Raw genomic sequence first — 111,155 nt, 5'->3', positions numbered from 1 at the left:
TCATGCGCGCGGCCCGGGATGCAGCAGCGCCGCCGCGGCCGCCTGCCCTGACTGCACCGCCGCATCGATGGTCGCGGGCAGACCCGGGAAGGTCCAGTCGCCGGCGAGGGCGAGGTTCGCCAGCGGCCGGCGCGGCGGCGCGGGGCGCGGGCCGACGGCGTGGCGGGGCGTCGCGCGGCGTTCGCGGACAGCCCGGGCGGCGGGGGCACGGATCGGCCATTCGCCCGGCAGGCGGAAGGCCATGGCGGCGGCCAGCACTTCCGGCCAGATGCGCTCCGCCGCCTCGGCGTCGGAGAGCCCGACCCCATCATCGGCCGCGCTGACCGTCACGGAGACGCCGGAAGGCCGCACCAGCACCCATTGGCCGAGCCCGCCGAGCAGCCCGATGAAGCGAAGCGGCCCCTGCCCTTCCCGCGCGAAATGGACATTGAGGATGGGGGCATGGGTGGTGGGCGCGGGCAGCTCCGGCAGCAGGCGCAGCGCCTCCCACGGCGGCAGGGCCAGCACCACCTGGTCCTCCGCCGCCAGGCGCTGCGCCGTCTCCCCGAAATCCAGCGCCGCGGCCCGGCCTTCCGCGCGCACCAGGCCGCGCAGGCGGGACCCGAAGCGCACCGCGCCGCCATGCGCGCCGATCGTCGCCAGCGCCGGTGCCACCAGATCCGGCCCCAACCCGCGTTCCGCCACCAGCAGCCGCGCCGCCCCCGGCGCGCCGAGCCTGCGCAGCACGGTGCCGAGCAGGCTGGCGGAGGCCTCCGCCACCGGGGTGTTCAGCGCCGCCACGGTCAGCGGCTCCACCAGCGCGCGCAGCAGCACGGGATGGCGGGCGAAGGCGGCTTCCACGCTGCGGTCCCGCCCCGGCAGGGCCAGGCGCAGCAGGGCGAGGAAGCCGCCCGCATCCATCCCGGCCGGGCGCATCGCGGGGCGCAGCCAGCCGACCGGGGCCAGCGCCACGCGGCGCGCGGCGTGGTCCGCCAGGTCCAGCACCGGCAGCCCCCCGGGCTCCGGCTCCACCCAGCCCTCCAGCGCCCCCACCTCCCGCAGGAAGCCGAGCGCCGCCTGGTTCGCGCCGAGCAGCGCATGGGTGCCGTTATCCGTGCCATCCGGCAGCGCCCGCGCGCGGCCGCCCGCGCCGGGCGATGCCTCATGCACCACCACGCGCCGCCCGGCCTTGGCGAGCGCCAGCGCCGCGGCCAGCCCCGCCACCCCCGCGCCGATGACGTGGACGGTCATCCCGGCTTCATCGCCAGCAGCGCCATGCGCAGCTTCTCCTCCCGCGTCAGGCGCGGCCGGAGGCGCGGGGCGGCGAAGCCCTGCGCCTGCATGCGCTCGAACAGGCGGCGATAGCCCCACATCATCACGACGGCGGGCTTCAGCGCGGCCGGGTCATGTTCCCGCAGCTCCGCCTCCGCCCGGGCGAAGCCGGCGGCGGCGCGATGGGCCAGCTCCTCGCAGCAGCGGGCGAAGCCGGGATCAGCGACGATCTCGGCCGCCGCCGTCGCCGTCACGCCATGGCGCGCCAGCAGGTCCGCCGGCACATAGACGCGGTCGATCGCCGCATCCTCATCCACGTCGCGCAGGATGTTCACCAGCTGGAAGGTCCGGCCGAGCGCGAGGCCGAAGCCCTGCGCGCCCGGCGCGCCGAAGATGCGCACCGCCATGGCGCCGACGCTGCCGGCGACGCGGCGGCAATATTCGTCGAGCGCCGTCTCCGTCCGCAGCCGCAGCGCGGGCGTCGCATCCGTCTCCATCCCCGCGATCATCGCCTCGCATTCCGACAGCGGCAGCGCGAAGTCCCGCCGCGCCCAGGCGAGTTCGGCGGAAAGCGCGCAATCCGGCGCCTCCAGCTTGCTGCGCCACTGCGCGAGGAAGCGGCGCTTCTCGGCTTCCGGCATGGCGCCATCGGCGATGTCGTCCACCGCGCGGCAGAAGCCATAGACGGCGAAAAGGGCGCGGCGCCGCTGCCCCTTCAGCACCGCCATGCCCCGCGCGAAGGATGACTTTGCCCGGGTTACCCGCGCCCTGACCACCGCGGCATCGGAGGGTGGCGGCAGGGCGAGGCGGGCGAAGGCCTTGGCGAAGTCCGCCTTGCCCAGCGCAACGCGCCCCTGCACGGGGTCATCGGCGCGCAGCTTCGCCAGCAGCCGCCAGCCCAGATCCAGCGTCACCGCCGCCTGGAAGCGCAGGCGGGACCGCAGCAGGCGGGGCAGCGGCGCCGCCTGTTCCATCAGCGCCTCCACCCGGTCCAGCGCCGCATCCAGCACGGCGCGGCGCGCGGGGTTCGCCTTGGCGAAGAACGCGGCCTCCCCTCCCGCCAGCGCCATCCAGGGCACGGGCAGGTAGATGCGGTCCATCGCATCCCGGTCCGGCACCAGATCCTGCAAATGGTTCAGGATCTGCAGCGCGGTGCAGAGGCCGTCGGAGGCATGGCGCGCTTGCGCGTCATCCTCCCCATGCAGGCGCAGCAGCATGCGCCCGACCGGTTCGGCGGAGCGCGCGCAGTAATCCTCCAGCGCCGCCCAGTCGGGGTAGCGGCTGCGGATGGCGTCCTGGCGGAAGGCGGAGAGCAGCAGGCGCGCCTCCTCCGTGCCGACCTCGGCCAGGGGGCCCGCGGGATCGTCCAGCAGCACCTCCATCGCCTCCAGCCGCGCCAGCTTCTCATGGCTGTTCAGCGTGGGGTGGTCGGCGATGTCGTCGGCGGTGCGGACGAAGCGGTAGAAGGCCAGTACCTTCGGGCGCAGCGCGGCCGGGATCAGCCGCGAGGCGACGGGGAAATTCTCCGAATGCTCGTCCCGTGTCGGCGGTCCGGCGGCAACCGCGGTCCCGTCCACGATCAGCCCGTGCCCTGGTAGGCGCGGCCCTTCCAGCCCGCCGGCTTGCCCATCAGCCCGCGCACCAGCGCCGTCCACTGGATGGCCAGCGCCACCGCCACCGTCAGCGGATGCAGCGGGATGGTCCACCAGGGCTCCCGCACCCGCAGCGTGACGGCGGCGCGCAGCGCGAAGCCCAGCGCCAGGGCGATGATCGCCGCCGTGTTCGGCAGGAAGACGAAGGGCCAGAGATGCGCGCCCGCCAGCATGGCGGTCCAGACCGGCAGGCCGACCGGCGTCGCCATCCCCTCCCGCGCATTCTTGCTGAAGCCGGCCCAGCAATCCGCGAAGTTCGTGTACATGCGGCAGGTCGCGAGGCCCGCGCCCTCCACGATCTCCGTCGCATGGCCGGCATCGCGCATCAGCCGCGCCAGGGCGAGGCCGTCATGCAGCACGCCCTTCACCGCCGCATGGCCGCCGGTGTGGTCATAGGCGCCGCGCTCCACCAGCAGCAGCTGCCCGCAGGCCGCCGCCATGCCGGACCGCTTCGTGAAGGCCCGCCCGCCGCCCGGCAGGTAGCAGAACAGGAGGAAATTGATCATCGGCACGGTCGCGGCCTCGCCCAGCGAGGCGATGACCTGGCGCGGCACGCCCGTGACCATCCCGGCGCCGGTGCGCGCGGCATGGCCAGCCATGCGGGCGGCGGCATCGGGGGCCAGGCGCACATCGGCATCGATGAACAGCAGATGCGTGCCCCGCGCGGCATCCGCCAGGCGCTGGCAGGCATGCACCTTGCCCGTCCAGCCCGCCGGCAAGGGCGGCGCCTGTTCCAGCCGCACCCGCGAATCCCGCGCCGCATAGCCCTGCACGATCGCCGCCGTGCGGTCGGTCGATCCGTCATCCATCACGACGACCTCGATCGCCGCCCCCCGGGAGGCCAGCACCGCATCGAGGCAGGCGGCGATGTTCGCTTCCTCGTTCCGCGCCGGGATCAGCACGGAAACCAGCGCGCCATCGCCCGGCCGCCCTTCCGGCGGGCGGACGAGGAACAGGTTCACCACCCCCATCGTCGCCGGGAAGGTCGCGAGCGCCAACGCGATCCAGGCCCAGGTGAAATCCGCAACCATGGTCTAGCCGGCCTCCTGACGGGGGTCGTGGCGGGGGTCGAAGCGTTCGCCGCGCAGCGTGCTGCGCAGGCGGCGCCACAGCTGCCACACGCCTCCCATGCCTTCCGGCCCGCGCAGCAGCGTCTCGAACCTTGCCGGATCGCGGGCGATGGCGTCCAGCGCAAGCCGATCCATCGTCTCCGCCAGAGCGGCGGAGAGCGCCGGCGCGCGGTCATCCCGCGGCAGGGCCAGCAGCGCGGAAGCCTCGATCGGCTCCCCGAAGGCGCAGAGCATCTCCGCCTTGCGCTCCGTCCAGAAGGGGTAGTCGAGCGCGAGCGGGATGAAGAGCGCATCCGGCGCCATCTCCGGCAGCCGGGTCATGCCGGGTGCGATCGGCACGGGGCGTTCGCGCACATCGCTGAAGCGGCCGGGCGCATTCATCCAGAGCATGCGGTCCGGCGCCGCCAGCACGGTCTTCGCCGTGCGCAGGAAGGCGACGGCGCCGCGCGCCGTCCCCGTCTCGATCCCGAAGACGCCGAGGCGCTTCATGAAGGCGTAGCGGCTGAGCGCCTGCGCATCCATCGGGATGAACATGGTCCGCCCGCGGAACAGCCGCTGCGACAGCAGCATGAAGGCGACACCGTCCCACCAACCCGGATGGTTGGCGAAGACCACCAGCGGGCGGCTGCCATAGTCCCGCGGCATCCCCCAGCGCGCCACCCGCGCCGCGCGCATGTGCTTGGCGAAGAAGCGGCGGAACATGAAATGGAAGAAGGCCATGCGCCGCGGATCGAAGAGGGGGACGGGGTTGTCCCCTTCCGGCTTCGGCGCGGCAGGCATGGCCGTGGTTATTCCGCGGCCGCGGCGATTTCGGAATCGCGCCGCCCGGCTTCCCGCGCCGCCTCGCTCATGCCCCGGCCGCCGCGGTCGCGGTCCAGCGCATCGGCGGCGATCCAGCCGGACATCATCACCATCGGCATGCCGGGGCCCGGATGCGCGGCACCGCCGCAGAGATACAGCCCCTTCACCGCCTTGCTGCGGTTGCCCGGCTTGAAGGCGCCGGTGAAGCTGCCATGGCTCGCCAGCCCGTAGATCGCGCCATCCAGCACCTTGTAGCGGTTGTGGATATCGACCGGCGTCAGCTGGCTCTCCACCACGATCCGCTCCTCGATATCCTCCAGCCCCGCGGTGCGCTTCAGCTTGTCGAGGATGGTCTGCCGGTACTTCGGCAGCATCTTGGACCAGTCATGGTGCGGGCGGAGATGCGGCGTGTGGACCAGCACATAGAGCGCCTCACCCCCCGCCGGCGCGGTGGTGTCGTCGCTGCACGACGTCGCGGCGAGATAGGCCGTCGGATCCGGCGCGGGCTCGCCCTTCTTGTAGATCGCGTCGAACTCCTCCTCCGCATCGCGGGAGAAGACGAAGCAGTGATGCGCCAGGTGGTCGTAGCGCTTCTTCAGGCCGAGATAGAGCACGACGCCGCTGCAGGCGGGCTCGAACCCCTTCTTCTCGTACTTCCGGCCGACATCGCCGCCGACCAGCTCCTTGTAGGTGCGGATGGCGTCCATGTTGGAGATGACGGCATCGCAGGCGATCCGCTCCGACCCCACGCGCACGCCCTTGATGGCGCCATTCTCGATGTCGAAACCCGTCACCTCGGAATTCGGGCGGAGATCGGCGCCGAGGCTGGCGGCCAGCTTGGCCAGGCCCTCCGCCACCGCCCGCGTGCCGCCGACGGGGTACCAGACGCCCTCGCTCGCCTGCATGTCACCGATCGAGCAGACCACCGCCGGCGCCAGGTAGGGGGAGGAGCCGATATACTGGCAGTAATGGTCCAGCATCTGGGCCAGGCGCTCATCCGGCACATGGCCGCGGATCACCTTGGCCGCGGTCTGGCCCATGCGCAGGCTCAACACATCCCGGATCGTCGCGGGATTGAGGTTGGCCTTCATGTCGATGGTGTCGGTCACACCCTCCACCGGCCGCCAGAAGAAGAACTTCTCCGAGACACCATGCAGGTGGCGGCTCTCCTCCTGGAACTTGCGATAGCCCTCCGCCAGGCCACGGCCCGGCGCGAAGGACTCGATCCGCTGCATCATGGTCGGCACATCGGCCATCAGGTCGATCTGCGTCCCATCCTCGAAGAAACACCGCCACTGCGGATCCAGCCGGATCAGCGGCAACTCCTTCGCCTGGTCGAGCCCCGCCTCCGCATAGATCCGGCGCAACACGCGCGGCACCGTCAGGATGGTCGGCCCCATGTCGAAGCGGAAATCGCCACTGCCATCCGGCGCCGACAGGCTCAACACCGCGGCCTTGCCACCCAGCCACGGGTTCTTGTCGAGCAGCGTGACCTTGTGCCCGCGCGCCGCCGCCACCGCCGCCGCCGCGAGCCCCCCCAGGCCACCGCCCACCACCACCACCCGATCAGCCATGCGAACGCACCTCCGTGCCTGAATCAGTAGCATGTTTCCGGGGCATTGCAGGGGGACGCTGTCCCCCTGCACCCCCTGCCAGGAGGCAGCGGCCTCCTGGACCTCAGGTATTGAACGCTGGTCAGGGAGGGGGCTTCAGGCCCCCTCCCTGACCAGCGTTGAAATCTGGCGGGGCCCGGGGGGCGCCACGCCCCCCGGCGGGGGTGCGGGGGCAGCGCCCCCGCGAATCACCCGCGAAACCCGCCTACCGATCCGGCCCGAAGGCCGCGGCCGGCGTGGCCGCCGCGAAGTCGCCGCCGGCCGTGGGGCGGCTGGGCGCGCTGGCCAGGCCGAGGTCCTGCGCCATCAGCCCGGTCGTGATCCGCGCGCCTTCGTAGATGACGGGCAGGCCGCTGCCCGGGTGGGTGCCGCCGCCGACGAGGTACACGCCTTCCACGTCCCGGAACCGGTTGCCCGGGCGGAAGAGCAGCATCTGCGGCAGTTCGTGGGAGAGGTTGAAGGTCGCCCCGAAGCCGACCGCGAAGTCGCTTTCCCAGTCCTGTGGCGCCACGACGCGTTCGTAGCGGATATGGGGCCGCAGGTCCGGCAGGCCCAGCGCCTTCAGGCGGTCGAGGGCGATGTCGCGGTATCGTGCCGCCTGGGCGGGCCAGTCCGGCTGCTTGATGAGGTTCGGCACGGGGACGAGGACGTAGAGTGCCGAGTGGCCCTTGGGGGCCATGGTCGGGTCCGTGGCGCCAGCGTGCTGGACGTAGAGGCTCGGCACTTCCGGGATTTCGCCCCGTTCGATCTGGGCGATGTTCTCCTGGTAGCCTTCGGAGAGCAGGACGTTGTGGTGGGCGAGTTCCGGCAGTTCCCGGTCGAGGCCCAGGTAGAGCATGAAGGTGGAGCAGGAATACTTGGCCTGCCCGATCTTCCGGTCCTTCCAGCCGCGCCGGAGGTGATCCGGGATCAGCTTCGGGATGGCGTGCGCGAAGTCGGCGTTGACGACGACGGCATCGGCCTCATGCCGCACGCCGCCGATCTCCACCCCCTTGGCGCGGCGGCCTTCGAAGCCGATGCGGTCCACGGGGGAGTTCAGCCGGATCTCCGCGCCCAGGCGTTCCGCCACCTTCGCCATGGCGACGGAGACCGCGCCGCAGCCGCCGATGGGGTGGAAGATGCCGTGCTCGTATTCCAGGAAGGACAGGATGGTGAACAGGGACGGGCACTTGAACGGGCTCATCCCCAGGTATTTGGTCTGGAAGGAGAAGGCGAGGCGCACGCGCGGGTCGCTGAAGTGCCGCGCCAGGTCGCGGTCCACCGTGGACCAGGGCTTCATCAGCGGCAGCGCCTTGATCATGTCCGGGCGGATCATGTCGGCGGCGGTGGAGAAGGCGCGTTCCAGCACGGGGCGGAAGGCCGCGAGCTTGGCGCGGTTCTCCTCCATGAAGGGCCGCAGCCCCTTGGCATCCTTGGGCGAGAGCAGCGCGATCGCGGCTTCCATCCGCGCCATGTCGGCGCTGGCCTCGATATGGGTGGCGCTGCCGTCCTTCTCGAAGGTCAGGCGGTATTGCGGCTCCAGCCGCCGCATGTCGATCTCCTGCTCGAGATCGGCGCCGCAGCGCGCGAAGATCTCCTTCAGGATGCGGGGGTAGAGGAAGAAGGTCGGGCCGAGGTCGAACTTGTACCCCTGCTCGGTGGTGAGGGTGCGGGTGCGCCCGCCCACCACCCCGTCCTTCTCGAAGACGGTGACGCGGGCGCCCGAGGCGGCGAGCATCATCGCGGCAGCGAGGCCGCCGGGCCCTGCGCCGATGATGGCCACCTTGGGCCGGGGACGGTGGAGGGCGGGGGAGGAGAGGGGAGCGGTCATGGCGGTGGGCAGCAGATGCGTGCGGCGCCTGGGGCTGCAAGGGGCATGGATGAGCGGTTACAGCACCGCAGGGATGGGCACCAGCGCCCCCTGCTCTATTTCCAGGCAACGGGCTTCGGCGCGGGGCAGCAGCCGGGCCAGGTAGAAGCTGGCCAGCGCCGCCCGGTCCGGCGCCACGGCGGCGGCGCGGGCCAGCATCCAGCCGCCCAGCACCCAGCCGCAGGCATCCAGATAGGCCGTGGCCAGGCCCTGGGCGGCGTCGGCGTCCCGCGCCTGCAGGTCCAGCATCAGGCCCGTGGCCGCATCCAGCCGCCGCGCCGTGGCGGCCAGGCGCGGATCGGCGGCCGAGACCTCCGCCAGCAGGGCGCGCATCGCGGCGCCGCCATCCTTGGCCACCTTGCGCACCAGCAGGTCGATCGCCTGGATGCCGTTCGTACCCTCATAGATCGGGGTGATGCGCACGTCGCGCAGCACCTGCGCGGCGCCGGTATCCTCCACGAAGCCCATGCCGCCATGCACCTGGATGCCGAGGCTGGCATTCTCCACGCCGCGGTCGGTGCTCCAGGCCTTCACGATGGGGGTCAGCAGCGCCAGGCGCACCTGCCCGGCCTCATCCCCCAGCAGGTGGTGCCGGTCGAGCGAGGCGGCGGCTTCCAGCGCCAGCAGGCGGGCGGCGAGCGTGGTGGCGCGCATCTCCGCCAGCATGCGGGCGACATCCGCATGGCGCGCGATGGGGCGGCCGGACTGGGTGCGGTCCGCGGCGTATTTCTCCGCCAGCTCCAGCGCCCGAGCGCCGGCCGCCACGCCCTGCACGCCGACGGCCAGCCGTGCCGCGTTCATCATGGCGAACATGGCGTTGAGGCCCCGCCCCGGCTCGCCGACCAGCTCCGCTTCCGCGCCCTCGAACAGCATGATGCAGGTGGGGGAGGCGTGGATGCCCATCTTGCGCTCGATGCCGCCGCAGCGCAGGGCGTTGCGCGTGCCGTCGGGCAGCACCTTGGGCGCGGCGAACAGGCTGATGCCCCGGCTGCCTTCCGCCGCGCCGGGCAGGCGGGCCAGCACCAGGTGCAGGATGTTCTCCGTCGTGTCGTGCTCGCCCCAGGTGATGTAGATCTTCTGGCCGTGCAGGGCGTAGCGGCCATCGCCCAGCGGCTCCGCCCGGGTGCGCAGCGCGGCCAGGTCGCTGCCGGCCTGCGGCTCCGTCAGGCACATGGTGCCGTTCCACTCGCCGGTGACGAGCTTCGGCAGGAAACGTTCCTGCTGGTCCGGCGTGCCATGGCCGATCAGCAGGTCGATGGCGCCGGTGGTCAGCACGGGGCCGAGGAAGAAGGCCATGTCGGCGGCGGAGGCCAGTTCCGTCACCGCCACCCAGACCGCATGCGGCAGCCCCTGCCCACCATGCGCCTCCGGCGCCGCGACACCCTGCCACCCGCTCTCGATCCAGGCCTTCATGAGGGCCTTGTAGTGGGGCGGCGTGGTGACGGTGCCGTTGGCGTAGTGGGCGCCGTGGCGGTCGGCCTCCTGCCAGCCCGGGGCCATCTGCTCCCGCGTGAAGCGCGCCGCTTCCTCGATCAGCGCGGCGATGTCCTCCGCCGCCAGGGGCGCGCCGGCGGCGGCGGTCAGGCCGGGCAGGTCCACCACGCGCGTCAGGCCGAGGATGAGGTCGTCCGCAGCGGAATGGGGGGCGGCGGAAGGCAGCGTCATGCGGTCGTTTCCTGCTGAAGATCCGCGAACAACCCGGGCGGCGGCGGCGCTTCCCCGGCCGCCCAGGCGGATATGGCGGCGCCGAGGTGTTCGTCACCCGCCGCGCGCGCCAGGGCGAGGCCCAGCAGCGCGCCGAACTTGAAGCCGTGGCCCGAAAAGCCCGACATCACGAAGCCGCGATCGCCGAGGCGCTCCACCACGAAGCGCTCCTGCGGCTCCACGTCGTAGTAGCAGGCGCTAGCGGACAGCACGCGGTAATCCGCCAGGCCGCGGATGCGGTGGCGGGCATAGGCCAGGATCTCCTCGGCCTCCGCCGCGGTCGCCTCGCGCGCCTCCTCCGGGTCGCCATGGGGGGCGAAGCGGTGGTCGCCGATCTTCAGCGGCGTGCCGGCCACCGGCGGCACGGCGTAGAAGCCCCCATCCTCCGCCAGGTCCAGCAGCATGGGGGCGCGGGCCCAGGCCTCGGCATGGGCGGGCGGGGGGGCCAGGCGGACGATGATCTGCCGCGTCGGGCGCACGCGGGCGGCGAGCGCGGGCAGCAGGCGCGGCCCCCAGGGGCCGGCGGCCACCACCAGCAGGTCGGCTTCCAGCCGCGTGCCATCCGCCAGCCTCAGCGCGCCGCGCGCCGGGTCCACCGCCACGGCCTGGCCGCGCCGGATGGGCACGCCGCGCGCCGCGAGCCGTGCGGCGAGCAGCTGCACGATGCGCCGCGCCAGCAGCACGCCGCCGGAGGGCAGGTGGAAGGCATCCGCGATGCCATCGCCGGAGAGGAAGGGGTAGCGGGCGGGAATGTCCGCCGCCGCCAGATCCGTGACCGCATGGCCATCCCCGCGCAGCGCGGCGCGGCTTTCGGCCAGCCAGCCGCCCGGCGCATGCGCCAGCGCCAGCACGCCGGTCTGGACGTAGGGGCGCTCGCCCCCTTCCGCGAACAGCAGGTCCCAGGCCGCATAGGCGGGATCGATCATCCGCATGTAGCCGGCGGCGGCGCCATAGGCGTGGCGGATCAGCCGGTGGTCATCCACCGAGGAGCCGCGCGGATTCGGCACGGCATCCTGCTCCACCACCGCCACGGACCACCCGGCCCGGGCGAGCGCCCAGGCGGTGGACAGGCCCATGATTCCGGCCCCGAGGATGATGGCGCTTCCCATGGGCCGCAGTCTTGCCCGGCCCGCGCCGCTTGGGGAGGGGGGGACCCATTGGGTGAGGCTTCAGGGGGCCGGGGCCCGGCATGCGGCGGGGACCGGAGCCCCCGCCGCAGCCCGTCAGGCGCGGCTGGCGCGGCTGCTGCCGCCGCTGCTGCGGCCACCCTTCGCGGCCGCCGCCGTGCGCCCGGCGGCGCCACGGCTGGAGGCCGCCTTGGCGGCACGCGCCGGGGCCGCCTTCGTGGCACGCTTCGGCGCGGCCTTGGGCGGGCCGGACTTCGCCGCCGTTGCCTTGGCGCGCGCCGGCTTGGCGGCGGCCTTCGGCGCGGCCTTGGCCGTGCTGGCGCGGCGCGTCGTCGCCGCCTTGGCGCGGGCGGCGCCGCCCTTGGCGCCATTCGCCCGTGCCGCCGCGGCCTTCTTCGGCGTGCGCGCGCTGCCGGCCTTGGACGCGGCCTCCGACCGGCTCATCGTCGCCTTCCGCGCCGTGCCGCCGGCCTTGCGGGTGGCGGTGGACGCCGCCTTGCGGGGGCTGGCCGCGCTGGCGCGCTTGGCGGGCGCCTTCGTCGCCGCCTTGCGGGTCGTGCCCGCGCTGTTCCGCCCGCCCTTGGCCGCCGCCGCCGTGCGCCCGGCCGCGCTGCGGCTGGACGTGGCCTTGGTGGCGCGCTTCGGCGCCGGCTTGGCCGCGCCGTCGGCGGCGGCCTTGCGGGTGGTGCCGCCGCTGTTGCGCCCGCCCTTCGCCGCCGCCGCGGTGCGGCCCGCCGCGCCGCGCTTCGCGGGCGCCTTGGCGGTGCTGCCGGAAGCGGCCTTGCGCGGCGTCGCCGCACGCCGGCGCTTCGGCTTCTCCTCGGCGGGCGGCGCCATCGGCTCCGCCGGCATCTCCTCGGCCTCGTTCGCCTGGTTCATCTCGTCGCTCATGCGTCGATCCTCCTTGAGGGGGTCGTGCCCCCAGTTCATCAGGCTGTGGCGCCAGCGCGTGTCGCTGACGTCGCCCTTGGGCCGCTGCGCGAGGTGGCGATGGATGTAGCCCACCACCCGGCGCATCCGCCCCGCATCCGCCTCATCCGGTCCGGATGCGCCGCTCTCCAGGACAGACAGGATCCAGCGGCCGGATTGGTGGCCGATGGATTCCCGCTCTCCCTCCTGCGTCCAGCCCGCCGCCTCGCTCTCCGCCGTGCCGAGCCAGTCGCGCAGCTCATCGGCGGAGAGGTTCACCAGGCGGCGGAATTCCCGCGCGGCATCGTCATCGCTCATGACGACGCGCCCTTCCGCGCGGCGGATGCCTTGCGCGCAACATCCTTGGGCTGGGCGGAGAATTGCCGCCCCGCCTTGGTGTCCGCGCGCTTCTTCGCCGTGCTGCGCGCGACCTCGTCCTTCGTCAGGCGCTGCCGCGCGGCCTTGGGGAGGTAGCGTTCACCGGTCTCGCCCGAGGGCTTGCCGGACGCCGTTCCCCACTCCTCCTTCGTCCAGCGCGCCAGGCTGTTGTCGGCCTTCCTGCCGCCGACATAGCCGCCGCCTTCCTTCTTGTATTCGGCGACGGCCAGTTGCGCCTTGCGCGCCGACCATTCGCCGGGATCGCCGCCCTTGTCGCCGCGCATGACGCGGCGCTTCACCTTCTCCCAGAGTGCGGGGTCCGTCCTTTGCGCGGTGCTCGCCATGAAGTCCGCTCCCTCCGCGATGCTCGCCATGCTGCGCGCCACAAGGCGCGACGCATCGGGTTGCGAAGGCGAACGTCACGACGCGGCGATTGTTCCCGCGTGTTGGAACGCGGATGCACGAAAACCGCGCATCGCGCCCTCAGGCGCGATGAATCATCAGTGAGGCGTCGAGCGATCCGCCCGGCGGCAGCAGGTGCATCGCGCCATGCGCGGCATTGGCGGGGCGGTTCACCGCATCGGGCACATGGCTGACAGGCTCCACGCAGAGCACGTCGCCGCCGCGCGGCGCGAAGACCTGCAGGTTGCGCGCCCAGTCGCCGGCGGCGCGCAGCGTGATGCCGGTGCCGTCCGGCCAGGTGATCTCGGCCACGCCATCCCAGCCCGCGAAATGCGTGTCGAGCCCGAGCAGCACGGCGTCGTCGCCGTTCAGCCCGGCACTCGGCCTCGCGCCCTGCGCGATGCTGCGGTGGTCGCGGCCGAAGATGGTGGTGGCGGCGAAGCGCAGCCGCGTGCCGGCGGGGCGCGCGAACCAGGGATGCCAGCCGAAGCCCATCGGAGTCGGCACCGCGCCCGTGTTGGCCAGCCGCAGCGACAGCGCCAGCCCGTCGCCGGACAGCGCCACCGACAGGCGCGCGGAAGCGCGGAAGGGCGCGTGGTTCAGCGCGCAGGCGAAGCTGGCGCGCGATCCGTCCTGCTCCTCCACCGTCCAGGCCAGGTCGCGGATGAAGCCGTGCAGCGCGTTGTTCTCGGCCGGGCGGTTGATCGGCATGCGGTGCTCCACGCCGCCGACCACGATGCGCCCATCCTCCAGCCGGTTGGTCCAGGGCGCCATGATGAAGGCGCCGTGGAAGCCGTTGTTCGGATCGGCGCCCTCCGGGATGCGCCGCAGCACATCCCGCCCCGCCAGCGTCAGCGACCGGAAGGCGACCCCCGCCTCCGGCAGCAGCGCCGCCCGCCAGTCACCGGCCTGCAGGATCATCAGTCGAGGTCGAACTGGTCGCGGGGGGAGAAGCCACCGCGCCGGGTATAGCCGTCGGAGGTATAGCTGCCGCCCTGGTAGCGTTCCTCCACCGGGTCGTCGGAGACGATGTGCCCGACCTCCGCCCGGTAATCCTCCGCGCTGTCCTCCGGCTTCCAGCCGATGCGGTCGCGGTGGTCCTTGCCCCAGAAGGTCTCGGGGTTGTTGGAGGCGCCCCAGATCACGGCATGGCCCACCTTCTCCGCCCCGATGATGGCCTTCATCATCCGCGCCAGGTCGGCATAGCTCAGCCAAGTGGAGAGCATCCGCTTGTTGGTGGGCTTGGGGAAGCAGGAGCCGATGCGGACATTGACGTTCTCCACGCCGTGCTTGTCCCAGTACATCCGGCCCATCAGCTCCCCATAGGCCTTGGAGAGGCCGTAGAAGCCATCCGGCCGGAAGGCGCAGTCGAGGTCGAGGCGCTCCGCATTCCCGCTCGGGCGGGTGTGGAAGCCGATGGAGTGGTTGGAGGAGGCGAAGACCACGCGCGCCCCTTCCCGCCGCGCGGCCTCATAGATGTGGTAGAGGCCGCGCAGGTTCGGGCCCAGCACCACCTCGAAGGGATGCTCCGTCGCGATGCCGCCGAAGTGGAGGATGGTGCCGCAGCCCTCGGCCAGGCGCAGGATGCCCAGCCCCTCATTCAGGTCGATGCGGGTGAAGGTGCAGTTGGCGGGCAGCGGGTCCGGGAAGGGGGCGATGTCGGTCAGGCGCAGCGTGTGGCCGGCGGCGGACAGCTCCTTCGCCAGCATGCGGCCGAGGTTGCCGGAAGCGCCGGTCAGCAGGATGGGCTTGGTCATGCGTGGGTTTCCTCAGTCCGCGAAGTCGGTCACGGGCGCACCTTGTCCCAAGGCGTCGCCCCGGAACAGCCCACCGAGCGCGGGATGGGCGGCGAGCGTCGCCTCGTCCTTGCCGGCGCGGAGGCTGGTGACGAAGAGGGTGCGGCGATCCGGCCCCGCGAAGCAGGGCATGGTCGGCGCCGGCACCGGGAAGGGCAGGTGGCGGAGGATGCGGCCTGCCGCATCGATGACGTTGATCCGCCCGGCGGAGACGCCGGCCGACCAGTAGTTCCCCTCGGCATCCATCGCCGCGCCATCGGGGCGGCCCGTCGCCTCGTCCAGCTGGATCACCCGCCGCCATTCGCCGGTGTCGCCCGTGGCGGGGTCGAAATCCGCGATGTCCAGCACCGCGCGGCGGCTGTCGGAATGCCAGATGCGGCGCCCATCCGGGCTCCAGGCCAGGCCGTTGGAGACGACGAGGCCGTCCCGCCGCCGCTCCGCCACCCCATCGGGCCGCACGCGCCAGAGGATGCCGGTCGGCCCCTTCTCCGGCCGGTCGTCCATGCTGCCGACCCAGTAGCAGCCATCCGGCCCCACCTTGCCGTCATTCAGCCGGTTATGCGCGGGCTCCCCCGGCATGGCCGCGAAGGGGGCGATGGCGCCGCTCTCGGGGTCGAGGCGGATGACGCTGGCGCGCTGCGCCACCAGCAGGGCGCCCGACCGGCAGAGCGCCAGGCTGCCGCAGACCTCCGGCACCGGGATGCGGCGCGTCGCGCCATCGGCGGGGTCGAAGCGGATGACGGCGCGCGACAGGATATCGACCATCCAGAGCACGCCGCGGCGCGCATCCCAGACCGGGCTCTCGCCGACCTGCGCCCGCAGGTCGGCGGCAAGCTGGAAGGCCATGGCCTAGCCCTCGTAGCCCAGGAACAGGCGCGGCAGGGTCAGCGACACGGCGGGCCAGTAGGTGGTCAGCATCAGCGCGGCCAGGATGGCGCCATAGAAGGGCCAGATCGTCCGCATCACCTGCTCGATCGGAATCTTCCCGATGGCGCAGCCCACGAAGAGCACGGCGCCGACCGGCGGCGTGGTGAGCCCGAGGCCCAGGTTCATCATCATGATCATGCCGAACTGGACCGGATCCACCCCGATCGCCACCACCACCGGCAGGAAGATCGGCGTCGTGATCAGGATCAGCGCCGCCATGTCCATCACGCAGCCCAGCAGCAGCAGGCAGAGGTTGATCATCAGCATGATGACGATCGGGTTGCTGCTGATGGCCAGCATACCCTCCGTCAGCAGATCCGGCAGGCGGTAGAGCGCCAGGAGATAGGCGAAGGCCGTCGCCGTGCCGACCAGCAGGAAGACGACGGCGGAGGTGCGGACGGCGGCCGCGACCGCGACCTTGAAGTTCTCCCAGGTCAGGTTGCGATAGACGACGATGGTGACCAGCAGCGCCCAGATGGTGCCGAAGGCGGCGCTTTCCGTCACCGTGAAGATGCCGGACAGCACGCCGCCCAGGATGATGAAGGCGGTGAAGAGGCCGGGCAGCGCATCGATGAACTTCAGCGCCAGGTGCCTGAAGCCGCCCCAGGGCTCCGCCGGATAGCCGCGCCGCACCGCCATCACATAGGCGGCGATGGCGAGGAAGCCGCACATGATCAGCCCCGGCACGATGCCCGCGATGAACAGCGCGGTGACGGAGATGCCGCCCCCCGCCGCCAGGCTGTAGAGGATCATGTTGTGGCTGGGCGGGATCAGGATGCCGGCGATGGAGGAGGTGACGGTCAGCGAGACCGCGTAATCCACCCCGTATCCCTTGGCCTTCATGGCCGGGATCAGGATGACGCCGGTGGCCGAGGTATCCGCCACCGCGGAGCCGGAGATGCCGCCGAAGAGCATGGAGGTGGAGACATCGACCATGCCGAGCCCGCCCCGCATCCACCCCACCGCGGCGGAGGCCAGCGCCACCAGCCGCCGCGCGATGCCGCCATGCAGCATCAACTCACCCGCGAAGACGAAGAAGGGAATGGCGAGCAGGGCGAAGATGCTCATGCCGCTCGCCATCTGCTGGAAGGCGACGGCGGGGTTGATGCCCTCGTAGATGAAGCCGACCAGGGCCGCGATGCCGAGCACGAAGGCCACCGGCACGCCGGCGATGACGCCGAGGATGAAGACCGCGAAGATCAGGAAGAGGCCGAATTCCACGCGGGGCTACTCCAGGAAGGCCGCGGCCACGCCGCGCTGTTCGGGACCATCCTTGCTCAGGATGTCGAGCAGCACCTGCTCGATGGCGAAAAGGGTGATGAGGGCGCCGCAGACCTGCAGCGGCACATAGGTCCAGCCCTGGCTGATGCCGAGCAGCGGAATCTTGAAGTTCCAGACCATGTCCACGAGTTCCTGGGAGTACCAGGCCATGGCGAAGCCGAAGGCGCCCACCAGCGCGTCGCAGCCGATCGCGATCACGCGCTGCGCCCCCATGGGCAGCGATTCCCGGAAGCCGAGCACGGACAGATGGAAGCGTTCCCGCACCCCCACCGCCGCCACCGGCAGCGCGATGCAGAGGATGGAGAGCGTGGCCGCGCGCTCGATCCAGGTCGGCGTGTCATTCAGCACATAGCGGCCGAAGACCAGCCACCCCATCATCACCACCAGCCCGACCAGCGCGATGCCGGCCACCACCAGGACGATGCGGGAGAACAGGTCGAGGGCACGGGTGAACATCGCCATGGGCGCGTTTCCTGGGCTTGGTGTCGGCGCTGGAAAAAGGGGGCGCCCGCAGGCGCCCCCGGGCGATCAGCGCAGGTCGCGGATCTGCTGCACCATGGTGGACAGGCGCGCATTGCCGCCGGTGTACTTCTCATAGACCGGGGCCATCAGGGCGGACCAGGGCGAGCGGTCCGTGATCTCGATCACCGTGGCGCCGGCGGCCACCACGCGCTGGCGGGACGTCACTTCCCGCTCCGCCCAGAGCTGGCGCTGCAGGGTCGCCGCTTCCCGCGCCGCGTCGCGCAGGATGTTGCGCTCCGCCTCGTTCAGCCGCTGCCAGCGCTGGCGGGACACGGCCAGCACCTCCGGCACGTTGCTGTGCTCGGTGGTGGTGAAGAAGCGCGCGACCTCGAAGTGGCGCGTGCTCTCATAGGACGGCCAGTTGTTCTCCGCCCCGTCGATCACGCCGGACTGCAGGCTGGTGAAGACCTCGCCGAAGGGCAGCGGCGTCGGGTTCGCGCCCAGCGCGCGCATCAGGTCGATCCAGAGGTCGGAGGTCTGCACCCGGATCTTCATGCCGCGCAGATCGGCCGGCGTGCGGACGGGCCGCGTGGTGTAGAGGCTGCGCGCCCCCGCATCGAACCAGGACAGGGCGATGATGCCGATCTGCTCCAGGTCGCGCGCGATCTCCTGCCCCGCCACGCCGTCGATCGCGGCATGGCTGTGCGCCACGTCCCGGAACAGGAAGGGCAGCGTCACCACGTTGGTGGAGGGGGCCAGGTTGTTGAAGGGGCTCAGGTTGAAATTGGCGAAGTCGATGGAGCCCAGCCGCATCTGCTGGATCGCCTCATCCTGCTGGCCGAGCTGCGCGCTGTGGTAGGTGCGCATGCGGATGCGGTTGTTGGTCCGCTGGCCGACCAGCTCCGCGAAGCGGTCCAGGCCGCGGCCATTCGGATAATCCGCCGCATGGATGTTCCAGCCGCGCCATTCCTGGGCGCTGCCCGTGGCCGGCGCGAAGGGCAGGAGCACGGCCGCCGTGATGGCGACGGCGCGAATGGCGCGAAGCGCTGTCTTCCGGATCATTGTTCCCTCGTTGTCTTCCAGCCCCGAGGGTCAGGCGCCCCGGGTTGTCGGTCATCCTACAACTGAAGGGGCTCATCCTGTCAAATCCGTGCTGCGCGTCGCGGCGGCGGGAACGGGACGGGCCCTCGCGCGCTGCCCTCCCGTGGGTGGAGGGCATGGACATGGACCGCGAGGACGAGGTCGAGGAGGCGGAGGAGAACGAGGTGCCGCTGGTGCCGGCGGCCGCCGTGGGTTTTCTCCTCTATCCCTGGGCCGTCCAGCTGATCCTGGCGGTTCCGCCGGCGAATGACCAGGGCGAGGCGACGCCGCGCCCCTGACGGCCGGCGCCGAGGGTTGCACAAGCCCCCCGTCCTGCGCAGCATCCCGCCACACCGCAGCGGGATTTCGCCAGCATGTCCTTCCCCACCATCGCCGAGGCCGCGCAATCCCTGGCCAGCGGGCAGACCACGGCGCGGGCCCTGGTGGAGGAGGCGCTGTCCCGCATCGCCGACCCGGCCGGCGAAGGGTCCCGCGCCTTCATGGTGGTCCAGGCCAGCCAGGCCCGCGCCCAGGCCGATGCCATGGACGCGCTGCGCAAGGCGGGCCGCGCCCCCTCCCCCTTCGCGGGCATCCCGATCAGCATCAAGGACCTGTATGACGAGGCCGGGCAGGTCACGCGCGGGGGCTCCGTGGCGCTGGACGGTGCCGCGCCGGCCACCGCGACCGCGCCTTCCGTCGCCCGGCTGCAGCGCGCGGGCTTCGTGGTGCTGGGGCGCACCACCATGGTGGAATTCGCCTTCTCCGGCCTTGGCGTGAACCCCCATTACGGCACGCCCCGCAGCCCCTGGGACCGGGCGACGGGAAGGCTGCCCGGCGGATCCTCCTCCGGCGCCGCGGTGGCGACGGCGGATGGGATGGGCTTCGCGGGGCTGGGGTCGGACACCGGGGGGTCCTGCCGCATCCCGGCGGCGCTCTGCGGCATCGTCGGCTGGAAGCCCACTGCGAAGCGCGTGACGCTGGAGGGAACGCTGCCCCTCTCCTTCTCCCTCGACAGCCTCGGCCCCCTGGCCCGCAGCGTGCAGTGCTGCGCCACGGTCGATGCCTTCATGGCGGGGGCGGAGGAAGCCGCCCCGGTCGCCCCCCTGCCCGTGGCGGGGCTGCGACTCGGCGTGCTGCAGGGCTACGTCACCGGGGATTGGGATGGCGCCGTGACCGCGGCCTTCGAACGCGCGCTCTCCACCCTTTCCGCCGCCGGCGCCCATGTCACGCCGCTGACGGTGCCGGAACTGGCCGATATCCCGAAGGCCAATGCCCGCGGCACCTTCGCGGCCAGCGAGGCCTTCGCCTGGCATGAGGGGCTGATCGAGCGAGAGGGCCATCGCTACGACCCGCGCATCCTCGGGCGCATCAAGGGCGGCGCGAGGATGACCGCGGCCGACTACATCCGGCTGATGCAGGAACGCGCCCGCATCATCGCCGCCTTCGCGCGGGCGACCGCCGGCTTCGATGCCGTGGTGATGCCGACCTGCCCGCTGGTCCCGCCGCCGATCGCGGCGGTGGAGGAGGAGGCCGAGTATGGCCGCATCAACCTGCTGCTGCTGCGCAACACCACGGTCGGCAACTTCCTCGACCGCTGCGGCATTTCCATCCCCTGCCACCGGCCGGGCGAGGCGCCGGTGGGCTTCATGCTGATGGGGGAACACATGGGGGATGCAAAGCTGTTCAGCGTGGCGCAGGCGGTGGAAGCGGCGCTGGCCGCGTGAACCCGAACCCCCGCTTCGGCGCGCTCGGCGCCGGCGCCGCGGCGCGGGAGGGTGGCGAGGCCGTCGCCACCCTGCTGGCGGAGAAGGGTGTGACGGTGGAGCGCATCGCGAGCCGCCGCGCCGCCAGCCCCGCCGGCTTCTGGTACGACCAGCCCAGCACCGAATTCGTGCTGCTGGTCTCGGGCGAGGCCGGGCTCGCCTTCGACGATGGCAGCGAAAGGCGGATGGTGGCCGGCGACTGGGCCGTGCTGCCGGCCCATTGCCGCCACCGCGTGGCCTGGACCAGCGAGGCCGCGCTGTGGCTGGCGGTGCATCTGCCGGGCTGACTACCCGCCGATCACCGGCCTTGCCTCACCCTCCAGCGCCGCCGGCTGTTCGTCCTTCAAGCCGACGCCCGTCAGGCCCAGCCGCCGGGCCGCCGCCACCAGCCAGAGCAGCTTCGCCGCCGCATCCGCCGGGGAAATCCCGCCCGGACGGATGTTGCTGATGCAGTTGCGCTCCGCGTCGTTGCGGCCGGTGCGGGGCGCGTGGGTCAGGTAGATGCCCATGCTGTCCAGCGAGGAGAGGCCCGGCCTCTCCCCGATCAGCACCGCCACCATCGCCGCGCCCAGCGCCTGGCCGATATCGTCCCCGATCGCGACGCGCGCCTGGGTCGCGATGACGGGAGGCGCGACCGCCCAACCCGCCCGTTCCAGCCCGGGCGCCAGCGCGGCCAGCAGCGGCGCCGCCTGCGCCTGCACCCCGCTGGCGCAGAGCCCGTCCGCCACCACGATGGCGAAGCAGCCGGGCCGCGCTTCCAGCACCGTGCCCTCCGCCAGGCGCCGCCCTAGGTCGGGCCTCAGCAGGTAGGATCGACGATCGGGTGCCGCGGAGGCCACCACCCGCGCGCCGGGCAGCACCGCCTGCAAGGCCGGCACGTCGAGCGCCGACCACACCGCATCCCGCGCCTGCGCATGCGCTTCCTGGAAATCGAGATGCGCCGCCGTCGGCAGCGCATGGCCCACACGCCCGAGCCCGACCCGCGCGCTGGTGAAGCGGCGCAGGTCGCGCCAGAGCACCGGCGCGCTCACAGCAGCCCCGCCACGGTCATCGGCGCGGGCAGCGCTTCCGGCGTGCGTTCCGCCAGGCCCATCCGTTCCAGCCAGGCCGCGAATTCGGGCGCGGGCTTCTTGCCCAGCGCGGCGCGGGCATAGAGCCCGTCATGGAAGGAGGTGGACTGGTAGGCCAGCATCGTGTCGTCCGCCCCCGGCACGCCCATCACATAGGTCACGCCGGCCACGCCCAGCAGCGTCAGCAGCGCATCCATGTCGTCCTGGTCGGCCTCCGCATGGTTGGTGTAGCAGACATCGACCCCCATCGGCAGGCCGAGCAGTTTTCCGGCGCAGTGATCCTCGAGCCCCGCGCGGATGATCTGCTTGCCGTCATAGAGGTATTCGGGGCCGATGAAGCCGACGACGGAGTTCACCAGCAGCGGCCGGAACTCCCGCGCCACCGCATAGGCGCGCACCTCCAGCGTCTGCTGGTCCACGCCGTGATGGGCGTTGGCCGACAGCGCGCTGCCCTGCCCGGTCTCGAAATACATGACGTTGTCGCCGACGGTGCCCCGCTTCAGCGCCAGCGCCGCCTCATGCGCCTCCCGCAGCACGGACAGCGAGACGCCGAAGGAGGTGTTGACCCCCTGCGTGCCGCCGATGGACTGGAACACGAGATCGACCGGCGCGCCCCGCTCCATCGCCAGCATCGTCGTCGTCACATGCGCCAGCACGCAGGATTGCGTCGGGATGGCGTAGCGGTCCCGCACCGCATCCAGCAGGCCCAGCACGCGGCAGAGATTGTCCACATTGTCGGTGGCGGGGTTCACGCCGATCACGGCATCGCCGGCGCCGAGCAGCAGCCCGTCCAGCACCTGCGCGGCGATGCCCTTGGGGTCATCCACCGGGTCGTTCGGCTGCAGCCGGATCGACAGCGTCCCCGGCAGGCCGAGCGTGTTGCGGAAGCGCGTCGTCACCCGGCACTTGGCTGCGATGGCCACCAGGTCCTGCAGCCGGCAGATCTTCGTCAGTCCCGCCACCATCTCCGGCGTCAGCCCCGGGGCGAGCGCGGTGATGGCGGCCGGATCGGCCTCGGCCAGCAGCCAGTCCCGGAAGCCACCGACGGTCAGGTGCGCCACCGGTGCGAAGGCGGCCGCATCATGCCCATCGAGGATCAGCCGCGTGACCTCGTCATCCTCGTAAGGCACGACGGCTTCATCGAGGAAATGGCGCAGCGGCAGGTCGGCCAGCGCCCGCTGCGCCGCCACCCGCTGCGCCGCCGACTCCGCCGCGACGCCGGCCAGCGCATCGCCAGACCGGAAAGGGGTGGCGCAGGCCAGCAGCCGGCGAAGATCGGGGAAGACGTGGCGCGTGCCGCCGACGATCTGGGCGAAGGGCATGGCCCTTCCTATCGCAGGTCGATGCGGCGAGGCGAGAGAGCAAATCGCGCGCCTCGTTGAGGAATCGCACCGACTCCGCATACTGCGCGGGACGACGCGGGACGCCTCGGCCGATGACGGAACTGCCCCTGCTGGGCGCCACCCCCGTGGCAGCCCTGGACGACGCACCCGCCATGGCGCTGGCCGCCCTGCTGCTCGCCCTGCTCGGCGCCGGAATCGCCGCCTGGTGCGCGGGCCGGGCGATAAGCGGGCCGGGGCGAGACGGGTTGCTGCGATGGCTTGCGCCCCTGCCGGCGCGTGAGCGGGCGACCTGGCTGCTCGATGAAGCCCAGGGCGTGCTGGGCCGGTGGCTGGACGGCCCGGGGGGAAGCCCGGCCGGCTCCGCCTTTGACCGCTGCGCCGTGCTGGCCCTGCCGCTGCCCTTCCTCTGCCTCCTGCTGCCCTGGATCGCCTTCGGCTGGGCCGAACCGCTGGGCAACCAGTTGGGCCTGGCTTCCGCGGCCGCGCCATGGCGGCGCATCCTCGCGGCGGTAGGCCTGGTGGCGGTTCTCATCGCCTATGCCTGCATGCGGGGCGGCGGCCTGCTGCGCCAACTGGGCTGGGGCATCGGCGCCTTCGTCGTCGCGGCGGAGGTCGCCCGCCTGGTCGCCGGCCATGACGCCGCGGATGCCGCCACTTTCGTCGTGGCCTTCGGCGCCATCGCGATCGGAACCCAGGACCGCAACCCGGGCGGCCTTGCCAGCCCGGGGCTCGGGCTGGTCGCGGCCTCCATCGGCGCCGCGGCCACTGTTGTTGGCCTGGAGGCCGCCGCCGGCCTCCGGCCCGGCGAAGCCGTGACGCCGGCCCTGGCCGGCGGGTTTCTGGCCGGGTTCGCCGCCTTGCTGCTCGGCCACCTTGCCCTTCGGCAGGGCCGGCTGGGCCTGCTCTGGTGCATCGCCTGGCCGGCGGCGATCCTGGCCAGCCTCGGCATCCTTCACCTCGGCCTGCAGGCGGAGACGGTCTATCCGACCCTGCGGCTGATCGCTCTCTTCACGCTGCTGCCACTGGTGATGCAGCCCTGCCTCGCGGTCACGCTAGGGATCGGGCGCGCCCTGCACCGGCGCGGCTTCTGCGCCCGCCCGGCGATCATGGGATCGCTGCACGTCCTTCTTTCCCTGCCCGTGGTGCCGCTGCTGGCGGCCGCGCTGTACCTGGCGATGCTCGGCACCGACATCCTCGCCGTATCGGTCGGCAACCATGCATTCTTCGGTGCGCCGGATATCCCCGACAATCTGCGGCTGCTGGCGCATCTCGTCATCTTCGCCTCGCTCTACGCGATCGTCCTGGTGCCGATGCTGCCCAGCCTCGGCACCATCGCCCTCGTACTGTGCGGCCTGATCGGCGCGGCGCTGCGCGTCCCGCATGCCGCGCTTCGCACCAGGCTGCGGACGGCGGCCGAAGGTGCCCCTCCCGCCGGCCAGCCCGTGGCCCATGCGCTGCTGGTCGCCTTGGTGGCGGTGGAGGTCTTCCTGGCCATCCTGCTGGTCCTGCTGCTGGCCGGCGGCGCGCTCTCCCTCGCCGTCGCCGCCCTGCCATCGGCCCTGCCCGGCTTCATCGATGGGCTGGAGGGGCTGGGCGGTATCCTCGCCGCCTGGCTGCTGCGCGGCGCGTGAGGCTGCCCGGCCCGGCTTGCCAACACCATTTCCACCCCCGATCCTGCCCGCCTTGCGGAGGAACGAGATGGATCGCGACGCGCTGGAAATGCGCCCCGATGCGGCGGCCGAGTGGCCCGACCGCATCTACGCCGTGCTCAAGGCCCAGAACATCACCCAGGTGGCATTGGTGCCGGATGCCGGGCATTCCCGCCTCATCAAGCGCTGCATCGCGGACAACGAGATCACGGTCGTCACCCTGACGACGGAGGAGGAAGGCATCGCGCTCCTCTCCGGCGCCTGGATGGGCGGCGTGAAGGGCGTGCTGCTGATGCAATCCTCGGGCGTGGGCAACTGCATCAACATGCTGTCCCTGCCCATCCTGCACCGCACGCCGATGCCGATGATCGTGACCATGCGCGGCGACTATGGGGAGTTCAACCCGGCCCAGGTGCCCATGGGCAACGCCACCCAGACGGTGCTGGAAGCCATGGGCACGCTGGTCCGCCGAGCCGACGTGCCGGGCGACGTGGAAGCCTGCGTGGACGCCACCATCCGCATGGCCTTCAACACCTACCGGCCCACGGCGACGCTGCTCGGCCAGCGCCTGATCGGCGCCAAGACCTTCGGGAAGGATTGAGGGCCATGCTCGCACCCTCCGGCAAGCTCGACCGCCGCGCCGTCGTCAACGCCCTGCTGGCGGATCGCGGCGACCTCCTCGTCATCGCCGGCCTCGGCGCCCCCGCCTGGGACATCACCGCGGCCGGCGACTGCCCCAACAACCTGCCCCTCTGGGGCGGGATGGGCGGCGCGGCCGTGATGGGGCTCGGCCTGGCCCTCGCCCAGCCCAGCCGCCGCGTGCTGGTCATCACCGGCGATGGGGAGGCGCTGATGGGCCTCGGCGCACTCGCCACCATCGCCACCAAGCAGCCGCCCAACCTCGCCATCGTCGTGCTGGACAACGAACACTACGGCGAGACCGGCGGGCAGGAGACGGCGACGAAACACGGCGTGGACCTGGCCGCCATCGCCCGCGGCGCCGGCATCGCCGATGCCCGCACCATCACGACGCCGGACGGCATCGCGCCGCTGCGGGACGCCATCCACAGCGCGACAGCGCCCCTTGTCGCCGTCATCAAGATCGACGCGGCCAACCTGCCGCTGAAACTGCCGCCGCGGGAAGGCGCCTACCTCGCGGCCAGGTTCCGGGAAGCGATCCTGGGGCCGCAGGCCCACCATCAACTCTAAGCGTCACCCCCTCACCCACCGTTGGGCGCAGTGCGCCCAACCCCCCTTCCAGCGGAGGGGGCTTTTCAAATGAGACCCGTCAATGCCGCACGTCATCTGCGTAAGACCGATCCATGAAGCGGCCATCGAGAAGATGCGCGCGACCGAAGGCGTGACCGTCGAGGTGCTGATGGACATCTCGCCGGAAAGCCTGGCGCGGAACCTGCCGAAGGCCGACGCGCTGATCGTGCGCACCATCCGCATCGACCGGCCCTTCCTCAGCCACTGCACCAATCTGCGCATCCTCGCCCGCCACGGCGTGGGCTACGATGCGGTGGACGTGCCCGCGCTGACGGAACGCAACATCCCGCTCACCATCACGCCCGAAGCCAACGCGGTCTCGGTGGCCGAACACGCGCTGATGCTGATGCTCGCCTGCGCCCGCCAGCTTTCCGGCTACGACGCCAACCTCCGCCAGGCGAAGCCCGTCTGGGGCGGGCAGCCGAACCTCCCCACCTTCGACCTGGCCGGCAAGACCGTGCTGGTGGTAGGCTTCGGGCGCATCGGCACGCGGGTCGCGAAGCTCTGCGCCGCCTTCGGCATGAAGGTCCTGGTGCGGGACCCCAACATCGGCAAGGGAGCCATCCGCGGCCTCGGCTTCATCCCGGTGGACGATGCGGCCGAAGCGGCGGCGGTAGCCGATATCGTCACCATCCACTGCCCCTCCGACGCCTCCACCCGCCACATGGTGAACGGCGCCTTCCTGGCCCGCATGAAGAAGGGCGCGCTCTTCATCAACACCGCCCGCGGCACGCTGGTGGATGAAGCGGCGCTCGACGCCGCGCTGCGTTCCGGCCATCTCGGCGCCGCGGGGATCGACGTCTTCCACGACGAGCCCGTGGAGACCGCGATCCCCCTGCTGACCGCACCCAACCTGATCTTCACCCCCCACGTCGCCGCCAGCACGGCGGAAGGCCTGGCGCGCATGGCGATGGATGCGGCCGAGGCCTGCCTCGCCTGCTTCGCCGGCACGCTCGACCCCGATATCGTCGTCAACAAGGAAGTCCTCGCGCGGAGAAACTGAACCCATGCGCCGCCTTCTCGCCGCCCTGCTGCTGGCAACAACGCCCGCCTTCGCGGAGCCCGCGAGGGCCCCGCGCCAGATGGTCGCCACCGCCAGCCCGCATGCGACGCAAGCGGCGCTCGCGATACTGCGCGCCGGCGGCACCGCCATCGATGCCGCCGTCACGGCGCAGGCCGTGCTCTCTGTCGCCGAGCCCCACGCCAGCGGGCTGCTGGGCGGCGCCTTCGTCCTGGTCTGGGACGAGGGCCAGCGGCGGCTCCGCTTCTTCGAGGGCATCGCCAGCGCCCCCGCCGCCAGCGCTGACCGCCTGACCGCGGGCGGTGTCGGCCCCGCCACCGTCGCGCGCTCCGGCCGCTCGGTCGCGGTGCCCGGCGCCATCGCCGCCCTCGCCCTGGCGCGGGAAGCGCATGGCCGCCTGCACTGGGCGGAGCTCATCGCCCCCGCCATCGCGCTGGCCGAGCAGGGCTTTCCCCTGCCGCCCTACCTGGCGCAGGTCATCCGCGCCCGCGCCGCCGAACTCCGCCGCGTGCCCGCGCTGCGCGCCCTCTATTTCGACGCCGCCGGCGAGCCGCTTGCCCCCGGCGCGCCCTTCCGCAACCCGGACCAGGCGGAGGCGCTGCGCCTGCTGGCGACGCTCGGCCCCGCCGCCATCCATGGCGGACCCATCGGCCAGGCACTGGTCGAGGCGACGCAGGCCCATGCCGTCCCCGGCTGGATCACCCTCGACGACCTCCGCGCCTATCGCGCGGTGGAGCGCGAGCCGATCTGCATGACGGCCTTCGCGCATCAGGTCTGCACCGCCGCCCCGCCATCGTCGGGCGGCGTCGCCGTGCTGCAGACGCTGGGCATCGCGGAGCGCCTCGGCATCGCGCGCCAGGCGCGGGACAGCGCGGAGGCCGCGCATCTGTTCCTCGAGGCGAGCCGCCTCGCCAGCGCCGACCGTCGCCGCTGGATCGGCGACCCCGATCGCGTCTCGGTGCCGCTGCGCGGGCTGGTCGATGCCCGCTACCTCGATGACCGCGCGGCCCTCGCCAGCACCGACCGCGCCATGGCGCAGGTGGCACCCGGCACGCCGCCCGACCGGCGCGGCGCCCTGCCCGCGGAGAGCGATCCCTGGGCGGAGGCCGCGACCACGCAGGTCGTCATCGTCGATGCCAGCGGCAACGCCGTCTCCCTCACCACCACCAACAACCTGAATTTCGGCGCCGAGCTGGCGGCCATGGGCGTCACGCTCAACAACGGCATGACGAATTTCGCCACCAGCCCCGGCACGGCGGAGGCACCCGCGCAGAACCGGCTGGAGCCCGGCAAGCGCCCCGTCACGACCATGGCGCCGACCATGGTGATGGGCGCAGATGGCCGGCCCGTGATCGTTCTCGGCGCCGGTGGTGGCGCGCGCATCCCGGATGCCGTGGCGGCCGCGCTGATCGACCTTCTGGCCCATGGCGCGAATGCCGAGGCCGCCACCGCCCGCCCCCGCATCGGCGCGCAGAATGGCGTGGAGGAGCTGGAGCGCGGCACGCCGCTCGAGGCCCTGGCGCCCGCACTGACCACCCTCGGCCATGCGCCCCGCGCCGTGGTGATGAACACCGGCCTGCAGATCATCCGCCGCCTGCCCGACGGCACGCTGGAGGGCGCCGCCGACCCGCGCCGCGACGGCATCGCCGCCGGCGACTGAGGACGGTCCAGGGCCGGCTCGGCCCTGGCAAAGGGGGTGCGGGGGAAACGGCGTTTCCCCCGGGCAGCCTACTCGAACCTGATATTCGCCGCCCGGATCAGCTGCGCGTACTTCGCCGCATCCCGCCGCAGCAGCGCCGCCGCATCGGCGCTGGAGCCGCCGCCCGGGATGAAGCCCGCATCCATCACCCGCTGCCGCAGCGTGGGCTCCGCCAGCGCCTTGTTCACCGCCGCCACCCAGCGCTGCGCGATCGCGTCCGGCAGGCCGGGCGGGCCCATCACCATGTACCAGACGGCGGAATCGAAGCCGGGGAAGCCGTGCTCGGCCACGGTCGGCACATCCGGCAGGGTCGGCACGCGGTCCGGCAGCGTGGTCGCCAGCGCCCGCACGCGGCCGGCGCGGATATGCGGCAGGTAGGTCGGCAGCGTGTCGATCGCGATGTCGATGCGCCCGGCCAGGATCTCGTTCACCGCCTGGCCCGTGCCGCGGAAGGGGATGTGCTGCATGGACAGCCCCGCGGCGTAGCTCAGCAATTCGCTCGCCAGGTGCTGCTGCGTGGCGATGCCGGAGGAGGCGTAGTTGAGCTTCCCCGGATTGGCCTTCGCATGGTCCAGGAACTGGCGGAAATTCTGTGCCGGCGAGGTCAGCGGCACCACCGCCACCAGCGGCACCGTGCCCGCCAGCACCACCGCCGTCTGGTCGGTGATGATGTCGAAGGGCGGCGGGTTCATGGTGGGGGGCACCACGGCGCTGGCGCTGACCGTCGTCATCAGCATCTGGTAGCCATCCGGCCGCCCGCGCGCATTCTGCGTCGCCGCGATGGTGCCCGATCCGCCGGCGCGGTTCTCGATCGCGATGGGCTGGCCGAATTCCTCGCTCAGCGCGGGTTGCAGCAGGCGCGCGATGATGTCCGTGCCGCCGCCGGGCGCGAAGCCCACCAGCATGGAGACGGGGCGCGTGGGATAGGCCGCTTGCGCGAACCCGGGCAGCGGCAGCGCGCAGGCGCCCGCCGCGCCCATCAACAGGCGTCTCGTGACCATGCGTTTCCTCCAATCGTCTTATCGATTGGAGGAAGCATGCCGCCCGCCTAGTTCCCCGTCCAGTTCGGCGCGCGCTTGTTGAGGAAGGCCTCCATCCCCTCGCGGAAATCCTGGCTGCCGAAGCAGAGCTCCACCAGGTCGTCGCCCTGGATCTGGCCAGCCGCCAGGCGCAGGCGCTTCAGCGCGAATTTCGTCGCCGTCAGCGTGCGCGGCGCCATGCCGGCCACCGTCTCCGCCAGGTCCATCGCGCGTTCCACCACGGCCTCCGGCGTCGGCAGGATCTCGCTGATCAGCCCGGCCGCGCGCGCCTCCTCGGCCTCCATCAACCGTGCCGTGAAGATCAGCTCCTTCAGCTTCGCCGGGCCGATCAGCGTCGCGAAGCGGGAGACATTGGAGGTGCTGAGGCAATTGCCCAGCGTGCGCGCCACCGGCACGCCGAACTTGGCATTGGCGGAGGCGATGCGGAGGTCACAGACCGCGGCGATGCCGAGCCCGCCGCCCGTGCAGGCGCCCGCGATGGCGGCGATGACGGGCTTCGGGCAATCCTCGACGGCGGACAGCACGCGGTCGATCCGCTTCTCGTAGTCGAGCCCGTCCTGGCCGGACTTGAATTCGCGGAACTGGCTGATGTCGGTGCCGGCCGCGAAGGCCTTGCCGCCGGCGCCGGTGATGACCCAGGCGCGGATGCCGGCGTCCTTCGTCACGCGCTCCGCCTGTTCCACCAGGCCTTCATACATCGCGAAGGTCATGGCGTTGCGGCTCTCGGGCCGGTTCAGCGTGGTCCAGGCGATGCGGCCGCGGGTCTCGTGCAGGATGTCGGGCATGCTGTTTCCTCTTCCTCCCCCTCTTGTGCCGCCAAGCGGGGCGGGGCGACAAGGTGGGGACCAGGTCACAGGAACAGCCAGCAGATGCGCATCGTCAGCGTGAAGCAGGGCACGGCGCCGATCGCGAGCGCCATCGCCAATGCCTATATCGACTTCTCGAAGATGACCGCCTCCATCGTCGCGGTCACGGTGGAGGATGCGGGCGGCAAGCGCGCCACCGGCTTCGGCTTCAACAGCAATGGCCGCTACGCCCAGCCCGGCCTGCTGGCCGAGCGCTTCATCCCCCGGCTGCTGGAGGCGACGGAAGCGCAGATCACGCGGCCCGATGGCAAGCTCTCCCCCGCCGGCGCCTGGAACGCGGTGATGAAGAACGAGAAGCCGGGCGGGCATGGGGAGCGCAGCGTGGCCGTCGGCGTGCTGGACATGGCGCTGTGGGACGCGGCGGCGAAGCTGGATGGCGTGCCGCTCTGGAAGCTGCTGGCGGACCGCTTCAACAACGGCGTCGCGGACCCGGCGGCCTGGGTCTATGCCGCGGGCGGCTACTACTACCCCGGCAAGGGCGTGGACCAGCTGGTCGAGGAGATGAAGCGCTACCTCGGCATGGGCTATTCCACCGTGAAGATGAAGATCGGCGGCGCGCCCGGCACGTCCCTGAAGGATGCGCTGGCCGAGGACATGGCCCGGATCGAGGCGGTGGTGAAGCTGCTGGGCGGCGATGGATCGAAGCTCGCGGTGGACGTGAATGGCCGCTTCGGCCTGCATGCCGCGCTGACCTATGCCGCGGCGCTCGCCCCCATGGGGCTGCGCTGGTACGAGGAGCCGCTGGACCCGCTGGACTATTCCACCCACGCCACGCTGGCCGAGCATTACGCGCCGCCGATCGCGACGGGCGAAAACCTGTTCAGCATGCAGGATGCGCGCAACCTGATCCGCCATGGCGGGTTGCGGCCGGACCGGGATATCCTGCAATTCGACCCGGCGCTGTCCTATGGCCTGGTCGAGTATCTCCGCACCCTCGACATGCTGGCCCAGCACGGCTGGTCCCGCCGCCGCTGCGTGCCCCATGGCGGGCACCAGTTCGCGCTGAACATCGCGGTGGGCTTGGGCCTCGGCGGCAATGAGAGCTACCCGGAGGTCTTCCATCCCTTCGGCGGCTTCGCGGATGACGTGCCGGTGGTGGACAGCAAGGTCGCGATGCCGACCATCCCGGGCATCGGCTTCGAGGCGAAGAACGAGCTGTTCGCGGTGTTCAAGACGCTGGGCTGAGGCTGCGCCGGTGCGGTATGATGCCTTCATACCGCATCGCCCTGGAGTTTCCGCCATGGCCACCGCTGAGAAGCGCACCATCAGCCTTCCGCCCGACCAGGCGCGCTACATGGACGAGCTGGTCGCGACCGGGGGCTATGCCTCGGCCAGCGAGGTCGTCCGCGCCGGCCTGCGCGCGCTGCGGGAGCGTGACGCAGCGGTCGAACGCTGGCTGCGCGAGGAAGTGGCCCCCGTGCAGGACGCCATGCAGGCCGACCCCGGCAGGGCGATGGGTGCCGATGCGGTTGGCGCCGCGCTCAGGGCGCATCACGCGGCAAGGCTGAAGACGCGGCGTGACGCATAGGGTCGTCTTCGCGCCGGAAGCGCTCGACGACCTCCGCGACCTCTACGACGTCATCGCCGATGCCTCCCTGCCCGAACGCGCCCTTGGCTATGTGGAGGCGCTACGGCGGCACTGCCTCGGCCTGGCCGAGTTCCCGGAGCGCGGCACGCGGCGTGATGCCATCCGGCCGGGCCTCCGCACCCTCGGCTACCGCCGGCGGGTCACGATTGCCTTCCAGGTCACGGGATCGACCGTGACCATCCTGCGGCTTCTCTATGCGGGTCGGGATCTGGAAGGTTGGGCCGGCCAGGACGAGGCCGACTGAGCGACAACCCTATCGCGCCAGCACGCTGGCAAGCCTCAGCGTGCCAGCCACCCCGGTGCCCGCTGTTCCGCATCCGATGGCAGCGGCCCCCGCGGGTCCTCGATGAAGGCCAGGATGTCGCGCACCACCTCCTCCCGGTTCCCGCCCGCCAGCAGCAGGTGGTAGCCGCCGGCATAGACGCCGATGCGCAGCCCCGTCTCGGGCGGCACGCTGGCCACCGCCGCGCGGGTCATGCGCGGCGGCACGATCATGTCCCGCTCCCCATAGAGCAGTAGCGCCGGCGCCCCCCCGCAGCAGCGCGGCAGCGCCGCCACCGCCTTGTCCATCAGATCCATCAGGCCGAGCGCCGAATCCACCCGCGTCACGCGGATCACCAGGGGGTCGCGCCCCAGCCGGCGCAGCGCGGCCTCGTTGTCGCTGGCCACCACGCCGCCGACGCCGCCCGTGACCGGCAGGGCCGGGATGGTGCGCTCCGCCAGCCAGATGCCGCCGCGCATGAGGGGATTCATGAGTTCGCGGTTCCACAGCGCCGGCGCCAGCAGGAGGTAGCCGCGCACCGGCGGCGCGGGGTCCATGCCCGCGGCCAGGATGGAGACCGCGGCCCCCATGCTCTCGCCGAGCATGAAGAGCGGCAGGCCCGGATGCCGTTCGGCCAGCAGGCGCGCGGCCGCGGCGGCATCGGCCGCCATCGTCTCCGCCCCCGCCCAGTAGCCGCGGTTGGGCGCCCGGCCGAAGCCGCGCTGGTCATAGGCATAGACCAGCATGCCCGCCTGCTTCAGGGCTTCCAGGCTGTCGGTCAGGAAGTTGCCGCTATGGTCGTTGAAGCCGTGCAGGGCCAGGATCACGGCGCGGGGCGCGCCCTCTGGCGGGAAGACCCGCATCGGCAGCCGGGCGCCATCGGCGGCGATGACGGCCGCCTCCTCTAGCCGCGGCAGGGCCACGGGCGGGCCGGCCGGCATCACCACCGGCGTGCAGGCCGCCGCCAGCAGCAGCGCGGAAGCGGCCAGCAGCGCCCGGATCAAGCCGCGACCTGTTCCCGGGTCAGCCGCAGGAAGATGGCGTTCAGGTCGGCCTCCTTGGTGGACAAGTCCTGGATGGCGAGGCCCGCGCCCCGCACCGCGTCCAGGATATCCTCGACGCGCGTCTCCCGCGCGCGATAACGGATCTCGAGCCGCCTTGGCCCATCCAGCCGCGCCTCATGCCCCGCCAGGCCGGGCGGCACGGCGCCGAGGTCCTCCGCCACCGTCACCGTGATGGTCTTGTCGTCCAGCCTGGCGATCAGGTCCCGCGTCGGCTCATTCGCGATCAGGCGGCCCTGGCCGATGATGGCGATGCGGTCGCAGAGGCTTTCCGCCTCCTCCAGGTAATGCGTGGTCAGCACGATGGTGGTGCCGGCCCGGTTCAGCCCCTGCACCATGCGCCAGAGCTGTTCGCGAAGCTCGATATCCACCCCCGCCGTCGGCTCATCCAGCACCAGCACGGGCGGCGCATGGACCATGGCCTTGGCCACCAGCAGCCGGCGGCGCATGCCGCCCGACAGGCTGCGCGCATAGGCATCCGCCTTGTCCGCCAGGCCCACGGCATCCAGGATCTCCATGGTCCGCCGGCGCGCCTTCGGCACGCCCCAGAGCCCGGCCTGCATCTCCATCGCCTCCCGCGGCGTGAAGAAGGGGTCGAGGTTGAGTTCCTGCGGCACCACGCCGATCCGCTGGCGGAGCCCGATCGGGTCCGCGTCCAGATCGACGCCCCAGACCGAGGCCTTGCCCGCGATCTTCTGCACCAGCCCGGCCAGGATGCCGATCAGGGTCGATTTCCCCGCCCCGTTCGGCCCCAGCAGGCCGAAGAAGGATCCGCGGGGCACCACCAGATCCACGCCCTTCAGCGCTTCCTTGCCCGCGGCCCCCTTGGCGCCGGGGTAGGTCTTGCGGAGGCCCGCGATCTCGATGGCGTGGGTTGGCTGCATGGCCCCACCGGTAGCGCGCGGCGCAGGGCTGGTCCATGCGCGCCGGGCTGGCCGATCCGCCCCCCAGGGCCTATCTTCCGCCCACCAGCCTAGAGGACCGCCATGCGCGACCAGCGAATGACCGGCTATGCCCCGATCGCCCTGCCGGGGGTGACGCCGGAGGACACCATCATCGTCCACAGCCGCGTCGTCGGCTGCGATGGCGGCGGCGGCAATCTCGGCCACCCGCTGGTCTATCTCCGCATCGAGGAGAAGCAGGTCACCTGCCCCTACTGCTCCCGCACCCATGTCCTGGCCGAGGGCGCCGGCGACGACCACGGGCACTGAGCCGGTCGTGGCAGGGGAGGAAACGGCGGCAAAGGCCGCGGACCCGGTCGCCCCGGTGGCGTCCGATCCCGTGGCGCCCGTGGCGCCGGGCCAGAAGCGCCTGATCCTGGTCGATGGGTCGGGCTACATCTTCCGCGCCTATCACGCCCTGCCGCCGATGACTCGGCCGGACGGCACGCATGTGAACGCCGTCTTCGGCTTCACCCAGATGCTGTCCCAGTTCCTCGCCCGCAACTCCGCGACCCACATCGCCGTCGTCTTCGACAGCAACCGCACCACCTTCCGCAACGATTTCTACCCCGACTACAAGGCCCACCGCCCCGAACCGCCCCCCGAACTGGTCCCCCAGTTCGCCCTGATCCGGGAGGCGACGGAAGCGCTCGGCGTCTGCCAGGCGGAGCTGCAGGGCTTCGAGGCCGATGACCTCATCGCCGCCTATGCCAAGGCCTTCGTGGCGGAGGGCGGCAGCGTCGCCATCGTCTCCTCCGACAAGGATTTGATGCAGCTGGTCCGGCCGGGCGTGGAGATGCTGGACCCGATCAAGCAGAAGCCGATCCGGGAGCCCGAGGTCTTCGAGAAGTTCGGCGTCACCCCCGACAAGGTGGTGGAGGTACAAGCGCTGGCCGGCGACAGCACGGACAATGTGCCCGGCGTGCCCGGCATCGGCATCAAGACCGCGGCCCAGCTCATCACCGAGTATGGCGACCTGGAGAACCTCCTCGCCAATACGGCGAAGATCAAGCAGCCGAAGCGGCGGGAAGCGCTTGAGCAGAACGCGGAGAAGGCCCGCATCAGCCGCCGCCTGGTGATGCTGGATGCGGATGCGCCCCTGCCCTGCCCCATCGAGAAGATGGAGGTCCGCCCGCCCTCCCCGGCCGTTCTCGAGAAATTCCTGCGCGACAACGGCTTCCGCAGCCTGCTGGCCCGCCTTGGCCTGGGCGAGGCCAATGCCGTCGTCCGCAGCGCCCCCCGCGCGCCGGATGCCAGCGCGCCGGAGCCGACCCCGCAGCCCGGCGCCGCGCCCTTCGGCCCCTATGAGACGGTCACCACCGTCGAGGCGCTGCGGTCCTGGATCGCGGAGGCCCGCGCCGCGGGCGTCATGGGCTTCGACACCGAAACCGACAGCCTCGATGCGCTGAAGGCGCAACTCGTGGGCCTCTCCATCGCCGTCGCCCCCGGCCGCGCCTGCTACGTGCCGCTGCGGCATGAGGGCAGCGGCGATTTGATGGGCTCCGGCACGCCCGAGCAGATCGACCACGACACGGCGATGGCGGAGCTCAAGCCGCTGCTGCAGGACCCCAGCGTGCTGAAGGTGCTGCACAACGCGAAGTACGACCTCGAAGTGCTGTGCCGCGACAGCAACGGTGCCATCGCCGTCGCGCCGATCGACGACACCATGCTGATGTCCTACGCGCTGCGCGCCGGCGCGCATGGCCATGGCATGGATGAGCTGTCCACGAAACATCTCGGCCACACGCCGATCACCTTCGACAGCGTCACCGGCACCGGCCGCAACCGCATCAGTTTTGCTCGTGTGGCGCTCGACAAGGCGACGGCCTATGCGGCGGAGGATGCGGACGTCACGCTCCGCCTCTGGCATCTCTTCAAGCCGGAACTCCGCTCCGCCCGCGCGCTGACGCTCTATGAACAGGTGGAGCGCCGCATGGTCGGCGTGCTGCGGGACATGGAGCTGGCCGGCATCCGCATCGATGCCGGCGAACTCGCCCGCATCGGGGAGGATTTCGCGGAGAAGCTGGCCCTCTACGAGAAGCAGATCCACGAACTCGCCGGCCGCCCCTTCAATGTCGGCTCGCCCAAGCAGCTCGGCGAAATCCTCTTCGACGAGATGAAGCTGCCCGGCGGCAAGCGCAGCAAGCTCACCGGCGCCTGGGGCACGGATGCGAGCGTGCTGGAGGAGTTGGCCCAGCAGCAGGTGCCCCTCGCGCGGCGCGTGCTGGACTGGCGCCAGATCCAGAAGCTGAAATCGACCTATGTGGACGCGCTGGCCCAGCGCCTCGACGGCAACAGCCGCGTCCACACCGACTTCGCGATGGCGGTCACTTCGACCGGCCGCCTCTCCTCCACCGAGCCGAACCTGCAGAACATCCCGGTCCGGACGGAGGAAGGGCAGCGCATCCGCCGCGCCTTCGTGGCCGACCCCGGCCATGTGCTGATGGCCGCCGACTACAGCCAGATCGAGCTTCGCATCCTGGCCCATGTCGCCGACGTGCCCGCGCTGAAGGAAGCCTTCGCGACGGGGCAGGACATCCATTCCCGCACAGCCTCCGACATCTTCCGCATCCCCCCCGACAAGGTGGACAAGGAAGCCCGCCGCCGCGCCAAGACCATCAATTTCGGCATCATCTACGGCATGTCCGCCTTCGGCCTGGCCGCGCGGCTCGGCATCGGCCCCGGGGAGGCCCGCGGCATCATCGATGCCTATTTCGCGCAATACCCGGGGATCCGGAACTGCATGGAAAAGCTGAAGGAGGATGCGCGCACCACCGGCTACGTGCTCACCCCCTTCGGCCGGAAGCTCTGGATCGCCGACATCGCCAGCAAGGACCCCGTCCGCCGCGGCGGCGCCGAACGCGCCGCCATCAACGCCCCCTTCCAGGGCGGTGCCGCGGAGGTCATCAAGCGCGCCATGGTCCGCCTGCCCCGCGCGCTGCGGGATGCCAACCTCTCCGCCCGCATGCTCCTCCAGGTCCACGACGAACTGGTGTTCGAGGTGCCGGAGGGCGAGATCGAGGCCACCGGCGCCCTCGTCCGCCAGATCATGGAAAGCGTCGCCGACCTGGCCGTTCCCCTCGCCGTGGAGGTCGGCCACGGCCAATCCTGGGCGGAAGCGCATTGAGCACCACCGCGGACCACATCCCCGCCACCGCCTGGACCTCCACCGAACGCCGCACGCTGACGGCCATCGGCGTCGCCCACGCCGTCAGCCATTTGCACATCATGGTCTTCCCGCCCCTCTTCCCGCTGCTGCGGGAGAGGCTCGACGTCACCTTCGTCGAACTCGGGCTCGCCATGACCATCTTCAGCCTGGTCTCCGCCTTCACCCAGGCGCCGGTCGGCTTCATGGTCGATCGCCTCGGCCCGCGCCGCGTGCTGACGGCGGGGCTGGTGCTGGGCGGCTGCGCCTTCACCCTCTTCGGCCTGACCGGCAGCTACGCCTTCCTGGTCGCGGCCGCGGCCATGGCCGGGCTCGCCAACGCCGTCTACCACCCCGCGGACTACGCCATCCTCAATGGCGGCATCGGCGGCGCGCGCATGGGCCGCGCCTTCTCGCTGCACACCTTCGCGGGCTACCTCGGCGGCGCCATCGCGCCGACCATGATGATCGGGCTCGCCGCCGCCTTCGGCGTGCAGGGCGCCGTCGCGGCCGCGGGGCTCATCGGCCTCGGCGTTGCCCTCTTCGTCTGGACGGCCTGCCCGGCGGACCAGCCCGTCCGCCGCGTGAAGCCCGAGGCCGGGCAGCCGACCCGCGTGCTCAGCCCCGCCGTCATCGGGCTGACGGGCTTCTTCATCCTCATCGCGCTGTCCATCGGCGGCGTGAACGGCTTCGTCGTCGCGGCGCTGGTCACGGGCAACGGCCTCTCCCTCACCCTCGCCTCCACCGCGCTGACCTTCTTCCTCGTGGGCTCGGCGCTCGGCGTGCTGCTCGGCGGCTGGATCGCGGACCGTTCGAAGCGCCATGGCCTGGTCGCCGCGGCGGGCTTCGGCGCCGGCGCCGTCATCACCGCGACCCTCGGCCTCGCCACCGTCCCGGCGCTGCTGATCCCGGTGATGATGGGCGCCTCCGGCATCCTGACGGGCCTCTGCATGCCGTCGCGGGACATGATGGTCCGCGCCGCCGCGCCCCCCGGCCAGGCCGGCGCCGTCTTCGGCGTCGTCTCCACCGGCTTCAACATCGGCGGCGTCGTCGCGCCCATCCTCTTCGCCTGGCTGATGGATAGCGGCCATCCGAACGCCGTCTTCCTGCTCGGCGCCGCCTTCATGGCGGCAACGGCCATCGCCGCGGCGGTGCAGGGGTTACGGGCGCGGTAGTGCCGGTGGCCCGGGGAAGAGGCTCTGCCCCTTCCCCGTACCCCTTTCCCGCAAAGGGGCAGCGGCCCCTTTGATCCCCCTTCAATCGGATGGTGAGGGGAGGGGCATGGAGGAAGCGTAGGGCAAGCGCTCGCGCCGTGCCCCTCCCCTCACCATCCGATGCAAAGCCTGGGGTCCAGGGGCCCGCTGGCCCCTGGCGGGGAGAGGTGCGGAGAGGGGCCGGCGGCCCCTCTCTGCGGCAACGAGCGCCACTGCGCCTCGCTACACCCCATGCGCCAGCAGGTCATCGCGGCGGATGACGCCGAGGGCGGCTTCATGCGTCGCTTCCAGCAGCACGGGCGGCGCCATGCCGGCCAGGCGCGCTTCCTCCCATCGCGCCGCGCAGAGGCACCAGCGATCCCCGGGCTTCAGCCCGGCGAAGCCGTATTCCGGCCGCGGCGTGGAGAGGTCGTTGCCGCGCGAGGCGCTGAACCGGAGAAAATCCTCGGTCACCTCGGCGCAGACGACGTGAAGGCCCAGATCCTGCGGCCCGGTGTTGCAGCAGCCATCGCGGAGGAAGCCCGTCAGCGGTGCGACGGAGCAGGGCAGCAGCGTGCCGCCGAGCACGTTGCGCGCGGGTTCCGGGCGCTGGGGCTGCCGGCGGGGCGTGGTCTCGTCGAGGGGCATGGCAGGGGTCCGGACATGAAAAAGGGCGCGCCCCCATGATGGGGACACGCCCTGGATGGTCCAGCCCGGAAAGGCTTACGCCGCGGCCTTGATCGCCGCCTCCTTCACGTCGTCCCCTACCGCATCGGCAAACGTCGAAAAATTCTTCTCGAACAGGGAGACGAGGTGCTTCGCCTGCTTGTCGTAGGCGGCCTTGTCGGCCCAGCTGTCGCGCGGGTTCAGCACGTTGTCGGGGATGCCCGGCACCGCCTTCGGGATCATCAGGCCGAAGAAGGGGTCACGCACGAACTCGACCTTGGCGAGCGAGCCGTCCAGCGCCGCGCGCAGCAGGGCGCGGGTGTGCTGGATGCTCATCCGCTTGCCCGTGCCATAGGCGCCGCCGGTCCAGCCGGTGTTCACCAGCCACACATCGGCGCCGTCCTTGGCGATGCGCTCCGCCAGCATGCGGCCATAGACCTCGGGGTGGCGCGGCAGGAAGGGCGCGCCGAAGCAGGTGGAGAAGGTCGCCTGCGGCTCCTTGCCCAGGCCCTTCTCGGTGCCCGCGACGCGCGCGGTGTAGCCGGACATGAAGTGGTACATGGCCTGCGCGGCGGAGAGCTTGGCGATCGGCGGCAGCACGCCGAAGGCGTCGGCCGTCAGCATCACCACGTTCTTCGGCTTGCCCGCCTGGCCGCCCGTCACGATGTTCGGGATGAACTCGATCGGGTAGCAGGACCGCGTATTCTCTGTGTAGCGGTTGTCGTCGAGGTCGAGGACGCCGTGCTCATCGCCATGGACGTTCTCCAGCACCGCGCCGAAGCGGTGGCTGGCGTCCCAGATCTGCGGCTCGGCTTCCTTCGACAGCTTGATGACCTTGGCGTAGCAGCCACCTTCGAAGTTGAAGACGCCGGTATCCGACCAGCCATGCTCGTCATCGCCGATCAGGCTGCGCTCGGGGTCGCTGCTGAGCGTCGTCTTGCCCGTGCCCGACAGGCCGAAGAACAGCGCGGTGTCGCCACCCTTGCCGAGGTTGGCGGAGCAGTGCATCGGCAGCACGCCACGCTCGGGCAGCAGCCAGTTCATGACGGTGAAGATCGACTTCTTGATCTCGCCGGCATAGCTCGTGCCCGCGATGCAGATGGTGCGCTTGGCGAAGGACAGCGCGATCAGGGTCGAGGTGCGGCAGCCATCCTCGGCCGGGTTCGCCTCGTATTCCGGGGCGTGCAGGATGAAGAAGTCGGGCTCGAAGGTCTTCAGCTCCTCCGCCGTCGGGCGGATGAACATGTTGCGGGCGAACAGGGCATGCCACGCATTCGTCGTCACCAGGCGCACCTTGATGCGGTGGCCGGTATCGGCGCCGGCGAAGAGGTCCTGGGTGAAGAGTTCCTCGCGCGCGCCGAGCCATTCGCGCACCTTGGCGCTGAAGCCGGCGAACTTCGCGGGCGGCAGGGGCTGGTTGATCTTGCCCCACCAGATCGCGTCATGCACTTCCGGGTCGTCCACGACGAACTTGTCCTGGACGGAGCGGCCGGTGTGCTGGCCGGTGATCGCCATGAAGGCGCCATCCGCCGAAAGCCGCCCCTCGCCCCGGCGCAGCGCATGGGCGTAGAGCCCCGCAGCGGTCAGGTTGGCATGGACGGCCGCCGAGCCGGCGACGCCGGTCCCGGAGAGGGCGGTTGCGGTGGACGTCATCAGGAACCTCCAGAGGGGGTGGCCGCCTGAGTGGCACGGCCATCGTCGCGGGCGTCGTTTTCGGCGCTGAGCGCGGCAAGATTAGGGCGGGTAAGCTGCCATAATCAAGATAACAGCCCGGTTACTTGTTGCACCTTCTGTTTACGGTATTCAACCTTACGAAGACAGCGCGGCCCGCCCCGCTCGCGCCGCCTTGATCAGCCCGGCCCGCACCCCCTCCGCATCCGCAACCGGCGCCGCCCAGGCATGGCGGATCACGATCTCGCCAGCCGCCAGGTCGCAGCCATCGCCGTCCACCGCACTCATCCGCCAGGCCTGGCCGGGCGCCTGGCCGTGCAGCCCCTCCGCCATCGCGGCCAGGGCATCGGCGTGGTCGGCATTCACATGGCCGATGATCTCGGCCTCCGCCGATTCCAGCGCCGCCACCGCCGCCGGGTCCGGCAGCAGGTCCGCACGCTTCAGGCGCGTGGCGCGGGCGAAGCCGCCCACCAGCAGCGCCGCCTGCGGCCGCAGGCGCCACAGGGCGAAATCGCCGAAATCGGCGTAGAGCGCGGCATAGGGGTGGCGCGCCAGCCAGCGCGCCTTCAGCGGCCCGACCTCCGCCTCCGGCACCGGCTCCGCCATCCCGGTCAGCGTCACGCGCGGCGCCGTCTGGGGGTTGGCCGATTCGGGCGTGCCCACATAGATCAGCGCGCAGCGGCCTTCCTGCCGCAGGTGCCGCGTATGCTCCGACAGCGACGACAGCAGCATCAGGATGGACAGGTCCGGCGTGGCGGCCGGCGTGGCCAGCGCCGCGAAGGGCTGGCCTTCCGTCACCGTCGCCAGGGTGGCGGAAGCCGCCGCGCGCACCAGTTTCCTGGCCTCGAAGCCGAAGTTCTCCGTCCCCATCGCAGCCTGACCCGCCTTTGCCACAATTGGCCGCCACAATCCCCCCATCGCGCAACTGCCGCGCCCGAGGAGCCTGACCCGTGCCGCACACCATCGCCCTGGTGGACGACGACCGCAACATCCTGACCAGCGTCTCCATGACGCTGGAGCAGGAGGGTTTCACCGTCCGGACCTACACGGATGGGGAAAGCGCCCTGCAGGGGCTGATGGCGCGGCCCGTCGATCTCGCCGTGCTCGACATCAAGATGCCGCGCATGGATGGGATGGAGCTGCTGCAGCGGCTGCGCCAGCGCAGCGCCATGCCGGTGATCTTCCTGACCAGCAAGGATGACGAGCTGGACGAGCTGATGGGGCTGCGCCTCGGCGCCGACGACTACATCACCAAGCCCTTCAGCCAGCGCCTGCTGCTGGAACGCATCCGCGCCCTGCTGCGCCGGAACGAGGCCGGGCGCGCGGAGGGCAGCGGCACCCCCGCCGGCGGCATCATCGCCCGCGGCGACCTGGTGCTGGACGAGACGAAGCACACCTGCCTCTGGAAGGGCGCGCAGGTGCAGCTGACCGTCACGGAATTCCTGCTGGTGAAGGCGCTGGCCGTGCGCCCCGGCATGGTGAAGAATCGCGACCAGCTGATCGACGGCGCCTATGGCGAGAACATCTATGTGGACGACCGCACCATCGACAGCCACGTCAAGCGCGTGCGCAAGAAGTTCCGCGCCGTGGACCCGGACTTCTCGATGATCGAGACCCTCTACGGCCTCGGCTACCGCTACAAGGAAGCCTGATGCCAAGGCCCTCTCCCCCATCGGGGGAGAGGGCGCACGTCTCACCGCAGCGGCAGCGCGTAAACGAGCCCGCCATTGGTCCAGAGGTTGTTCGGCCCGCGCGGCAGGTTCACCGGCGTCTGCGGCCCGAAATGCCGGTCATACAGCTCCCCGTAATTCCCGATCGCGCGCACGACATTGTAGGCCCAGGCGGGATCGATCTTGAGGGACTGGCCGAGTTCCGGCGTCACGCCCAGCAGGCGGCGCGTATTCGGGTTCGTGCTGGTCCGCCGCTGCTCCTCCGCATTCGCCCGCGTGATGCCCTGCTCCTCCGCCTCGATGATGGCGTAGGTGTACCAGCGCGCCAGGTCGAACCATTCCTCGTCGCCACGGCGCAGATAGGCGCCATAGGGCTCCTTGCTGAAGCGCTCCGGCAGGATGGTCCAATCCGCCGGCCGCGGCATGGAGGAGCGCACGCCCGCGAGCTGCGAGGCATCCGTCCCGAAGGCATCGCAGCGCCCCGCCTGCAGCGCCTCGGAAGCCTGGTCCGTGCGCTCGAACACCACCGGGCGGAAGGGCACGTTGATGCTGCGGAAGTAGTCGGCCGTCACCTGCTCGTTCGTCGTGCCCTGGATCAGGCAGATCGTCGCGCCGTTGAGGTCCGCGACCTTGGAGACGCCCAGCGTGTTGCGCACCATGAAGCCGTGCCCGTCATAGAAATAGGTGACGGCATGGCGCAGGCCGAGCGTGGTGTCGCGCAGCATGGTCTGCGTCGAGGTGCGGAACAGCACGTCGATCTCCCCCGACCCCAGCGCCGTGAAGCGGGTGGAGGAGGAGAGCGCGACGAAGCGCACCTTGCTGGCATCGTTGAAGATCGCGACCGCGAGCCCGCGGCAGAGATCCACATCCATGCCCTGCCAGGTGCCCCGGCTGTCCGGCAGCGCGAAGCCGGCGACGCCGGTATGGATGCCGCAGACCAGCTGCCCCCGCGCGCGCACGGCATCGAGGATGGGCCCCGCCTGGGCGGGCACGGCGATGGCGGCGCAAGCGGCAAGGGCCGCGGCCGCGAGGCCCCGGAACCATGACATGATTGTTCTCCCTGTTTGCAGTACAGGGATCGTCTCGCCCCCGGATACAGGCGTCAATCACCTATCGTGATGGCGGGCGCCCGGCGAAGGCATCGCCCAGCAGCGCGCGGATCGCTTCTTCCGTCAGCGGGCGCGGATTGGGATAGGGGCTCGCCACCGCGATCGCCGCCGCGCGGTCCAGGTCGGACTCGCGCAGCCCCAGCGCCGCCAGGCTCATCGGCGCGCCGATCCGCGCCGCCAGGTCCCAGAGCCCCCGCGCCGCATCCTCCGCCCCGATCGCGCGCGCCACCCGCGCCATCGCCTCCGGCGCCGCCGGCGCATTGAAGCCCGTGGCATGCGGCAGCATCACCGCATGCGTCTCCGCATGCGGCAGGCCGAAGCTGCCGCCGAGCACATGGCAGATCTTGTGGTGCAACGCGATGCTGACGGCACCCAGGCACACCCCGGCCAGGAAGGCGCCCTGCAGCGCATCGGACCTTGCCGTGGCATCCCCCGCCACGCAGCGCGGCAGCGCGCCCGCCAGCAGCCGCAGCGATTCCTCCGCCATCAGCGACGTCACGGGATTGGCGTCGGCGGCGTAGAGCGCCTCCACCGCATGCGCCATCGCGTTCAGCCCCGATGTCGCGGTCAGCGCCGGCGGCATCGACAGCGTGAGATCGACGTCATAGACCACGACTTCCGGCAGCACGGCGGCATCGCGGATGGTGCGCTTCAGCGCGCCCTCCGTCTGGCCGAGCAGCATCGTCATCTCCGACCCCGCATAGGTCGTCGGCACCGCGATCTGCGGCAGCCCCGTGCGCAGCGCCAAGGCCTTGCCGAGGCCGATGGCGGACCCGCCGCCCATCGCCACCAGGCAATCGCCCTCCATCGCGCGCAGCTCCGCCAGCGCGGCCTCCGTCACCTCCACCGGCGTGTGCATGGCCGCCCGCGCGATCACCCCCGCGCCGCGATCGCCGAGCGAGGCCAGGATCGCCGCCCCGCGCCGCGCCTGCGTCGGCGTCACCAGCACCACCGCGCGCCGGGCGCCGAGCCGCGCCACCTCCTCCGCCAGCGATCCCAGCGACCCGGCGCCGAAGACCACGCGCCCCGGCGCGGCGTTCCACACGAAATGCTGCATCTCAGCCCGCCTTTTCCTTGGCCGTATCGACGATGCGCCCATCCTCCATCGCCACGATCCGGTCGGCGATGTCGAGGATGCGCGGGTCATGCGTGACCAGCAGGATCGGCACGCCACGCGACTTGGCGAGGTTGCGCAGCAGCTTCACCACCTCCTGCCCGCTCGCCTTGTCGAGTGCGGCGGTGGGCTCGTCCGCCAGCACCAGGCCAGGGTCGGCGGCGAGCGCCCGCGCCACGGAAACGCGCTGCCGCTGCCCGCCGGAAAGCTGGGAGGGCAGCTTGTCCACATGGTCCGCCAGCCCGACGGCGCCCAGCAATTCCGCCGCCCGCTTCAGCCGCGCGGATTCGGACTGCCCGCCATCCTGTTCCAGCGCCATGGCCACGTTCTGCCGCGCCGTCAGGAAGCCCAGCAGATTGTGGTTCTGGAAGATGAAGCCGATGCGCCGGCGCAGCCGCACGCGCGCGGCCTCGTTCGCGCCGCGCAATTCCTCGCCCAGCACCTGCGCGCTGCCTTCCTGCATGGACCGCAGCGCGCCGATCAGCGTCAGCAGCGTGGTCTTGCCGCTGCCCGAAGGGCCGGTCAGCAGCACGATCTCCCCGGGCTGCACCGCCAGCGACACATCCCGCAGCACCAGGCGGCGCAACTCGCCCTCGCCATAGGCGTAGTTCAGCCCGCGCAGATCGACGGGGATGGGGGAACGCAGCGTCTCCATCAGAACATGTCCGCGGGGTTGGCATCCCGCAGCTTGCGCATCGCCAGCAGCCCGGCCACCGCGCACATGGTGAAGATCATCAGGAACACCGATGTCGCGCGGGACGCATCCATCGCCAGCGGCAGGAAGGTGCTGGCGCCGACCACGTCATAGAGGAAGGTGGAAAGGAGAAAGCCCGGGATGAAGCCTGCGACGGCCAGGATCAGCGACGCCCCCAGCACCACGCGGCCGAGATACCAGTTCGAATACCCCATCGCCTTCAGCGTCGCATATTCCTTGAGGTGGCCGGCAATGTCGCTGAACAGGATCTGGTAGACGATCACCATCCCGACCACGAGGCCCATCAGGCTGCCGAAGGCGAAGATGAAGCCGATCGGCGTCGCCTCCTCCCAGTACCGCCGCTCATGCGCGTTGAGCTCCGCCTGCGTCAGCACCATCGCATCCGCCGGCAGGATTTCCCTCAGCTGCCGCTGCACGGCCAGCACGTCGGAACCCGGGCGCAGCTTGATGGCGACCAGGTCGATGGCGGACACCAGCCTTTCCTTCACCACGCGGCGGAAATTCACGTCGGACAGCACGATGTTGCCATCCGCGCCGAAGCTCGGCCCGATCTCGATCAGGCCCACCACATCCACCTGCCGGTTGCCGACCTCGACGGGAAAGGGCCCGCGTTCCGCCAGCAGCCGCGCCACGGCACCGAATTCCGGACGCGACCGCACATCGAAGGCGACGGTGTCCGCCCGCTTCAGCTGCTCCACCAGCGGCGCCAGGCCGGGGAAATCCAGCACCCCCGCATCGGTATCGACGCCGATCAGCTGGATCGCGCGCCGCGTGCCGTTCTCCGGATTCCGCCAGGTCGCCTGCGCCAGATAGACCGGCACGGCGCGCTCCACCTCCGGCACCGCCAGCACCTGGTAGGCACGGCCGCGCGGCAGCGGCTCCGGCTTGAAGCTCGCCAGCGTCATCGGGTGCATCAGGAACAGGTCGCCCCGCATGGCGCCGATCAGCGCCGTCGCGCTGTCGAACAGCGCCGCGCGGAAGCCCAGCTGCATGAAGACCAGCACGCAGGCGAACATCACGCCCGCGATGGCGGAAGCCAGGCGCGCCTTCTCGCTGCGCAGCTGCCGCCAGGCGAGGCGCAGCGCCAGCAGCGACGCGGCCACGAAGCCGGGCGCGCGGCGCGGCGCGGCGGCGGGGCCGCCGCCCGTGGGCGTCGCGAGTTCCGGCGCCCAGGGCAGCAAGGGGGGTGGCTGGTCGTTCACGGCCTGATCGCCACCTGCACCTGCATGTTGGACCGCCGCGCCAGCGCCGCCACGCCATCGGGGCCGAGCGCGAGCCGCACCTCCACCGTCCGCGCATCCACCGCCGCCACCGGGTCCGTCCCCGCCTGCGTCGTGCGCCGCACCTGCCAGCCGATCTCGCGCACCGTGGCGGCGAAGCGCCGCGCCTCGCCGGGCACCGCGATCTCCGCCGGCGCGCCGGGGCGCAGCCGCGGCATGTCCGTCTCGAAGACATCGGCCACGACGTCGATGGCGGAGAGATCCGCCATCTCCAGCACGCCATCGGTCGGCACGCGTTCGCCCGCGCGGGCGATCACGCGCAGCACCGTGCCCGCGATGGGCGCGCGCAGCCGGGCCATGGCGGCCTCTGCCCGCGCGCGCACCACCGCCGCCTCGGCCGCGGCGTATTCCGCCTCCGCCAGCGCCAGGTCCTCCGGCCGCGGGCTCAGCAGCGTCTCCAGCGCCGCCTGCGCCTCCGCCCGTTCGGCGCGGGCGCGGTTGGCGGCGAAGCGGGCGCGTTCCGCCGTCGCCTCCGCCCCCGCGCCGGTGCGCTCCAGCCGCTCCGCCCGCTCCGCGTCCCGGCGGGCGGAGGCCTCGGCGCTGGTCAGCGCCTCGATCCGCGCGCGCTGCGCGGCGATCTCCGAAGGGCGACCGGCGGCGCGGGTGCGCTCCAGCCTGGCGCGGGACTGCGCCAGCTGCGCCTCCGCCTGCGCCAGCGCCGCATCCTTCAGCGCCGCGTCATGGAATTCCGCCACCACCTGGCCGGCGGCGACGACATCGCCCTCCGCCACCAGCAGCCGGTCGATCCGCGCCCCTTCCTGGGCATTGCCGGGGGCCAGGCGGCGGATGCGCGAGGCCGGCTCCACCCGCCCCAGCGCGCCGACGCCGACAGGGCCCGCCGCCGCGGCCGTCGCCACCACCGGCGCCGGCGCCGTGCCGGGCTGCATCGCCTGGAAGGCCCCCGCCGCCGCCGCCACCACCACAACGCCGCCCAGCAGCAGCTTCACCCGGCGCGTCATGGCGCAGTCTCCACCATCGCTTCCAGCGCCCCCCGAAGGGCGCGGAGATCCTCGGGCTCCAGGCTGTAGAGCCCGAAGACGCGGGACATGAACAACCCGTCCGTCGCCGTCATGATGGCGATGCCCACGCCCGGCGCCAGCCCATCCCCGGCCATCGCCGCGCGGATGCGTTCGAAGACGGCGCGGACGGGGTCGAGCAGCGCGCGGTCATGGTGGAAGGCCGCCAGGAAGACCGCCGCCGCGCGTTCCTGGTGCTCGCAGGCCATCTCCTCGAAGGCCCAGGCCAGCAGGGCGCGCGCGACGCGGCCGCGCACCGCCGGCTGCGCCGCCACCACCAGGTCGAAATCGCGGGAGATCGCCTCCGCCAGCCGGCCCAGCATGCCGGCCAGCAGCGCTTCCTTGGAGGCGAAGTGGTAGAGCAGCCCGCCCTTGGAGACGCCGGCATCGCGCGCCGCCGCCTCCAGCGTCAGCGCCGGCACGCCGCGGGCCTGCACGATGGCCTCCGCCGCATCGAGGATGCGCGTGCGCGCATCGGGGGCGGGCAGGGTCGTCACGGGGGGATCATCCATGCCCCCTAACTATACCGGCCGGACGGTTCGTCAAGCCCCCAACCGTCCAGCCGGTACAGCGGCCTGTCAGGCCACGGCGCGGTCCGCCCGGGCCGGCAGATAGGCGTCCGTGTAGAGTTCGGCGCCGGAGGGGCGGCGGGGGAAGCGATAGACCTTCTCCAGGATGCCGATCCCGGCCTCCAGCCGCGCCGGCACCACGGCCGACAGGCCATTGGCCTTCACATGGTCGGTCATGATCATCTCATCCACCACGATCTGCGTCCGCCGCGTCTCCAGCGGCAGGTCCACCAGCGGCTCCGCCTCCTTCACCGTGGCGGCCGCCGCGGCGGGGTCGCGCACCATCAGCTGCACGCCGCGGCTGATGCCGCGCACGATGCCGCGCACGATGTCCGGGTTGGCTTCGGCGTAGCGCCGCGTGGTGATGACGCCGTTGGAATAGAGCGGCACGCCATAGTCGCGGTAGCGCATGATGTTCTGCTGCGCGCGCGTGACGCCGAGCCCTTCCAGGCTGATGACGGCGGAGCTGACGAAGCCCGTGATGGCATCCGCCTGGCCGCGCACCAGCATCGGCTCCCGCAATTCGGGCGAGACGCTGATCCAGTTGACCTTGGCCGCGTCGAAGCCCGCCGCTTCCGCGAAGACCGGGAAGATCTGCCGCCCCGCATCGCCTTCCGGCGCCGCCAGCCGCTTGCCCTCCAGGTCCTTCGGCTCCCGGATCGGCCCGCCGGCGCGGGAGACGCAGACCAGCGGCAGCCCGTCGAAGGTCATCATCACGCAGACCAGGCCGATCGCCGGGTTCTCCGCCGCGAAGCGCGCCATGGAGGAGAAGTCGCCGAAGCCGATGTCATAGGCGCCGCCGGCGATGTCCACCGGCACGCGGCCCGAGCCGAAGCCGCGGGAGACGCGGGCATCGATCCCCTCGTCCCGGAAATAGCCCAGGCGATGCGCCGCGATGGCGAAGGCGGAGGCGCCGGAGAAGGCCCAGTCCAGCGTGAAGCGCGTGCTGCGCATCTGCGCGCGGGCGTGGAGCGCGGGCAGCGACAGGCCGGCGCCGAGGCCGGCCACCAGCGTGGAACGACGCGTGATCATGCGGGGCATCTCCTTCAGGCGGCCTTGGAGGGGACGGCAGCGGCGACGGGGTCGCTGTAGCGCTCGACGATCTCGCGCAGCTTCTTGCGCGCCATGTTGTTCGCCTTGTCGGCGGGCATGCCGGCTTCCGGCGTCTCCCACGGCATGATGGGGACGTCGGCGCGCGTGGATTCCAGGATGAACTTGTCCTCCAGCGTCACCTTGCGGTCATGCGCGATGGCGGCGGCGGCGGGGACCTGTTCCTCGGTGTCGTTCCTGATGCAGAACTGCGTGAAGATGATCTTCTTGTCGGCCAGCGGCGTGCCGGCGGTGAAGATGATGTGCTGCACCCCGTTCGGGAACTTGATGTGCAGCTTGCGCGTGCAGGGCGCCCACCAGGTGGCGGTGCGGTCGCGCACCGTCGTCGTCTCCTTGATGCCCGTGTAGTCCTGCCCGACCTGGCGGTTGGCGACCGGCACGATGGACCGGCTGATGATGCCGAACTCCGTCTCCTCCACATCCTCGGAGGGCGGCACGGGGTTCTTGATGTCGCCCTGCGTGTCGCGATGCACGAAGGCGACATGGGCGAGGTCGAAGAAATTGTCGGCGAGGCGGAACAGCGACATGTCCCATTCCTCGTGGAAGCAGTCGATGAAGCGGAACCCCGCGGCGCCGAATTCCGGCAGGTGGGGGATGTCCATCAGCGGCTCCTCCACCGCGACCCAGACATAGTCGTAGCGGATTTGCACGCGGTACTTCTTCACGAAGGCCCGCGCCGCGATCTCCGGCGTCAGGCCCGGGCGCTGCGGGATGCTGGTGCAGTGGCCATCCGCGCCGAAGGCCCAGCCGTGATAGGGGCAGCGGATCGAATCGCCGATGATCTCGCCGAGCGAGAGCTTGGCCGCGCGGTGGCAGCATTCGTCGCGCAGCGCGGAGACGGTGCCATCCGCCGCCTGCCAGATCACCATGTCCTCGCCGAACAGGCTGAAGGGCTGCGGGCCCGCCTTCAGCTTCGCGACGGGCATGGCCACGTACCAGAACTTCCGGAATACCGGCGCGTCCCCGACTTTCATCCGCTGTCTCCGTCCTTCGGTGGGACGGGTGGGATGCAAGCGGCGCGCCAGCCCGCGGGCGGCGATTCGGCGGCCCCTGCCCCGCCCGCCGCCAGGGCGGCGAGGCAGGGTGCCGCCGGATGCGGCAATCAGGCCGGAATGGGCACGCGCTGCGCCAGCGGGTCCAGCAGGCTCTCGATCTCCGCCGATTCCTCCCAGCGCAGCGTCACCGTCACCACCGTGACGCGGCTGCGGAACTGCGGCGGGATGCGCACGAAGTCCTTCTTGGTGGTCACCAGCAGGGCGCGCGCGGCCTCCGCCTGGGCCAGCAGGTCCTGGATCTCCCCGGCATCGTACTGGTAGTGGTCGCCGAAGGCCTCCCGCCCCGCCAGCACGGCGCCGGATTCCTGCAGGGTCGCGAAGAACTTGCGCGGGTTGGCGATGCCGCAGAAGGCGAAGACGGGCTGGCCGCGCAGCATCGCCGCCTCCGGCCCCGCCGCCAGCCTGGCGCGCAGCACGCGCATGCCCGGCGGCAGCTGCGCCAGCGCGCCCGTCTCATCCTCCCCGATCAGCACGGCGGCCTGGCAGCGCGCGGCGGCGGCGGCGACGGGTTCGCGCAGCGGCCCGGCCGGGATGATCTGGCCATTGCCGAAGCCGAAGCCGCCATCGATGATCAGCAGCGACAGGTCCTTGGCCAGGCCGGGGTTCTGCAGCCCGTCATCCATCACGATGGCGCGGGCATTGCCCTCGATCGCGGCCTTCGCACCGGCGGCGCGGTCGGCGGAAACCCAGGTCGGCCGCACATCGGCCAGCAGCAGCGCCTCATCCCCCACCAGCGTGCTGTCATGGGTCGCGGGGTCCACCAGCAGCGGCCCCTTGGTGGTGCCGCCATAGCCCCGCAGCAGGAAATGCGCGGCGACGCCGCGATCCGCCAGCCGCCGCCCGATATCCAGCGCCACCGTGGTCTTGCCCGCGCCGCCCGCGGTCGCATTGCCGCAGCAGATCACGGGCACCGGCGCCTGCCAGCCCGGCCGCGCCATGCGGCGCGCCGTGGCCTGCGCGTAGAGCGCGGAGAAGGGGGCGAGCAGCAGGGGCATCACGCCACCGCCGCCCGCCCAGAAGGCGGGTGCTCGCATCGTGCCGAACCGTTCCTCGAACCCTTGTTGGTGCCCTTGCGGGCGCTACGCGATGGGACCCTGGGGCGCATCCCGCCCGCCCGGGCCCGTTCCTACCAGAACGCCCGATCCGCTGCCCTGGCCAGGGGGCAGCAGATCAAGAAGCGCCTCCGCCACCCGGCCCGGCAGCCCGGCATGCGCATCGGCAATCCCGGAGGCGGCTTTCGTCAGCGCCTGCGCCCGGGCCTCATCCGATAGCACGCCCGCCACCGCATCCGCCAGCGCCCCCCCCGGGGGGGTGCCGAGCGGCACGCGCAGCGCGCCACCCGCCGCCAGCAGCCGGTCCACCGCCTCCTCGAAATTGCCGGTATGCGGCCCGAGCAGGATGGGGCAGCCGAGCCGCGCGGCCTCCAGCGGGTTCTGCCCGCCATGCGGCACCAGGCTGCCGCCGATCAGCGCCACCTGCGCCACCCGGTAGAACAGGCCGAGTTCCCCCAGCGTATCCGCCACATAGACCGAGACGCCCGGGCCGGGCGCCCCGCCCGCCGTCCGCCGCGCCACCGCGCCGGGCAGCACGGCTTCCGCCTCCGCCGCCACGCCCTCCCCCCGCTCCGGGTGCCGCGGCACCAGCACGGTCAGCAGGTCCGGGAAGCGCGGCACCAGCGCCCGGTGGGCGGCGACGGCCAGCGCCTCCTCCCCCGGATGGGTGGAGGCGGCGAGGAAGACCGGCCGCCCGCCGACCGCCGCCCGCAGCCGCGCCAGCGCCGCCGCATCCACCGGCAGCGGCGGCGCCGCCGCCTTCAAGTCCCCCCAGCACAGCGCCCCGGCCGCCCCCAGCGTCGCCAGCCGGCGGCGATCGCCCTCCGACCGCGCCAGCACCAGGCGGAAGCTGCCCAGCGCCTCCCCGGCCAAAGCGGGCGCGCGGCGCCAGCGGGCAAAGGACCGGCTGCTCATCCGCCCGTTCACCAGGGCCATGGGCAGGCCCCGCCCGCGCGCCGCCGCCAGCAGGTTGGGCCACAGCTCGCTTTCCACGAAGGCCGCCGCATCCGGCCGCCACCCCGCCAGGAACCGCGCCACCCAGCCCGGCACGTCGAGCGGCATGAACCGATGATCGACCCGCGCCGCGAGCCCCGGCGCCAGGCGGCGGCCCAGCATCTCCGCCCCCGTCACCGTCCCCGTCGTGACCAGGAAGCGCAGCCCGGCGTCGCGCGCGGCCATCGCCTCCAGCACCGGCAGGGCGGAGATGGTCTCCCCCACGCTCGCCGCATGCAGCCAGAACAGCCGCCCCGGCGGCCGCGCCGCGCCGCCGCCCTGCCTTTCGCCGATGCGCCCGGCGATCTCCTTGCCGATGCGCACCCGGCGCCGGACATGCAGCGCGAGCAGCGGCGCCACCAGCCGCGCCCCGAGCGCCCAGCCCAGCCCCGCGAGACTCATCGCCGCGCCTCCGGCACGAGACTCACCGCGGCGCCTCCGCCGGCACGCCGCAGGCCGCATCCGCCGCGGCGCAGGCGGCGTCCATCGCCGCCTCGATCATCGGCAGCGCCGCCGCGGCGCCATCCCGCGGCACGTCGATCAGCGGCCCGCAGGCCAGCACGCCGCGGCCGAAGGGCAGCGGGAACATCATCCGGTCCCAGGAGCCGAGGCGCCGATGCGCGGAGGACGCCGCCCCCAGCGGCACCACCGCGGCGCCGGACAGCGCGGCCAGTTGCGCCACCCCCGGCGCGGCGCGGCGCCGGGGCCCGCGCGGCCCGTCCGGCGTGATCAGGATGGGGTCGCCCCCCCGCAGCGCCCGCAGCAGCCCCGCCAGCGCCATGGCGCCACCGCGGCGGGAGGACCCGTAGATCATCTCCACGCCGAAGCGCCGCACGGCATCCCCGATGAAGCGGCCATCCCGGTGCTGGCTGACCAGCACGCGCGGCGTGACGCGCAGCGCCGCGGGCTCCGCCGCCCCGGCCAGCGCCCGCAGCGGCGGGATCATCGGCAGCCTTTCATGCCAGAAGGCCAGGATCAGCGGCTGCCCCGCCGCGATCCGCGCCAGCGCCGGCCCCGCGCCCACCAGTTCCCAGCGGGAGGTCCGCACCACCAGCGCCAGGTACAGCCCCACCAGCCGCGCCAGCACCGCCTGGGTGGCGGGATGCCGGATCAGCCGGCGCACAGGGGTCGGGGGCGGTGGGACGTCATCGCGGCATCGGTAGCATGCCGCCCGGCGGCGTGAAATTACCCCCCCGGACGCGCTTGTAGGTGCGACAACGGAACAATACCTGCCTGCCCGATGGCCCGCCGGGCCGCAGGAGCGCCAGCCATGCCGAACCTCATTCCGATGATCGACCTAGGCCTTTACGTGGCAGCAACGCTGGTCAACTTGGCCATAACCGTGCTCCCGATCTTCAAGGTCGGGTACCGCTTCAGCATCAGGGCGCTGACCATCGACACGGCACTGACGGAGAACCTGCTGCTCAGCCAGCCACGCTTCGGCCGGACCATCGGGTTCCTGGAGCGCCAGGTCTATCTCTACGCCCTCTTCATCAACGGGCTCGGCCTCATCACCGCCGTCGTGGTGTTCAAGGCCTTCGCCGAATGGCTCAAGCCGCCCGAGGCCGCGAAGTCCGCCGCCCCCGCGCCGCAAGCGGCCGATATTCCCGCGCCGCAAGCGGCCGATATTCCCGCGCCGCAAGCGGCGACGAAGCCCGACGGCGATGGCCAGAACGACATCCTCGCGCGCTTCTACGCCTACACGATCGGCAACCTGCTCTCGATCCTCTGGGCGATCATCATCTTCGAGGTGTGCCGCCGGGTTGCCGCATCCGGCGCGACGCTGACGATCGACTACCTGCTGGCCTTCGGGGCGATCTTCGTGATGGGAAGCACGGTCGCGACCGTTGCCGGCCGGTTGCAGCCCCCATCCACCGGGGCGGCATCGACCGCGCGCGACGGCGGCGGCGAGGGCGCGTGATGCCTGGGCGCTCCCGCCCCTGACGCCCCCCCCTCACTCCCTCGGCACCAGGCTGTCCCGGAACCGCTGCGCGCAGGCCTCCCAGCTGAACCGCGCCGCATGCGCCCGGCAGGCCGCCCGGTCCGCCCCCAGCGCGCGCAGGCAGGCGCTGCGCAGATCCTCGTCCAGCGCCCCCACCGGCGCATCCCCGATCACGTCCAGCGGCCCCGTCACCGGATAGGCCGCGACCGGCGTGCCGCTCGCCAGCGCCTCCAGCAGCACCAGGCCGAAGGTGTCGGTGCGGGAGGGGAAGACGAAGACATCCGCCGCGGCATAGGACCGCGCCAGCCGCCCATTCTCCCGCCAACCCGCGAAATGCGCATCCGGGAAGCGCCGCGCCAGCGCCGCGCGCTGCGGCCCATCCCCCACCACCACCTTGCTGCCGGGCAGGTCGAGCGAGAGGAACGCCTCCAGGTTCTTCTCCACCGCCACGCGCCCGGCGACGAGGAAGATCGGCCGTGGCAGACCCTCCCAGGCCTCGGGCTCCGCCCCCGCATCCCGATTGAACTTCCGCAGGTCCACGCCGCGCGACCACGGCACGACATGGGCAAAACCCCGCCCGCGCAGCTCCGCCGCCAGCGACGCCGTGGCGCAGAGCGTGCCGGAGGAAGGGCCATGGAAATGCCGCATCAGCGCCCAGGACCAGGCCTTCGGGATGCGCGTGCGCGCATGGACATAGTCCGGGAATTTGGTGTGGAAGGAGGAGGTGAAGCGCCAGCCGCGCTTCCGGCACAGCGCCCGCATCGCCCAGCCCAGCGGGCCCTCCGTGGCGATGTGCAGCGCCTCCGGCCCGAAGGCCTCCACCAGCCGCGCCAGCCGCCGCCGCGGCGCGACTGCGAGCCTGATCTCCGCATAGCCCGGCATCGGCACGGTGACGAAGCGGTCCGGCCCGATCACCTCCACGACATCGCCCGCCGCGCGCAGCGCCGCCACCACCGCCTGCAGCGTGCGCACCACACCATTCACCTGCGGCACCCAGGCGTCGGAGACGATGAGGATGCGGCGCGGCTCCCCCACCCCCGCTGGCGCCAGCCCCGGGCTGCCGGGCGTCACCAGCGCCCCCATGCCCCAGCCCTGATCGCTGCCCAAGGCCGTCAGGCGGCCTGGGGCACCGGCGGCGCCTCGCCCCGGAAGAAGCTCAGCCGGTTCTCCCGCGCCCAGTCCACCAGCTCGAACCGCCCATCCGCATGCTCGACCAGCGCGGTGCAGCTCTCCACCCAGTCGCCATCGTTCATGTAGAGGACGCCCTGCACCTCCCGCATCTCGGCATGGTGGATATGGCCGCAGACCACGCCATCCAGCCCGCGCCGCCGCGCTTCCTGCGCCAGCGCCACCTCGAAGCGGTCGATCGCGGCGACCGCGCCCTTCACCTGGCGCTTCAGCCATTGCGACAGCGACCAGTAGGGATAGCCGAAGCGCCGGCGCGCCGCGTTGAACCAGCGATTCGCCGCCAGCGCGGCGTCATAGGCCCAGTCGCCCAGATGCGCGATGAACTTGGCGTAGCGCACCACGCTGTCGAATTCGTCGCCATGGATCACCAGCAGCCGCCGCCCATCCGCCGTGCGGTGCACCGCTTCCTTCGCCAGCTTGATGCCCGCGAATTCCAGGCCGAGCCAGGCGCGGAACATCTCGTCATGGTTGCCGGGGATGTAGGTGACTTCCGTCCCCGCCCGCGCCATGCGCAGCACCAGGCGGATCACCTCGTCATGCTCCGCGTCCCAGTACCAGGATTTGCGCAGCCGCCAGCCATCGACGATGTCGCCGACGAGGTAGAGCCTCTCGCATTCCACGGAACGCAGGAACTGCGCCACGAAATCCGCGCGGCAGCCGCGGGTGCCGAGGTGGAGGTCCGAGAGGAACACCGTGCGGTATCGCCGTTTCGCCTCGGTTCCGTTCATGCGTCAGCGCCTCGCGATCATCATGTCGTGCCGGCGGAAGAATGCCGGCGCATCGCGCAACGCGCCGGTCGCCCCGCCGTTGCGCGACCGCGCTGTAACGCGACGGCACCGGGCGTGACGTGAATCTTGGATGAAGGCGCACGCAGGACACGCTGTGGGATGATGTGGCGCGCGCATGTCACGCGCGCGTCAACGCAGCGAAAGCGAATCGTCATCGCGCTGCGTCACAAGGCGCCATGCTCGTCATCTTCAACCCTGCCGCCGGTGCCGGCCGGCGGCGCCGCCTGGCGCGCGCCATCGACTGGCTGTGCCGCGAAGGCCTGCCGCCCGATGTCGCGGAAACCCGGGCACCCGGCGATGCGCGGCTGATGGCGGCGGAAGCGGCATGGCGCGGCGAAGCCGTGATCGTCGCCGCCGGCGGCGACGGCACCATCGCGGAAGTCGCGGCGGGGATCGCGGGCAGCGATGCCGCGCTCGGCATCCTGCCGCTCGGCACCGCCAATGTCCTGGCGCTGGAACTCGGCGTGCCGCTGGCGCCGGAAGGCGCGGCCGCCGTGCTCGCCGCCGGCACGCGCCGCCTGATCCATCCCGGCCTCATCACCGACGAAGCGGGCGGCCAGCGGCTCTTCGTGCAGATGGCCGGCGCGGGCTTCGATGCCGCGGTGGTGCAGGGGCTCGACCTCGGCCTCAAGCGCCGCCTCGGCCGCGCGGCCTATGTGGTGCAGGCGATGCGGGAAGTGGCGCGCCACCCCTTCGCGCCGATCGAGGCGGTGCTGGATGGCACGCGCCATCGCGCCGGCAGCGTGATCGTCACCAAGGGGCGGCTCTATGCCGGGCGGCACCTGCTGGCCCCCGCCGCGCGCCCGGCAGCGCCGGGCTTCCAGGTGGCGCTGCTGGCCGCCGCCGGCCCCGGCGCGGTGGTGGCGGCGGCGCTCGCGCTCCCGCTCGGCCTGCTGCCACGCCTGCCGGGGCTGCGCCTGCTGCCGGCCAGCCGCATCACCCTTTCCGGCGCCGGGGTGGCGCTGCAGGCGGATGGGGACCCCGCGGGCCGCCTGCCCGCCCGGATCGAGGATGCGCCCGCGCCCCTGGCCGTGCTGCTGCCCTGACCCGGCGCCCCGGCCCGTTCAGCCTTCCTTCAGGGGGAAGGGGCTAGGCCAGGGGCTCACCAGGCCGCCCGGGACAGACGATGCCGAAGGAGGTTCGCCACATCCTCTTCACGCCGGAGGAATTGCTGCGCGCCATCATGGAGCAGGCCATGCAGGGCCGCCCCACGCCCGCGCAGACGGCGGACAGCTTCCACCTCGAACTCGCCGCCGATCCGCGCGGCGATGTGGTGGCCCGCATCATCCGCCGCCGCGCCGCCGGCCGTTCCACCATGTCCTGGGAAGTGTCGCGGCAGGAACTGCACCAGGTGCTGCTGGTGCTCTGCCATGGGGCGCGGATCCCGCTGCCGGTGCGGGGCGACAAGCGGCTCGGCCTTTCCGGCCTCAATCTCTGCCTGACGGTGGTGACGGGCGCCGATCCCGGCCCGCCCGTGGTGGGCGCCGGCGCCGTGCGCTACGCGGATCCGGAACTCGCGCCCTTCATGCCGGTGCCGGGCTGAAGCCTCAGCCCGCCGCCGCGCGTTCCCGGGACAGCGCGATCAGCGCCGCGCCCAGCCCGGTGCCGAGCGAGACCACGCCGAAGCCGGCCGCCGTCGCGATGCCCGCCAGGCCCAGCCCCATCGCCGGCACCAGCGCCAGCGCCACCGTGGACATGCCGGCCAGGGCGGTGAAGCCGGCCACGAGGCAGAGGACGATCAGCAAGGCGGCTCCTCCCGGGATCAGACGGATCAGGGCCGATCATGGCACCCGAGTGTCGTATACGCCTTTTTTCCGCCACGATCCAACCACGAAAAAGGGAGGCCCCTCGCGGGGCCTCCCCGGTCCCGGAAGCCGTGCTCAGCCCGAAGCGGCGGGAAGGCGCAGCTGGTCCGCCGGCGGCAGGAATTGCGGCAGGTAGAAATCCTCCGCCGCCAGGGTGGCGCTGATGTTGAAGGCGCTGCGGATGGTCTCGATGGAGGCCTGGACCCGTGCCATGGGCAGGTTGCCGAAGCCGCCGGAGAGCACTTCCGGCGTGCGGATGAATTCGAAATTCGCCGCCAGGCGTTCCTTCTCCAGCGCCACCGGCGCCGTCGCGTCGCGCCGGACCAGGGCGGCGATGGCGGCATCCGGATCGCGCAGCGCGTCCAGGTGGCCGCGGATGATGGCGCGGATCATGCCGGTGACGATGCGGGGATTGGCTTCCGCGTAGCTGCGGCGCACCTGCAGCCCGGTGGAGAGCAGCGCCACGCCGAAATTCGAATAGCGCATCACCACGATATCCGCGCGCGGCACGTTCAGCGCCAGCAGGCTGAAGACGCCGGACGTCTCGAACCCTGTGATGGCGTCGGCATCGCCGCGGGCCAGCATGGGTTCGCGCAGCTGCGGCGTGACGGTGATCCAGTTGATGCGCGCGGTATCGATGCTGGTGGCGCGGGCGAAGGCGGGGAAGAACTGGCGGCCGCCATCCGTTTCCGGCGCCGCCACGCGCTTGCCTTCCAGGTCCTTCGGGTTGCGGATGCCGGTGCGCCGCAGCGTGATGGCCGAGAGCGGGCTGCCCTGTGCCAGCACGAAGGGGCAGATGACATCCGTGCCGGGCTGGGTCAGGCGCAGCCGCGCCACGGCGGAGATGTCGCCGACGCCGAATTCATAGGCGCCGGAGGCGATCTTCACCGGCACGTCGCCCGCGCCGAAGCCGCGGTCGATGGTGACGGCGAGCCCTTCGTCCCGGTAGTAGCCACGTTCCAGCGCCAGCAGGTAGGGTGCCTGCGGCCCCTGGAAGGCCCAGTCCAGCGAGAAGCGGACAGGCGTCAATGCGCCCTGCGCGTCCGCGATCCGGGGGGTTGCGAGCAGGCCGCCGGCGGCGGCCAGCAGCGTGCGTCGGGTGGTGGTCATGATCCGCCTCTCCTGCGCGGCCGTTTGCCGGCCATCGGGGCGGGTGGAAGCAACGCCTGTGCCGCCCCCCTCCGCGCCCCGCCAGGGCCCGGCACCCCCTTGGAACCCTTCGATTCGAGACGGTCCAGGGGCGGTTCGCCCCTGGCGGATGGGGTCTGGGGAAGGCAGCGCCTTCCCCAGCGCCCGCTGCATCACGCGCCACTCTGCCGCTTGCATGGGCAAGGCGTCGCACGGATACGGCCGGGTGCCTGGACCGTCGGCTGGCACGCCCATTGCGTCACGCCCCGCATGGTCCCGACCCGTCAAAAGCTGCTCCGCCGCTTCTGGTATCCCGTGATGCCCGAGGCCTCCCTCCCCGCCGGCAAGCCCGTGCCCTTCACCCTGCTGGGGCAGGAGATCGTGCTGTGGCGCGCCGCGGCGGGTGCCCCCGCCGCCATCGCCGATCGCTGCCCGCATCGCGGCGCGAAGCTCTCGCTCGGCTTCATCGATGAGGCCGCGCCGGAGGGCCCGGCCCTCGGCTGCCCCTATCACGGCTGGGCCTTCGGGGCGGATGGCCGCTGCGTGAAGGTGCCGCAGGCGCATGACCCCAACCGCGGCATGAAGTCCGGCGCCAAGGGCCACCACGCGGCCTCCCGCTACGGCTGGATCTGGGTGGCCCTGGAGGATCCGATCCTGCCGATCCCCGAGATCGCCGAGGCCGCGGAGCCTGGCTTCCGCCAGATCGACGAGTTCTACGAGGAATGGGCCGTCTCCGGCCTGCGCCTGATGGAGAACAGCTTCGACATGGTGCATATCAGCTACGTCCATGCCGAGACCTTCGGCATCCTGGAGGATCCGCGCCCCGCCCCCGTCGCGATCGAGCACACGGGCTGGGGCTTCATCATGCGGGGCGAGGCGCCGGTCGCGAACCGCGGCATCTCGAAGGACCTGATCAAGGGCGCCGGCGACCGCACGGTCCGCATCATCGAGGGTCGCTGGTTCCTGCCCTTCATGCGCGCCAGCCGCATCGACTATCCCACGGGCCTGACGCATGTGCTCGTCACCGCCGCGACGCCCATCGACGACCGCCGCAGCCAGATCTGCCAATGGGTCTATCGCAACGACACCGAGGCCGAGTCCCCCGCCGAGAAGGTCATCGCCTTCGACCGCGCCGTGACGATCGAGGACAAGCACGTGCTGGAAAGCACCACCTGGGACGTGCCGCTGACCATGTCGGAGGAGTTGCACATGCCGAGCGACAAGCCCGGCATCGAGATGCGCCGCCGCCTGCTGGCGCTGCTGGAGAAACACGGCGAGGCCGAGGCACGGCTGCCCGTGGAGGCGTGAGGAGGGCCTAAACGCCCTCCAACACCCCCGGAAAATGGCACGCCACGCGATGCCCCGGCGCCAGCTCCGCCAGCGCCGGCACCTCCGCCGCGCAGCGCGTCACCGCGCGCGGGCAGCGCGTGCGGAAGCGGCAGCCGCTCGGCGGGTCGGCCGGGCTCGGCACCTCCCCCTTCAGCACGATCCGCTGCCGCCGCGCCGCGCCCGGCTCCGCGACGGCCGATAGCAGCGCCTGGGTGTAGGGGTGCTGCGGCGCGCCGAAGATCGCCTCGCGCGGCGCTTCCTCCACCACCTGGCCAAGATACATCACCGCCACCCGCGGGGCCATGTGCCGCACCGCCGCCAGGTTGTGGCTGACGAAGAGGCAGGCCAGCCCCAGCCTCTCCTGCAATTCCCGCAGCAGGTTCAGCACCTGCGCCTGGATCGAGACATCGAGCGCGCTGGTCGGCTCGTCGCAGACCAGGAAGGCGGGCTCCGTTGCCAGCGCGCGGGCGATGGCGATGCGCTGGCGCTGCCCGCCGCTGAACTCATGCGGGTAGCGCGCCGCGTGTTCCGGCAGCAGCCCGACCAGGTCGAGCAGCGCAGAAACACGCGCCGCACGCGACGCACCATTCCCGATGCCATGCACCCGCAACGGCTCCGCCAGCAGCTGCGCCACGCTCATGCGCGGATTGAGGCTGCCGAAGGGGTCCTGGAACACCACCCCCATGTCGCGCCGCAGCGCGCGCATCGCGCGTTCGGGCAGATGCGTGATGTCGTTGCCGCGGAAGGCCAGCACGCCTCCATCCGGCTCGATCAGCCGCAGCACCAGCCGCGCCAGGGTGGACTTGCCGCAGCCGCTCTCGCCGACCAGCCCCAGCGTCTCCCCGGCCCCGATCGAGAGGTCCACGCCATCCACCGCCCGCACGCCGCCGGCGAAGGTCTTTCTCAGATCCCGCGCCACCAGCAGCGTCATGCGACGTGCTCCGCGCAGATGCAGGCGGCCGCGGTTCCGCCCGGCAGGGCGCGCAAGGCCGGCGCCGCTTCCGTGCAGGCGGGGATCGCATGCGGGCAGCGCGGCGCGAAGCGGCAGCCCGGCGGGAAATCAACCGGCGAGGGCACCACGCCCGCGATGGCCGGCAGCGTGCCGATCGGCCCCTCCAGCCGCGGAATCGCCGCCAGCAGCGCCTGGGTATAGGGGTGCCCCGGCTGCGCGAAGATCGCGCCTGCATCCCCGGTCTCCGCCACGCGCCCCGCATACATCACCACCACGCGCTCACAGATATCGGCCACCACGCCGAGGTCATGGGTGATGAGCAGCACCGCCATCCCGAATTCCCGGCGCAGCCCCCGCAGCAGGTCGAGGATGCCCGCCTGCACCGTCGCATCCAGCGCCGTCGTCGGCTCATCCGCCACCAGCAGGCGCGGCCGGCAGGCGAGCGCGATGGCGATCATCGCGCGCTGCCGCATGCCGCCGGAGAGCTGGTGCGGATACTCATCCACCCGCCGCTCCGCCGCCGCGATTTCCACGAGTTTCAGCAGCGAAACGGCTTCGTTGTGCGCGGCCCGGCGATCCAGGCCGCGGTGGTGGCGCAGCACCTCCGCGATCTGCTCGCCGACCGTCAGCACGGGGTTCAGCGAGGCCATGGGTTCCTGGAAGATCATCGCCATCCGCGCGCCCCGCATCTTCGCGAGGTCCCGCTCCGGCAGCGCGCTCACCGCCACATCCTCGAAGACGATCCGGCCAGCGGAAATCCGCCCGCCCGGCGGCAGCAGGCCCATCATGGCGAGCGCGGTCATCGACTTGCCGCTGCCGCTTTCCCCCACCACGCCCAGCACCTCGCCCGGCGCGATCTCGAAGGACACGCCATCCAGCACCTCGGTCTTCCCGAAGGCGACGGACAACCCCTCGACGCGCAGCAGCGCGCTCACCGGATCGCGGTCCTGAGCCGCGGGTCCAGCGCATCCCTCAGACCGTCTCCCATGAGGTTCAGCCCCAGCACCGTCATGGCGATGGCCACCCCCGGCACCAGGGAGATCCAGGGCGCTTCCTGGATGTAGTCGCGCCCATCCGCGATGATGCCGCCCAGCGTCGGCGTCGGCGGCGGCGGGCCGACGCCGAGGAAGCTCAGCACCGCCTCCGCCAGGATCGCCAATGCAAACACATAGGTCTGCTGCACCACCAGCGGCGCCATGGCGTTGGGCAGGATATGCCGCAGCAGCACGCGGGCGGGCGAGGCGCCGATGGCGCGGGCGCCCTCCACGAAGGGAAACTCCCGCACCACCATCACCCCCGCCCGCATCACCCGCGCCGTGCGCGGCGCATAGGCGATGGACAGCGCCAGGATGGCATTGACCTCCGACGGCCCCAGCGCCGCCGCCAGCGCGATCGCCAGCAGCACGGCGGGGAAGGCCATCAGCGCATCCATGAAGCGCATCAGCGGCCCGTCCAGCCGCTTCACGAAGCCCGCCAGCGCCCCGATCGCGCCCCCCACCAGCGCCGTCAGCGCCGCGACGCCGAGCCCGATGCGAAGCGACACCTGCGCGCCATGCAGCGTGCGCGAGAGGATGTCCCGCCCGAAGCGGTCCGTGCCGAGCCAGAAGGTCTCGTCCGGCGCGCGGAAGCGCGTGCGGAAATTGTTGCGGAAGGGATCGTGCGGCGCCAGCCACCAGGCGAAGACCGCGCAGAGCACGATGATCCCGAAGAGCAGCGCCCCCCAGCGGAAGGAGGGATGCGCGACCAGCCTGGCGAACGCGCCGGGTGCCTTACCGGCCATGCCGGATCCTCGGATCGAGCCAGGCGTAGAGAAGATCCACCGCCAGGTTGACGACGACGAAGATCGTCGCCGTCAGCAGCAGCCCGCCCTGGATCACCGGATAGTCCCGCCGCTGGATCGCGCCCACGATCAGACGGCCGACGCCGGGCAGGCTGAACACGCTCTCGATCACCACGGTCCCGCCCAGCAGCACCCCGCAGGCGATGCCCGCCACCGTCACCACGGGGATCAGCGCGTTGCGCAGCGCGTGCTTGCCGATCACCACCCAGCCCGGCATGCCCTTGGCGCGCGCGGTGCGGACATAATCCTGGCGCAGCACCTCCAGCATCGCCGCCCGCGTCATCCGCGCGAACAACCCGATCTGCGCCAGCGCGAGCGTCGCCGCCGGCAGCACCATCCCCCGTGCCCAGCCGATCGGGTCCTGCGCGAAGGGGACGTAGCCCCCCGTCGGCAGCCAGGCGAGTTGCACGGCAAACACATAGACGAAGACCAGCCCCAGCCAGAAATCCGGCACGGAGAAGCCGACCAGCGCCGCCCCCATCGCCGCGCGATCCGCGCCCTTCCCCGCCCGCACCGCCGCCAGCACGCCGAGCGCCGTGCCCGCCACCAGCGCGATGCCGAGCGCGAGGAAGGTCAGGGACAGCGTCACCGGCAACCGTTCCACGATCGCCGCGCCCACGCCCTGCCTCAGAAGAATACTCTCGCCGAGGTCGCCCCGCGCCAGCGCGCCATACCAGCCCACCAGCTGCTCGAACCACGGGCGGTTCAGGCCGAGCCGTTCGCGCAGCCGCGCCAGCTCCTCCGCCGTCGCCGTCGGCCCCGCCATCTCCGCCGCCACGTCGCCCGGCACGATCCAGACGATGGCGAAGGACATCAGCGAGACCAGCAGCAGGACCGGCAGCGCCGCCAGCACCCGCCGCAGCGCGTAGCGCAGCACCGGCTAGGCCAGGGAGATCCCCCACATGCGGGGGATCCGATAGGGCTTGTAGTCCCGCACGCTGGCGCGCGTGGCCTGCACGATGCCGACATCGCCGCATTTGATCGCGATGGCCTGGTCATACATCCGCGCCTGGAAGTCGCTGACCGCCTTCTTGCGGTCATCGGCCGAGAGCGAGGTGGTGAGGCGCCGCTGGCAATCCTCGATCACCTCGTCCCGCGCATGCTGCACCGGCGCGTGCCCGCTGAAGAAGCCGACCACGCCATAGGGGCCCTCATAGGGCTCGATCCCCAGCATCAGCGCCCAGAGGTGCCAGCCCGTGCGCTGCGTGCGCTGGCTGAACGCGGTCGGCCAGTCCGTGATCACGACGCGGACATTGATGCCGACGGCTTTCAGCTGCTCCGCCGCCGTCACGATCGTCGCCTGGTGGTTGGAGAAGCTGCTGTCGCCCAGCAGGATGATCTCCTCGTTGCGGTAGCCCGCCTCCCGCAGCAGCGCCCGCGCGCGATCCTTGTTGTTGATGTTGTAGAGCGGGCGGCCGACATCGCCGGCGAAGAACTCCGTCCCCGGATGCTGCCAGCCATGCGTCATGCGATACAGGCCATCGGTGGAGATCGCCATGATCTCCTCCAGGTCCAGCGCTGCCTGCAGCGCGCGGCGGAACACCGGATTGTCCATCGGCGGCATGACGTGGTTCAGCATGAGCGTCTGGAAGGACCAGGGCATCATCTCATGCATCGCCAGGTTGCGGTCGTTCCGCAGCCTCTGCGCCGCCGGCACCGCGATGGCTTCCAGGATCTGGATCTCGCCGGCCTGCAGCCCCGCCGTCCGCGCGCCGCCTTCCGGCACGAAGCGGATCATCAGGTTCTCGACATTCGCGACCTTGCGGCCCGCAAACCCGTCCATGCCCGGGTAGGCGGTGTTCTGCACGTAGTCGCCGAAGCGCGTGAGGCGCACATGGCTGTCCGGGCGGTATTCGACGAAGCGGAAGGGCCCGGTGCCGATCACCTCGATGCGCGACGCATCCTTGCCCGCCTCCTCCTCCGGGATGATGGCGCAGGGCGCGCGGGGTGAGGAGATGCCGGCGATGAAGCCCGGGCTCGGCTCCTTCAGCCGTACCACCACGGTCCTCGCATCCGGCGTGTCGATCGCCTCCACCGGCTGCATGATGAAGGCCGATCCGCCGACGCGCCCATAGCGCAACAGCGACGCCTTCACATCCGCGCTCGTCATGCGCTTGCCATTGTGGAAGCGCGCATCGCGGAGCGCGAAGCGATAGGTCAGCCCATCGGCGGCAACATCGACGCCCTCCGCCAGGTCGGGCTTCGGGTTGCCGGCCTCGTCCCGCGCGAAGAGCGTCTCATAGACATGCAGGTTGATGTTGCGGCTGGCCTGCGCCGTCGTCACCTGCGCATCGAGCGAGGGCGGCTGCGCCTGCTGCGCCATCACCACGGTGCCGCGCGCCCCCTGGGCGATCGCAGGTTGCGCGAGAGGAGTTGCCATCGCGGCAAGACCCAGTTGACGCCTCGTCAGCATGGACGGACCCCTCTCCCATCTTGTGGCGGGGATGCTAGCCTTCGCCTGCGGCGGGGTTCAATCCACCGCGTTGAGGAGCGCGCGATAAATGTCGGCCAGGCCTTCCTTCGCGGTGAGTCCCGTCGTCGCCGAGGTCGATTTCGCCGCCAGGGGCCGCCAGGCCGGCCATCTCCGCGTGCCGCAATCCCGCGACGACAGCGGCTGGGGCACCATCCCCGTCCCCATCGTCGTCGTCGCCAATGGCAGCGGCCCCACCATGCTGCTCACCGCCGGCAATCATGGCGACGAATACGAAGGCCAGGTCGCGCTGCTCGACCTCGCGCGCACGCTGAAGCCCGAGCAGGTGCAGGGCCGCGTCATCATCATCCCCGCCATGCACTACCCCGCCTGCGCGGCGGGCAAGCGGCTCTCGCCGCTCGATGGCCGGGACTTCAACCGCTGCTTCCCCGGCGATCCCTTCGGCGGCTTCGCGCTGAGCCTGGCGCATTACATCGACAGCGTGCTGCTGCCGCTCTGCGACTACCAGCAGGATCTGCACTCCGGCGGCACCGGCATGGACATCGTCGCCAGCACCGCCGGCCATGTGCTCGACGACGCCGACCTGCAAAGACGCACCCTGGCCATGGCAGACGCCTTCAACGCGCCCGTCACCATGCTGCTGCGGGAGGTGAATGCCGGCCCCACGCTGCTGGCGCAGGCAGAGGCGCGCGGCGTCGTCGCACTCTCCTCCGAACTCGGCGGCGGCGGACGCCTCAACCCCGCCAACCTCGCCATCACGAAGCGCGGCGTGGCGAATCTGCTGCGCCATGCCGGCATCCTGGAGGGCAGACCCGAGATCACGACGCCGTCGCGGCGCATGACGGTGCCGGACCTCGCCCACTACGTCTTCGCCCCCTGCGACGGCATCTGGGAAGCCGCGGACATGCTCGGCAGCACTGTCGAGGCCGGCGCGCAAGCCGGCCTGCTGCACCGCATCGAGGATCCTTCCGCCCCCGCCATCCCGCTTTCCTACGCCGCGACCGGCCTGCTCTGGTGCGTGCGCCATGCCGGGCGCGTGAAGGTGGGGGACCCGGTGGCCGTCATCGCCCGCGACCTGTAGGCTTCACCCGAACCCGGAGGAGGGCTCGATCATGTCCGCCATCATCGAACGCCTGAGCGACAGCGCGGCCGAGGCCGCGGAATGGGAACTGCGCTGCGACATGGCCGCCGTCTTCCGCGTGGCCGCGCGGGAAGGCTGGAACGAGCAGATCGGCAACCACAATTCCCTCATGCTGCCGGGCGAGGGCCCGCCCCGCTTCCTCATCAACCCGCGCGGCTACCTGTTCCAGGAACTCAAGGCCAGCGACCTCATCGTCTGCGACCTCGACGGCAAGGTGCTCCAGGGCACGGGCGAACTCCGGAAAGTCGCCTTCCACATCCATGCGCGCATTCATCTGCTGAACCCGCGCGCGGCCTGCGTGGTGCATGTGCATCCCCGCTGGCTGACGGCGCTGTCCCTGCTGCGGGATACCGAACTCCAGCTCAGCCACCACAACAACCTGCTGCTGAACGACCGCGTGGTCTATGACCACGAAGGCGACGAGCCCGTGCACCACAATGAGGAAGGCGACCGCATCGCGCGCTGCCTCGGCGACAAGTCGGTGATGGTGATGCGCGGCCATGGCGTGACGGTCGTGGGCCCCACGGTGCATGACGCCTTCGACGAATGCTTCATCGCGGAACGCACCGCCATGTACCAGATGACGGCGATGTCCACCGGGCGCGCGATGCACGCGCTGCCCGAGAGGCTCCGCCGCAACCACCTCGGCCCCTGGGGCGAGAAGATCGACGCGCGACTGCACCTGAACGCCTGGCGCCGGGTGCTGGACCGCGAGGAACCCGACTACCGCACATGAAAGACGTGTCCATGCCGAAGACCACCCGCCGCGCCCTCCTCGGCGCGGCGCTTGCCATGCCTGCCATCGCTCAGGCTCAATCCGCCTGGGCGCCCGCGCGCCCCGTCCGCCTGGTGCTGCCCTTCGCCCCGGGCGGGCTGACGGACATCCTGGCCCGCGCCGCGGCCGACCAGCTCTCCGCCCGCTGGGGCCAGCCCGTGGTGGTGGAGAACCGCGCCGGCGCCGGCGGCAACCTGGCCGCCGAGGCCGTGGCCCGCGCCGCCCCGGATGGCCACACCCTGCTGGTCGCGACCCAGGGCATCATCGCCATCAACAAGGTGCTGTTCGAACGGCTGAGCTACGACCCCGACACGGATTTCGTCCCCCTCGCCATGCTGGCGGAGCAGCCGAACCTGCTGGTGGTCTCGCCCCGCGCGCTGCCGGATGTGACGGATGTGGCCTCCCTGGTGGCGAAGCTGCGCGCCACGCCGGACGGCATGCCCTATGGATCGAATGGTGTCGGCAGCTTCACCCATCTCTCGATGGAATTGCTGCGCGCCACGCTGAACGTGCCGATGACCCACGTCCCCTATCGCGGCAGCGCGCCGCTGCTGACGGACATGGTCGCCGGCACCATCCCCGTGGCGCTGGACGGCCTCGCCACCTCCAAGCCGCAGGTCAGCGCGGGCGGCGCGCTGCGCGCCATCGGCGTGACCAGCGCGCGGCGCTTCCGCGCCATGCCGGATGTGCCCGCCATCGCGGAGACGGTGCCGGGCTTCGATGCGAGCCCCTGGTACGGCGTCTTCGGCCATGCCGGCACGCCGGAGCCCATCCAGGCCGGGCTGGAAGCCGCCTTCCGCGCGGTGCTGGAAGGCCCCGCCTGGGCCGCCGTGCTGGCGCAGCGGGAAGCCGATGCCATGCCCCAGGGCCGCGCCGCCCTGGCCACGCTGATGCAGCGTGAACGCCAGACCTGGCGCGAGGCCGTCCGCCGCTCCGGCGCCCGCGCCGAGTGATTTTTTCGTCCATGATCGCCTGGGCTTCGCCCGGGCCTTCCGCGGGCAGCGCCGCCGCCGCCAAGGCGCGGCTGCTGCTGCTGGACAGCCTCGGCTGCGCGCTGGCGGGGCTGCGGCATCCCCGCGTCACCGCCTTCGCGCAGGCCATGCGGCACGCCTTCCCCGGCGATGTGGCGCTGGCCGGCACCCGCCTGGCGCCCGGCGCCGCCGCCGCGGTGCTGGCCGCCGCCACCTGCTGGGACGAGGCGAATGAGGGCCTGGCCAGCGCCCATGGCCGCCCGGCGCTGCCCGTGGCGCCGCTCGCCCTGGTGGCGCGCGCGCGGGGCGGCGACCCCGCCCAGGCGCTCGCGGCCTTCGCGCTGGGCTATGAGGTCGCGGCGCGGGCCGGCCAGGCCTGGCGCATCCGGCCGGGGATGCATGTGGACGGGTCCTGGCACAGCCTCGGCGCCGCCGCCTGCGCCGCCGCGCTGGCGGGGCTGGACGCGGAGGGCATCGGCCGCGCGGTCCGCCTGGCCTCCTGCCAGATCCCCTTCTCCCTCTACGCCCCCATCGCCGCCGGGATGGATGGCCGCAACAGCTACGCCAGCCACGCCGCCCTGCTGGGCAGCCTGGCCGCCGCCGGCGCCGCCGCCGGGATGGACGCGCCGGAAGGCGGCTTCGCGGAGGGTCGCCGCATCGCGCTGGGGCATGAAACCCCGGCCGACGTCACGCCGCCCGGGGAATGGCTGCTGGAGGCCGCCTACCTGAAACCCTTCGCCGGGGTGCGGCACGCGCATTACGGGGCGGCGGCGGCCATCGAGTTGCGCGGGCGCGGCGTGGCCCCCGCCGGCCGCATCACCCTCTCCACCTATGCCGAGGCCCTTCGCTACGCCGGCAACCGCGCGCCCACCGCCGCCATCGCCGCGCAGTTCAGCCTCACCTGGGCCGTCGCCTGTGCGCTCCTCCAGGGCGATCTCGGCCCCGCCGCCTATACGGACGAAGCCCTGGCCGATCCGGACCTCCGCGCCCTCGAAGCCGCCATCGAGCTGCGGGAGGACACGGCCCTGACCGCCGCGGGCCGGCGCGGCGCGACGCTGACCATCGGCGAGCACAGCGCCACCATCACCGGCGTCACCGGCGACCCCGACCGCCCCATGCCCGAAGCCGAGGCGGTCGCGAAGTTCAGGCGCTTCGCCGCCCCGACCCTCGGCGAGGCGGGGACCACCGCCGCCATCGCCGCCCTGCTCCACGACCAGCCGGCCAAGGATCTCTTCGGGTGACCACGCCCCTCGATACCGACATCCTGATCGCCGGCGCCGGCCCGGTCGGCCTGACCCTGGCCCTCGCCCTGCACCAGCGCGGCATCGCCGTGCGGGTGCTGGAGAAGCGGGAGGGGCTCTCCACCGCCTCCCGCGCCTCCACCTTCCACCCGCCGACGCTCGATGCCCTGCACAGCCTCGGCGTGCTGAAGCCGCTGCTGCCCGGCGGCGTGCGGATCGACCGCATCCTGTGGCGGCGCGTCGATGACGGCACCGCCGCCACCATCGACCTCGGCATCCTGGCCGCCGAAACGGGCTTCCCCCATCGCTGGCACCGCGAACAGCAGGACGTCACCCCCGCCCTGCTCGCCGCGCTTCCCCCCGGCACCGTCCGCTTCAACGCCGGCGCGGCGGCGCTGTCCCAGGATTCCGTCGGTGTCACCGTCACCGCCGCCGACGGCACGACCCACCGCGCCCGCTACGCCATCGGCTGCGACGGCGCCGGCGGCGCGATGCGGGCGCTGGCCGGGATCCCCGCCGAGACCAACGACTACGCCCATCGCGTGCTCCGCCTGCTGACGCCGCTGGACCTGCGCGACCACATCCCGGGCCTCGATGGCCTCGGCTACCTCTATGACCCGACCGGCTCCTGCTCCCTGCTCCGCATGCCCAAGGTCTGGCGCCTGATCTTCCGCGTGGCGCCGGAGATGAGCGATGACGCCGCCCTGGCGGAAGACCATGCCCGCGCCCGCATCGCCCGCTTCCTGCCGACGCTCCGCGACCTGCCCATCGAGGGGCGCGACGTCTATGGCGTGAAGCGCGCCATGGCGCTCTCCTACCAGGCCGGCCGCGTGCTGCTGGCCGGCGATGCCGCGCACCTCACCAACACCCGCGGCGGCATGAACATGAATGCCGGCATCCATGATGCCATGACCCTGGCCGCGACGCTGGATGCCGTGCTCCGCGGCGCCCCCGATGCCCTGCTGCAATCCTGGGCGGAGGCACGGCTCCGCACCGTCCGTGACGCGCTCCTGCCCCGCACCGATGCCCGCGTGGCCGCCAGCCCCGCCGAGGAAGTGGCCCGCATGGCCGCCCTGACACCAGCGGAAGCCCTGACCTGGGCGCGGGAGGCCAGCATGCTCGACATCGCCAAGGTAGGGGCGCCCGCATGACCCACCCGCCCCGTGCCTGGCACCCGACGCACCGGGTCGCCCTCGTCACCCCCTCCGCCAACCCCGCGGTGGAGCATGAGACGCGCCACCTGCTGGCTCCCCAGGCCGCGCTGCACGTCACCCGCATGCCGGTGATGCCCGGCACCACCCTCGAACAGCGCAACGCCGCCTATCTGGAGGCGCTGGACCGCTCGCTCGACGGCTTCGGCGCCCTCGCCATGGATGCCGCCATCTACGGCATCACCGGCCCCAGCTACGCCCTGCCTCCGGCGGAGGACGCCGCCATGCAGGACCGCGTCTCCGCCGCCCTCGGCCGCCCGATGGTGCTCGCCGCCCGCGGCCTGGCGGAGGCGCTGGCCGCGCTCGGCCGCCCCAGGCTCCTCCTCTTCTCCCCCTATCCCGGCTGGCTGACGGAGCGCGCGGAGCGCTACTGGCGCGCCGCCGGGCTCGACCTGGTCGAGAGCTTCAAGGTGAGCGAGACCTTCCGCGCCTATGAGCTGACGCCGGAGGAGGTGGCCGACGGCCTGGCGAAGCTCAGCCCGCCCGCCGATTGCGCCGTGCTCCTCTCCGGCACCGGGATGCCCACGCTCGATGCCATGGCATGGATGCGGGAGAGGCTGGGCGTGCCCCTCCTCTCCTCCAACCTGGCCAGCGCCTGGGCGGTCTCGCAGCGCCTCGGCCTGCCGCCGGGCCCGGCGCTCACGGCCTGCAACCCGGAGCTGGCGGCCATGCTGGGGGGATGACGCGGCCGGCAAAGCCGGCCGAGGCCGCGAATGCGGCCCGCCGGTCGTCCGGCGAGCCAAGGCCGCGGATGCGGCCGCCCGTCACGCCGCAGGCGTGCTTTCGGCACGACACCTGAGGGCACAAAAACAAGACGCCCGGCGGGCTCAGGGCCTGCCGGGCGTCCGGTATCCATCGCAGGTCCGCGGGGTGGCTATTTCGTGCGGGCCTTCCGCGCGGCGTAGCGGGCGTCGCGCTTCGCCTTCTGCTCGGCGGCCAGCGCCAGGGCCCGGGCCTTCTTCTCGGCATCCAGGATGGCGGCGCGGTTGGCGGCGTCGATCTCGGCGGCGCGGGCGCGCATCGCCTCCTCGGCGGCGCGGCGCTCCTCCTCGCGCCTTGCGGCGGCGGCGGCGGCTTCGGCGGCGGCCTTCTCGGCGGCGATCCGGGCGGCCTCGGCGGCCTTGGCGGCGGCGCGTTCGGCCTGGCGCTGGGCCCGGGCCTCCGCGATCGCCTTCTGCTCAGCCATCTTCTGCTGGACGGCCGGATCGTCGAGGCGGCTCTTCAGCGCCTGGAACTTCTCGGCTGCCTTCTTACGGGCCTCTTCCGCCGCGTTGCGACGGTCATTGAAATCAAACAGCTTGCGTGCCTGCATGCTGGCTATCTACTCCGCCCCCGGCCAACGGCCAAGGGGTGGGGCCGTGCGTGGGATGCAACCCTCGCCTGCTTTTGTGCTGCCCGCCCGCCGGCAAGCCAACGGAAGGCCCCCAACGGAAACCCCCCAACGGGGACAGCCCCCAACGAAAAACGCCGGGGGCTGCCCCCCGGCGTTCCTCAAGCCGTCCCGATGGGCCGGGCGTTCAGCCCAGGCGCTCGCCGTGCAGCGTCACGTCCAGGCCCTCGCGCTCCTCCTCCTCGGTGACGCGGAGGCCGACGACGGCATCCACCACCTTGAGCAGGATGTAGGTCACCACCGCGGTGAAGACGAAGACCGCCGCCACCGCATAGACCTGCGTCAGGAACTGGGACAGCGACGCGCCGTAGCCTTCCGGCGTGGACGTCGTGGCCGAGAGCGGGCCATAGGCGAAGAGGCCCGTCAGCAGCGCGCCGGTGATGCCGCAGATGCCGTGCACGCCGAAGGCGTCCAGGCTGTCGTCATAGCCGCACCAGTGCTTGAGCGCCGTCGCGCCCCAGAAGCCCGCCAGGCCGGCCACGATGCCGATCACCAGCGCGGAGCCCGGCAGGACGAAGCCCGCCGCCGGGGTGATGGCGACCAGGCCCGCCACCGCGCCGGAGATCGCGCCGAGCACCGAGGGCTTGCCCTTCGTGGCCCATTCCGCGATCAGCCAGGCCAGCACCGCGCCGGCGGCCGCGATCTGCGTCACCAGCATGGCCATGCCCGCACGGGCGCCGGCGCCCACCGCGGAACCCGCGTTGAAGCCGAACCAGCCCACCCACAGCAGGCTCGCGCCGATCACGGCGAAGGCCAGGTTGTGCGGGGACATGTTGTCCGTCCCGTAGCCGACCCGCTTGCCGAGCACGATCGCCGCCACCAGGCCGGCCACGCCGGCATTGATGTGCACGACGGTGCCGCCCGCGAAGTCCAGCGCGCCGAGGGCGAAGATCCAGCCATTCGGGTGCCAGACCCAGTGCGCCACCGGGGAATAGACCAGCAGCGTCCACAGCGCCGTGAACAGCATCAGGGCCGAGAACTTCATGCGGTCCGCCACCGCGCCCGTGATCAGGGCGGCGGTGATGATCGCGAAGGTCATCTGGAACATCGCGAAGACGCTTTCCGGGATCGTCGTCGCCACCGCGCCGTCGCCCGAGCCCAGCGTGAAGGGCTTGTCCCAGCCCTCGGCCATGCCGCCCATCAGCAGGCGCGACACGTCACCGATATAGGCATTGCCCTCGCCGAAGGCGAGGCTGTAGCCGATCACCATCCACAGCACCGCCACCAGCGCGGTGACGGCGAAGGACTGCATCATGGTCGCCAGCACGTTCTTCTTGCGGACCATGCCCGCATAGAACAGTGCCAGGCCGGGCACGGTCATCATCAGCACGATCGCCGTGCTGGTCAGCATCCACGCGGTGTCGCCCGTGTCGATCTTCGCGTCTTCCGCGAAGGCCGGCGCAGCCGCGAGCATCGCCGGCAGCGCCATGGCCGCGGCGCGCGCAAGCATCCTCATTCCCCCAATCCCCGTCATCGGTGTTGAACCCTGGTGCTGCATGGTCACAGCGCCTGGTCGTCGGTCTCGCCCGTGCGGATGCGCAGCGCGCGCTCCACATCCAGGACGAAGATCTTGCCGTCGCCGATCTTGCCGGTGCGCGCGGCACCCGCGATCGCCTCGACCACCGCGTCCACCATCTCGGCGGGCACGGCCACTTCGATCTTGAGCTTCGGCAGGAAGCTCACATGGTACTCGGCACCGCGGTAGATCTCGGTCTGGCCCTTCTGCCGGCCGAACCCCTTCACCTCGGTCACCGTCAGCCCCTGCACGCCGAGCGGGGTGAGCGCGTCGCGCACCTCGTCCAGCTTGAAGGGCTTGATGATCGCCATCACCAGCTTCATCGCGCCGTAGATCCCCTTCCCAAGGCCTATGCCGGAAGGACCAATCCAAGGACCGTGCCACCCGCGCGCAACACCGTTGCAGGCGGGACTCACTCACCTGACGGTTGCGATGCTGCATCGCGGCATGCGCGCGCAGCCTATTTCGTGGGCAATTGCCTGTTTCGTGACAGACCCTTGCCGAACCGCGATTCCAGGCCGACTCTCCCCCCATGAGCCAGCCGAATTCCCGCGACATCCCCTCCCTTGACGTCACCGTCGCCATCGTCGGCGCCGGCCCCGTGGGCGCCACCCTCGCCGCCACCCTCGCCGCCGCCGGCATCCCCACCGCCGTGCTGGACCAGGCGCCCCTGCCCCCCATGGAACTCCCGGATTTCGATGGCCGCGCCTACGCCATCGCGCTGACCAGCCAGCGCCTCCTCGCCGCCGCCGGCATCTGGGACCGCCTGCCGGGCGACCCCCAGCCCATCCGCCACATCCGCGTGGCCGATGGCCGCCCCGGCCACCGCCCCTCCTCCCTCAAGCTCGACTTCAACGCGGCCGAGGTGACGGAACCCGGGGCCGACACGCCCTTCGGCTGGATGGTGGAAGCCCGCGCGCTGCGCGTCGCCCTCAATGCCCGCCTGCCCCACCTGCCCAACCTGCACGTCTTCACCCCGGCCGAGGCCGCGGTCACCCGCACTCCCGAAGCCGCCACGCTCCGCCTCACCAGGGGGGAGCACGCCGGCACCACCATCACCGCCCGCCTGGTGGTGGCCGCCGAGGGCCGGAACTCCCCCCTCCGCCAGCAGGCCGGCATCACCGTCGCCCGCCACGATTACGGCCAGACCGGCATGGTCGGCGCCTTCGCGCATGAGAAGCCGCACCACGGCACGGCGCTGGAGATGTTTCTGCCCAACGGCCCCTTCGCCCAGCTTCCCCTGGCCGGGCCGGGCAATTTCGGCACCGCCGAATTCCCCCATGCCAGCGCCTTCGTCTGGGCCGATCGCCGGGACCTGTCGGCCCGCTTCCTGGCCATGGACGATGCCGCCTTCGGGCGTGAGCTGAGCCGGCGCCTCGGCGACCACCTCGGCCGCATCCGGCCCATCGGCCGCCGCTGGTCCTACCCGCTTACCGCCCTCTGGGCCTCCCGCCAGGTGGATACCCGCCTGGCGCTGGTGGGGGACGCCGCCCACGGCATCCACCCCGTCGCCGGCCAGGGCCTCAACCTCGGCTTCCGGGACGTGGCCGCCCTGGCGGAAGCGATCATCGAGGCCGTCGCCGCCAACGAGGACCCCGGCAGCGCCGCCGTCCTGGCCCGCTACGACCGCCGCGCCCGCCCTGATGCCGGCCTGATGCTGGCCGCCTGCCACGGACTGGAGAAACTCTTCGGCAACGACCTGCCGCCGGTGCGCCTGGCGCGGCGGCTCGGCATCGCGCTGGTGGACCGCATGCCGCGCCTGAAGCGCGCCTTCGCGGAACGCGCCATGGGGATGGGTCCGGGGACCACGGGGCTGCTCGGCGGACAGGGGCTGCTGACGCCGCGGTAGCGCAGCCGCAGGGGGACCCCTGCCCCCCGCACCCCCCCGGCCGGGGCCGGAGGCGATCCTCGGCCGCCGGCATGAAGAAATTATTGTATACTATTTATGGAAACCCCGTGACGGCGGGCGCGTTGCGCAGCGCTGATGGGACGGGGGAACGACACCAGCATGCAACCGACCGCCGCCGCATCGCTCAACCCGATCGACGCCGCCGGCCTCTCCCTGGTGCAGGCCCTCTCCGGCCGGTCGGAGATCTTCGACTGGGCCCTCCGCTTCCTGCTGACGGTGGACCTCGCCAAGCTCGGCGTGCCCGTGCTCTGCGCCGTCTATGCCTGGCTGTCGCGCAAGCCCGGCGAAGCCCCGGCCGATCGCTCCCGCCGCGTGATCGGCAGCTTCGCGGGCGTCGTCCTCACCATCGCCTTCGGCCGCTTCATCCAGGACAGCATGCCGCCCCGGGACCGGCCGCGGCTGACCCTGCCGCCGGACCTCTTCCCCCAATCCGTCGCCCTGCCCACGCTCGGCGAATGGTCCTCCTTCCCCTCGGACCACGCGGTGCTGGCCGCCGCCCTCGCCACCGCCGCCTGGGCGCTCGACCGGCGGATTGGCCTGGTCGCCGCCCTCTGGGCCGCCCTCGTCGTCTGCTTCCCCCGCCTCTATTTCGGCTTCCACTACCTGACGGACCTGCTGGCGGGCGCCGCCCTCGGCGTGGCACTGACGCGCCTCATCATGGCCCTGCCCTGGCCGCAGGCCTCGATCCGCCTGCATGAAAGGCTGCGGCGCCACGCCCCGGTGGCCCTCTCCCTCGCCGTCTTCCTCGTGGCCTATGAATTCATCACCCTCTTCGCCACCACCCGCCGCGTGCTGGGCGCGGTCAAGGATGTGATGCACGCGCTGGGCTGACCCGCCAGCCGCCGGCACCCTTGAAGCGGCCCGGCCCGGCGGCCATCTCCGCCCCATCGATCCGGGCCCCTCTGGCGCGCCCCTTCCGCCGCAAGCGGGACAGGGCCGCGCGATGTCGGATCACCACCTCGTGCCCCCGGCCCCGGCCGGGGGGCCACGACCTGGGAAACTGCCCTGGGGGCCCGAACCGTGACCGCCATCGCGACCACCATGTCCACCCTCCGCCTCGCCCGGGTGCTGCGCCCGGCCGGCCTCCTGCTCCTGCTCATCGGCATCGCGGGCTACGCCCTGCCCGCCGGCCCGGTGCACTGGACGGCGCTGATCCCCGCCATGCTGGGCGGCCTGGCCCTCGCCGCCGCCCGCCTCCGCCACCCCTACGCCGCCGCGGGCCTCGGCGCCCTCGTCTGCCTCATCGCCCTGATGGGCGGCGGCTCCGCCCTGCCGCAGCTGCCGGCGGTCCTGGCCGGGGAAGCGGGGCCCGCCACCGCCTCCCGCGCCGCCACCGCCCTGGTCGCGCTGCTGACGCTGGCCGGCCTCGCCCTCGCCCTCCGCCGGGGCCGGGGCGCCGATGGCCAGGGGGCGCGCTGACATGATCGAAGCCCTTTTCGCCTGGTTCGTCGCCACCTTCCTGCTCGGCCCCCTGCAATCCGGCCTGGCCAGCGCCCTCGATGCCGGCCGCGCCCCGGCCGCCGTGGTGGAACAGGTGACGCGCTGCGCCACCGACGCCGCGCCCCGCCTGGTGGACCGCGCCATGGAAGACCCCTGGTGGGCCGTCTCCACCGCCATCGGCGCCAGCATCGGCACGGTGGCGCCTGATGCCGTGCTGCGGGACGCCGCACCGGGATGCGAGGCGGCGATCGCGGCGGCACGGCCATTCCTGAACCGGGGATGACAGAAGCAGGGAGGGCGCTGCCCTCCCCGCACCCCACCCGCCAGGGGCGAACCGCCCCTGGACCGTCTCGAATGGATGGACGGCACCCACCCGCGCGGGCACCCTCCGGCGCATGACACTCGAACAATTCATCGCCAAATGGCAGGCCAATACGCGCAACGAACGCGCGGCCTATGTCGAACACTTCAACGACCTCTGCCGCCTGCTGAATGAGCCCACCCCCAACGAGGCCGACCCCGAGGGCCGCCACTACGCCTTCGAGAAGGGCGCCCTGAAGACCGCCGGCACGCGGGGCTTCGCCGATGTCTGGAAACGCGGCCACTTCGCCATGGAATACAAGGGCCGCGGCGCCGACCTCCGCCCGGCCTTCGACCAGCTGCAGCGCTACACGCTGAGCCTCGACAACCCGCCGCTGCTCGCCGCCTGCAACTTCGACAAGATCGCCATCCGCACCGCCTGGACCAACTACCGCAGCGAGATCCACGAGATCCCGCTCGACGCGATGCGGGACCCGCGGGAACTGCGGAAGCTGAAATGGCTGCTCTCCGACCCCGAGCGCCTGCGCCCCGGCCAGACCCGCGAAGCCCTGACGGCCGAGGCCGCGGCCGATTTCGTGGACCTCGCCCGCCGGCTGCGCGCCCGCGGCCACGACCCCTTCGCGGTCGCCCACTTCATCAACCGCATCGTCTTCTGCCTCTTCGCCGACAAGGCCGGGCTGCTGCCCGCCGGGCTGATCGGGAAGATGCTCGCCACCTCCCACCGTTCCCCCGACCGCTTCCCGAAACTGGCCGGCCAGCTCTTCGCCGCCATGCGCACGGGCGGCGAGGTCGGCATGGACGCCATCGAATGGTTCAATGGCGGCCTCTTCGACAGCGACGCCGCCCTGCCGCTCACCGCCCAGGATATCCGCACGCTCCAGGCCGCCGCGGAGCGCGACTGGGCGGATATCGAGCCCTCGATCTTCGGCACCCTCTTCGAACGCGGCCTGGACCCGGAGAAGGAGAAGCAGATCGGCGCCCACTACACCGACGCCGCCAAGATCGCCCTCATCATCGAACCCTGCATCCAGCGTCCGCTCCGCGCCGAATGGCAGGCCGCCCGGATGCGCATCGCGGGCTTGATGGAGGAAGCGGCCGCGCTGGAAGCCGTGGATGCCGGCGCCGCCGCCGCCGCGCTGGCCGCCCGGCAGGAATCCCGGGGCGTGCTGCCGGCGAAGCAGCGCGCCGCGCTGACCAAGGCGGCCGGCGCCCGCAAGGCGCAGGCGACGGCCAAGCGGACGGAGGCCGCGCAGGCGCTGGAAGCCCACCTCGCCCGGCTCCGCGCCTTCCGGGTGCTGGACCCCGCCTGCGGCAGCGGCAACTTTTTGTATGTTTCGCTGATGGCGCTGAAGGACCTGGAACGCCAGGCCCTCGTGGAGGCCGAGGCGCTGGGCCTGCCGCCCCAGCCCGCCCGCATCGGGCCGGAGGTGGTGCGCGGCATCGAACTCAACGCCTTCGCCGCCGAACTGGCCCGCGTCTCCGTCTGGATCGGCGCCATCCAATGGACCCAGCGCCACGGCTACCAGGTTTCCGATAATCCCATCCTCAAGCCGCTGGAGACGATCGAGCACCGCGACGCCCTGCTGGATGAGGAGGGGAAACCCGCGGAATGGCCGAAGGCGGACGCCATCGTGGGGAATCCACCGTTTCTGGGTGGCAAGCGTCTGCGGACGGAATTGGGCGATGCCAATGTGGACGCCCTGTTTGCCGCCTATCGCGGGCGGGTGCCGCCCGAGGCGGACCTTGTCTGCTACTGGTTCGAGAAATCCCGTGAATCCATCGAGAAGGGCTGGGCCAGTTGCGCCGGGCTAGTCACGACCAACAGCATCCGGGGCGGTGCCAACCGACGCGTGATGGATCGGATTCGCGAAACGGGGGCTATCACCGACGCACACTCAGATGAGTCGTGGTCGGTTGAAGGCGCTGCGGTTCGCGTTTCTCTCGTTTGCTTCACCGGCTCAACGAACGCGCCCGCGCATTTGGATGGGAAGGCTGTCGCTGAGATTTTCTCGGACCTGACGGCAAGTGTTGGGCTTGATTTGACGCGCGCAGTCGGGCTTACGGCAAATACCGGCGTTGCATTCATGGGCGTTACGCCGGCTGGCAGCTTCGACATTCCTGGGCTGCTCGCACGCTCGATGCTCGAGCAACCTCGAAACCCTGGCGGGCGACTAAACTCAGAGGTCGTCAAGCCATACCTCAACGCCTTGGACGTCACTCGCAGAAACCGCGATGTTTGGACTATTGATTTCGGATACGAAAAAACCGAATCTGACGCCCAGCAATATATATTGCCGTTTTCACATGTGAAGCGGACTGTGTTTGCACTTCGCCAAGATAATGCGCGGCAATCCTACAAAAATTACTGGTGGCGCTACGCAGAACCGCGCGTCAACCTCCGGCGTGCCATCGAAACTATGGATCGCTTCATGGTAACACCGATGGTCTCTCGCTACAGGATTTTTACTTGGGTTCACAAGCCCGCTATTCCAGCAAATCTTCTGAATGTTATCGCGCGCGACGACGACACCACCTTCGGCATCCTCCACAGCCGCTTTCATGAATCCTGGTCGCTCCGCCTCGGCACCTGGCTCGGCGTGGGCAATGACCCCCGCTACACCCCCACCACCACCTTCGAAACCTTCCCCTTCCCCGAGGGCCTGACCCCCGACCTCCCCGCCGCCGGCTACGCCGCCGACCCCCGCGCCATCGCCATCGCCGAGGCCGCGAAGGCCCTGGTGGAGGCGCGCGACGCCTGGCTCAACCCGCCGGAATGGGTGGAGCGCGTGCCGGAAGTGGTGCCCGGCTACCCCGACCGCCTGATCCCCCGCCCCGGCCATGAACGGGACCTCCGCGCCCGCACCCTCACGAACCTCTACAACACGCGCGGCACGCCGGAGGGCGCCTGGCTCGATACCCTCCATGCCCGCCTCGATGCCGCCGTCGCCCAGGCCTATGGCTGGCCGGCCGACATCACGGAGGAAGACGCCCTCGCCCGCCTCCTCGCCCTCAACCAGGCCCGCGCACCCCGCTGAATCCCCTCGCCTTCGGGACGCGTTCCTGATATGTTCCGGACACGCCCGCCCCACAGGCGCTGGCGGCTCCTTGAACCTGTCCATCCGCCCGACCTCCCTTGCCGCCCGTGCAGGGGGAATTTGTCCCAAAGGGCACCGCGGAATCGGTGCTAAAAGCACTAAATCGGCTAAATCGGCTTAAGCCGCTGTATTCCTCAATCCTCAGTACCCGGCGGGCGCGTGATACGCGCGAAACCGCGCCGGCCTTGGCCCCGCGCCCCGTCCTGGCATCATGGCCCTCCCGACCGGAGGAATCGCCCATGCGCCGCGCGCCCCTCATCGCCCTGATGCTCCTCGCCGCCGCCCCCCAGGCCGGCGCCGCCGGCCTCTCGGTCGGCCATGAATGGCTGGACAGCGGCGCCTCGCTCCAGGCCTGCATGAACCGCGCGACCCAGGCCGTCCGCCAGGTCGGCCTGCAGCTCATGGACCCCACCAGCCGCGCCGTCTGGGCGGAGAACCGGGCCCAGGACCAGCTCTACGTCTTCTACTGCATCCCGGAACGCAACGTCGTGACCGTCACCGGCACCGCCTCGCGGTTCGAGGATGTGGACCCCGTCGTCACCCAGCTGCGGGACGCCTTCCGCAACGGCGGCCGCGCCGGCGCCACCGTCACCCCGGGCCCGCTGCGGAAGCAGTAGGGCCGCGCCGCGCCGGCGGGTCGCGCGACAGGCCCTTGGCCGCCAGCGCCTGCTCATAGGCCGCCCAGCGGGCCTCGCGCTCCTCCACCAGGGCGCGCAGGTAGTCCCAGCTGTAGATGCCGGTGTCGTGCAGGTCGTCGAAGACCAGCCGCACGCCGTAATGGCCGACCGGCTCCACCCGCATGATGCCGACATGCCGGCGCCCGGGCACGATCACCCGCTGCCCCGGCCCATGCCCCTGCACCTCGGCCGAGGGGCTTTCGACGCGCAGATACTCCGCCTCCAGCGCCGCCCGGGTCCCGTCATCCCAGGCCAGCTCCAGCCGCTTCTCCGCCCGGTTCAGCCGTATCTCCGTGAGCTTCGCCACGGCACCCGGCCTTTCAGCCGATCTTCCGCGCCTCGTCCGGCAGCATGATGGGGATGCCGTCCCGCACGGGATAGGCGAGGCCCGCCTTCTCGCTCACCAGCTCCCCCGCCTCCCGGTCATAGCGCAGCGGTCCCTTGGTGACCGGGCAGACCAGGATCTCCAGCAGCCGCGGGTCCACCGCGCCGGCGCTCGTCTCGCTCATCGTCAGGCTCCGTCAGAGGACCGCCGGTTTAGCTTGGCCGCCCCTCCGGCGCCATGCCATGGCCATGCGCGTCCATCTGCATCAGCGCCACCAGCATGCTGGCGCGCTCCTCCGGCCCGCGGGCTTCCAGCAGGGCCTGCTTCTCCCGCGCATCGAAGGGGCAGACCATGCAGAGCGTCGTCACCAGCATGGCGTCGCTGGTGTTCTCCACCGCGTCCCAGTTCGCCTCGATCCCCCGCGCCTTGAAGTAGGGCCGCAGCGCGCCGACCAGCGCCTCCCGGTCGATCCGCGGCTTCTGCCCCACCATCAGGTCCGGCGCGTAGTCGCCGTATTCGACGCGCGCGCGCCGGTAGCCGCGGCGCAGCGCCACCTCCTCCACCACCCGGTAGCGGATCACGCCCGTCAGCGTGATCAGGTAGCGCCCGTCATCCGTCTCGGCGAAGGAGGACAGCCGGCCGAGGCAGCCGACCCGGTAGATCTGGCTGCCGATCTCCGTCCGCGGCAGGCCGGGGTCCGGCATCACCATGCCGAACATCCGCCCCGCGGCCAGGCTGTCCTCCACCATGGCCAGGTAGCGCGGCTCGAAGATGTTGAGCGGCAGCCGCCCTTCCGGCAGCAGCAGCGCGCCGGAAAGGGGGAAGATCGGGATCTCCCCGGGCAACTCGTCGAAGGCGGGATGGAAGGGGGGCATCGGTTCCGTTTCCGCCGCCGGGCCTCAGTCGCCCGGCGGTCATTGTGGCGCCGCCTGTCACCCATGGCCCCCGGGACAGGGGGGCCGCGATGGTCAGCGGAACAGTAGGGTGGAGAGCTTCCGCCGTCCCGCAAGGGTCGCGGGGTCCGTGAAGCCCCACGCCTCGAAGAACTTCAGCAGCTGCTTGCGCGCCGCCTCCTCGTTCCACGCCTTGTCGCGCTTGATCGCCTCGATCAGCGCGTCCACCGCCTCGGCCCGCTTGTCCATCGCGTTCAGCGCGACCGCCAGGTCGATCCGCGCCGCGTGGTCGTCCGGGTCCGCCGCCAGGCGCCGCTCGAACTCGCCGAGCTTCTCCCGCGCGCGGCGGCCTTCCGCCGCCAGCTCGAGGGCGGAGCGGATGGAGGCGATCTCGGCATGGTCGCGGATCTTGGCCGGGACCTGGTCGATCACCTCCTGCGCCTGCTCCTCCTCCCCCAGCGCCACCAGGCAGCGGGCCATGCCGGCCAGCGCCTCGGCATTCTCGGGCTCCTGCTCGGCCAGGGCCGCGAAGAGCTCCACCGCCGCGGCATGGTCACCACTCTCGACCGCCGCCTTGGCCTCCGCCAGCAGGTCGGCCGCCGGGCTCTGGCTGCCGCCCATCTTGAGGAGGTTGTCGATGAACTTCTTCACCTCCCCTTCCGGCAGCGCGCCCTGGAAGAGGTCGGCGATCTGGCCCTGCACGAAGCCGACCACCGTCGGCACCGATTGCAGCGGCAGCCCCATCTGCGCCAGCTGCTGGACCAGCTGGCGGTTCTTGTCGATGTCGATCTTGACCAGCTTGACCCGGCCCTGCGCGGCGCGGACCACCTTCTCCAGCGTCGGCGTCAGCGTCTTGCAGGGGCCGCACCAGGTGGCCCAGAAGTCCACCAGCACCGGCGTCTCGCGGCTGGCCTCGACCACATCGGCCATGAAGGTGCGCTGGTCGCCGTCCTTGATCACGTCGGCCCCGGCAGCTCCTCCGGGCGCCGTCTGGCGGGTCGGGTCGAAGATCACGTCCATGGCAAGCTTTTCCTCGGTCCAGCCGCATCAGGATGTGCGGCGCGGGGGTGTTGGCCCATAGATGCGCCCCGCGGGGCGCGAAGCAAGCGGGGGGTGGCGTTCAGCCGGCCTCCGGCACCGCCAGCAGGGCCGGTTCATGGCCGAGGCCCCGCAGGAAGCGCAGCATGTCCGCCGGCCGGATGGCCGTGGTCATGGTGTTGGTGAGGGGGTGGAAGTTCACCCACTCGAACCCCTCCATCAAGCCCTGGTCGAACACCACCCGCACCGCGCCCGGCCGCGCATTGACCAGGCCGAAGGGCGTGACGGAGCCCGGCTCCACCCCCAGCTGCGCCCGCAGGTGTTCGGCTTCCGCGAAGGCGCTGCGCGGCGCGCCCGCGGCGCGGACCAGCGCGTTGACCGAGGCGCGGCGCTCCTCCTCCAGCACCAGCAGCAGGAAGGGCCCCTCCCCCCGGGCGGGCCGCAGGAACAGGTTCTTGGAGTGCCCGCCCGGCAGGTCCGGCCGCAGCGCCTGGCTTTCCGCCACCGTGAAGACGGGCGGGTGGCGGACGGTCCGCGCCTCGATCCCCAGCGCGTCGAGGCGCGCGAGCAGGCCTTCGGGTGTTTCCATGGGCGGGCGGATCCTGGCTGGTGCGGTGCCATGCGGCAGGCGCATCCTGCCCCTGCGCGACTTGTTGTCCATGGTGGGGAGGCGGCGCTTGCAATCCCCCGCCGGCATGGTAATCACCGCCCCACGCCGAACGGAGCGCGGGCGTAGCTCAGGGGTAGAGCACAACCTTGCCAAGGTTGGGGTCGAGGGTTCGAATCCCTTCGCCCGCTCCAGTCGGTCTCCCAACCTCACACATCTCACGCGCCGACGGCGTAGTGAACCGCAGGTTTCCTGGGGTTTTGCCGCGACGGCTTGAGGCTTGGAGAACGCAACGACCGGCGTTTCCGTCTCTCCAGAGGCCATTCTCTCTCCGAAGCTCGGGACTTGGGCGATTCAGTCTACAAGCCTCAAGTCACTGAAATCGTTTCAAACCTTCGCCGAGGCACGCCCGCCGGTTACGCATCGCGACCGGCTACCGGTCGATTCTGGGACCGCAAAACAGCGCTCTCCACCCACGGTATTGCGACGAGACGCGGGCCGGGGAACCATGGCGGCCATTCCAAGAACAAGGCCGCACCCCGCCCTCGGGGCGCTGCGGCGGTTCGAAATACGGAGTTGGCGTCTGGCAACAGGCGGTTTCCTGCGCGAAGACAGGGTTTGGAACGCGTAATGGTGGCGAATGCCGATTCTGAACTGGTTGACCCGAGACGAAGACATACGCGCCGCGCAGCGCGTGCCGTATCGCCTGCTGGAGGAAGTGCCTGACCTGTCGGCGGGTGACCGGGATAGCGGCAATATGCTGATCCAGGGCGACAATCTGGATGCGCTGAAGGCGCTGCTGCCCTTCTACGCGGGGCGTGTGAAGTGCATCTATATTGATCCGCCCTACAACACCCGATCTGCGTTCGAGCAATACGACGACAATCTTGAGCACACACAGTGGCTTGCACTGATATGGCCCCGACTAGAAATTCTGCGTGATTTGCTGGCCGAGGACGGCTCAATCTGGGTGTCAATCGATGACAACGAAGGACAGTACCTGAAGGTCATCATGGATGAAGTGTTTGGAAGGTCGCGGTTTGTCGCAAATAATGTTTGGCAAAAGCGATACTCTCGCGAAAATCGTGGATCGATCGGTGACGCCCATGAGTATGTAACCGTATACGCCTCAAATCCAGAATTATTCAAGGTATATCGGAATAAGGTTGCCCTCACCGACGAACAGGCAAAAATTTACAAAAATCCAGAAAATCCGAAAGAAACAGATCCGAGCAAGCGGTGGCGTGGCTTGCCAATGACCGCACAGGGCTATCGACCAAATCAGATGTATGAAATTTTGTCGCCATCGGGGCGTATTCATACGCCACCGAAGGGCCGTTGTTGGTCAATGATCGAATCTGAATTTCTGAAATTGAAGAAGGAAGGACGTATATACTGGGGCAAAAAGGGCGACTCCCAGCCCAGCGTCATCCGATACCTCTCTGAGGTTGAAGGTTTGGTCCCATGGACTTGGTGGCCTCATTCGGACGCCGGACATACGGACGAGTCAAAGAAGGAGGCGAACGAGTTATTCGGATCTGACGTCAGCTTCGGCACGCCAAAGCCTGAGCGTCTTATCCACCGCATCATTCAAATCGCCACCAATCCCGGCGACCTCGTCCTCGATTCTTTTCTCGGCTCCGGCACAACGGCGGCGGTTGCGCACAAGATGGGCCGTCGCTGGATAGGGATTGAGATGGGCGATCACGCCGTCACCCATTGCGCACCTCGCATGCAAAAGGTCATCAACGGTGAGCAAGGCGGCGTCTCAAAATCCGTCGGTTGGCAGGGTGGCGGCGGCTTTCGCTTCTACCGCCTCGGCCCGCCCGTCTTCGATGCGGAAGGTCATATTCGACAAGATATCCGCTTCCCGGTGCTGGCCGCCCATGTCTGGTTCAGTGAGACTAGTCGCCCCTGGGATGGCAATGCCAGCACGCCCTTCCTCGGTCTGCACGGGGACCAAGCTTTCGCGCTGCTCTACAACGGCATCCTCGGCGACAAGCGGCCGGGTGCGGGCAATGTTCTGACCCGTGCCACCCTCGCGCTCATCCGTGAAGCGATCGCCCAGGCCCACCCCGCTTTTGTCGCAGAAAATCCGGCCTATCCGATCACTATCTACGGCGAGCAATCCCGGCTGACACCCGCGACCCTCGACCGTGAGCACATCACCTTCAAGCAGACGCCCTACGACATCAAAGCGCGGGCCTGAGGGGCATCTCATGAAGCTGAAGCAATACCAGACCGATACTCTCTCGATTCTCCGCCGCTTTTTCGAGGAAGCCCGCGTCGCAGGACCGAAGCAGGCCTACGAGGCGATCACCAAGGAGCCGGACCAGGCGAAGCGGCTGGGCCGCTATAGGGGGACCTATACGGCACTCGAGGCCCTGCCGAACGTACCCTATGTCTGCCTACGGCTGCCCACGGGCGGCGGCAAGACGATCCTGGGCGCCCACGCCATCAGCACCGCGCGCGATGCCTGGGTGGAAAAAGAGTACCCGATGGTGCTTTGGCTGGTGCCATCCAACACCATCCGCCTGCAAACCGCCGAAGCCCTCAAAAACCCGCGGCACCCCTACCGCCAGGCGATGGACGAAGCCTTTGTCGGCCGCGTGCGGGTCTTCGATATCGGCGATTTCACGAACATCCGACCGCACGATATCCGCGACCACTGCTGCATCGTCGTGGGCACCATCCAGACGCTCCGCGTGCAGAACACCGAGGGCCGGAAGGTCTATGCCCACAACGAAAACATGGAGCCGCACTTCACCGCGCTGCCGAAATCGCTGCCGGGGCTGGAGACGCTGGAGAATGGCGGGGTCAAATTCTCCTTTGCCAATCTCATGCACATCCATCGGCCGCTGATGATCGTGGACGAGGCCCACAACGCCGTCACCGGGCTCACGCGGGACATGCAGGCCCGTGTGAACCCCTCGGCCATCATCGAATTCACAGCGACGCCGCGTCTTAACTCCAACATCCTGCACAGTGTCACGGCGCAGGAATTGAAACTGGAGGAGATGATCAAGCTGCCGATCATGCTCAAGGAGCATGATACCTGGCAGAATGCGGTGAACGGCGCCATCGCGGCGCGTGCGTCGCTCGCCGCCGCGGCCGAGACTGATGCTGACTACATTCGCCCCATCATCCTGTTTCAGGCCCAGCCGAGAAACCAGGAGGTCACCGTTGCGGCGCTGAAGAAGCACCTGATGGAGGTGGAGCAGATTCCGGAATCGAAGATCGCCGTGGCGACCGGCGATCAGCGGGAGCTGGACGGCCTCGACCTCTTCGACCGCAATTGCCCCATTGAGTACGTCATCACCGTCGAGGCGCTAAAGGAAGGCTGGGATTGCTCCTTCGCCTACGTCTTCTGCTCAGTGTCGCGCATCCAGAGCGCCGTGGATGTGGAGCAGTTGCTGGGCCGGGTGCTGCGCATGCCCTATGCGAAGCGCCGCCGCGCGGATGCGCTGAACAGGGCCTATGCCTTCCTCTCCGAGCCCTCCTTTGGCGAGGCGGCGAAAGCCCTCGCTGACAAGCTTGTCGCTATGGGCTTCGAAGAGGATGAGGCAAAGGACAACATCACTCCGGTTCAGCCAGACCTTGGCGACCCGGCCACCCTGTTCGGACCACGGGAGCGGCCACGACCTACCCTGCGGCACAATCTGAGCGCGACGCCCGAGGTCATCGCCGCGTTGACGCAGCACGAAGGCGTCACGATCCACGAGAAGGAAGGCGGCCAGGTCGAGATAGCCGTCGCCGGCCCTCTGGATGCTGCGCGCGAGAAAGCGATTGCGGAGACGCTTCCTGAGACGGCCCGCCAGGGATTTGCTGACGCCGTCGCCGCATTCCGTGCCGATGCACAGGCACTGCTGTCACCCGCCGAGATGCAGGAGCCGTTCGCAGTTCCGCGCCTGGTGTCGGAAATCCAGGGCAAGCTGGAATTCGCGGACACCGACGTCTTCATGGAGTTCCGTGACTGGTCGCTTCTCGATCATTCGCCGCGGATGGCGGAGGGTGAGTTCGCCATCCGTGAGACCGCTCGCAGCTTCGAAATCGACCTGGACGGCAATCGCATCACCTACCAGTTTTCCGATGAGCTGGAGCAGCTCGCGCTCGACATCGACGTGGCAGGCTGGACCCCCGAGGCGCTCGTGCTCTGGCTCGACCGGCAGGCGCGGCAGCCGGATATCCACCAAGGCGAGCTCCTGCGCTGGCTGCGTGACCTCGTCGGTCATCTGATCACTGCGCGTGGGATGCATATCGCCGCGCTGATGCGCTGCAAATTCATTCTCGCCCGCAAGGTCCGCGAAAAGCTGGCTGCCATTCGCCAGCAGGAGCGCGACGGCGTCTATCAGCGCTATCTCTTCGCGCCCGAGGCCAAGGTAGGTGTCTCCTTCGATGACGCCTTCACGTTCAAGGAAGGCATGTATTGGGACCAACGCCGCTATCGGGGCCGCTGGCGGCCGCGGAAGCATTTCCTGGGCGCTGACAACCTACCCGCCTTCGACGGTACGGAGGATGGCGAGGAGTTTCAATGCGCGCAGGCCATCGACAGTCTGCCGACTGTCAAATTCTGGATCAGAAATGTCGCGCGCCATCCCAACTCGTTCTGGCTGCCGACAGCCCGCGACAAGTTCTACCCTGACTTCGTCGCCATGTTGGATGACGGGCGCACGCTGGTGGTTGAGTACAAAGGCGCGCATCTGGCGGATGGGGCAGACACGAATGAGAAGCGCCTCATTGGCGAATTGTGGGAACGCCAGAGCCAGGGTCGGGCCCTGTTCATTGTCGTCGAGAAATCGGCGGCCGCGAGAGACGTGCGCACGCAGCTGTCAGATAAGATTAGGACCTGATCGCACCGGTCAGTTTCGGCATTGCCGGCCGACCTCCTACGAGAGGCAGCAATCCAGCTCGCGTGGCGTGCACTACGACCAGACGAAGCTGGAACTTCGGTCTGGCCAGGCCAATCTGCCGTGGTTAGCCGATCAGCGCCTCGACCTCCTTCACTTGCACCAAGTTCGCCACCTCGGCGTGCAGGTCTACCGCCTGTCCCGCCGCCGAAATTGAAATCACGAGTGCATAACGGCCCCTGTCTTCCATACGTCGTTGACCGATGTGTGACTTCCACCAACCGCCCACAGGGTAAATTGCGATCGAGTCGTGCCCGGCAAGATCAATGGCGTAGCCCCGCCATAGGTCGCAGTGGAGCGATCCAGCCTGCACCGCCTTGGGTCCCAGCAGCCAGTAATCTGTTTCGGTTTCAGCTGCCGACCCGTCGCTCTCCTGCGCGGCATTAACGCGGGCGCGAAACGCCACCGCTGTTTCTCCGCGCTTTTTCATCGCGAAGCGAAGGCCGAAGGAGCGGTACGTATCTGGGCGTGTAGCCGCCCTGCCTGTCAGGTTCGGCTCGATGAAATACGACAGCGTCACTTTCATCATGACAATTTCGTTCTCGAGCCGCTCCAAGGCGGCTTTCGGCCAAGGCAGGTCGTAAAAGTGCATCTCGTTATAGACGCCTGTCCGGCCGTCGGCGCCGACTGCAAAAGGTTGGATCTCTGCCTGCGCCACCATGGTTGCCTCATTGCGCACCGACAGGATTGCTCTCCCTACGTCAGGAACGCCGTAGCCCACCTCACGCAGGATCTGTTGCTTTTTAGCCTTCGAGCCCGTCTTCCAATGCGCCCCCCGGCCAATCAGCTGCTTGCGGATGGGCTGCGGCCAAGCGGCTGAATCCACTGTCAGTGCACGATGGGTCTCCGGCCACAACTCAGGCAGAGCCGCTTGGAGCTGACCGACGAAGTTGCCAGCCAGACCGGCCGCGGCGCTGGTCGCCCAGAACGGGACCAGCGGCTCAACTGCGACAGCAGAGCCCGGCGCAAGCAGCGACGCGGCCTGATGCCAACCGCAGAAGCCAGTTTCGTCCGACATCATATTGCCGGCCTCAAACAGCACCTCCGGCTTGATCGGCGTCAGGTCGTCGGGGAGTGATTGCGAGCCTCGGCTGAAGGGACTGCGGTGGTTCGCTGGTACGACGGGCTCCAACGCTGGTGGTGGCGTCGGCACAGGCTCCTTGCGCGTGAAGCCGCCAATCGTCAGCGCATTCCAACTCTGCGACGGGTCTTCGAGCGGCTGCGACTGAACGACATCGACCTTCGGGCCGCCGGACACATTGCCGGTGGCGACCAGAACAAGGCGCTTGGGCGCGTCGGATGCGGGCACCCCATCTGCCGCGTCGCCCGGCATTGAGCCGGCCGCGACTTGGTCTAGCGCCCCGCTCCAACTGGAGGGCCGGCTCGGCGGAAAATCGGTCGTTGATGTCGCAAGACAGAACGCTCGCTTGACACCAGGTCGCTCGATTTCAACCTGGGCCACTGCGCCCTGAGTCACCACCCCGTAGCTAGGCGGCTTTGTAGCCGGGAAACCTCGCGGCGGCAGCAGCTTCATCGACTCGACGCCGTGGGTAAGCGGCACGGTAGTCGTCCCATTCATGTGCGGATCGAGATCGCCATAGAGAACGATGCCTGCGAGGGCAGTGCCGTGCCCGCCATCCGGGGCGTGGTCATCCGTTCCCCAGGCCGCGTCATAGGACCAAGCACCCTTGAGGCCGGGTACGATAAGCGGGTGATCGGCGGCGACGCCGGTATCAAGTGTGCAGACCACAGGCGCGGCGTCTGGGGCTGCTACGACACGCTCTGCAAGCTCGGCGACCCAGTCGTGTTGCCCGAGCCCGCTCCCGCCCCGATCGAGGAAAGCTTCGATGGTGCCGGTCGCCCGGCGGACCTCGCTGATCGCACCCGGTACGCGCTCGGCAAATGCCCCAAGCGCGCCCGCAGCAGCATGAACGAACAAGACCGTCATGTCTGGAAATAGTAGACGGTCGGCGTGGACGTCGAGGTTTGCTCCGCGCGCCACAACGGCCACCCGCTCCGCCCGCCCCGGCCCGCCGAGGATCCAGATCTCCCACCAGACCAACTCTTGCGCACCGAAATCGACCGCACCAACAAAAAGCGATCGGGTTGGAGCGGCCGTGATCGTTTCGACGACCTCGAATCGGTCGACATCCGGCCGAGGAGCATTGCCAGGATCGCGCCCATACTCGGCGATGCGGTCCCGCAAGTAGCCTCTGGCTTCGTCGGGCACGAACAGCAGCGCGCTCTCTGTCCTATCGTCCTTCCGATCGGTCCGTAGCACCACGATGTCTTGCGCGGGGAATTCCAGGGTTGCCGGAACCTTAGCCGCCTTCGAGCGCGAGGCCTCGGCAGGGGGGAGCGTCGACAACTCGACCACGGTGCCGGGCTTCAGCCCGGCGACCTGCAGTCGTAGGTCGTCCGCCGGTGCAGGCAGACTCCCCAGCGCCCGAGACAACTGGTCGAAAAGCGCCCTGGAATGCATTGCGTAGTCCGAGCGCAAGGGCTTGCGCTGCTGCGAACGCTTAGGAAAACTGTACTGCGTTACTTCGCGGAACGTGTCGATTGAAACGTGCGGCCGATCTCTCGCGCCGTAATCTTCAGGCTCCGCCATGCAACCCTAACCTCGAGCTTCTGTGTCCCATCCGTCCGGCCAGCGCCCTACCTAATGGCCAGCTTGTCGGCGGAACTTGCTCTTCAGGGATTGCCGGTCCTGAAGCGCTCGCCCAAGCGCATCCGACGACACTTTGGTCGCGCCTTCGAGGATAGCATCTTTGACGACTGCATCGGCGGCACGCACGAGTTCAGCCTGGCTTAATCCATCGAGGGCGGGCTGTATCGTCGGCCAAGAGCGGGCACTCAGCCTAAAATTACCTAGGCGCCGTTCCAGGATGGCGCGTGCGGCCGACTGGTCCGGCAGCCCATATTCGATAACTTCGTCGAAACGCCGAGCGAGAGCCTCGTCTAGTATCTCGACGTGATTGGTCGCCGCGAGCACAAGGCTGTCCGTGCTGTTGGGCTCTTCCATGAAAGCAAGCACAGAATTGAGGACACGGCGGATTTCGCCTACGTCGTTCGAATCCCCACGGCGAGCACCGATCGCATCGAACTCATCGAGAAGGTAAACGCCCCGCGTTTGCGCGATCTGATCGAATAGCAGGCGCAACTTCCCCGCCGTCTCACCAAAGAAACGGCTAAACAACGCCTCGAGCCGGACGGTGAATAGTGGCAGGTGCAGTTCGCCGGCCAACGCCGACGCGGTCATCGTCTTGCCAGTCCCAGGCGGACCAACAAGGAGGATATGCGTGGTTGGAACCTGCCCGTGGTTCCGAAGGGTCGCGCGCTCATGCTGCTGCCGTACCACGCGGGTCAGGCGCTCGCGGACGCCGTCTGACAAGACCATGCTGGCAAGAGAGACCTTTGGGTAGCCGGTCTCGACCAAGCCTTGGAGTTCACCGCGTGGGCGAGCGAGGGGGATTGGCGTCTGACCGCTGGCCGACCGACCACTGCGCTGCTGATCACGAGCCTTCTGGACCAGGCGCTTCAGCCTATCCGCCTCCTCCGGCCGCCCCTGCCGAGCCTCTTGCGCGGCGACCTGTAGCGCGATCGAAAGGAATTGCTCGTCATCTCCCTCGATATGCGAATTGAGGAGAGCAAGCAGATGCTTCGTCGACATTCGCGCCTCCCTCCTTCGCATGCCCGGGATTCAGCCCGAGAATCTGTTAGCACTTGACGTTGCACGTAGGTGAGTAAATCAATAGCAGACCGTCCGCTATCTTGCCAAGATTCTGCGGCTCTCTCCCAAGAGCAGCACGCGTGTGGCGCTTGGGCTGCGGACGAGTTAGAGGCGGGGTTCAAGGCGGTCCTCTGTCGCCCGATGGTGAAGCGGCGAGCACATCAAGCTGCTCTGCCCACAGTGTCGGAAGCGGCTCCGCCAGCCGCGGTAGCGTTATGTTATCTCGCTGCCGTCCACTGGTAATCATCTCAACAACACTGGGCGCCAATAGCGTGAGTTGAAGCAGGCGGCCAAGGTACCCGCGATCGATCTTCTCCGCCGCAGCCATCTCCGTCACCGATGCGTAGCGCCCCTGATCGAGCATCCGCTGGTACCGAAACGCCCGCGCCAGGGCCTTCACCAGCGCCGGGTCGGCGCGCGTGGGGACCCGCGCTACGGTATCCGTCATCGGCGTCACGACGGTCTTCCGCCCTGGCCGGTGGCGGATCGCCAGCGGCACCCGGACCGTGATGCTGGTCGCCGTGGTCATGCTGCCGACCTCAGCGCATCGGGAGCGATGGCGCCGAGGTCGCGGACCAGGCCGCCGAGACCATCCAGCCGCAGCCGAATGTCCGCGCCAGCCGGGCCAACCACTACCCGCTCCACCAGCGAACGCACAATGCGCGCCTGCTCCGCCGGGAATAGATGTTCCCAAAGCGGGTCGAGCCGATGCAGCGCGTCGCGGGTCTCGCCCTCGGTCAGGTCGGGCGCCTCCGCCCGCGCCGCCCGCCAGGTGCCGACCACGATCTCGGGCTGCCGCAGCAGCGCCCTCACCTGGTCCACGACCGCGGCCTCGATCTCCGCCGCCGATACCCGGCGGACGATACCGTCGTCGCCAGCGGCGTCGCCCTTCAGCACGCGCTGCGCCACATAGTAGCGGTAGAGCCGGCCGTTCTTCCTGGCGTGCGTCGGCGACAGCGCTCGGCCGTCCACCCCAAAGATCAGCCCCTTCAGCAGCGCCGGCGTCTGCGCCCGGTTCTGGTTTGCCCGCACGCGCGGACTGATCTGCAGCACCGCGTGCGCCCGGTCCCAGAGCTCCCGCGACACGATCGCCTGGTGCTCGCCGGGATAGACCTGCCCCTTGTGCGAGGCCTCCCCGACATACGTCCGATTGTTCAGCAGCTTGTAGACGTCGCCCTTGTCCAGCGGCCGACCAGACTTCGCCGTAACACCCTCGGCCTGCAGGCGGCGCACCGTCTCGACGCCGGAGCCGGTCTCGGCGAAGAGGTCGAACACGCGCCGCACGCGGGCCGCCTCGGCGTCATTCACGACCAGCTTTCGGTTGGCGACGTCGTAGCCGAGCGGCACCTTCCCTCCCATCCACATGCCACGGGCGCGGGAAGCCGCGAATTTGTCGCGAATCCGCTCGCCAATGACCTCGCGTTCAAACTGCGCGAAGCTGAGCAGGATGTTCAGCGTCAGCCGTCCCATGCTGGTCGTCGTGTTGAAGCTCTGCGTCACGCTCACAAACGTCACGCCATGCGCGTCCATCACCTCCACCAGCTTGGCGAAATCCATCAGCGAGCGGCTGAGGCGATCAATCTTGTAGACCACGATTACGTCGACCAGGTCGGCCTGGATATCGCGCAGGAGCCGCTGCAGCGCCGGCCGCTCCAACGTGCCGCCGGAAAAGCCGCCGTCGTCGTAGCGGTCGCGGAGCAGCACCCAGCCTTCGGCGCGCTGGCTGGCGATGTACGCCTCGCAGGCGTCGCGCTGCGCGTCGAGGGTGTTGAACTCCTTGTCCAAGCCCTCGTCGGTGCTCTTCCGCGTGTAGACCGCGCACCGCAGCTTCTTCGTGCTGGAGGGCATCGCAGTGGTGGTGGCGCGCGTCTTCATGCGCTACCGCCTGGCTGGCGTAGGCCGAAGAAGGTCCAGCCGTTCCAGCGCGTGCCGGTGATGTGCCGAGCGATAGCGGATAGAGACCGATACGGCCGGCCCTCGAATTCGAAGTCATCGGCGCGGACGGTGACCACGTGCTGCACGCCCTGCCATTCCCGAATGAGGCGGGTGCCGGCCAGCGGCCGGCTGTCAGCCCGGATGCGGCGCAGCACGACGTTGCCGCCGTCCAACTGCTCGCCCAAAGCCACCAGCCGATCGACCGTCTCGGGCTTCAGCCCGCCATAGGCGAGCTCCTGAATCCGATACGCCAGCCGGCTCTGGATGTAGGCGCGGTTCCAGGGCGGCGGCTCCTTGCCGAAGAGCTCCCGCCACTGCTGTTTCAGGTCCGCGGTGGGCGCTGTCTGCAGCGCGGCGAGCCGCCCCAGCACCTGCGTCGGCGGGATCTTCGGGATGGTGGGCGCCGGCGGGGGCGCGGTAGTGGATCGTCTGGTCATGCGAGTCCCTTCCTGTTGGGGTTCGCATGCAGGCGCTGGTGGGCGGTGGAGTGTAGGCGAACGTCTCCCGCCCCCCGAGCTATCTCGGCATCCCGCGCATCGTCTTCGGCAGCGCGGCTGCGCAGCCGCACCAGACCGCGCGCCAGGATGGAGCAGACCTCCCGGAGGTGCGGTGGGAGATGAGCGTTCAGTCCCGCGGGCGATGGCTTCATACTTAGCCCTACCCGCCTCTGGCGTGATCCGTCCCGATCAGGCGATCTTTCGTTCAGCCTCAGGCGCGATGTCGCGCCAGAGTGGACTCAGCTTCTTCTTGATAGTGCTGGGGTCTGGCGCCTCACCGCGTGTATCGAACCAATCCACCATTCGGCGGACGAACGCGGCCTGACTTTCCGGAACACCGTCGAACAAGATCGATCGAGCCACCTCGCGCCAGAATGCATCCCAATCGTACTTTGGCATTGCGCCTCGCTGTCCAGGGCCGCCGCGGCTTGCGGCGTCCGCGGCCGGTGGTACGTGCTCGGCCTCGAATCGTGAGACCTCCGTGTCACGGACAACCAAATCTGCCTTCAGTACTTCGTGGTCGGCAAAGGGCTCACTCCCGCCCCACACCTCCATGTACCTTTCCGGACCCGCGTCGAAGCGCTCGACTTTGGTTGCGCCGTGACGAAGTACGCGCCACGCGTCCGAAGCAACAAGATCGAGGAGGCCACGTACAATCGCGGTCCCTTCTGGCGACCGGACGCGATTGCCCTCTTCCACCTCGACCCAGGCGCCAACGTTCACCCAGAAATCTGCCGCCGGGATCGACAGTTTCAGATGGCCATGAAGGACAAACGGTTCGAGGTCGCTGGGCAGCATTTCCAGCCGCTGGCAGACTTCGTCCAGAGGATAGAACGGCTTTCGTAGCTTGCGGCCCGTCATCTGCGTCACCCCTTCCCGACAAAGCGCAGCCGCCGATACGCCTGCACGACCTTGGCCATGTCCTTCCGCATGTCGGGCGGCAGGCGCTGCGCCTCGACGAACAGATCATCCAGCCGCACGCCGAGGATGGCGGCGGCGCGCTCTATCAGTTCGTCGCGGGGCGGGTTCTCCTGGTCGCGCTCGATGCGCGACCAATAGGCCGGCGAGATCTCCAATCGCTCCGCGAAGTCGTTCAACCCGATGCCGAGCGCCGTCCGTCGCTCGCGGATGACAGACCCGAAGCTCACCGTTGTTCTCCTTGAACCAGGCCGTAGCGGCTCAGCCGCACGGCGATGAAGCGTTCCGACACACCGAAGTCGCCGGCCAGCGCGGCGACCACGCCCTCGATGAGCTCGCGCGGATTGTCGGACGCCAACACGCGGCTGCCCTGCCGCCCCCGATGCGGGGCATGCACCGTGCGAATCCGCTCGGACCGGGCGTGGACGAGCATGCGAAGGTGGAGCGGCACAGGGGGAGCGAGCAGCGCCCCCATGAACTCGTTCGCCCGGCGCTCGGAGGCTGCGGTAGTCCGATCAAGCAGCGCGCTCGGACCTTCCGTCACTGAGCGGTAGCGCCGCGCGGGCGCGCCGAGCGCCACGGGCACATCGAACACCACATGGCCCAGCTCATGGGCCGCTGTGCTGATTGCCAGGTCAGGCCGCCCGGCCACCATGTGCGCATTCACGGAGACCAGGGCGGTGCCTGGCATGTCGGGATCCGTCTCGCACACGCCGAGCACCGCCTCCCCGGAGGCGTCGTGCACGGGGTGGTTCAGCTCCCAGGCGACCAAGATGGCCCGGCCATTCGCCGACACCATCCGCGTGGCCGCGACCAGCGCGGTGAGCGGCAGCGCGAATCCAGCCTGCCCCGCCATGGCCTGGCGGCGCACCTGGGCGGCGACCGCCCAGAGGGTCTGGGCCGACAACGGCCGAGGCGCGCCCGAGGCGGCGTGGTGCGGGTACTCAACGGTGATGGACATGCCCGGATCATGACGAACTGCTGTGCGATTGGTCAACAATGATGTTCCGCCCATGTTCTCGTACCCCCGATATCCACAGGCGATCGGTCGGGTGTGGATTTCCCGCACGGGTAGGGCGCAAATCGCCTTCCTATCTCGCTGTTATTGGCTCGAAAGTGGCGTAAGCCATTGATCCAGCAATGGGGAATTAATCCCAAGCCAGGCCTATTCCCCATTGCGCCCCATTCCGCCTCTCCGCCCCGGCAGGTCGTGTGGTTGCTTCTGGACGTCATAGCCGTCCCACAGGAGCCACGCCGAATGCCCGCCCAGCTTTCCCTCGCCGATCTCGATGTCGTCCACCCGCTCGCCGAGCGCTACGCGCGCCGCCTCTGCCGCACCCTGGGGCGCCCCAGCCATGAGCGGGAGGACATGGAGCAGGACCTGCTGCTCGACCTCCTGACGCGGTTGCCCGGCTTCGATCCGGCGCGCGGGACGTTGGCGGCCTTCGCCACGGTCTGCTTCCAGCACCGCGCGTCCCGTCTCGCCACGCGCCTTCGCCGCGAGAAGCGCGAACGGCACAACGCGTCGCTGGACGACGCGGTGCCCGGCCAGGAGGAGGAGCTGACGCTCGCCGACATCATCCCCGAATCCGAGGGGTATGCGGCGTGGTGCGGTCAGCAGACCGACGCGGTGGTCGCGCTGGAGCGCCGGCTCGACCTGGATCGCGCGGGCGCCGTCCTCGACCAGCGCGACCACAGCATCTGCGCCTCGCTCGCGCAGTGCACGCCGCACGAACTCGGCCAGCAGGGTCCTCTGCCGCGGTCGGTCCTCTATCGCCGCATCCGCGAAATGCGCCTGCGGCTCCTGGCCGGCGGCATCGCCGCGGCGGCCTGAGACGGATCGGCGACGGGCTGGGTAGGGCTAAGTATGGACACACCGATCATCGACATCCGCGCAGTGTCGAAGCCTCTCACCGAGGCGTCGCTCTGCACCTGGCTGGGCGCCGCGGCTCCGGGCGACAGCATCACCTATCACCGCGGCGCGCTCGCCCGGCAGGTCTGCCCGCAGTTGCAGTGCCTGCCCGAGCAGGAGCGCACCGCGCTGCAGCGCCTGGCGGCCCGCGCGTGGAAGCTGGCCGAGCTCGGCCTCGCGGACATCGTGCAGCGCCGTCACGGCTACGAGGACTACTCCTACATCCTCGTGGCGCGTCGTCGCCCGCGCCGCACCGCGTCGTCCATCCTGCCGCTGCCGCTCGCGGAGGCCGCGTGATGGACGCCGCCCGCACCAATCGCCCGACCCTCGACGCGCTCCGCCGCATGCCGGTGAGCGACGTCATCGCGCTCCCCGCCGAGCACCTCGCGCTGCTGCAGACCGACGCCCGCGAGGCGCTGGACGCCGCCAAGCGCATGCAGGACTGGATCGAGGCCGCGATCGCGCTCCGCTACGAGCAGCGCGCCGTCGGTGCACGGGCCGCCGCCGGCAAGGACACCGGTACGGTCCGCTTCCAGGACGGTGCCGTCGAGATCGCCGTCGACCTGCCGAAGCGGGTGGAATGGGACCAGGCGCGCCTCGCCACCCTGTCCGAGCAGATCCGCGCCGGTGGCGAGGATCCCGCTCAGTATGTCGAAGTCAGCTTCAAGGTCTCGGAACGGGCCTACACCGCCTGGCCCGATCGCATCCGCCAGGCCTTCGAGCCGGCCCGCACGGTGCGCACGGGCCGCGCCACCTATCGCCTGGCGATCCTGTCCGAGACCGCGCTGCGCGACAGCCCGCATGCCGGCGGTGGCCTCGCCCCGATACCGGGAGGCCGCTAATGGCGCTCCGCATCGTCACGGCCGATGAGCGCCTCTCGCGCGCGGCGAACAAGACCACCATGGCGCTGTTCGGGCCCAGCGGCGTGGGCAAGACGACGCAGCTCAAGACGCTGCCGGCGGCGGAGACCGTCTGCATCGATCTCGAGGCGGGCCTCAAATCCGTGCAGGACTGGCGCGGCGACAGCATCCCGATCCGCTGCTTCGACGACGCCATCGACATCGCCTGCCTGATCGGCGGGGTGAACCCGGCCGCCGATCCGAACGGCTTCTTCTCGGAGGCCCACCACCAGCACCTGACGGCCGCGCATCCCGATCTCGTGCAGCTGATCGCCAGCAAGTCGATCGTGTTCCTGGACAGCATCACCGACCTCACGCGGCAGGCGATGGCCTGGGCCAAGACGCGGCCCGAGGCCTTCTCCGACAAGACCGGCAAGCCGGACACCCGCGGCGCCTACGGCTTGCTGGCGCGCGAGGTGATCGGCCTGCTGAAGCATCTGCAGCATGCGCCAGGGAAGACCACGATCATGGTCGGCATCCTGGAGAAGGTGACCGACGAGTTCGGCAAGGTCACCTGGCAGCCGCAGATGGAAGGCGGCAAGGCGGCACGCGAACTGCCCGGCATCGTCGATCAGGTCGTCACCATGGGGCTGTTCAGTCGCGAGGGCGAGGCCTGGCGCCACGACCCCGAGCGCGGGACCGAGCGCCGCCTCGTCTGCCGCGCCGGCAACAGCTTCGGGCTGCCCGCGAAGGATCGCTCCGGTCGCCTCGACGAAACCGAGCCCGCCGACCTCGCCGCCCTGCTCCGCAAGATCAACGCCACCAGCACCAACCAGGGGTAATGCCATGACTTATGACATGAACGACGCCGAGCTGCCGCGCGGCTCCGACCTCATCCCGGACGGCAGCTTCGTCAAGGTCATCATGCACCTCCGCAAGGGCGGGCTGGATGGCCAGGGCGAGGCCGATCGCGGCCTGCTCAAGGCGACGAAGACGCAGGGCAGCGACGTGAAGATGCTGGACTGCGAATTCACCGTCACGGCGGGCCCGCACATCCGTCGCAAGTTCTGGCAGACCTTCACCGTCGTCGGCGGGAAGGTGGACGAGCAGGGTGTGTCGATCGGCTGGAAGATCTCGAAGGGCATCTTCCGGGCCATGATCGACAGCGCGCTCGGGCTGGACCCGCAGGATATGAGCGAGGGGGCGAAGGCCAAGCGCATGCTGCGCGGCCTCTCCGACCTGCACGGCATCACCTTCGCGGCGAAGGTCCGGGTCGAGCCCGCCAACGACCCGCGATACTCGGACAGCAATCGGCTGGACCGCGTGGTGCTGCCGGGCGAGCCGGAATACGCGAAGGTCATGGCCGGCGAAGGTGTCGCCGCGGCGCCCAGCAACCGGCCGGCCCGCCCGCCCACCGCGGCGGCCACCACGCCGCCGGCCTGGTCCGGTCAGGCTGCGACGGCTCCCGCTGCTCCGGCGCCCCGTATGTGGGAACGCCCTGCCGCCACCAGCCCCACGCCACAGCCCGCGGCGCCCGCCCCGGCCGCCGGCGGCCCGGCCTGGTTGAACGGGTGATGCGCCGATGGCTCGTCGGCGCTGGACGCGGCCGGCGCAGCCGCGTGCTGCGGCCCAATCCCTGCCGCCGCCGCGCGGCTGCTCGCCCGAGGACCAGGTGCGGCGCCTCACCTGCGCACTCTGCGGCCGGGAGGCGAAGGGCTTCGGCTACGTCCACCAGCTTCGCTGGGGCGAATTCCCGCACCACCGCTTCTGCTCGATGCGCTGCTGCGAGGCCGGCAGCGCGCTGGGCCGGCGGTCCAACGGCGTGATCGACAAAACGCAGATGGAGGAGCGCGCGGTAAAGGACGCGCGCCGGCCGCTCGCCGAAGTCCTGGTCGAGCTGAACCTCATGGCGCCGTTCCACGACCGCAGCGCAGCGGAGATCGACCGCATCATCGAGGCATGCGTCGACGGCTTCCAGGCATCCATGCAGCGCCAAGCCGCCGAGCGCGATCCGCTCGACGACCCAATTCCATTCTGAGGACGACGATGATCCTCGACCTCAACCACCAATCCGGCCTGGTCTATGGACGCGGCACGCACGGCACGGCCGACACCACGGCGCGCATCAATGCTCATGTCGATGCCGCACTCGTCGCGCGCAACCAGCGGCAGCGTCCCCGCGACTATCTCGGCGGCAGCCGTATCGGCGAGGCCTGCGCGCGAAAGCTGGTCTACGAGGTGGCGCATACCCCGAAGGATGCGGGTCGCGATTTCGACGGCGGCATCCTGCGGGTCTTCGATGCGGGACATCAGTTCGAGACGCTGTCCATCCGCTGGCTCCGCCAGGCGGGCTTCGATCTGCGCGATCGCGGCGCCGACGGCGAGCAGTTCGGCTTCGCCGCAGCCGGTGGAAAGCTCCGCGGCCATGCGGACGGCGTCATCGTGGCCGGGCCTGATGTCGGCATCCGCTGGCCGTCCCTCTGGGAGCACAAGGCGCTCGGCCAGAAGTCGTGGACTGATCTGGTGAAGCATGGCCTGCGCCAGTCCAAGCCGATCTACTTCGCCCAAGTGCAGCTCTACATGGCCTACCTCGAGCTCGAGGTGGCGCTGCTCACTGCGCTGAACCGCGACACGCTGGCGCTGCACCACGAGCCGGTGCCCTTCGATGCAGCCGAGGCGCAGCGACTGTCCGATCGCGCCGTCGATATCCTGCGCGCTGCTGAGGCTGGCGAATTGCCGCCGCGGATTGCAGCCCACGCCGATTTCTACCTCTGCCGCTTCTGTCCCTATGCGGTGCGCTGCTGGGAGGCCCCTACTTGAGCGACATCACGCCCTCCGACACCCAGCACCGTGCCATCGCCGCGATCCGGGCATGGTTCGAGCACGGTACCGAGAAGCAGCAGGTCTTCCGGCTGTTCGGCTTCGCCGGTACCGGCAAATCGACCGTGCTGAAGTTCGCGCTGGAGGAGCTCGGCCTCGAAGCGCATCGCGCCGGCGGTGATGGCGAGGGCTGCGTCCCCGGGGTCGTCACCGCCACCTTCACCGGCAAGGCCGCGCTCGTGCTGCGCCGCAAGGGCACGCCGGCCCGCACCATCCACAGCCTGATCTACAGCGTCATCGAAGCGACCGAGGAGGAGGTCGAGACTGCCGAGAAGAAGATCACCGAGGCGATGGCCAGCGCGCGGCAGCTATCGGGCTTCGACCGCACGACCGCCGAGGCGACGATCGAGGCGATGCGCCAGGCCGTCTCCGAGATGAAGCGGCCCCGCTTCGCACTCAATCCGAAGAGCGACGCGGCGCATGCGAGGCTCATCGTGCTCGATGAGGTGTCAATGGTCGGCGAGGAGATGGCGCGCGACCTCATGAGCTTCGGCAAGCCCATCCTGGTCCTCGGCGATCCTGGCCAGCTGCCACCCATCCAGGGCGAAGGCGCGTTCACGAAGGACGCGCCCGACATCATGCTCACCGAGATCCACCGCCAGGCCGCGGAGAGCGCCATCATCCGCCTCGCGACCATGGCCCGCGAGGGCGTGGCGATCGGCTTCGGGCAGTACGACACCCACGTCTGGAAGATGCGGAAGCTCGACGTCACGCCGGAGCAGGCACTGCGCGGCGGCCAGGTGATCTGCGGCATGAACGCGACCCGACTGCAGCTGAACAACGCCATGCGCCAGGCTGCCGGCTTCGGGCCAGGCTGGCTGCCGACCGGCCCGGCCGAGAAGATCGTCTGCCTGAAGAACCAGAACGACCTCGGGCTGATCAACGGGATGTTCCTCTCGCTCGACGCCGTGGTCGACGAGGGGACCCATTACTTCTCGGCGGTGGTGACCGACGAGGACGGCAATCGCATCGGGCCGCCGCAGCAGGACGGCAGCCGCGGCCGGCTGCGCATCTACAAGGGGCACTTCGAGGACCACATCGCCTTCGACAAGCAGCGTCACGACCGCGACTGGAAGACCAAGCGTGCGCTGACCGAGGCGACCTTCGGCTGGGCCATCACCGGCCATAAGAGCCAGGGCTCGCAGTGGGAGAACGTGGTGGTCTGGGACGATGGTCTCGGCCGCACGGAGCTCGATCGCCGCCGCTGGCTCTACACCACTATCACCCGCGCCGAGCAGGGTTTGGTGATTCTGGCATGAACGCCGAGACGTATCCCGCCGTCACCGCATCGGCCTGCATCGACCTCAACGATGCCGGCCCCGTCCTGCCGGTTCGGCACGACCTGGCCGAGGTGCGGCGCAGGCTGGCGGATACGGCGCGGGACTGGCTGCCGGCGCTGTTCCCGCAGGCGGTCCGCGCAGCTGACCGGAAGACGCTGCGCTGCGCCGATCTCTCGGGCCGCCGCCCGCGTGGCGAGGGATCCTGTGTCCTGCACCTCGAGGGTCGCTTTGCGGGATGGGGCTTTGACCACGCCACCGGTGAGAGCGCCGGCCCGATCGACATGGTCTATCACGCGACGGGGCTGACAGAGGCGCGGCTGTTCGCGGAGGCCGCACGGCTCGCCCACATGGAGCAGCCGGCGCCCAGCCCGCGGCCGCAGGAACCGAAGGCGGACCACAGCCGCGAGGTAGCTCGCTTGCTGGAAGGTTGTCAGCCGCTCGCCGGCACGGCGGCCGAGACCTATCTGCGTAGCCGCGGGCTCGAGGTGCCGCCCAGCGCGGACTTGATGTTCCACCCGGACCTGCCCGACTTCGACACGAAGCGTGGGTGGGCTGGGATGGTGGCGGTCGCCCGCGATGGCGCCGGCGAGCCCACCGGCGGCATACACCGGACCTACCTGCTCGACGACGGCTCGGCGAAGGCGCCACCAGGGAAGAAGATGCTCGGGCCCATCGCCGGCGGTGCGGTGAGCCTGGCGCCGTTCCCCGAGGACGGCCGGATCGGCGTCGCCGAGGGGATCGAGACCGCGCTCTCGGCGCAGGCCATCTTCGGCGTGCCGATGATGGCGGCGCTCTCCGCGGATGGGCTGCGGCGATGGCAGTGGCCGGCCGGCACCACCCACGTCACCATCTTCGCCGATGCCGGGCTGGCCGGGATGCAGGCCGCAGCCACGCTGGCGGACCAGCTGAACCTCGCCAACATCCCCTCCCGCATCCTCGCGCCGCTGCATGGCGACGACTTCAACGACGACCTGCGGCATGGCGTGACGGCCGAGGACTATGCTGCCCCGGCGGCGCAAGCCGAACAGACCCCGCCACCCACCACCGCCGAGGAGTTGCTGGCAGCCGCGGCCACGCTCACCAACCCGCCCGACATGGCGCCGCTTTCGCAGCTGCTGGGGCGGTTGGTCACGCTCCGCCTCGAGCCACTGCCCGAGCGCCAGGTCCTCGGCGCGATCAAATCCGCGACCGGCATCGCCGTTTCCATCCTGGAGAAGCAGCTTGGCGAGCTCCGGCGCCGCTTCAACACCACGGGCGATGTGAACCAGGCGCCGATCCGGCCGCGCTGGGCCGCCCTGCTGCGCCTCGAACCAAGCGGCGCGCCGGAGCGGAACGAGGCGAATGTCATCACCGCGCTGTCTCTCGACGCGGCGTTCGCCAATGCGCTGGTCTTCGACGAATTCGCGCAGGAGATCCTGGTCACCCGCGCACTGCCCTGGGAGCCCACCGCCAGCACGCTGCCGCGGGCATGGGGCGAGGCGGACGACGTGCGCTGCGCCGAATGGCTCCAGCGCCACGAGATCAACGTGCCACCTGTCGTGGTGGGCCGCAGCGTCGTGGCCGTCGCCCGCAATATCCGCATCCACCCGGTGCAGGACTACCTTCGCGCACTCGCCTGGGATGGCTCGCAGCGTCTCGACTCCTGGGCTGTGACCTATCTCGGCGCGATCGACACGCCGCTGAACCGGGCCATGTCGTCACTGTGGATGATCTCCGCCGTCGCGCGGATCATGCGGCCTGGCTGCAAGGCGGATCACATGCTGATCCTCGAAGGGCCGCAGGGCATTCGGAAATCGACGGCGCTGAAGGTGCTAGCGTCGGATGCCTGGTTCACCGACGAGCTGGCCGAGATCGGCTCGAAGGATGCCGCGCAGCAGATGCGCGGCGTGTGGATCATCGAGATGGCCGAGCTCGATGCGATCGGCAGGGCCGAGGTCTCGCGCATCAAGGCCTTCCTCACCCGCACCTCCGACCGCTACCGGCCGCCGTATGAGCGCTACGTGGTCACCGTGCCGCGGCAATGCGTCTTCGCCGGCAGCGTGAATCCCGACACCTATCTGCGCGACGAAACCGGCAATCGGCGCTTCTGGCCGTTGCGCTGCGGGGAGATCGATCTCGACGGACTGCGCCGCGACCGCGACCAGCTCTGGGCCGAGGCCGTCGCGCGGTTCGACGCGGGCGCACCGTGGTGGCTGGAGGACCGCGCGCTCATCGCCTCCGCCACCGCCGAGCAGGAGGCCCGCTACGAGCCGGATGCCTGGGACGCGCTGATCGAGCGCTGGCTTGTCTCGGAACGGCGCAGCGTGAATGTCGGCTTCGGCGGCTACGACGACTGGCAGGACCGCCACGTCCCCCGGCCCACGCCATTGACGGACGTCTCCGTCGGCGAGGTGCTGGAGCAGGCGCTCAGCATCGAGCCCGCGAAATGGACGCGGGCAGACCAGATGCGCGTCTCCAGCTTCCTGAAGGCGAGGAAGTGGGAGCGGTACAAATCAGGCGCCTCGGGCCGTGCTGCGCGAGAGTGGCGCTACCGGGCACCGCGCCCGGAGGGCAGCTCGTGATGTCGGCTGCTCCGCTGCTGTCCCAACCTCGCCCCGCGGTCCTAACCCCCTCCTTGAGGTTGGGACAGAAAATCTCGATGCGAAATCAGGCGGTTGCAGCCGCTGGTCCCAACGTCCCAACCGTCCCAACGGGTCTGAAACCTAGATGCGGAAGGTCTGGGTCGGGCCGGACATACATTCTCCTTATAGGTTTAGGGGATGTCGGCCCAGGTTGGGACGTTGGGACACGCCTGCATAACACACTGATTTATAATGATTATTCTTGCTGCCAGGTCAACGCAGGTTGGACCCGGTTGGGTCGCGGGTTGGGTCGGCAGCGGCCGCCGGCGATCGGGCCGCCGGATAAAGGCCCGACCGAAATGCCGGGCAGCGACGGCGAGCTCCGCCAAGAACCGCGCCGTCGCCGCCCTCACCAGGACGATCCCCTTTCGGAGACCACCATGGCACCCGCGACTCTCACCATGCCCGCCGCCCATGCAAGCGGCCCGCCCATCATCGTACCGCCCGCGGTCAGCCTGGCGCATCACGCCGTGCTCGCCCTTGATCTCGGCACCACCACCGGCTGGGCGCTGCGCGGCCAGGACGGCGGCATCAGCTCGGGCACCATGACCTTCAGGCCGAGCCGGTTCGAGGGCGGCGGAATGCGCTTCCTGCGCTTCCGCGGATGGCTAGCCGAGGCAGCCGCCCTGTCCGGCGGTGTCGCCCGGGTCGTGTTCGAGGAAGTGCGGGCCCATGCCGGGACGGACGCGGCCCACATCTATGGCGGCTTCCTCGGCACGCTGACCGCCTGGTGCGAGGAGCACGACGTCCCCTACGAGGGCGTGCCGGTCGGCACGATCAAGCGCTTCGCGACCGGCAAGGGCAACGCCGACAAGGCGAAGATGGTCGCCGCCATCCAGGCCCGCGGCTTCGCTCCGGCTGACGACAACGAGGCGGACGCGATCGCGCTGCTGCTCTGGGCCACCGAAGCCGCGGGAGGCCGGGCATGAGCATGCACGGCGCACCACTGCCGCCCCGCTCCTGCCTCGACCGCGGGACGCGTAGCCCGGCCAACGACAGCGAGGTGAACGCCATGCGTGCGGCTGCCTGGCACCGCCACGGCGTGGCCGCGCTGCCTGTCGCCGACATCACGGACGACTGGCTCCGCCAGGCCATCACCAACGAGGCCAACCGGCGCTGGGGGCGTCGCAACGGGGAGAGCCACAATGGCCGGTAAGCGGAAGACCAAGGTGGCGAAGCCGAAGCCCGACGATCTGGCGAGGCCGTCGAAGTGGCGGCTGCAGCATGGTGGCTTCTCGGAGCCCATTCGCGCGGCGGATCCCGAGACCGGCAGCCCGGTCCAGCATCGCCGCGCCGTGGACACGCTCGGGCTGATGCTGGCGAACGGCACCATCACCCAGGAGATGCACGACGCGGGCGCCGCCTTCCGCCGTGTGTTCCGCGCTGCCGCGCTGGACGGTCTGCGTGCCGTGCCCCTGCTGCGGGTACCCGGCGGCGGGGGAGACCTGCTGACCGATCGGCAGGCCTCGGCGCGGGAGCGGGTGGCGACGGCGCTGGACGCATTGGGCGGGCACGGCAGCGCGGCCGGCTCCTGCGCCTGGCACGTCCTCGGCCTCGAGATGTCGGTGCGGGAATGGGCGCAGCGGCAGGGCTGGGGCGGGCGGCCAGTCCCACCGCCGCAGGCGCAGGGCGTGGTGGTGGCGACGGTCGGGGTGCTGGCAGCCCACTTCGGGCTGACCGGGCGGCGAAGCGCGGCCTGAGGTTGAGAACACATTAGGAACACGCTAACCTGCCCGGGAGCGATACGGAGCAGATCGATGGGCGGAAGCCGGCAACGGACCAACCCGGCGGACGGCGCGTTGGCGCGGCTCGCCGACCTCGCGGGGCGGGGCGTGACGGCCGGCCGCATGGCGCGGGAGGTCGAGGCAATCGTGGCGGACTGGCTCGGCGGCGAGCGCCCCGCCGCGCCGGACGAGGTCGCGGAGCGCCTCTCGGCGATGCACGAGCAGCTGGTGGCCGGCGCTAGCGACGCGGCCGAGCAGCTCTCGGACATCGACCGCAGCGACACCGCTGGGCTGCGCCACGCCGGTCTGGTCCACGCGGCGCTCGAGGCCGCGCTGCGGGCCGTCGAGGCAGCCCAGGACGCGGCGCGGCAGAGCACCCCGGTCGAGCCGGCGGCCCTGACCTCGCCACCGCCCGCTGCGATTCCGGCACGCATCGTCCCGAGCGACCTGCGCCCAGCGGCGGAAGCGACGCTCGTGGAGCCCGTTACAATTCCCCCGCTGGCGGTGCGGAATCCGCAAGGAGTAGATCTTTCCTACCCTGCGGAAATGCGGGCGGAGAGCGCGGCGTCGGTCCCCGTCACGAGTCCGCAGACCACCGGCAGGACGTCGAGGAAGCGCGCGTCGAAGAAGACGACTTCCCACGAACAGACCTCGCAAGGTCTGCTCGCCTAGGAGGTCCCCTGAGCCACAGTGGCTCGCGAGCCGCAGGGTCCTTCCTGGGCCCGCCGTATGCGGGGGGCGGAAGCGCGCAACATCGCTAGCGCCAGGCCGAAAACATGGGTTGCGGTTTGCAGTCTTTCCCCGCCGCTTCAAATCGATAGCTGCAAACCGACGCAGGGCCGCAGCTCTGCAAACCTCCTGCAAACCGGATGGCATCATGACGCTCCCCTGGATGGCGGCGAAGATCCTGCTGCGTCCGGTGGCGGAGCTGCGCCCGCATGCCGGAAACGCGCGCGTCCACAGCGCCGAGCAGCTGGAGCAGATCAAGGCCAGCATGCTGGCCTTCGGCTTCACCAATCCGCTGCTGGTGGACGAGGATGGCGTGCTGATCGCCGGCCACGGCCGGCTCGAGGCGGCGTCCGCGCTCGGCATGGCCAAAGTGCCGGTGATCGCGCTGCGGCACCTGTCCGCGGCGCAGAAGGAGGCGCTGCGCCTCGCCGACAACCGCATCGCGGAGAATGCGACCTGGGACCAGGTGCTGCTGCGCGATGCGCTGGCCGCGGTGCAGGCGGCGCAGGACATCGACCTCGGCGCGCTCGGCTTCTCGGCGGATGATCTCGCGGACATCCTCGCGGCGGCTGGAGATGCCGTGTCCGACGGCGACGCGCCCGAGGCTCTGCCCGCGGATCCCGCCGAGGGGGGCGGTGCGGCAGGCGCGGCGGTCACCGAGGATGCGCCGGCGGAGGATCCAGCCGACGCTGACCCGGAGCCGCCGCGCCAGGCCGTCACCCGCACCGGCGATCTCTGGCTGCTGGGCGAGCACCGCCTGCTCTGCGGCGACAGCACCGACGCCGCCAGCGTGGCGCGCGTGATGGGCGAGGACCGCTGCGCGCTGCTCTTCACCTCCCCGCCGTACGGGAACCAGCGCGACTACACGACCGGCGGCGTCACGGATTGGGATGCGCTGATGCAGGGTGTGTTCCAGCATCTCGACGTTGCGGTGCGCCCGGACGGCCAGGTGCTGGTGAACCTCGGGCTGATCCATCGCGACAATGAGTGGCAGCCCTATTGGGCCGCCTGGCTCGACTGGATGCGCGCCCGCGGCTGGCGGCGCTTCGGGCTCTACACATGGGACCAGGGGCCCGGTCTGCCGGGCGACTGGAACGGGCGGCTGTCGCCCGCCTTCGAGCTTCTGTTCCACTTCAATCGCGAGGCACGGCGCCCCAACAAGATCATCCCCTGCCGCTGGGCGGGGCACGTCAATTCCGAGAAGGGTGGCCTCCGCGCCAAGGACGGCACCGTCGGCGAATGGCAGCACGCCGGCCAGGGCGTGCAGGAGACCAGGATCCCGGACAACGTGCTGCGCATCACGCGGCACAAGGCCCGCGGCATCGAGACAGAGCATCCCGCGGTGTTCCCTGTCGCCCTGCCGGACTTCCTGATGCGCGCCTATGCCGATGAGGGCGACGTTGTGTTCGAGCCGTTCGCTGGCGCCGGTACCACCATCATCGCCGGTCAGCGCACCGGCCGTCGCGTGCGGGCGATCGAGCTGGCGCCGGCCTATGTCGACCTGGCCGTGGCGCGGTGGCGGATGCTGCACCCCGACCTGCCGGTGACGCTGGCAGACGACGGACGTGACTACGACGCCGTGGCCGCGGCGCGGATTGAGGTCACTGCCGATGCAGCCTGACCTCGTCGTCTCCGCCATGGCGGTCGCGTCCCTCGTGCCCTATGCCGAGAATGCCCGCACGCATTCGCCGGCTCAGGTGGCGCAGATCGCCGCCTCCATCGCCGAATTCGGCTTCGTAAACCCGGTGCTGGTCGACGCCGAGGGCGTGCTCATTGCCGGCCACGGGCGCGTCATGGCGGCGAAGCAGTTGGGGCTGGCCTCGGTGCCGGTGCTGCGGCTCGGCCATCTCTCCCCGGCGCAGGCGCGAGCGCTGCGCCTGGCGGACAATCAGATCGCGCTGAACTCCGGCTGGGACGAGGCGCTGCTCGCCGCGGAGATCGCGCGCATTCGCGACGAGGCGGTGGTCGACCTGGACGTGCTCGGCTTCTCTGGCATGGAGCTCGACCGACTGCTGGCCGCGGCCGATGCCGGCCTCGGCGATGATACCGACGACGCCCCGCCACCGCCCGTGGTACCCGTCACGCGCGCCGGCGACCTCTGGCGCTGCGGCGAGCACCGCCTGCTATGTGGCGATGCGACGAAGCTGGTCGACGTGCAGCGCGCCCTGGGTGGAGGTCACCTGGCCGACATGGGCTTCGTCGATCCGCCCTACAATGTGGCCTACGAGGGCGGTACCGCGGCCAAGATGACGATCGCCAACGACGCGCTCGGCGGCGGCTTTCCCGAGTTCCTGCGGCCGGCACTGGCCAACCTGCTCTCGGTCACCAAGGGCGCCTGCTACGTCTGCATGTCCTCGTCGGAGTGGCCGACACTGCATCGCGTCTGGCAGGAGGCGGGCGGCAAATGGTCCAGCACGATCATCTGGGCGAAGAACACCTTCGCCCTTGGCCGCGCGGACTACCACCAGCAGTTCGAGGCGATGCTCTACGGCTGGAAAGCCGGTGCGCAGCACTACTGGTGCGGCGCGCGCGACCAGGGAAACGTCTGGCACTTCGACAAGCCGGCGCGCAACGACCTGCATCCCACGATGAAGCCGGTGGCACTGGTCGAGCGCGCCATCCGCAACAGCAGCAAGCCGCGCGACACGGTGCTGGACTGCTTCGGCGGCTCCGGGACGACGATGATCGCGGCGGAGCGCACGGGGCGGCGCGCCGTGCTGCTGGAGATCGACCCGACCTATGCCGACGTCATCGTGCGGCGCTGGCAGGAGACGACCGGCGAGGTGGCGGTGCTGGAAGGCGATGATCGCATCTTCGCCGATGTCGCCGCGGCGCGCGGTATCGTCGATCATGATGTGATCCAGACCGCCGAAACATAGCAATTCCACGCCGCTGCATCTTGCTTGGCTCGTGCGCGCCACAGCGCGAATGGTCCGTCACACGCAGGGGATGCCCTGCACCACGACGGAGAGCACCATGACCGACCGCGAAGCCC

The 111,155-nt window shown here is 70.6% G+C and carries 110 protein-coding genes and 1 tRNA gene (1 of these 111 running past the window's edge); 49 read left to right on the top strand and 62 right to left on the bottom strand.

Going from position 1 to position 111,155, the window contains the following annotated elements; all coding sequences use genetic code 11:
• On the bottom strand, positions 1-4 hold the 5' portion of the coding sequence (locus JJI54_RS08115; RefSeq protein ID WP_203072467.1) for an aldehyde dehydrogenase family protein. Its footprint begins 1,343 nt before the window's first position; 4 of the gene's 1,347 nt are visible here — the first part of the coding sequence; the start codon lies at positions 2-4; the stop codon falls past the left edge of the window.
• Positions 1-1,230 (bottom strand): hydroxysqualene dehydroxylase, encoded by a 1,230-nt coding sequence (locus tag JJI54_RS08110; RefSeq protein WP_203072466.1) that lies wholly within the window; start codon positions 1,228-1,230, stop codon positions 1-3. Before JJI54_RS08110 ends, JJI54_RS08115 begins: the two co-directional genes overlap by 4 nt.
• Positions 1,227-2,828, bottom strand: a complete 1,602-nt coding sequence (locus JJI54_RS08105; RefSeq protein WP_203072465.1) for a squalene/phytoene synthase family protein — start codon at positions 2,826-2,828, stop codon at positions 1,227-1,229. Before JJI54_RS08105 ends, JJI54_RS08110 begins: the two co-directional genes overlap by 4 nt.
• A gap of 2 nt (positions 2,829-2,830) precedes the next feature.
• Complete coding sequence (locus JJI54_RS08100; protein WP_203072464.1) at positions 2,831-3,934, bottom strand: glycosyltransferase; 1,104 nt, start codon at positions 3,932-3,934, stop codon at positions 2,831-2,833.
• Between the two features lie 3 nt (positions 3,935-3,937).
• Positions 3,938-4,753 (bottom strand): lysophospholipid acyltransferase family protein, encoded by an 816-nt coding sequence (locus JJI54_RS08095; protein ID WP_203072463.1) that lies wholly within the window; start codon positions 4,751-4,753, stop codon positions 3,938-3,940.
• An 8-nt stretch (positions 4,754-4,761) separates the two neighbouring features.
• A complete protein-coding gene (locus JJI54_RS08090; protein WP_203072462.1) occupies positions 4,762-6,348 on the bottom strand; it encodes a phytoene desaturase family protein in 1,587 nt (528 codons plus the stop codon).
• Between the two features lie 244 nt (positions 6,349-6,592).
• The gene (gene crtI / locus JJI54_RS08085) at positions 6,593-8,197 is read right to left on the bottom strand and encodes a phytoene desaturase family protein (RefSeq protein ID WP_203072461.1); all 1,605 of its coding nucleotides are present in this window, start codon (positions 8,195-8,197) and stop codon (positions 6,593-6,595) included.
• A 57-nt stretch (positions 8,198-8,254) separates the two neighbouring features.
• On the bottom strand, positions 8,255-9,901 hold the full coding sequence (locus JJI54_RS08080) for an acyl-CoA dehydrogenase (protein WP_203072460.1): 1,647 nt from the start codon (positions 9,899-9,901) through the stop codon (positions 8,255-8,257).
• Positions 9,898-11,049, bottom strand: a complete 1,152-nt coding sequence (locus JJI54_RS08075; RefSeq protein WP_226381561.1) for an FAD-dependent oxidoreductase — start codon at positions 11,047-11,049, stop codon at positions 9,898-9,900. Before JJI54_RS08075 ends, JJI54_RS08080 begins: the two co-directional genes overlap by 4 nt.
• Positions 11,050-11,163: 114 nt before the next feature.
• On the bottom strand, positions 11,164-12,294 hold the full coding sequence (locus JJI54_RS08070) for a DUF3140 domain-containing protein (RefSeq protein ID WP_203072458.1): 1,131 nt from the start codon (positions 12,292-12,294) through the stop codon (positions 11,164-11,166).
• Positions 12,291-12,698: a DUF5872 domain-containing protein gene (locus tag JJI54_RS08065; RefSeq protein ID WP_226381560.1), complete on the bottom strand. Its 408-nt coding sequence runs from the start codon at positions 12,696-12,698 to the stop codon at positions 12,291-12,293. Before JJI54_RS08065 ends, JJI54_RS08070 begins: the two co-directional genes overlap by 4 nt.
• A gap of 139 nt (positions 12,699-12,837) precedes the next feature.
• Positions 12,838-13,677, bottom strand: coding sequence for an aldose 1-epimerase (locus JJI54_RS08060; protein ID WP_203072456.1), 840 nt, complete (start codon positions 13,675-13,677; stop codon positions 12,838-12,840).
• Complete coding sequence (locus JJI54_RS08055; RefSeq protein WP_203072455.1) at positions 13,677-14,513, bottom strand: NAD-dependent epimerase/dehydratase family protein; 837 nt, start codon at positions 14,511-14,513, stop codon at positions 13,677-13,679. The genes JJI54_RS08060 and JJI54_RS08055 overlap by 1 nt, the downstream gene beginning before the upstream one ends.
• A 12-nt stretch (positions 14,514-14,525) precedes the next feature.
• Positions 14,526-15,398, bottom strand: a complete 873-nt coding sequence (locus JJI54_RS08050; protein WP_203072454.1) for an SMP-30/gluconolactonase/LRE family protein — start codon at positions 15,396-15,398, stop codon at positions 14,526-14,528.
• 3 nt (positions 15,399-15,401) lie between these two features.
• A complete protein-coding gene (locus JJI54_RS08045) occupies positions 15,402-16,700 on the bottom strand; it encodes a TRAP transporter large permease (protein ID WP_203072453.1) in 1,299 nt (432 codons plus the stop codon).
• A 6-nt stretch (positions 16,701-16,706) separates the two neighbouring features.
• Positions 16,707-17,222 (bottom strand): TRAP transporter small permease, encoded by a 516-nt coding sequence (locus JJI54_RS08040; protein WP_203072452.1) that lies wholly within the window; start codon positions 17,220-17,222, stop codon positions 16,707-16,709.
• A gap of 66 nt (positions 17,223-17,288) precedes the next feature.
• Complete coding sequence (locus JJI54_RS08035; protein WP_203072451.1) at positions 17,289-18,284, bottom strand: TRAP transporter substrate-binding protein; 996 nt, start codon at positions 18,282-18,284, stop codon at positions 17,289-17,291.
• Positions 18,285-18,445: 161 nt separating this feature from the next.
• On the opposite strand from JJI54_RS08035, the gene JJI54_RS08030 reads away from it, so the two are divergent.
• The 3 genes from JJI54_RS08030 to JJI54_RS08020 all read left to right on the top strand — a co-directional run bounded on the left by JJI54_RS08030 (position 18,446) and on the right by JJI54_RS08020 (position 20,352).
• Positions 18,446-18,601 carry a hypothetical protein gene (locus JJI54_RS08030; protein ID WP_203072450.1) on the top strand — a complete coding sequence of 52 codons (156 nt, stop codon included), beginning with the start codon at positions 18,446-18,448 and terminating at the stop codon, positions 18,599-18,601.
• Between the two features lie 75 nt (positions 18,602-18,676).
• On the top strand, positions 18,677-20,026 hold the full coding sequence (locus JJI54_RS08025) for an amidase (RefSeq protein WP_203072449.1): 1,350 nt from the start codon (positions 18,677-18,679) through the stop codon (positions 20,024-20,026).
• Positions 20,023-20,352: a cupin domain-containing protein gene (locus JJI54_RS08020; RefSeq protein ID WP_203072448.1), complete on the top strand. Its 330-nt coding sequence runs from the start codon at positions 20,023-20,025 to the stop codon at positions 20,350-20,352. The genes JJI54_RS08025 and JJI54_RS08020 overlap by 4 nt, the downstream gene beginning before the upstream one ends.
• Here the strand turns inward: JJI54_RS08020 and eutC are convergent, their stop codons facing one another.
• Positions 20,353-21,084: an ethanolamine ammonia-lyase subunit EutC gene (gene eutC, locus JJI54_RS08015; protein ID WP_318987464.1), complete on the bottom strand. Its 732-nt coding sequence runs from the start codon at positions 21,082-21,084 to the stop codon at positions 20,353-20,355.
• A gap of 8 nt (positions 21,085-21,092) precedes the next feature.
• Positions 21,093-22,457, bottom strand: a complete 1,365-nt coding sequence (locus JJI54_RS08010) for an ethanolamine ammonia-lyase subunit EutB (RefSeq protein ID WP_203072446.1) — start codon at positions 22,455-22,457, stop codon at positions 21,093-21,095.
• 113 nt (positions 22,458-22,570) lie between these two features.
• On the opposite strand from JJI54_RS08010, the gene JJI54_RS08005 reads away from it, so the two are divergent.
• The 5 genes from JJI54_RS08005 (at position 22,571) to JJI54_RS07985 (ending at position 28,077) form a co-directional block, all read left to right on the top strand.
• A complete protein-coding gene (locus tag JJI54_RS08005; RefSeq protein WP_203072445.1) occupies positions 22,571-24,109 on the top strand; it encodes a hypothetical protein in 1,539 nt (512 codons plus the stop codon).
• Positions 24,110-24,176: 67 nt separating this feature from the next.
• On the top strand, positions 24,177-24,728 hold the full coding sequence (locus JJI54_RS08000; RefSeq protein ID WP_226381559.1) for a phosphonopyruvate decarboxylase: 552 nt from the start codon (positions 24,177-24,179) through the stop codon (positions 24,726-24,728).
• A gap of 5 nt (positions 24,729-24,733) precedes the next feature.
• On the top strand, positions 24,734-25,336 hold the full coding sequence (locus JJI54_RS07995) for a thiamine pyrophosphate-dependent enzyme (RefSeq protein WP_203072444.1): 603 nt from the start codon (positions 24,734-24,736) through the stop codon (positions 25,334-25,336).
• A gap of 82 nt (positions 25,337-25,418) precedes the next feature.
• Positions 25,419-26,399: a hydroxyacid dehydrogenase gene (locus JJI54_RS07990; RefSeq protein WP_203072443.1), complete on the top strand. Its 981-nt coding sequence runs from the start codon at positions 25,419-25,421 to the stop codon at positions 26,397-26,399.
• 4 nt (positions 26,400-26,403) lie between these two features.
• Positions 26,404-28,077 (top strand): gamma-glutamyltransferase family protein, encoded by a 1,674-nt coding sequence (locus tag JJI54_RS07985; RefSeq protein WP_203072442.1) that lies wholly within the window; start codon positions 26,404-26,406, stop codon positions 28,075-28,077.
• A 68-nt stretch (positions 28,078-28,145) separates the two neighbouring features.
• Here JJI54_RS07985 and JJI54_RS07980 read toward each other — a convergent pair whose 3' ends face one another.
• Entirely contained in the window at positions 28,146-29,117 is a 972-nt protein-coding gene (locus tag JJI54_RS07980; RefSeq protein ID WP_203072441.1) for a Bug family tripartite tricarboxylate transporter substrate binding protein, read from the bottom strand.
• 47 nt (positions 29,118-29,164) lie between these two features.
• Entirely contained in the window at positions 29,165-29,941 is a 777-nt protein-coding gene (locus JJI54_RS07975) for an enoyl-CoA hydratase/isomerase family protein (protein ID WP_203072440.1), read from the bottom strand.
• A gap of 84 nt (positions 29,942-30,025) precedes the next feature.
• Here JJI54_RS07975 and JJI54_RS07970 point away from each other — a divergent pair, with 84 nt between their 5' ends.
• The 3 genes from JJI54_RS07970 to JJI54_RS07960 are packed head-to-tail and all read left to right on the top strand — an operon-like array spanning position 30,026 to position 31,854.
• Entirely contained in the window at positions 30,026-31,207 is a 1,182-nt protein-coding gene (locus JJI54_RS07970; RefSeq protein ID WP_203072439.1) for an enolase C-terminal domain-like protein, read from the top strand.
• 55 nt (positions 31,208-31,262) lie between these two features.
• Positions 31,263-31,550 carry a type II toxin-antitoxin system ParD family antitoxin gene (locus JJI54_RS07965; protein WP_203072438.1) on the top strand — a complete coding sequence of 96 codons (288 nt, stop codon included), beginning with the start codon at positions 31,263-31,265 and terminating at the stop codon, positions 31,548-31,550.
• Positions 31,540-31,854, top strand: coding sequence for a type II toxin-antitoxin system RelE/ParE family toxin (locus tag JJI54_RS07960; RefSeq protein WP_203072437.1), 315 nt, complete (start codon positions 31,540-31,542; stop codon positions 31,852-31,854). The genes JJI54_RS07965 and JJI54_RS07960 overlap by 11 nt, the downstream gene beginning before the upstream one ends.
• 35 nt (positions 31,855-31,889) lie before the next feature.
• Here JJI54_RS07960 and JJI54_RS07955 read toward each other — a convergent pair whose 3' ends face one another.
• On the bottom strand, positions 31,890-32,876 hold the full coding sequence (locus tag JJI54_RS07955; RefSeq protein WP_203072436.1) for an alpha/beta fold hydrolase: 987 nt from the start codon (positions 32,874-32,876) through the stop codon (positions 31,890-31,892).
• A complete protein-coding gene (locus JJI54_RS07950) occupies positions 32,873-33,817 on the bottom strand; it encodes an ABC transporter ATP-binding protein (RefSeq protein WP_203072435.1) in 945 nt (314 codons plus the stop codon). The genes JJI54_RS07955 and JJI54_RS07950 overlap by 4 nt, the downstream gene beginning before the upstream one ends.
• A 102-nt stretch (positions 33,818-33,919) precedes the next feature.
• On the opposite strand from JJI54_RS07950, the gene JJI54_RS07945 reads away from it, so the two are divergent.
• From JJI54_RS07945 to JJI54_RS07935, 3 genes are read left to right on the top strand one after another with little or no spacing between them, the layout of a single operon-like run.
• Positions 33,920-34,144, top strand: a complete 225-nt coding sequence (locus JJI54_RS07945) for a zinc-finger domain-containing protein (RefSeq protein ID WP_203072434.1) — start codon at positions 33,920-33,922, stop codon at positions 34,142-34,144.
• Positions 34,104-37,001, top strand: a complete 2,898-nt coding sequence (polA, locus tag JJI54_RS07940; protein WP_203072433.1) for a DNA polymerase I — start codon at positions 34,104-34,106, stop codon at positions 36,999-37,001. Before JJI54_RS07945 ends, polA begins: the two co-directional genes overlap by 41 nt.
• Complete coding sequence (locus tag JJI54_RS07935) at positions 36,998-38,194, top strand: MFS transporter (RefSeq protein WP_203072432.1); 1,197 nt, start codon at positions 36,998-37,000, stop codon at positions 38,192-38,194. The genes polA and JJI54_RS07935 overlap by 4 nt, the downstream gene beginning before the upstream one ends.
• A 261-nt stretch (positions 38,195-38,455) precedes the next feature.
• Here JJI54_RS07935 and JJI54_RS07930 read toward each other — a convergent pair whose 3' ends face one another.
• From JJI54_RS07930 to JJI54_RS07920, 3 genes are all read right to left on the bottom strand, one after another.
• Positions 38,456-38,860 (bottom strand): DUF2237 family protein, encoded by a 405-nt coding sequence (locus JJI54_RS07930; RefSeq protein WP_203072431.1) that lies wholly within the window; start codon positions 38,858-38,860, stop codon positions 38,456-38,458.
• Positions 38,861-38,935: 75 nt separating this feature from the next.
• Complete coding sequence (locus tag JJI54_RS07925) at positions 38,936-40,531, bottom strand: phosphoenolpyruvate carboxykinase (RefSeq protein ID WP_203072430.1); 1,596 nt, start codon at positions 40,529-40,531, stop codon at positions 38,936-38,938.
• Between the two features lie 156 nt (positions 40,532-40,687).
• Positions 40,688-41,419 (bottom strand): HugZ family pyridoxamine 5'-phosphate oxidase, encoded by a 732-nt coding sequence (locus tag JJI54_RS07920; RefSeq protein WP_203072429.1) that lies wholly within the window; start codon positions 41,417-41,419, stop codon positions 40,688-40,690.
• Positions 41,420-41,556: 137 nt separating this feature from the next.
• Between JJI54_RS07920 and JJI54_RS07915 the strand changes: the two genes are divergently transcribed.
• A complete protein-coding gene (locus JJI54_RS07915; protein WP_404817613.1) occupies positions 41,557-42,201 on the top strand; it encodes a response regulator in 645 nt (214 codons plus the stop codon).
• 41 nt (positions 42,202-42,242) lie between these two features.
• Here the strand turns inward: JJI54_RS07915 and JJI54_RS07910 are convergent, their stop codons facing one another.
• The 11 genes from JJI54_RS07910 to JJI54_RS07860 form a co-directional block, all read right to left on the bottom strand.
• Positions 42,243-43,268, bottom strand: coding sequence for an amino acid ABC transporter substrate-binding protein (locus tag JJI54_RS07910; protein WP_203072427.1), 1,026 nt, complete (start codon positions 43,266-43,268; stop codon positions 42,243-42,245).
• Positions 43,269-43,329: 61 nt separating this feature from the next.
• Entirely contained in the window at positions 43,330-44,385 is a 1,056-nt protein-coding gene (locus JJI54_RS07905) for a maleylacetate reductase (protein ID WP_203072426.1), read from the bottom strand.
• Position 44,386: 1 nt separating this feature from the next.
• A complete protein-coding gene (locus JJI54_RS07900; protein WP_203072425.1) occupies positions 44,387-45,097 on the bottom strand; it encodes an ATP-binding cassette domain-containing protein in 711 nt (236 codons plus the stop codon).
• Positions 45,097-46,359, bottom strand: a complete 1,263-nt coding sequence (gene devC / locus JJI54_RS07895; protein ID WP_318987463.1) for an ABC transporter permease DevC — start codon at positions 46,357-46,359, stop codon at positions 45,097-45,099. The genes JJI54_RS07900 and devC overlap by 1 nt, the downstream gene beginning before the upstream one ends.
• Positions 46,356-47,396 (bottom strand): efflux RND transporter periplasmic adaptor subunit, encoded by a 1,041-nt coding sequence (locus JJI54_RS07890; protein WP_203072424.1) that lies wholly within the window; start codon positions 47,394-47,396, stop codon positions 46,356-46,358. Before JJI54_RS07890 ends, devC begins: the two co-directional genes overlap by 4 nt.
• Positions 47,393-47,965 (bottom strand): TetR/AcrR family transcriptional regulator, encoded by a 573-nt coding sequence (locus JJI54_RS07885; RefSeq protein WP_203072423.1) that lies wholly within the window; start codon positions 47,963-47,965, stop codon positions 47,393-47,395. Before JJI54_RS07885 ends, JJI54_RS07890 begins: the two co-directional genes overlap by 4 nt.
• A gap of 66 nt (positions 47,966-48,031) precedes the next feature.
• Positions 48,032-49,054: an ABC transporter substrate-binding protein gene (locus JJI54_RS07880; RefSeq protein ID WP_203072422.1), complete on the bottom strand. Its 1,023-nt coding sequence runs from the start codon at positions 49,052-49,054 to the stop codon at positions 48,032-48,034.
• A gap of 14 nt (positions 49,055-49,068) precedes the next feature.
• Positions 49,069-50,106, bottom strand: coding sequence for an aromatic ring-hydroxylating oxygenase subunit alpha (locus JJI54_RS07875; RefSeq protein WP_203072421.1), 1,038 nt, complete (start codon positions 50,104-50,106; stop codon positions 49,069-49,071).
• A gap of 128 nt (positions 50,107-50,234) precedes the next feature.
• The gene (lpxK, locus tag JJI54_RS07870) at positions 50,235-51,221 is read right to left on the bottom strand and encodes a tetraacyldisaccharide 4'-kinase (protein WP_203072420.1); all 987 of its coding nucleotides are present in this window, start codon (positions 51,219-51,221) and stop codon (positions 50,235-50,237) included.
• 45 nt (positions 51,222-51,266) lie between these two features.
• On the bottom strand, positions 51,267-52,634 hold the full coding sequence (locus JJI54_RS07865; RefSeq protein WP_203072419.1) for a 3-deoxy-D-manno-octulosonic acid transferase: 1,368 nt from the start codon (positions 52,632-52,634) through the stop codon (positions 51,267-51,269).
• A 22-nt stretch (positions 52,635-52,656) separates the two neighbouring features.
• Entirely contained in the window at positions 52,657-53,355 is a 699-nt protein-coding gene (locus JJI54_RS07860) for a lysophospholipid acyltransferase family protein (RefSeq protein WP_203072418.1), read from the bottom strand.
• Positions 53,356-53,502: 147 nt separating this feature from the next.
• Here JJI54_RS07860 and JJI54_RS07855 point away from each other — a divergent pair, with 147 nt between their 5' ends.
• Positions 53,503-54,153: a hypothetical protein gene (locus JJI54_RS07855; RefSeq protein ID WP_203072417.1), complete on the top strand. Its 651-nt coding sequence runs from the start codon at positions 53,503-53,505 to the stop codon at positions 54,151-54,153.
• Between the two features lie 33 nt (positions 54,154-54,186).
• Here JJI54_RS07855 and JJI54_RS07850 read toward each other — a convergent pair whose 3' ends face one another.
• Both JJI54_RS07850 and JJI54_RS07845 read right to left on the bottom strand, forming a co-directional pair.
• A complete protein-coding gene (locus tag JJI54_RS07850; protein ID WP_203072910.1) occupies positions 54,187-55,257 on the bottom strand; it encodes a glycosyltransferase family 4 protein in 1,071 nt (356 codons plus the stop codon).
• Positions 55,258-55,286: 29 nt separating this feature from the next.
• The gene (locus tag JJI54_RS07845; protein ID WP_203072416.1) at positions 55,287-56,090 is read right to left on the bottom strand and encodes a UDP-2,3-diacylglucosamine diphosphatase; all 804 of its coding nucleotides are present in this window, start codon (positions 56,088-56,090) and stop codon (positions 55,287-55,289) included.
• A gap of 236 nt (positions 56,091-56,326) precedes the next feature.
• Between JJI54_RS07845 and JJI54_RS07840 the strand changes: the two genes are divergently transcribed.
• Positions 56,327-57,196 carry a diacylglycerol/lipid kinase family protein gene (locus JJI54_RS07840; protein WP_203072415.1) on the top strand — a complete coding sequence of 290 codons (870 nt, stop codon included), beginning with the start codon at positions 56,327-56,329 and terminating at the stop codon, positions 57,194-57,196.
• Between the two features lie 80 nt (positions 57,197-57,276).
• A complete protein-coding gene (locus JJI54_RS07835) occupies positions 57,277-57,693 on the top strand; it encodes a hypothetical protein (protein WP_203072414.1) in 417 nt (138 codons plus the stop codon).
• A gap of 4 nt (positions 57,694-57,697) precedes the next feature.
• On the opposite strand, the gene JJI54_RS07830 is transcribed toward JJI54_RS07835, so the two are convergent.
• Together JJI54_RS07830 and JJI54_RS07825 are read right to left on the bottom strand one after the other, a co-directional pair.
• Positions 57,698-57,895 carry a hypothetical protein gene (locus JJI54_RS07830; RefSeq protein ID WP_203072413.1) on the bottom strand — a complete coding sequence of 66 codons (198 nt, stop codon included), beginning with the start codon at positions 57,893-57,895 and terminating at the stop codon, positions 57,698-57,700.
• A gap of 135 nt (positions 57,896-58,030) precedes the next feature.
• Positions 58,031-59,065, bottom strand: a complete 1,035-nt coding sequence (locus JJI54_RS07825; protein ID WP_203072412.1) for an ABC transporter substrate-binding protein — start codon at positions 59,063-59,065, stop codon at positions 58,031-58,033.
• Positions 59,066-59,353: 288 nt separating this feature from the next.
• Here JJI54_RS07825 and JJI54_RS07820 point away from each other — a divergent pair, with 288 nt between their 5' ends.
• Entirely contained in the window at positions 59,354-60,391 is a 1,038-nt protein-coding gene (locus tag JJI54_RS07820; RefSeq protein ID WP_203072411.1) for an aromatic ring-hydroxylating oxygenase subunit alpha, read from the top strand.
• 7 nt (positions 60,392-60,398) lie between these two features.
• Here the strand turns inward: JJI54_RS07820 and JJI54_RS07815 are convergent, their stop codons facing one another.
• From JJI54_RS07815 to JJI54_RS07795, 5 genes are read right to left on the bottom strand one after another with little or no spacing between them, the layout of a single operon-like run.
• Positions 60,399-61,343, bottom strand: a complete 945-nt coding sequence (locus JJI54_RS07815; protein ID WP_318987462.1) for an ABC transporter ATP-binding protein — start codon at positions 61,341-61,343, stop codon at positions 60,399-60,401.
• Positions 61,340-62,299 (bottom strand): ABC transporter ATP-binding protein, encoded by a 960-nt coding sequence (locus tag JJI54_RS07810; RefSeq protein ID WP_203072410.1) that lies wholly within the window; start codon positions 62,297-62,299, stop codon positions 61,340-61,342. The genes JJI54_RS07815 and JJI54_RS07810 overlap by 4 nt, the downstream gene beginning before the upstream one ends.
• Entirely contained in the window at positions 62,296-63,144 is an 849-nt protein-coding gene (locus tag JJI54_RS07805) for an ABC transporter permease (RefSeq protein ID WP_203072409.1), read from the bottom strand. Before JJI54_RS07805 ends, JJI54_RS07810 begins: the two co-directional genes overlap by 4 nt.
• Positions 63,134-64,081 (bottom strand): ABC transporter permease, encoded by a 948-nt coding sequence (locus tag JJI54_RS07800; RefSeq protein ID WP_203072408.1) that lies wholly within the window; start codon positions 64,079-64,081, stop codon positions 63,134-63,136. The genes JJI54_RS07805 and JJI54_RS07800 overlap by 11 nt, the downstream gene beginning before the upstream one ends.
• Before the next feature lie 3 nt (positions 64,082-64,084).
• A complete protein-coding gene (locus JJI54_RS07795; RefSeq protein WP_226381557.1) occupies positions 64,085-65,584 on the bottom strand; it encodes an ABC transporter substrate-binding protein in 1,500 nt (499 codons plus the stop codon).
• A gap of 121 nt (positions 65,585-65,705) precedes the next feature.
• Here JJI54_RS07795 and JJI54_RS07790 point away from each other — a divergent pair, with 121 nt between their 5' ends.
• The 6 genes from JJI54_RS07790 to JJI54_RS07765 are packed head-to-tail and all read left to right on the top strand — an operon-like array spanning position 65,706 to position 71,657.
• Positions 65,706-66,716: a succinylglutamate desuccinylase/aspartoacylase family protein gene (locus tag JJI54_RS07790; protein ID WP_203072406.1), complete on the top strand. Its 1,011-nt coding sequence runs from the start codon at positions 65,706-65,708 to the stop codon at positions 66,714-66,716.
• Between the two features lie 31 nt (positions 66,717-66,747).
• Positions 66,748-67,512 (top strand): class II aldolase/adducin family protein, encoded by a 765-nt coding sequence (locus tag JJI54_RS07785; protein ID WP_203072405.1) that lies wholly within the window; start codon positions 66,748-66,750, stop codon positions 67,510-67,512.
• Between the two features lie 11 nt (positions 67,513-67,523).
• Positions 67,524-68,504 (top strand): Bug family tripartite tricarboxylate transporter substrate binding protein, encoded by a 981-nt coding sequence (locus tag JJI54_RS07780; RefSeq protein WP_203072404.1) that lies wholly within the window; start codon positions 67,524-67,526, stop codon positions 68,502-68,504.
• Positions 68,505-68,515: 11 nt separating this feature from the next.
• On the top strand, positions 68,516-69,763 hold the full coding sequence (locus JJI54_RS07775) for an MmgE/PrpD family protein (RefSeq protein ID WP_203072403.1): 1,248 nt from the start codon (positions 68,516-68,518) through the stop codon (positions 69,761-69,763).
• A complete protein-coding gene (locus JJI54_RS07770) occupies positions 69,760-70,914 on the top strand; it encodes an FAD-dependent oxidoreductase (RefSeq protein ID WP_203072402.1) in 1,155 nt (384 codons plus the stop codon). The genes JJI54_RS07775 and JJI54_RS07770 overlap by 4 nt, the downstream gene beginning before the upstream one ends.
• Complete coding sequence (locus tag JJI54_RS07765; protein WP_203072401.1) at positions 70,911-71,657, top strand: maleate cis-trans isomerase family protein; 747 nt, start codon at positions 70,911-70,913, stop codon at positions 71,655-71,657. The genes JJI54_RS07770 and JJI54_RS07765 overlap by 4 nt, the downstream gene beginning before the upstream one ends.
• 191 nt (positions 71,658-71,848) lie before the next feature.
• On the opposite strand, the gene JJI54_RS07760 is transcribed toward JJI54_RS07765, so the two are convergent.
• The 3 genes from JJI54_RS07760 to JJI54_RS07750 all read right to left on the bottom strand — a co-directional run bounded on the left by JJI54_RS07760 (position 71,849) and on the right by JJI54_RS07750 (position 74,203).
• Positions 71,849-72,286, bottom strand: a complete 438-nt coding sequence (locus JJI54_RS07760; protein ID WP_164698040.1) for a DUF6481 family protein — start codon at positions 72,284-72,286, stop codon at positions 71,849-71,851.
• A 205-nt stretch (positions 72,287-72,491) separates the two neighbouring features.
• Entirely contained in the window at positions 72,492-73,820 is a 1,329-nt protein-coding gene (locus JJI54_RS07755) for an ammonium transporter (protein WP_203072400.1), read from the bottom strand.
• 44 nt (positions 73,821-73,864) lie between these two features.
• Positions 73,865-74,203 (bottom strand): P-II family nitrogen regulator, encoded by a 339-nt coding sequence (locus JJI54_RS07750; RefSeq protein ID WP_092961646.1) that lies wholly within the window; start codon positions 74,201-74,203, stop codon positions 73,865-73,867.
• A 209-nt stretch (positions 74,204-74,412) separates the two neighbouring features.
• Here JJI54_RS07750 and JJI54_RS07745 point away from each other — a divergent pair, with 209 nt between their 5' ends.
• The 6 genes from JJI54_RS07745 (at position 74,413) to JJI54_RS07720 (ending at position 81,262) form a co-directional block, all read left to right on the top strand.
• Positions 74,413-75,729: an FAD-dependent monooxygenase gene (locus JJI54_RS07745; protein ID WP_203072399.1), complete on the top strand. Its 1,317-nt coding sequence runs from the start codon at positions 74,413-74,415 to the stop codon at positions 75,727-75,729.
• Between the two features lie 159 nt (positions 75,730-75,888).
• The gene (locus JJI54_RS07740) at positions 75,889-76,620 is read left to right on the top strand and encodes a phosphatase PAP2 family protein (protein WP_203072398.1); all 732 of its coding nucleotides are present in this window, start codon (positions 75,889-75,891) and stop codon (positions 76,618-76,620) included.
• Positions 76,621-76,809: 189 nt separating this feature from the next.
• A complete protein-coding gene (locus tag JJI54_RS07735) occupies positions 76,810-77,208 on the top strand; it encodes a hypothetical protein (RefSeq protein ID WP_203072397.1) in 399 nt (132 codons plus the stop codon).
• Position 77,209: 1 nt separating this feature from the next.
• Positions 77,210-77,512, top strand: coding sequence for a hypothetical protein (locus JJI54_RS07730; RefSeq protein WP_203072396.1), 303 nt, complete (start codon positions 77,210-77,212; stop codon positions 77,510-77,512).
• Positions 77,513-77,624: 112 nt separating this feature from the next.
• Positions 77,625-80,585 (top strand): class I SAM-dependent DNA methyltransferase, encoded by a 2,961-nt coding sequence (locus tag JJI54_RS07725; RefSeq protein ID WP_203072395.1) that lies wholly within the window; start codon positions 77,625-77,627, stop codon positions 80,583-80,585.
• A gap of 299 nt (positions 80,586-80,884) precedes the next feature.
• The gene (locus JJI54_RS07720) at positions 80,885-81,262 is read left to right on the top strand and encodes a hypothetical protein (RefSeq protein WP_203072394.1); all 378 of its coding nucleotides are present in this window, start codon (positions 80,885-80,887) and stop codon (positions 81,260-81,262) included.
• On the opposite strand, the gene JJI54_RS07715 is transcribed toward JJI54_RS07720, so the two are convergent.
• From JJI54_RS07715 to JJI54_RS07695, 5 genes are all read right to left on the bottom strand, one after another.
• Complete coding sequence (locus JJI54_RS07715; RefSeq protein ID WP_203072393.1) at positions 81,234-81,629, bottom strand: gamma-butyrobetaine hydroxylase-like domain-containing protein; 396 nt, start codon at positions 81,627-81,629, stop codon at positions 81,234-81,236. The genes JJI54_RS07720 and JJI54_RS07715 overlap by 29 nt on opposite strands.
• 13 nt (positions 81,630-81,642) lie before the next feature.
• Positions 81,643-81,831: a Trm112 family protein gene (locus JJI54_RS07710; RefSeq protein ID WP_203072392.1), complete on the bottom strand. Its 189-nt coding sequence runs from the start codon at positions 81,829-81,831 to the stop codon at positions 81,643-81,645.
• A 28-nt stretch (positions 81,832-81,859) separates the two neighbouring features.
• A complete protein-coding gene (locus JJI54_RS07705; protein ID WP_203072391.1) occupies positions 81,860-82,522 on the bottom strand; it encodes an LON peptidase substrate-binding domain-containing protein in 663 nt (220 codons plus the stop codon).
• A gap of 93 nt (positions 82,523-82,615) precedes the next feature.
• On the bottom strand, positions 82,616-83,560 hold the full coding sequence (locus tag JJI54_RS07700) for a thioredoxin family protein (protein ID WP_203072390.1): 945 nt from the start codon (positions 83,558-83,560) through the stop codon (positions 82,616-82,618).
• Between the two features lie 100 nt (positions 83,561-83,660).
• Positions 83,661-84,167, bottom strand: coding sequence for a prolyl-tRNA synthetase associated domain-containing protein (locus JJI54_RS07695; protein ID WP_226381556.1), 507 nt, complete (start codon positions 84,165-84,167; stop codon positions 83,661-83,663).
• A gap of 137 nt (positions 84,168-84,304) precedes the next feature.
• Here JJI54_RS07695 and JJI54_RS07690 point away from each other — a divergent pair.
• From JJI54_RS07690 to JJI54_RS07680, 3 genes are all read left to right on the top strand, one after another.
• Positions 84,305-84,379: transfer RNA gene (locus JJI54_RS07690), tRNA-Gly, on the top strand.
• Positions 84,380-84,825: 446 nt separating this feature from the next.
• On the top strand, positions 84,826-86,394 hold the full coding sequence (locus tag JJI54_RS07685) for a site-specific DNA-methyltransferase (RefSeq protein WP_203072388.1): 1,569 nt from the start codon (positions 84,826-84,828) through the stop codon (positions 86,392-86,394).
• A gap of 10 nt (positions 86,395-86,404) precedes the next feature.
• Positions 86,405-89,035: a DEAD/DEAH box helicase gene (locus tag JJI54_RS07680; protein ID WP_203072387.1), complete on the top strand. Its 2,631-nt coding sequence runs from the start codon at positions 86,405-86,407 to the stop codon at positions 89,033-89,035.
• A gap of 124 nt (positions 89,036-89,159) precedes the next feature.
• Here JJI54_RS07680 and JJI54_RS07675 read toward each other — a convergent pair whose 3' ends face one another.
• The 8 genes from JJI54_RS07675 to JJI54_RS07640 all read right to left on the bottom strand — a co-directional run bounded on the left by JJI54_RS07675 (position 89,160) and on the right by JJI54_RS07640 (position 97,136).
• A complete protein-coding gene (locus JJI54_RS07675) occupies positions 89,160-91,703 on the bottom strand; it encodes a S8 family peptidase (RefSeq protein WP_203072386.1) in 2,544 nt (847 codons plus the stop codon).
• A gap of 51 nt (positions 91,704-91,754) precedes the next feature.
• Positions 91,755-92,765: an AAA family ATPase gene (locus JJI54_RS07670; RefSeq protein ID WP_203072385.1), complete on the bottom strand. Its 1,011-nt coding sequence runs from the start codon at positions 92,763-92,765 to the stop codon at positions 91,755-91,757.
• Positions 92,766-92,943: 178 nt separating this feature from the next.
• Positions 92,944-93,354, bottom strand: a complete 411-nt coding sequence (locus tag JJI54_RS07665) for a hypothetical protein (protein ID WP_203072384.1) — start codon at positions 93,352-93,354, stop codon at positions 92,944-92,946.
• Positions 93,351-94,700: a recombinase family protein gene (locus JJI54_RS07660; RefSeq protein WP_203072383.1), complete on the bottom strand. Its 1,350-nt coding sequence runs from the start codon at positions 94,698-94,700 to the stop codon at positions 93,351-93,353. Before JJI54_RS07660 ends, JJI54_RS07665 begins: the two co-directional genes overlap by 4 nt.
• Entirely contained in the window at positions 94,697-95,197 is a 501-nt protein-coding gene (locus JJI54_RS07655) for a DUF2924 domain-containing protein (protein ID WP_203072382.1), read from the bottom strand. The genes JJI54_RS07660 and JJI54_RS07655 overlap by 4 nt, the downstream gene beginning before the upstream one ends.
• 249 nt (positions 95,198-95,446) lie before the next feature.
• A complete protein-coding gene (locus tag JJI54_RS07650; protein ID WP_203072381.1) occupies positions 95,447-96,118 on the bottom strand; it encodes a hypothetical protein in 672 nt (223 codons plus the stop codon).
• 5 nt (positions 96,119-96,123) lie between these two features.
• Complete coding sequence (locus JJI54_RS07645; RefSeq protein ID WP_203072380.1) at positions 96,124-96,405, bottom strand: helix-turn-helix domain-containing protein; 282 nt, start codon at positions 96,403-96,405, stop codon at positions 96,124-96,126.
• A complete protein-coding gene (locus JJI54_RS07640; protein ID WP_203072379.1) occupies positions 96,402-97,136 on the bottom strand; it encodes an ImmA/IrrE family metallo-endopeptidase in 735 nt (244 codons plus the stop codon). Before JJI54_RS07640 ends, JJI54_RS07645 begins: the two co-directional genes overlap by 4 nt.
• A gap of 297 nt (positions 97,137-97,433) precedes the next feature.
• Between JJI54_RS07640 and JJI54_RS07635 the strand changes: the two genes are divergently transcribed.
• The 15 genes from JJI54_RS07635 to JJI54_RS07565 all read left to right on the top strand — a co-directional run bounded on the left by JJI54_RS07635 (position 97,434) and on the right by JJI54_RS07565 (position 111,039).
• Positions 97,434-98,009 carry a sigma factor gene (locus JJI54_RS07635; protein ID WP_203072378.1) on the top strand — a complete coding sequence of 192 codons (576 nt, stop codon included), beginning with the start codon at positions 97,434-97,436 and terminating at the stop codon, positions 98,007-98,009.
• A gap of 33 nt (positions 98,010-98,042) precedes the next feature.
• The gene (locus JJI54_RS07630; RefSeq protein ID WP_203072377.1) at positions 98,043-98,384 is read left to right on the top strand and encodes a hypothetical protein; all 342 of its coding nucleotides are present in this window, start codon (positions 98,043-98,045) and stop codon (positions 98,382-98,384) included.
• Positions 98,384-98,929, top strand: coding sequence for a hypothetical protein (locus JJI54_RS07625; protein ID WP_203072376.1), 546 nt, complete (start codon positions 98,384-98,386; stop codon positions 98,927-98,929). Before JJI54_RS07630 ends, JJI54_RS07625 begins: the two co-directional genes overlap by 1 nt.
• A complete protein-coding gene (locus JJI54_RS07620; RefSeq protein WP_203072375.1) occupies positions 98,929-99,768 on the top strand; it encodes an ATP-binding protein in 840 nt (279 codons plus the stop codon). Before JJI54_RS07625 ends, JJI54_RS07620 begins: the two co-directional genes overlap by 1 nt.
• 16 nt (positions 99,769-99,784) lie before the next feature.
• On the top strand, positions 99,785-100,501 hold the full coding sequence (locus tag JJI54_RS07615) for a hypothetical protein (protein WP_226381555.1): 717 nt from the start codon (positions 99,785-99,787) through the stop codon (positions 100,499-100,501).
• Positions 100,502-100,508: 7 nt separating this feature from the next.
• On the top strand, positions 100,509-100,964 hold the full coding sequence (locus tag JJI54_RS31945; protein WP_226381554.1) for a DUF6511 domain-containing protein: 456 nt from the start codon (positions 100,509-100,511) through the stop codon (positions 100,962-100,964).
• Positions 100,965-100,972: 8 nt separating this feature from the next.
• Positions 100,973-101,746 (top strand): hypothetical protein, encoded by a 774-nt coding sequence (locus tag JJI54_RS07605; protein ID WP_203072373.1) that lies wholly within the window; start codon positions 100,973-100,975, stop codon positions 101,744-101,746.
• Entirely contained in the window at positions 101,743-103,065 is a 1,323-nt protein-coding gene (locus JJI54_RS07600) for an ATP-dependent DNA helicase (protein WP_203072372.1), read from the top strand. The genes JJI54_RS07605 and JJI54_RS07600 overlap by 4 nt, the downstream gene beginning before the upstream one ends.
• Positions 103,062-105,647: a VapE domain-containing protein gene (locus JJI54_RS07595; protein ID WP_203072371.1), complete on the top strand. Its 2,586-nt coding sequence runs from the start codon at positions 103,062-103,064 to the stop codon at positions 105,645-105,647. The genes JJI54_RS07600 and JJI54_RS07595 overlap by 4 nt, the downstream gene beginning before the upstream one ends.
• 359 nt (positions 105,648-106,006) lie before the next feature.
• The gene (locus tag JJI54_RS07590) at positions 106,007-106,636 is read left to right on the top strand and encodes a crossover junction endodeoxyribonuclease RuvC (RefSeq protein WP_456305580.1); all 630 of its coding nucleotides are present in this window, start codon (positions 106,007-106,009) and stop codon (positions 106,634-106,636) included.
• A complete protein-coding gene (locus JJI54_RS07585; RefSeq protein ID WP_203072370.1) occupies positions 106,633-106,863 on the top strand; it encodes a hypothetical protein in 231 nt (76 codons plus the stop codon). The genes JJI54_RS07590 and JJI54_RS07585 overlap by 4 nt, the downstream gene beginning before the upstream one ends.
• On the top strand, positions 106,853-107,407 hold the full coding sequence (locus JJI54_RS07580; protein ID WP_203072369.1) for a hypothetical protein: 555 nt from the start codon (positions 106,853-106,855) through the stop codon (positions 107,405-107,407). The genes JJI54_RS07585 and JJI54_RS07580 overlap by 11 nt, the downstream gene beginning before the upstream one ends.
• Positions 107,408-107,464: 57 nt before the next feature.
• The gene (locus tag JJI54_RS07575) at positions 107,465-108,103 is read left to right on the top strand and encodes a hypothetical protein (RefSeq protein ID WP_203072368.1); all 639 of its coding nucleotides are present in this window, start codon (positions 107,465-107,467) and stop codon (positions 108,101-108,103) included.
• A gap of 205 nt (positions 108,104-108,308) precedes the next feature.
• Entirely contained in the window at positions 108,309-109,781 is a 1,473-nt protein-coding gene (locus tag JJI54_RS07570; protein ID WP_203072367.1) for a site-specific DNA-methyltransferase, read from the top strand.
• Entirely contained in the window at positions 109,771-111,039 is a 1,269-nt protein-coding gene (locus JJI54_RS07565; protein WP_203072366.1) for a site-specific DNA-methyltransferase, read from the top strand. The genes JJI54_RS07570 and JJI54_RS07565 overlap by 11 nt, the downstream gene beginning before the upstream one ends.
• Positions 111,040-111,155 lie beyond the last annotated feature (116 nt).

The organism is Falsiroseomonas ponticola, from assembly GCF_016805305.1.
Lineage (GTDB): Bacteria > Pseudomonadota > Alphaproteobacteria > Acetobacterales > Acetobacteraceae > Falsiroseomonas > Falsiroseomonas ponticola.
This window is presented reverse-complemented; position numbering and strand designations above follow the sequence as displayed.

Bases quoted from the DNA above. Each gene is read 5' to 3' on its own strand.
- JJI54_RS08110 (WP_203072466.1), bottom strand. From the start codon at position 1,230: ATGACCGTCCACGTCATCGGCGCGGGGGTGGCGGGGCTGGCCGCGGCG.
- JJI54_RS08100 (WP_203072464.1), bottom strand. From the start codon at position 3,934: ATGGTTGCGGATTTCACCTGGGCCTGGATCGCGTTGGCGCTCGCGACC.
- JJI54_RS08095 (WP_203072463.1), bottom strand. From the start codon at position 4,753: ATGCCTGCCGCGCCGAAGCCGGAAGGGGACAACCCCGTCCCCCTCTTC.
- JJI54_RS08090 (WP_203072462.1), bottom strand. From the start codon at position 6,348: ATGGCTGATCGGGTGGTGGTGGTGGGCGGTGGCCTGGGGGGGCTCGCG.
- crtI (WP_203072461.1), bottom strand. From the start codon at position 8,197: ATGACCGCTCCCCTCTCCTCCCCCGCCCTCCACCGTCCCCGGCCCAAG.
- JJI54_RS08080 (WP_203072460.1), bottom strand. From the start codon at position 9,901: ATGACGCTGCCTTCCGCCGCCCCCCATTCCGCTGCGGACGACCTCATC.
- JJI54_RS08075 (WP_226381561.1), bottom strand. From the start codon at position 11,049: ATGGGAAGCGCCATCATCCTCGGGGCCGGAATCATGGGCCTGTCCACC.
- JJI54_RS08070 (WP_203072458.1), bottom strand. From the start codon at position 12,294: ATGAGCGATGACGATGCCGCGCGGGAATTCCGCCGCCTGGTGAACCTC.
- JJI54_RS08065 (WP_226381560.1), bottom strand. From the start codon at position 12,698: ATGGCGAGCACCGCGCAAAGGACGGACCCCGCACTCTGGGAGAAGGTG.
- JJI54_RS08060 (WP_203072456.1), bottom strand. From the start codon at position 13,677: ATGATCCTGCAGGCCGGTGACTGGCGGGCGGCGCTGCTGCCGGAGGCG.
- JJI54_RS08055 (WP_203072455.1), bottom strand. From the start codon at position 14,513: ATGACCAAGCCCATCCTGCTGACCGGCGCTTCCGGCAACCTCGGCCGC.
- JJI54_RS08050 (WP_203072454.1), bottom strand. From the start codon at position 15,398: ATGGCCTTCCAGCTTGCCGCCGACCTGCGGGCGCAGGTCGGCGAGAGC.
- JJI54_RS08040 (WP_203072452.1), bottom strand. From the start codon at position 17,222: ATGGCGATGTTCACCCGTGCCCTCGACCTGTTCTCCCGCATCGTCCTG.
- JJI54_RS08035 (WP_203072451.1), bottom strand. From the start codon at position 18,284: ATGATCCGGAAGACAGCGCTTCGCGCCATTCGCGCCGTCGCCATCACG.
- JJI54_RS08030 (WP_203072450.1), top strand. From the start codon at position 18,446: ATGGACCGCGAGGACGAGGTCGAGGAGGCGGAGGAGAACGAGGTGCCG.
- JJI54_RS08025 (WP_203072449.1), top strand. From the start codon at position 18,677: ATGTCCTTCCCCACCATCGCCGAGGCCGCGCAATCCCTGGCCAGCGGG.
- JJI54_RS08010 (WP_203072446.1), bottom strand. From the start codon at position 22,457: ATGCCCTTCGCCCAGATCGTCGGCGGCACGCGCCACGTCTTCCCCGAT.
- JJI54_RS08005 (WP_203072445.1), top strand. From the start codon at position 22,571: ATGACGGAACTGCCCCTGCTGGGCGCCACCCCCGTGGCAGCCCTGGAC.
- JJI54_RS08000 (WP_226381559.1), top strand. From the start codon at position 24,177: ATGGATCGCGACGCGCTGGAAATGCGCCCCGATGCGGCGGCCGAGTGG.
- JJI54_RS07995 (WP_203072444.1), top strand. From the start codon at position 24,734: ATGCTCGCACCCTCCGGCAAGCTCGACCGCCGCGCCGTCGTCAACGCC.
- JJI54_RS07990 (WP_203072443.1), top strand. From the start codon at position 25,419: ATGCCGCACGTCATCTGCGTAAGACCGATCCATGAAGCGGCCATCGAG.
- JJI54_RS07985 (WP_203072442.1), top strand. From the start codon at position 26,404: ATGCGCCGCCTTCTCGCCGCCCTGCTGCTGGCAACAACGCCCGCCTTC.
- JJI54_RS07980 (WP_203072441.1), bottom strand. From the start codon at position 29,117: ATGGTCACGAGACGCCTGTTGATGGGCGCGGCGGGCGCCTGCGCGCTG.
- JJI54_RS07975 (WP_203072440.1), bottom strand. From the start codon at position 29,941: ATGCCCGACATCCTGCACGAGACCCGCGGCCGCATCGCCTGGACCACG.
- JJI54_RS07970 (WP_203072439.1), top strand. From the start codon at position 30,026: ATGCGCATCGTCAGCGTGAAGCAGGGCACGGCGCCGATCGCGAGCGCC.
- JJI54_RS07965 (WP_203072438.1), top strand. From the start codon at position 31,263: ATGGCCACCGCTGAGAAGCGCACCATCAGCCTTCCGCCCGACCAGGCG.
- JJI54_RS07950 (WP_203072435.1), bottom strand. From the start codon at position 33,817: ATGCAGCCAACCCACGCCATCGAGATCGCGGGCCTCCGCAAGACCTAC.
- JJI54_RS07945 (WP_203072434.1), top strand. From the start codon at position 33,920: ATGCGCGACCAGCGAATGACCGGCTATGCCCCGATCGCCCTGCCGGGG.
- polA (WP_203072433.1), top strand. From the start codon at position 34,104: ATGTCCTGGCCGAGGGCGCCGGCGACGACCACGGGCACTGAGCCGGTC.
- JJI54_RS07930 (WP_203072431.1), bottom strand. From the start codon at position 38,860: ATGCCCCTCGACGAGACCACGCCCCGCCGGCAGCCCCAGCGCCCGGAA.
- JJI54_RS07925 (WP_203072430.1), bottom strand. From the start codon at position 40,531: ATGACGTCCACCGCAACCGCCCTCTCCGGGACCGGCGTCGCCGGCTCG.
- JJI54_RS07920 (WP_203072429.1), bottom strand. From the start codon at position 41,419: ATGGGGACGGAGAACTTCGGCTTCGAGGCCAGGAAACTGGTGCGCGCG.
- JJI54_RS07915 (WP_404817613.1), top strand. From the start codon at position 41,557: ATGACGCTGGAGCAGGAGGGTTTCACCGTCCGGACCTACACGGATGGG.
- JJI54_RS07910 (WP_203072427.1), bottom strand. From the start codon at position 43,268: ATGTCATGGTTCCGGGGCCTCGCGGCCGCGGCCCTTGCCGCTTGCGCC.
- JJI54_RS07905 (WP_203072426.1), bottom strand. From the start codon at position 44,385: ATGCAGCATTTCGTGTGGAACGCCGCGCCGGGGCGCGTGGTCTTCGGC.
- JJI54_RS07900 (WP_203072425.1), bottom strand. From the start codon at position 45,097: ATGGAGACGCTGCGTTCCCCCATCCCCGTCGATCTGCGCGGGCTGAAC.
- JJI54_RS07890 (WP_203072424.1), bottom strand. From the start codon at position 47,396: ATGACGCGCCGGGTGAAGCTGCTGCTGGGCGGCGTTGTGGTGGTGGCG.
- JJI54_RS07885 (WP_203072423.1), bottom strand. From the start codon at position 47,965: ATGGATGATCCCCCCGTGACGACCCTGCCCGCCCCCGATGCGCGCACG.
- JJI54_RS07880 (WP_203072422.1), bottom strand. From the start codon at position 49,054: ATGATCACGCGTCGTTCCACGCTGGTGGCCGGCCTCGGCGCCGGCCTG.
- JJI54_RS07875 (WP_203072421.1), bottom strand. From the start codon at position 50,106: ATGAAAGTCGGGGACGCGCCGGTATTCCGGAAGTTCTGGTACGTGGCC.
- lpxK (WP_203072420.1), bottom strand. From the start codon at position 51,221: ATGCGAGCACCCGCCTTCTGGGCGGGCGGCGGTGGCGTGATGCCCCTG.
- JJI54_RS07865 (WP_203072419.1), bottom strand. From the start codon at position 52,634: ATGAGTCTCGCGGGGCTGGGCTGGGCGCTCGGGGCGCGGCTGGTGGCG.
- JJI54_RS07855 (WP_203072417.1), top strand. From the start codon at position 53,503: ATGCCGAACCTCATTCCGATGATCGACCTAGGCCTTTACGTGGCAGCA.
- JJI54_RS07850 (WP_203072910.1), bottom strand. From the start codon at position 55,257: ATGGGGGCGCTGGTGACGCCCGGCAGCCCGGGGCTGGCGCCAGCGGGG.
- JJI54_RS07845 (WP_203072416.1), bottom strand. From the start codon at position 56,090: ATGAACGGAACCGAGGCGAAACGGCGATACCGCACGGTGTTCCTCTCG.
- JJI54_RS07840 (WP_203072415.1), top strand. From the start codon at position 56,327: ATGCTCGTCATCTTCAACCCTGCCGCCGGTGCCGGCCGGCGGCGCCGC.
- JJI54_RS07835 (WP_203072414.1), top strand. From the start codon at position 57,277: ATGCCGAAGGAGGTTCGCCACATCCTCTTCACGCCGGAGGAATTGCTG.
- JJI54_RS07825 (WP_203072412.1), bottom strand. From the start codon at position 59,065: ATGACCACCACCCGACGCACGCTGCTGGCCGCCGCCGGCGGCCTGCTC.
- JJI54_RS07820 (WP_203072411.1), top strand. From the start codon at position 59,354: ATGGTCCCGACCCGTCAAAAGCTGCTCCGCCGCTTCTGGTATCCCGTG.
- JJI54_RS07815 (WP_318987462.1), bottom strand. From the start codon at position 61,343: ATGACGCTGCTGGTGGCGCGGGATCTGAGAAAGACCTTCGCCGGCGGC.
- JJI54_RS07805 (WP_203072409.1), bottom strand. From the start codon at position 63,144: ATGGCCGGTAAGGCACCCGGCGCGTTCGCCAGGCTGGTCGCGCATCCC.
- JJI54_RS07795 (WP_226381557.1), bottom strand. From the start codon at position 65,584: ATGGCAACTCCTCTCGCGCAACCTGCGATCGCCCAGGGGGCGCGCGGC.
- JJI54_RS07790 (WP_203072406.1), top strand. From the start codon at position 65,706: ATGTCGGCCAGGCCTTCCTTCGCGGTGAGTCCCGTCGTCGCCGAGGTC.
- JJI54_RS07785 (WP_203072405.1), top strand. From the start codon at position 66,748: ATGTCCGCCATCATCGAACGCCTGAGCGACAGCGCGGCCGAGGCCGCG.
- JJI54_RS07780 (WP_203072404.1), top strand. From the start codon at position 67,524: ATGCCGAAGACCACCCGCCGCGCCCTCCTCGGCGCGGCGCTTGCCATG.
- JJI54_RS07775 (WP_203072403.1), top strand. From the start codon at position 68,516: ATGATCGCCTGGGCTTCGCCCGGGCCTTCCGCGGGCAGCGCCGCCGCC.
- JJI54_RS07765 (WP_203072401.1), top strand. From the start codon at position 70,911: ATGACCCACCCGCCCCGTGCCTGGCACCCGACGCACCGGGTCGCCCTC.
- JJI54_RS07760 (WP_164698040.1), bottom strand. From the start codon at position 72,286: ATGCAGGCACGCAAGCTGTTTGATTTCAATGACCGTCGCAACGCGGCG.
- JJI54_RS07755 (WP_203072400.1), bottom strand. From the start codon at position 73,820: ATGAGGATGCTTGCGCGCGCCGCGGCCATGGCGCTGCCGGCGATGCTC.
- JJI54_RS07750 (WP_092961646.1), bottom strand. From the start codon at position 74,203: ATGAAGCTGGTGATGGCGATCATCAAGCCCTTCAAGCTGGACGAGGTG.
- JJI54_RS07745 (WP_203072399.1), top strand. From the start codon at position 74,413: ATGAGCCAGCCGAATTCCCGCGACATCCCCTCCCTTGACGTCACCGTC.
- JJI54_RS07740 (WP_203072398.1), top strand. From the start codon at position 75,889: ATGCAACCGACCGCCGCCGCATCGCTCAACCCGATCGACGCCGCCGGC.
- JJI54_RS07730 (WP_203072396.1), top strand. From the start codon at position 77,210: ATGATCGAAGCCCTTTTCGCCTGGTTCGTCGCCACCTTCCTGCTCGGC.
- JJI54_RS07725 (WP_203072395.1), top strand. From the start codon at position 77,625: ATGACACTCGAACAATTCATCGCCAAATGGCAGGCCAATACGCGCAAC.
- JJI54_RS07720 (WP_203072394.1), top strand. From the start codon at position 80,885: ATGCGCCGCGCGCCCCTCATCGCCCTGATGCTCCTCGCCGCCGCCCCC.
- JJI54_RS07710 (WP_203072392.1), bottom strand. From the start codon at position 81,831: ATGAGCGAGACGAGCGCCGGCGCGGTGGACCCGCGGCTGCTGGAGATC.
- JJI54_RS07705 (WP_203072391.1), bottom strand. From the start codon at position 82,522: ATGCCCCCCTTCCATCCCGCCTTCGACGAGTTGCCCGGGGAGATCCCG.
- JJI54_RS07700 (WP_203072390.1), bottom strand. From the start codon at position 83,560: ATGGACGTGATCTTCGACCCGACCCGCCAGACGGCGCCCGGAGGAGCT.
- JJI54_RS07695 (WP_226381556.1), bottom strand. From the start codon at position 84,167: ATGGAAACACCCGAAGGCCTGCTCGCGCGCCTCGACGCGCTGGGGATC.
- JJI54_RS07685 (WP_203072388.1), top strand. From the start codon at position 84,826: ATGCCGATTCTGAACTGGTTGACCCGAGACGAAGACATACGCGCCGCG.
- JJI54_RS07680 (WP_203072387.1), top strand. From the start codon at position 86,405: ATGAAGCTGAAGCAATACCAGACCGATACTCTCTCGATTCTCCGCCGC.
- JJI54_RS07675 (WP_203072386.1), bottom strand. From the start codon at position 91,703: ATGGCGGAGCCTGAAGATTACGGCGCGAGAGATCGGCCGCACGTTTCA.
- JJI54_RS07670 (WP_203072385.1), bottom strand. From the start codon at position 92,765: ATGTCGACGAAGCATCTGCTTGCTCTCCTCAATTCGCATATCGAGGGA.
- JJI54_RS07665 (WP_203072384.1), bottom strand. From the start codon at position 93,354: ATGACCACGGCGACCAGCATCACGGTCCGGGTGCCGCTGGCGATCCGC.
- JJI54_RS07660 (WP_203072383.1), bottom strand. From the start codon at position 94,700: ATGAAGACGCGCGCCACCACCACTGCGATGCCCTCCAGCACGAAGAAG.
- JJI54_RS07655 (WP_203072382.1), bottom strand. From the start codon at position 95,197: ATGACCAGACGATCCACTACCGCGCCCCCGCCGGCGCCCACCATCCCG.
- JJI54_RS07650 (WP_203072381.1), bottom strand. From the start codon at position 96,118: ATGACGGGCCGCAAGCTACGAAAGCCGTTCTATCCTCTGGACGAAGTC.
- JJI54_RS07640 (WP_203072379.1), bottom strand. From the start codon at position 97,136: ATGTCCATCACCGTTGAGTACCCGCACCACGCCGCCTCGGGCGCGCCT.
- JJI54_RS07635 (WP_203072378.1), top strand. From the start codon at position 97,434: ATGCCCGCCCAGCTTTCCCTCGCCGATCTCGATGTCGTCCACCCGCTC.
- JJI54_RS07630 (WP_203072377.1), top strand. From the start codon at position 98,043: ATGGACACACCGATCATCGACATCCGCGCAGTGTCGAAGCCTCTCACC.
- JJI54_RS07625 (WP_203072376.1), top strand. From the start codon at position 98,384: ATGGACGCCGCCCGCACCAATCGCCCGACCCTCGACGCGCTCCGCCGC.
- JJI54_RS07620 (WP_203072375.1), top strand. From the start codon at position 98,929: ATGGCGCTCCGCATCGTCACGGCCGATGAGCGCCTCTCGCGCGCGGCG.
- JJI54_RS07615 (WP_226381555.1), top strand. From the start codon at position 99,785: ATGAACGACGCCGAGCTGCCGCGCGGCTCCGACCTCATCCCGGACGGC.
- JJI54_RS31945 (WP_226381554.1), top strand. From the start codon at position 100,509: ATGGCTCGTCGGCGCTGGACGCGGCCGGCGCAGCCGCGTGCTGCGGCC.
- JJI54_RS07605 (WP_203072373.1), top strand. From the start codon at position 100,973: ATGATCCTCGACCTCAACCACCAATCCGGCCTGGTCTATGGACGCGGC.
- JJI54_RS07595 (WP_203072371.1), top strand. From the start codon at position 103,062: ATGAACGCCGAGACGTATCCCGCCGTCACCGCATCGGCCTGCATCGAC.
- JJI54_RS07590 (WP_456305580.1), top strand. From the start codon at position 106,007: ATGCCGGGCAGCGACGGCGAGCTCCGCCAAGAACCGCGCCGTCGCCGC.
- JJI54_RS07585 (WP_203072370.1), top strand. From the start codon at position 106,633: ATGAGCATGCACGGCGCACCACTGCCGCCCCGCTCCTGCCTCGACCGC.
- JJI54_RS07580 (WP_203072369.1), top strand. From the start codon at position 106,853: ATGGCCGGTAAGCGGAAGACCAAGGTGGCGAAGCCGAAGCCCGACGAT.
- JJI54_RS07575 (WP_203072368.1), top strand. From the start codon at position 107,465: ATGGGCGGAAGCCGGCAACGGACCAACCCGGCGGACGGCGCGTTGGCG.
- JJI54_RS07570 (WP_203072367.1), top strand. From the start codon at position 108,309: ATGACGCTCCCCTGGATGGCGGCGAAGATCCTGCTGCGTCCGGTGGCG.
- JJI54_RS07565 (WP_203072366.1), top strand. From the start codon at position 109,771: ATGCAGCCTGACCTCGTCGTCTCCGCCATGGCGGTCGCGTCCCTCGTG.